We start from the raw sequence: 115,046 nt of genomic DNA, 5'->3' as shown, positions 1-115,046 counted from the left end.
AAGAGAAGCTCAAAGACCTCGACAAGCAAAGCCACACCCAGCGCAAGGCCCGCACCGGCATTGTGCGCGTGGCGCTGGTGGGCTACACCAACGTGGGCAAAAGCACCATTATGAACCTGCTGAGCCGTGCCGACGTGTTTGCCGAAAACAAGCTCTTCGCCACCGTAGACTCCACCGTGCGCAAAGTGGTGCTGGATACCGTGCCGTTCCTACTTTCCGATACTGTAGGGTTTATCCGTAAGCTGCCTACCCGCCTCATCGAAAGCTTTAAGAGCACGCTGGACGAAATCCGGGAGGCCGATTTGCTGGTGCACGTGGTGGACATCTCACACCCTTCGTTTGAGGAGCATATTGCGGTAGTAAACGATACGCTCAAGGACATTGGCGCCTCTGACAAGCCCACACTGCTGGTATTCAATAAAATAGATCAGTACGATTTGCACGCGGAAGCCAACCACCACGGCGGCTTTGAAGGCATGAACCCCGACGAGGACGAAACGCCCCGCCCCACACTGGAGCAGCTGCAGGCTACCTATATGGCAAAAATGCACGACCCGGTTATTTTCATTTCAGCGCAGGAGCGCACCAATATTGAGGAGCTGCGCGCCTTGTTGGTGCGCCACGTAAGCGCTATTCAGCAGCGGCGCTTTCCGAATCAGCCCGTGCCGGAAGCCGCTGGCTAAGAGAGCAAAACAGGCTGCATGCGCCCGTAAGCACGTTTTGAAACGAGGCGAATATTCGCTTTTCTTTCCGCGGAAGCCTTGTAATCAGGAATAAATTACGTTCTTAGCTGCCCCGGAAGTGCAGCGCCGGGTATTGCTCCCTTTCCCACAACTCACTCACCACCAAAAAGCCCGCCTTCCCGGCGGGCTTTTTTCGTTCTGCCCCAACGCTTTACTTGCGGGGCCAAACTATTTCTGCCGGCCAACAGTAAAGAAACCCGCCACCGCACACGCCTGCCCTATGAAAATCCTGTACCTGATGCGCCACGCTAAATCCAGCTGGAGCTTTGATGACCTAACCGACCACGACCGTCCCCTGAATGAGCGGGGCCGCGACGACGCCCCCCGCATGGGTAAGGCCCTGGCCGACCGCCACATCCAGCTGGATCTGCTGGTTAGCAGCTCGGCAGTGCGAGCCCTGAGTACGGCGGCCCTGGTAGCGAAAGAGCTGGGCTACCCCAATGATAAGATTCAGGTGCAGGAGCGCATTTACCGCGCCGAGCCGGCTGACCTGCTCGACATTGTGCGCAAACTGCCCGATACTGCCAACTCCGTGTTGCTGGTAGGCCATAACAACACCATCACGGACTTTGCCAACCTGCTTTCCCCCAACCAGATTAATGAAATGCCTACAGCCGCCGTGGTGTGCCTGCAGCTAAACATTGACCGTTGGCAAACCGCAGACCGCGCCACCACCGAATTTTACTTCTACGATTACCCCGGCAATCATCAATAAGTTGACTTGCCCTTCCTCCATGCACGAACCCTCTGCCCCCCTTACCACCCCGCCTTTCCGCAACCGTGAGCTTAGCTGGCTGGCCTTCAACTACCGGGTGCTACAGGAAGCCCAGCACCCACAGGTGCCCCTGCTGGAGCGGCTGAAGTTTATGGCCATCTTCTCGTCCAATCTGGATGAGTACTTCAAGGTGCGTGTGGCTACGCTGCGTCGCCTGGTAAAACTGAAAAAGAAAACCCGTGCCAAGCTGGGTGAAGACCCCGCGCCCCAACTAGAGCAGGTGCTGGCCGAAGTAGGCCGCCAGCAGCACGAGTTTGGTGAGACCTTTCGCAACAGCATTCTGCCGGAACTGCGCCGGGAACATATCCACCTTATCAGTGAGCACGACCTGACGGATGAGCAGCGCGCGTTTGTGCGCCAGTATTTCCAAGAGAAGGTGCAGGATTTGCTCTCCCCCGTGATTCTGGATGAAACGCTGCACCACCTGTTCCTGAAGGACCAGACTGTGTATATGACGTTCCTGCTTTCGGAACCCGTGCAGTCCGGCAAGGCCAAGGACGAAGAGCGGGTGCTGGTGATGGAGCTGCCCACGCGGCGGCACGGTGGGCGTTTTGTACAGCTACCCACGCAGGGAAAAGAGCATTATGTCATGTTTCTGGATGACGTAATTCGGTGCTGTGCCCATGAGCTGTTTCCCAAGTATAAGCGCGTGCAGGTACATGCCATCAAAATTTCCCGGGATGCGGAGCTGGACCTGCAGGAAGAAATATCGGGCAACCTGCTGGCCAAAATCAAAAGCAGCCTGCAAAAGCGCGAAACCGGCTACCCCGCCCGCCTGCTCTACGACCCCACCATGCCCAAAGAGGTGCTGCGGGCCGTGATGCAGAAAACGCACATCACCAAAAACGAGCTGGTGGAAGGTAGCCGCTACCACAATTTCCGCGACTTCTTCGGTTTTCCGGACATGGGCCTGCACCATCTGAAGTTTGCAGCCCAGCCCCCGCTCAAGCACCCCTCCCTGCCGGCCCGCGGCAGCCTCCTGAATGCCATAGCGGCCAAAGACCACCTGCTGCACTTCCCTTACCAAACCTACGACTATGTGCTGCGCCTGCTGCGCGAAGCCGCTACCGATGTGGCCGTTTCAGCCATCAGCATTACGCTGTACCGCGTGGCGGAGAAAAGTGAGGTTGCCAAAGCATTGCTGAAAGCCGTGAAACACGGCAAGCAGGTAACGGTGGTGGTAGAGTTGAAAGCGCGCTTCGATGAAGAGTCCAACATCCGCTGGGCCGAGAAGCTGCAGCGGGCCGGCGCCAACGTTATTTATGGCGTGCCCGACCTGAAGGTCCACAGCAAGCTCTGCCTCATCACCCGCGTAGAGCAAGGACTTTCCCGGCAGTATGCCTACCTGAGCACCGGCAACTTTAACGAGGTAACCAGCAACATTTACTCCGACCACGCCCTGCTGACAGCCGATGAGCGCCTCACCCGCGAGGTCAGCACCATCTTTCAGTACTTCCTCAACCGGGTAACACCGCCCCCCTTCGAGCACTTGTTGGTGGCTCCCTTTGAGCTGCGTGAGAAGCTGAACGCCCTCATCGACACCGAAATAAAACATGCCCGGGCTGGCGAAGAAGCCTACATTATTCTGAAGCTAAATGCCTTGCAGGATGAGCGGATGATTCTGAAGCTGTATGAAGCCAGCCAGGCCGGGGTGCAGATTGAGCTCCTGATCCGGGGAATTTCCTGTGCTGTACCGCGGGTATCGGGCCAAAGCGAGAATATCCAGCATCGAAGCCTGGTAGACCGCTACCTGGAGCATGCCCGGGTATACGTGTTCGGCAACGGGGGGCAGGAAAAGGTGTATGTTGCTTCCGCCGACTGGATGGCGCGCAACCTGGACCGCCGCGTGGAAGTGGCCTTCCCCCTCTACGACCCCGCTGTGCGGCGCGAAGTGCGCGACCTACTGGATTTGCAGCGCCAGGACAACGTGAAGTCCCGGGACTTCGACAACTGCTTTATTTCCCCCGATGCCGAGGGCACGCCCCGCCTGCAGGCGCAAACCGCCACCTATGCCTACCTGAAAAAAACCAAGAAACGGTAGCTTCTTTTACTATATCCCTAATAACCAGAACGGCCCCTGCTACTGAGCAGGGGCCGTTCTGGTATTAAGCGTCGTTTAGCCCAAGGACTAGCGCTTTACAAATTTACGCGGGGGTACTATAAACAGCTCTACACTGGCATAGGGCGCATCGGCCAGCTTGCTGTCAATGATTTTATTCCGGTCGTTGTTGCTGCGGTCATACGCATCAAAGGCGTAGTTATAGCGGTAGCCGCCTTCCAGACCAAACCAGAGGAAGTCGTAAATCTCCCGCTCCCAGCGGAGGCGGCCTTTCACTTCAGTTTCGCGCAACTCCAGCGTTTTCAGCTCCTGGCCTTTATCGTTCATAATGGGGTTGCGCAGCTTGATGTTATAGCTGAAACCATCAACGGAATAGCCCGCGAACAGCAAGGATTTATTTGAAAGGTTACGGCGCACAGTTACACGGGCCGGGAACAGGGCCTCCACGCCCCAACGCTCACTGAAGGTGCGGTTGTAGAGCAAGGCCGGGTAAATGCTTTGCCGCCCAAACGTATAGCCCAGCTGCAAGCCCAGCCCCCAGGAGAAGGATGGTGTCTTTTTCCAGCCATAGATGAACTCCGACGACATTTTCAGATAATCATTCAGGCTGAGCTCCGATGAAGTGTAGTCACCGTTCAGCTCGCCCTTCACCCGGAAGATGAAGTAGTTCACATCATCTATAGGGCGAATAACAGCCAGCTGGGTGCCGAGCACTTTCAGGCCTTTGTCCTGCAGGTTCTGATACAGCTCGTAGTTGGCAGGCGGCGTAAACTCAAACTCCTCCCGCTCATAGTTAATGCCCAGCACCAGTTTGAGGTGAGGGTGGTTGAGCAGCGGCGCGTAGGCCTTCACCAGAAAGCGGCCATTCTTACGAGCCTGGCCATTATAATCGGTAAGCGAGGCGCTTTTGCTGGTAGAGTTGACGTTGAAATGCGGTACCCGCTCGTAGTGCAGGACCAAGCCTTTGCTGGGGCCCATGCCAATTACGGAAGGCACGGCAAACTCCTGGCTGCGGTCTACACGGCTCACGGAATCGGCAGAGGGCGCGGGTGGCGGGTAAATCTGGGCTACAGCAGGGCAGGCCAGCAGCAGGCACAGGCCAGAAATTGTCACTGCCAGCCGACGGCAGCTAGAATTATACAAGGAAATCATAAGCAGCCAGAGGTAGAAAGCGGATATAGTTCGTTAACGGTTTTCCAGGGAAAACAGCTACCCAATTGGTAGCCGGCGTTTTTCCAGCCTGGCGGGCAGTAGGGAGCCAGCCCGGCCCGGCAGACATTAGAAGAGGAAATCGAAGCCCACAAATACCAGCTTTTCTTCCCCCACGGAGTACGTAGCGTTTATCACGGCCTGCTTCAGCACATCCACCCAGATACCGCCGCCCACGGCGGTATGGAAGGCCTGCAGCCCCGTGCGCGTGTCCTGGGTGGTAAAGACGCGGGCGGCATCGGCCAGACCCAGCACGCCAAACTTGCCAGGCACCAGATAGGCGTTAAAGGTGAACAGCTGTACCCGCACCTCGCCGTTGCCATACATAGAGGTACGGCCAGCATAGCGCGTGCGGCGGTAGCCGCGCAGGTTGGTGGTTCCACCCAGCGTATTAGCCTGGTAGAAGCGGTAGTCGCCAATATTATGATTAACACCCAGGCGGCCGGCCCACGTCAGCTGGAACGGGAAGTTGGGGCTGAGATAGAAGCGAACTTCCGAAGCCAGGCGGGTGTACTGCAGCTTTTCCCCGTTCAGCTGCCGGTTAAACTCAGCCGAGTTGTACCAGCGCAGGCCAATTCTCGGGTTTTTGGGTGAGCTGGCTGCGTCCAGGTTAAAGTACACGCGCCCACCCAGGTAGCGGTTCAGCTGAAAGTCGGAGGCACGGATACCGGTAGCAGCGCCGCTGATGCCGTTGCCCTGCTCATCCAGGCCAGCCTCAATCTGCTGCCCCAGGTCTTCCCGCGAAATGCGCCACTGGTCGTACTGCGGCCCGAAACCGGCTTTCAGGAAGCTAAAAATATCCCTTTCCAGCACGGGTGAGAAAGAGAAGCGCGAAAAACGAATCCGGTAGTTGTCGTTGATGTCACGGTTGGTTACGCGGGTATCGTCGTCACCCTCGGCCAGCACGTTGCGCGTGTTGTTGCCTGAGCCGAAGTAGTTATACAGCAGCTGGGGGCCATAATACTGCGAGGTAATGTTCAGATCATACTTGCCCACCACATCGGTAAAAATGCCGGTATAGCGCACATTGAAGGCCTCGCGGCTGGGCGCATAGTTCGCCACCAGTGTTTGCTCCGTAGCAAACGGTGTACGGCGGAAACCATAGGTGCGGAACGTACCGCCACCGCCTACAAACAGGCCATCATCAATATTATACCCGAAATACAAGGCCGGCCCAAAATATGGCAGGCGGTAATCTTTGCGGTCGGTGCGGTTGGGGTGGTCGTAGCGGCTTACCTCGGTGCCGGACTCCAGGCGCAGACGAGCCTCTTTACCGGCATTGATGATGTTGCCGGTATCGGCATCGTACACCTGCGTGCGGTGGCGCCAGCCGCCCACGCGAGAGTTATCGGTAATGGAGTCGGCCTCAATGCCGCCAATAATGCGCAGAATGGGCCCTTTCTTGGACTCCCCGGTAATGTGATATACATCGTGCCCGGCAAAGCCATAGAGACGGATGTCTTTAGTGACGCGGGCATCAAAGGTTTTATCAAACAGCGTTTTGGTGCGCTTGCCTTCTTTATTGATTTTGGTGACCAGTACGCGGGTCTTATTGTCGGGCAGGCGCTGCACATCAAACTGCTCCCGCTTGCGGCTGCCTTTTACTTCTACCACCTGGTTCAGCACATCGTAATAGTCGGCGGCCAGTTGGGGCAGCAGGTCGCGGCGGCTTTTCAGCTTGGCCGCAATTTCCGGGCCGTGCAGGGCATAGATTTGCGGGGCCCAGTTGTTGCGCAGAGAACTATCGATAACCGCATCGGTAAGGCTGCTCTTCATTTCCTCCGCAATTTCTACCCACTTTTTCTTGGTAACCGAGGCCAGGAAGGTTCGGTCGTTGGCCATAGCTGTCAGGTTCAGGCCTTTGTAGTCGGCGTAGTCCTTCCCGAAGTTCTGGAAGTTGCGGATGGCCCACTTGCGGCTGGCCAGCCAGGGCAGTACCCCATCCCCTTTAAAGAACACCACGTCGCGGTCTTCGGGCACAGCCGTAAACTTCCGGTCACCATCCTCATCCTTTCGCTCAGCCCAGCGCCACTGGTCTTCGTGCCGGTCCCAGTCCCCAATCCACATATCGAAGAGGCGGGAGCGGGCAAAGTCTTTTTCATTTACCCGGTTGTCGTTGTCGTCCTCCAGGCGCTCCAGTACTTTGTCGGTGCCGACCAGGTTCGTGGCATTGCCCAGGGACTCCACGTTGCTTTGGTTGTCCTTGGCATCTTCTTCAATCATGGCCGGGGTATCGGCAAACCGGTCTACATACTGGCCCAGCAATGGGTCGCGGGGGATGTACACCGGCCGGGGATTGGTATGTAGAATACCAGCGGCCGTAGCCAGCGGGGGCAGCACAAAAGCACCATAAGGGTGCTGGGCCGAAATCTGGTCCTGCAGAATATCCTTGGCGGCAGTTTCGCGCAGGGCTTCGGGCAGCACGGCGGCGGGGTCTTTGTTAAGCCCCCGCAGGGTATAGTTGCGCCCTTCTTCGTTGCGCACTTTCAGAGAGGAGGTTTGCTTGCCGCCGCCTACTTTGTAGGGCATCAGGCCGCCTTTTTCCGTGGCCATATCCAGCACTGGAAACTCCACCGGCGTAGACCACTCGGCCCGGTAATGGTCGCCGAAGAGGGTACGGTGCAGGCCGCCCCGTTTAGCGTAGCGCGGGTTTATGGCCAGGGTAATAGTACTATCCCCAAATGGGGGGCGCTGCACCTGCTCCCGCTGCTGCAGTTGGGTTAGCTCGGCAGTTTGCTGCGCATACATAGGTGTGCGGAATACCAGGCGGCCTTTTTCGCCCCGGTCTTCGGGAATGTAGTATTCCACCCACACCTCGCCATTGTCATAATAGTTTACGCGGGAGAAGCCTTTTTCCTTATCGGAGAAAAGCGCTTCTCCGCCGTCGCCGGGCTTTACGTGCTGGGTTTTACAGCCCGAGCCGCTTACGATGTGGTGCAGGTTGCCCTGCTTAAAGTATTGCAGGTTGTGCTCGTGCCCGGCCGCGTATACTACATTAGGGTACTTATCGAAAATTTCCAGCAGGCCGGCTTTATACCGCTGATACAGCGGGTGCGGAATATCCTGGCTTACGCCGCCATACTTGCGGGCAAAGGGGTAGATAGAGCCAATGATGGGCAAAGGCAGGAAGGCATATTTATAAACAATGGACAGGGGAAAGAAGTGGTCGGCCAGAGTGAAATAGCCGCCATGAATGCCATCAGAGAACAATGGATGGTGCGCCACCACCATGATGTTCTTGCCTGCGTTGTGCTGAATAATGTCCTCCAGCTGGGTAAAGAAGTCGGTTTCATCGGCTACGCCGCAGCCGCTGTTGCCGCCGTAAGGCCGTTCCTCGGTTTGTAGAAACCACTGGGAGTTAATGGCAATCATCACAATATCATCCTGCAGGCGCACCTCAAAGGGGCCGGGGCAGGCGTTGCGGGGAATAAAAAAGTCGCCGGTATAGGCAAACTCCGCCGAGTCCCGGGTCATGAAATCCTCCACAAACTGCTGCTCACGGTTTACCTGCTCCACGCTGCCGTTCAGGCCCTGCTTCCAGTCGTGGTTGCCGGGAATCATGTATTTCTCGCCGGCGTAGTTGCGCATGGTGTTCAACTGCGCCGAGATGCGCCGCTCTGCGGTTTTCCGGTCGTAGGCCCGGGTGTCGGGCATGCCGTACTCATATATATTATCACCCAGAAAAATAGTGGTGCTGCGCGAGCCGGCGGCCAGCATCTGTCGGCGCATAAAGTTCAGGGAAGGCTCCCCCACGGAGTCCAGCGCCGGGGCCCCCACGTCACCAATCAGAAAGATGGTGTAGCGGATATGGGAGCTATCGGGCGGGGTTTGCTTTTGCCAGTCCTTGCCTATGCCCCGGTAGTTGGGGCGGGTAGGGTGAGCTGTCTGGGTTTTCTGGGCCGTAGAAGGCAACGCACTACCCAGCAGCACTAGCAGCAGGCAACTAAACGCGGAAAGAATTCTCATACGATGGTGGAAACGGAACCTCTGAGGAGCGCCGGTAATGAGGAGGAGTTGGCTACTGCTTATCTTAGGGCAAAAGCAGCCAACTTTTCCGATACGTTCCGGGCGGCCCTGGCGTTGGAAAAGGTGTAGGCAAGGTGTATGCGCTGCCCTACGCAAAGCAGCGGCACACGGTTGAGCCCACCCCGGTGATAACCTCTAAGACTAATTCGCGTTTTACATCTATTAGCGGCACCCTTTCCCATATTCCGGGCCCACCGCTGTTCCCGCCATCGTTCCATGGAAGCTTCTGAAACCGTAAGCGTAGCTAAATCTGAAATCGTCAAGAAGGCCAAGAAATTTATTGAAGCCTTTTTTGAGGAGAAGCTACCCAAACAGCTCGTTTACCACACCTTTAAGCATACGGCAACCACCGCCAAGGAGGCCGCAGCCCTGGGCAAAGCCGCCGACCTTTCCGATTCTGATCAGGAAATGTTGCTGCTGGCTGCCTGGTTTCACGATGCCGGCTATACCGAGGCCTATGACGGGCACGAATACCGCAGCATGGCTATAGCTGAGCAGTGGCTGACTGAGCAGGGCTACCCGCCGGAGCGCATTGCGGTGGTGAAGGACCTGATTCGGGGCACGCACCGCGACGAGACCTGCGAAACCGAGATGCAGCGGTTGTTGATGGATGCTGACATGAGCAGCCTGGGGCGGGAAGATTTCCTGGCCAATGCTGAAATGCTGCGTGCAGAGTGGGAAACGGCCTTGGGCAAAACGTACTCTACCCCCGAGTGGGCCGAGTATCAGCTGGATTTCCTGCTCACCTTTAAGTACCTCAGTGAGGCCGGCAAAGCGCGCTATAATGAGCAGCTGAAAGAGAATATCAAAGACCAGCGCAAACAGCTCAAGAAAACCGAGAAAAAAGCCAAGAAAAGAGACAAAGAAGCCACCGACACTTTTGCGGAGCCGAAACGAGGCGTGGAAACCATGTTCCGCACCACGTACAGCAACCACATGAAGCTCTCGGATATGGCCGATAAAAAGGCGAACATGATGATTAGCCTGAATGCGGTTATTATGTCCGTTATCATCACCTACCTCGGCGCTAAGTCCACGGCAGTAGGGCCAGCCTTCACAAAAAACCCCATTCTGGCTGTGCCCATGGGCATTCTGCTGGCTACGGCACTGGGCTCGGTGGTATCCGCCATCCTCTCAGCGCAGCCCGATGTAACCAGCTTTAAATGGCTGGGCCGCAGCCCGCAGGTGGCCACCAACCGGCGCGTTAACCTGCTGTTCTTCGGCAACTTCACCAAGCTGAATCTGGATGATTTCCAGGGTGGGATGAACGAGCTGATGCGCCAGAAGGAAAAGCTTTACACCAACATGGTGACGGATATTTACTATCTGGGCGAGGTGCTGTCCCGCAAGTACCGGCTGCTCCGCATCAGCTACACCATTTTTATGGTCGGCCTGATTCTGACGGCCATTTCCTTCAGCATTGTGCTGCTGTATAAGATGTAAGCCAGCATATAGCTGCTTTTTGATGCCCGGCTGCCGATGAGGTGGCCGGGCATTTTGTTGATCTGATGCCTCTACCCTGCCCGCTACCGTTCTCGCAAATGCCCACATAAAGCCTCCAATTGCCGGATAGAGGCGCCCAGAAAGCGGCGCAAGCGGCGCAGCTGCCCAAACCGGATAAGTGGCGTAGTGCCCGCAATATGCCCATAGCGGAATTCCAGCGTGAGCAGGCAGGCCTGATCCGAAACTTCCTCCAGAAAGAAAAACAGCAGAGAGTTGGGAAACATGCGGAAGTGCGAAATCTTCTCCACGTACTCCAGCCGCTCGCCCTGCTCAAAGCGCTGCACGGCCTGCACATTTATCTCGCCGCGGTTCAGGCCAATGCAGTAGTTGGTGCCCAGGCGGTTGGCCTTCGTCAGGTCGTACTCCACAGAATGCGCCCCCTGCAGCCAGCGGCAGCGCAGCCGCAGGTTACTCACTACCCGCAAGGCATAAGCAGCCGGCACGGGCAGTACCCGGCGCACCACCACGGCATTAGCCTGAGAGCCCGCCGGGCGGACTTGGCCGTGCCCGTTCACCAGCAGGCGCAAGGGCGTGAGGTGGGCATACCGATAGGAAATCCTCCCCAGCACATCATAGGTAGTAACGCCATGCAGCAGACGCGTCCAGGAAAAGCTCCCGCGAATAGCCGCCGGCTCCTGCGTGCTCAGGTAGCCATCAGACAGCAGCACATACTCCCCGCCCATAATGTCGTTTTTGAGCAGGCGATGCACCACTATCACGTCGCGGCCCATGAGTTTGGTGTACTCCCGTATCTGGGCCACGTGCACGGGGCCGTAGTGCACAATTATCTTGAGGGTAAGCTCATTGGCCAGCAGCGCTGCGCCCAGCGCGGAGCCAGTATCGCGCTCCACCAGGCGCAGGTAGTTCTGAAAATCCAGAAACAGCCGACGACACTGCGCCACTACCTCAGCAATGGCTGGCGGCGGACCCAGCCGATAAAAGAGAATGGCATCTCCCTGAATCTCACTTACCTCCATATCCAGCATATTGCCTTCGATGAGGATTTCCAGCAGATCTGCAATAAGCCAGGGGGCCAGCGGGCTGCCCGATTTTTCAATAAACTGTGTAAAGCCACTGATATCGGGAATAAAAAGCAGCGCCGGCTTTGGCTCAGGCACTACTATCCGGCCGCCTACAGTGCGCCGTGCGGCGCGTATATCATCAAGTATGCCCATACCGGGATAAATAACCAAAGATTAGCGGCTATACGCAGGGCGTTGCGCTGCAGGTTTGGCACACAGGTTTCTTTCCGGTTACCTTTACGCGCAAACCCGCTGGCCCCGTAGTTCAACGGATAGAATAGAAGTTTCCTAAACTTTTGATGTGGGTTCGATTCCCGCCGGGGCTACTTTTTTACAGTTTATTCCGCAGGCGTTCCTGGTTTCTGCACTGCGGCCGTCCACCTACCCGGTGGCGTGCTTCCCTGCCGACGAGTAACGACCCTGATTTAATTCAGTTAACTTAATCGTACGCGCATGATTCGTGTTATACTTACCGATGATCATACTCTCCTCCGCAATGGTATCCGGTCGTTGCTGGGGAAAGTACCGGAAGTAGAAGTAGTAGGGGAAGCTGGCAATGGCCAGGAGCTATTGGATATGCTGGAGCACACCCCGGCCGATGTCGTTTTATTGGATGTGGGTATGCCTGTGCTGGATGGTCTGGCCACCATGCCTTTGTTGCTGAGCCGGCACCCACATGTGAAGGTATTGGCCTTGTCTATGCTGGACCACGAGCAGTCCGTGAGTGCCATGCTGGCGGCCGGCGCGCTGGGCTACAGCCTGAAGACAGCCGATGCAGCCGAGCTGGCTTACGCCATTCACACAGTAGCAGCCGGGCAGCCTTTTCTCAGCACCGCGATTGGGCTAGATGCCCTGGAGAGGCTGCAGCAAATTTCGCCACTCACGCGCAAGGAAAATACCCCGGAGCTGTCGGCCCGGGAGCTGGAGGTACTTATTCTGATGGGCGAAGGCCTGACCACCAATGAAATTGCCGATCAGCTGTACACCAGCAAACGCACTATTGATACGCACCGGCAGAATATCCTGGATAAACTACAGGTGAAGAACACAGCCGCCCTCATTAAATTTGCCGTACGGCACGGCATTATTGCCTAACCACGCCAAGCAAGCACTTACTGCGGGTGAAACCACCTATTAAAAGGAAGAAAGGCTGGCGGAAACCGCCAGCCTTTCTTAATCCTTATGCACATTAAGCCATAACAATAGTATTAGGCTATAACTATAAGATATAAATCTATAAACGTTTACTCCTTGATATACAGGGGATTATAATCTATTTCGGTAGCTACTGCCAGAGAAGTGGCGAAGTAGCAGGCCCTAAGACAAGCCCGCTACTTCGTCTGCGGTTTGCTTTTGCATAGTTCAGGAAAAAGAACTCCGCTTCTCTCAGCATTCTTACTGATTTTATACTGCGATAAATACGTATTTTTATATAGCAGCGGGTTGGCACCACCGGCCTGAAACCACATAAAGCACTAATAATCAACTAACAACCCTAGCAGCTGCACTATAGAGTGCTGGCGAGGCCACTGATGGTCATAGCCACCAGGGCGGTATTAAACACAAAGGACAGTAGCGCATGTACCAGTACCAGCCGCCTGATCAGTGGGCTGCTGATGCCGATATCCGCCGTCTGGGCCGTCATGCCAATGGTAAAGGAGAAGTAGGCAAAATCCAGGTAGTTTGGGTCGGGGGTATGGCCCGGGAACTGCAGGCCACCTTCCTTGCCCAAATCGGCGGGGGCATAGTAAAGGTGGGCGTAGTGCAGCGTGAAGAGCGTGTGCAGTAGCATCCAGGCAAAAGCCACAGCCATAATAGAAAGCACCACGCTGGTCCGCAGCAAATCGGGCGGGAGGCTGCGCATAGCGCGCAGCAGCACTACTACGGCCACCAGGCTGGCCAGAATGCCTATCAGTGCAAAAACAAAGAGCAAGGTGCGGCCCGGGTCTTCCGCCACGGCTACTTTCCGGATGTGGTCGGGCTCAGCCGTGAATACTGCCGACCAGATAAGCACCAGACAGGTGAAGGCAAAAGCATTCCAGGCAGCCAGCAGGCGGGTAGTCAGGTGGGGCTGATGCTGCAAAAGCAGGAAGGTAGCCACCGCCAGCACACAAGCCAGCGCTATGCGCACCAGGGTAGGCAGCGCCCCCAGGTGATGGACAATGTAGGTGCTAAATACGGAGTGCCGCCGGAGGTTCGCCATGGTCTAAAAGTACGAAACCAGCCATCCTCGCAGCTGTCAGGTTCCGTTAGGCCCCGGTCACGGTGAAATCAATGGAGAAGGCCGTACGGCCGTTGGGGTGGGTTTCCAGGCTGAAGGGGAAATGGTGCTGCAGCAGAATGTCGCGGATGAGTGTGAGGCCAATGCCCTGCCCGTCGCGCTTGGTGCTGTAGAAGGGCGTGAACAGGTGGCGCTGCACTTCGGGCGGAATACCGGGACCATCATTCTCCAGTACCACCGTGGGCGGCGAAGCTGTGGTGCGCACCCAGATGTTGCCATCTTCGCCAATAGCTTCCAGAGCATTTTTGCCGATGTTGAGCAGGGCCTGCTCCAGCTGCTGGCCATCCAGCTCTACATACAGCGGCCCTGGTGTCAGCTCCCAATGCCACTGAATATGACGCTTCTCGCTTTGCACCTGCAGCAGGCGGCAGGTAGATTTCAGCAGCTCATGCACATCTACGGGGCGCCGGGTGGGTGGTGGCAGGCGCACCAGGTTAGCGAAGTTGGCAATGAAGTTGGCCAGGTGTGTGCTCCGGTTCACGGATACTTCCAGCGCTTCGGTAAAGTCGGTGCGGTCTTCTTCCGCCAGCTGCGGAGCGTAGTAGTGGAAGGATTGCAGAATGGAATTGACCGCGCCAATGGAGTTATTCACCTCATGCGACATCATCCGGATCAGCTTCTCATACGCTTGTTTCTCCTGGCGGATAAGGTCCTGCGTCAGCTCTTCCAGCAGGATAAAGTAGCGCGTGAAGCCTCTATCAAGAAAGTGCGAGGTGTGGGCCCGGTAGGTTTGCACGCCCGAGAGCTGCACCACCTGCGGGTGGCCGGGCTGCAGAGTGCTCAGGGCCGGGCCCCAGTCGCCGGGCAGGGCAGATGGTAGCTGGCCCAGCAGCGCGGCGGTGGGCAGCTGCAGCATACGCGCCGCCGCCGGGTTTACGGACTCAATCCGGCCATCGAAATTCAGCAGCAGAATGCCTGCCGGCGAGGCCTGAATGAGGTGCTCCAGCAGAAAGCTTTTCTCGTGCTGCGTGATGCGCTCCTGACGCAGCTCATCAATCATGTGGTTATACACCTCAATCAGCTGGTCCATCTCCCGCTGATTCACGGGCATGAACTTGGTGGAGAAGTCCTTGGCTTTAATGGCCTCCGTGCCGGCTGCAATCAGCTGGAAGGGCCGCACAAAGCCGCGGTACAGGTGCACGGTCAGAACGACAGATACCAGCAGCAGCAGCTCGGCGCTAATAAACAGCACATCATTTTGGCGCAGCACCTGCCACGCCAGTGCCACCAGCACCCCATGAATGATGATGGCGAAAAGCAGAAACTTAGTGCGCAGCGTCATGCAGAAGAATTAGAAACAGCAAGGTAGCTGCTGCATCGAAAGAAAGGTCATGCGGCGCTCCTCTCCATTATCCTTCCAACGCGGCATTGCCTTTCTCTACATCAAAGGGAATGTCGTATTTCTCCAGGCGCCGGTATAAAGCGCCACGGCTAAGCCCTAGGGCCTTAGCCACTTTGGATACATTGCCGGCGTAGTGGTCCATGGATTTACGAATCATCTGGGCTTCCAGCTCGTCCAGGGTCATGGAGCCTACGGCGGGCAGCTCGCCGGGAGCGGCCGTCACCTTCACGGGCGTTTTCTGGAATTGGGCCTGGAACTCCTCAGGGCCCAGCTCATCCTTGCCGCTGACCAGCACGGCCCGCTCTACCAGGTTTTTCAGCTCCCGAATGTTGCCCGGCAGCGGCTGCTCGCGCAGCCAGTGCATGGCGCGGGTATTCACTTTCAGAGCCGGGCGGTTGTAGGTAGCGCGCAGGTTATCCACAAAGTGCTGCACCAGCAAGGGAATGTCGGTGGGCCGCTCGCGCAGGGCGGGCAGGCGCACGGTTATCAGGTTGATACGGTAGAACAAATCTTCCCGGAAGCGGCCCTCACGTACTTCCTGAGCCAGGTCGCGGTTGGTGGCGCAAATCACCCGGATATCCAGGCGGCGCGGCTTACTGTCGCCCAGCACCTCGTAGGTGCGGTCCTGCAGCACGCGCAGCAGCTTCACCTGGGAACCCATGTCCAGCTCCCCTATCTCGTCCAGGAAAATGGTGCCGCCATTGGCCAGTTCGAAGCGGCCTACCCGGTCGGCCTTGGCATCGGTGAAAGCACCGCGGCGGTGCCCGAACATCTCACTCTCAAACAAAGAGGCCGAAATCCCGCCCAGGTTTACTTTTACAAAGGGCTGCCGGCGGCGCTGGCTGTTCTGGTGAATGGCTTCGGCAATGAGCTCTTTCCCCGTGCCCGATTCGCCTTCAATCAAGACGGAAGCATCGGTAGCGGCTACCTGGCCTACACTGCGCAATACGTGCAGCAGGTGGGGGTCCTGGCCAATTATGTTTTTGAAGTCGTACTGCCGGTCGAGCTGGCGGCGGGTGAGCGTGGCTTCATCGGGCTCGGCGGCGCCGGTTTGGGCAGCCAGGTCCAGAATGGTGCGAATAGTTTGCAGCAGCGCGTCGTTGTTCCAGGGCTTGGTCACAAACTCGGCAGCGCCGGCTTTCATACCTTCCACCGCCAGCGTGATGGAGCCCCAGCCCGTAATGAGAATAACGGGCAACGCGGGCTGCAACAGCTTCACCTTGGCCAGCAGATCCAGGCCATCGTGGCCGCTGGTGTCCAGGGAATAGTTCATGTCCATGAGCACCAGTTGCGGGCTCACTTCCTGCAAGGCTCGCAAGGCTTCTTCCGGCGTGGCAGCGCCACGGGTGGCGTAGCCTGCCTGCTTGAGCAGCAGCCCCAGGGAAGTGCGTACTGCTATATCGTCGTCGACAATGAGAATCATGGGGCAGAGAGGGGGAAGAGGCGAAGGACGTAATTTGGGGCGGAAGAGGCAACAGCCCGTTCTGTTTTTAGGACAGAACGGGCCGGTTACTTATTCCTCGCGCAAAGCCACAGCCGGCTGAATACCAGCGGCTAGGCGGCTGGGGTGGAAAGCACAGATGGCCGTGAGCAGGTAGATCAGGAGGGCGGCAACGGCAATGGCCGCCCCGTACACCGCCGGCGCCACCCCAAACACGCCCAGTAGCGGAAACTGCACGGCCAGCACCACGCCAACCAATACGCCCAGCGTAGTAACCACCAGCATTTCGCCAATAAACTGGCCACCAATGCCCAGGCCCGTGGCACCCAGGGCACGGCGCAGGCCAATTTCAGAGCGGCGCTGGTTAATGTTGTACCATAGCACCCCAAACAGACCCAAGGCCACATTCAGAATCAGGAACACGCACACAATGCCCAGGACCACGATGGGGGTCAGCACTACCTTGAGCTTGGAAATGCGGTTTTGCTCCAGCGTGTTGGTTTTTACCGACCAGCTTTTGGTTACGCCCAGCACTTCCTTCACCAATTTCTGCTCCAGAATAGCTCCCTGGCCGGGCTGTACTTTAATCAGTAACCACGGTAAATCGTAGCCCGCCATGGTGCGGACGGTATCGTCCAGGCGGCGCTCAAAATAGGCGGGCGCGTTTTCGGAGAAGTCGCTGCCGGCACGGTAGGTTTCTACTACGCCTACCACCTGCCACTGGCGGGTTCCTTTTTCCTCGGTGAGGATTTTCCCTAACGGCTTTTCAGTAGGAAAAACCGCATCCTTGAAGGCCTGGTTAATGACGACCGGAATGCGCTGAGCCGCGTTGTCACGCTGGTCAAACCAGCGGCCTTCCGTTACGTTCAGGTTCATGAGCTTGCCAAACTCGTCATCCACCTTGTAGAAGTCAGACGTAGGGCTTTGCTTGCCATTATACTGCACGTTGGTGTTCATGGTGGAGAAGGCGAAGGGCGTGTTCACGCTGCTGCGGGTGACGCCCACCACGCCCGGCAGGGACTTAATGCGCTGCATGAGCATTTGAATTTTCTCGCGGCGCGCTACGGTATCGGGTCCTGGGTCCAGGCTCATTTCCCACACATTTTCGTAGTTGTAGCCCAGGGGCTGGCTGTAGTTGTTGAGGTTGTAGAGCAGTAGACTGCCCACTACAAACACCACGAAGAACGACAGCACGATTTCGGCAATCAGCAGGAAGTTGGACCGCTTGCGGTTCCAGATCAGAGTAAATAAGTGGCGTATCATTTGGCACCTCCCTTCAGGGCATTCACGGGTTGGAGACGAGACATTTTAAAGGCCGGGTACACCCCGGACATTATCCCAAAAATGAGGGTAATCAGCAGGGCCCAGCCAAACACCGCCAGGCTTAGGGAGAACTGCGCGTAGGCAATAAAATTAGAACCGCTGATGAGCCGGAGGGCGCCATACGCCAGGGCCAGCCCCAACAGGCCGCCCACCATGGTGAGGAAGATGTTTTCAATCAGAAACTGACCCATGAGGGCACGACCAGTAGCGCCAAAGGCTTTGCGTACCCCTATTTCGGAGGAACGCTCCATAATGCGGCTCAGGTTGATGTTCACCAGGTTCAGGGTGGGCAACATCATAAACAACAGGGCCAGTCCGCTCACGATGATATAGAACAGCACCATCCGGTCCGAGTTGTTGGATAAGTCGCCGCCCCCAATGATCTGGCGGGTGAGCGAGGCCAGCAGCGTATCGGCGTAGACGTGAATGGACTTAATGGCCGGGTTGATGATGGTAACCTTTTTCACAATCTGGTTGAACTCGCTTTGCAGCTCGCTCAGATCCTGGCCTTCATGTGCCAACAGCACGGCAAAGTAGTCGCCCTCCAGCACGGGGTTTTTGAGGTCGGCTTTGGTGGTGGTCATCGGGGCCCATACCTCGGCGTAAGAGTTGAAGCGCATCACGGGCACATCGGCCACCACGCCGGCCACGCGGTAGTTTATCTGGTCTACTATAATAGTGCGGCCTACCACCCCGCGCGCCTGCCCGAAGTACTCCTTAGCGGTGGTTTCATTGATGACGGCCACGCGGTTGGCATTCTTGAGGTCGGTGGCGTTATAAGGCTTGCCTTCCAGGAAGGTGAAGTCAAAAATCTCCCAGAACACGTTGTCGGTAAACTTCAGGTCCAGGTCCAGCTTCTGGTTACCCACGTAGCTAGGAATAGCGTGGAACATGGAGAACAGCGCTATTTTCTCGGGAGTGTGCATGGGGCGCACATACTTATTGAGGAAGTAAGGGCTGGGCGGCGTGTTCATGTTGCCGCCGTCGGCGAAGCGCTGGTTCAGGAAGGACACGAACAGCATCCGGTCAACGCGCGTTTCGGGGGCGTGGGCGCCTTTGAAGTGGTCGAACATGGCCACTACCACCAGCAGCACCATCAGCGTGAAGCTGATGCCGAACAGGCTGATGAAGGTGAAGAACTTGCGACGCAGCAAGACCTTCCAGGCAATTTTTAAATAGCTAAGCAGCATGGGGAGTCAGAATGAGAGGCGGGAGAAGAATAGGTTAAGGCGGTTAGGCGGCGCTGCAACAGGGCGCGGGCCTTGCTGAGCTGGGATTTGCTGGTGCCTTCGGAAATGCCCAGTAGCTCGGCAATTTCCTGGTGCGTGTAGCCCTCCAGCGCGGCCAGGTTAAATACCGTGCGGTAGCCGGCAGGCAGCTCCTGAATGAGGGCCAGCAGGTCGGCGGCATTCAGCTCACTCTCAATGCCGGCGGGTAGAGCGGGCGTGTACTGCGCGGGGCATTCGTCGAGGTTCAGCATGAACGGTTCGCGGCGGCTGATTTGGTTCAGGGCCTCGCGCACCATAATGCGGCGCACCCACCCCTCAAAGCTGCCCTCGCTCCGAAACTGCTCCAGGGCCCGGAAGGCCTTCACAAAGCCCGTCATCATGGCTTCTTCGGCATCATCATGGTTGCGGAGGTAGCGCAGGCACACACCCAGCATTTTGGGGGCCATCCGGTCGTAGAGCAGGCGCTGGGCGCGGGGGTTGCCCTGGCGGCAGGCAGCTACCAGTTCGGCTTCCGGAATGAAGTGAGCAGCGGAGGTTTTCATAGCAAAAGGGAGAGAGGCGGTGTGGGCGAAAGCAGAATAGAGGCGGCGGCAGATGAAAGCAGGGGTTAGCTTACCTGGCTGCCGTCGAAGAAGCGGATGATGCGCTCGGTTTTCAGGGCCTGCTGCTCGTCGTGGGTGACCATTACAATGGTGGTGTTGTCGCGCCGGTTCAGGGTCAGGAGCAGATCCATGATTTCCTCGCCCATCACAGAGTCCAGGTTACCGGTGGGTTCGTCGGCGAGGATGATTTCGGGGTTGCCTACCAGGGCCCGGGCAATAGCCACGCGCTGGCGCTGACCACCGGAAAGCTGGCTGGGGAAGTGGCTCATGCGGGCATTCAGGCCCACTTTATCCAGGGCGGCGTGGGCGCGCTGGCGGCGCTCCTTGCCCGATACGCCTTTGCGATAGAGCAGCGGCAGCTCCACGTTATCCAGCACCGAGAGGTCGTTGATGAGGTGGTAGCTCTGGAATACGAACCCGATTTTGTGGTTGCGCAGGTGCGCCAGCTCCCGGTCGGAGTAGCTAGTTACAGGACGGCCATCAATAACCACTGTGCCGCTGGTAGGCTCGTCCAGCAGGCCCATAATGCTGAGCAGCGTAGACTTGCCGCAGCCCGAGGGACCCATAATGGAGACAAACTCGCCCCGGTTAATGGATAGGTTTACGCGGTTGAGGGCCAGCGTTTCTACCGTGCTGGTCTGGTACACCTTTTCAATATCGGCCAGCTGTATAACCGATGCCGCTGAAGCTGGGGCCATCGACGACGCCGTGAAAGGGCTGGGAGCAGTAGTTGCGTTCATGGAGCAGGGAGTTTGTTTTCGGAAGAGTGAAGGAGAAACCAAGTGGGCGAGGCAGTGTGTCCGTTTTTGTACAGCTACACCCCTCTCCCTCCACTACTTAGCCAAGCGACGTGCCATTTTTATAAATTATTGATTTTCAATTATTTGACTCGGTTATTCAAAAATAGCGTTTAGAAAATATTGTCCGTTTCTGGACAGGGTGTTCGGAAATGGCGTGCCGGTTGTGCATTTCCGTACGCTGGCCATCAAATAGCTGAACTATAGTCATCTTATATCCCCTACTGGCAGCAATTCCAGGAGCCGGCATTGCATTTTTATTCCTATGAATTATTTCCATATTACAGTACCATTGTTTCCATCCATTTCACCCCCATTCTATTATGCCTACTACAGCCACAGGTATTCGTGATGAAATTCGGCGTGCCAATGACACATTTGAAGCAAGCTTTGCGCGGGGAGACTCCGCCGCCATTGCCAGCCTGTATACCGAGAGCGGCGTAGTGCTGCCCACTGGTATGGAGCCCATTCAGGGCACCGCAGGTATCCAGGCATTCTGGCAAGGCGCCATGGAAATGGGCATCAAGCAGATAAAACTAAAAACGCGGGAAGTAGAAGAGCTGGAAGACACTGCCATCGAGCTCGGCAACTATACCCTCTTCGCAGGCAACGGCCAACAAATAGACCAGGGCAAATACATGGTTGTCTGGAAAGAGCAGGGAGGCCAGTGGAAGCTGCATCAGGACATCTGGAACACCAATATTCCGGCCGCCTCCTAACAGGTCGTATTGACGTTATTGGAATGCAAAAGCCCTTTACCACGGTGTGGTAAAGGGCTTTTGCATTGGGCAACTTTGTCAATCAGTTGGAATAAAAACCCTTCGCTTTGCTCCGAAAACAAAGCCGTTCTACTGCTTAGCCAGCAGCGGTTCCTGGCGCTCAAAATCATACAGCGTGAGGGCGCGCAGGCGGTAGTGCGCTACCCAGCTGGCGCGCAGGGCGGCAATGTAGGCGCGCTTGGCCTGGTCTTTTTCGCTGAGGGCAATGTTCAGATCGGTCAGGCTGATGCGCCCTACCTGGTAGGTGGCGCGGGCAATATCGTAGCGTTTTTGGGCCAGCGTGTCGGCGCGGGCAGCCATATCCAGCTGCTCATTCAGGCTGCTGAGCTGGGCGGCCTGGGTGAGCACCGACTGTTCAAACGTCTGCTGCTCCTGGGCCACCGTTTGCTGCACCTGCTGGCGGTTGAGCTCAGCGGTTTTCACAATAGATTTCTGCCGGCCCCAGTCCAGAATCGGCACCGAGAAAGCCAGACGCACCTGCTGCTGATCCTGCGGGTTGTTGTAGCTAGACCAAAATGTTTCGGCCTGGTTCATGTAGCCCAGGTTAGCCACCAGACTGGCCTGAAAACCGGTAGTGCCTTTGGCGCGCGCCACCTCACTCTCGGCCTGCAGCAGGCGCCGCCGAAACACCAACGACTCACGCCGGTTCTGGCGGGCCTGCGCCAGGGCCTGATCCGTGGGTACCGGGAAGCGGGGCGCCGCGGTTGGTATAGCCAGTTGCAGCGCCTCGGCGCTCAGGCCGGTGTAGCTCTGCAGGTCGATGGCAGCGCTCTGTGCCTCCAGCAGGGCCTGCCCCAGGGCCCGGCGCGAGTTCAGCAGGTTTAATTCCAGTAGGAGCAGGTCGCTCTGCGAAAGGCGGCCCAGCTTGTAGCGCTCCTGCCCTATCCGGAACATATCCTCATTGGCCTGCACGTTCTGGCGGGCCACGGAGGCATTTACCTGCTGCAGGAGCACATCAAAATACAGCTCCGTAATGCGCTGGGCAATGTTTTCCCGCTCTTCCACGTACTGGCGCTGCGACTCCTGGTAGCGCAACGGCTCAATTTGCCGGGCCCAGCGCAGGGAGTTGTAGCCACCCACGGGCTGCGTGAGGCCAATACCAATGGGCCGGTTGCTATAGCTGCGCTGGCTGGTATTAAAATTATCGAAGCGCTGCATCTCGGAGGCAATAATTACCTGCCCGCCGGTGAAGCCGATATTCTGGGTAAGCGTGGCCGCCAGGTTGGAGTTGTTGTAGCGCACGGCGCGGAAAGCCGTGGTGCCATCGGGCTGCACCACCGGGGCAATCTGGCGGCTGAAGTCCGGAATAGCGCCCTGCAGGGCCAGCTGGGGGCGGTAGTTGGCGCGGTAGGTGCGCCACTGCCAGTAGCTGGTTTCGCGGTTCGTCTGCGCCTGCCTGGCTACGGAAGATTGGGCCAGCGCCTGGGAAATTACCTGCTCCAGTGTGAGTGGGGCGGCCGGGGCCTGGGCAGCAAGGCGCAGCCCGGGCATCAAGAGCAAAGCAGCAAATAGAAAAAGTTTCATAGCTCAGAAAAGGCGCGGCGTTAGTCTTTAATCGTCAGCAGGGGTGTAGACTCGTAGCTCTTCATATCCGTGATGATAATCTCGTCGCCGGGTTTCAGGCCGCTGATGACCTGCACGTAATCGAAGTTGCTGTCACCGAATTGTACTGTGCGTTGCTCGGCCTTATTGTCCTTCACCACAAATACTTTTTGCTCCTGCCCACCCTGGTAAAAGGGGCCATTCTTCACACGGGTCACGTGGTTGTGCGCTTTTGTCACCACGTACACATCGGCGCGCAGGTTAGAGCGCAGGGCCGGATGGTGGTTTTCGTCGAGGGTAGCATAAAAGGACACTACGCCCTTATCCACGGCCGGGCTTACCGTACTGATGGTACCGCGCAGGTCAATACCGTTCAGGCGCACAATCACCGGCGAGCCCACATGCAGCGCATCGGCGTAGGAATCAGAAATGGTGGCCTTCACCCGGAAGCTGGTCAGGTCGGCTATGCGGGCCAGCGGGTCGCCCTGGTTCACAGTGGTCCCGATATCATCGTTCACCCAGGTAAGTACGCCGGGCTGCTGGCTGCTGATGTTGGCCTGGGCCAGCTTGCTGGCCAGGTCAGAAATGCTGCGGTCCTGCATCTGCATGGTGTAACCCAGCTCGCGCACATCGGCGGCATTGCTCTGGCGCTGGTTGCGGATTTGCTCGCGCAGGCGCTGCAGTTCCAGTTGTGCCACTTTCAGATTCAGCTCGGCCTGACGCACACTTTCGGTGGTGCCGCCGCCTATTTTCAGCAGGTACTGCTCATCGTGCAGCGCTGACTGCAGGCTGCGCACTTTCACCTGCTGTACCTGCTCCTGAGATTGTAAATCGTTGAGGCCGTGCTCCAGTTTGAGCTGCAGCTGGGAGTTTTTGTTGTGATTCTGCTGCTGCTCGTCCTGCAGGCGGGCAAGGCTACTGGTGGTCAGATCTTTATCAAGCTCCAGAATGGTTTGCCCAGGCTTCACCTTCTCTCCTACCTGCAGAACTACACGCCGAATGGTGCTTTGAATAGGACTGGTAATCACGGCCTCGTGGCCGGGAATGATAAGGCCGGAAGCCGTGAGGGAGGCTTCCACGTCGCCGGTTTCAACAGTGGCAGTAAGAATATCGGTGCTTTTCACACTGGGTTGCAACACCGTTCGAAAGGCCAGCAGGCCGCCTACGGCTACGGCCACCACTAAGAAAACAGTCAGCCAACGCCGGCGCTGGCGGCGCGTTTGCGTGGCGGTAGATATTGCTCTGTCCATTTTTGTGCAGAAAGGATGAAGGTTCCTGCATCTATAGCCAACGCCCGTGCCATTTTTATAATAACCTGTTTATCAACTATTTGTATACATATATCGTATTATCTCTATTCGAAATTATGTCCAGAAGTGGACAGGGTGTTCGGAAATGAAAGCTGCTATTTGCTTGCTTTCGGGCATAAAAAACTACCGGCCCAAGCTTCGGGAATGAGAAGCCTAGGCCGGTAGTTGGGAGCGGGTTGCCCCGCCTTTATATCAGGCCGGCCGCCTCGGCAAAGCTGACCAGTTTGGAGGTGTCTTTAATATTGGTCTTTTCCAGCATGTTGCGGCGGTGGGTTTCCACGGTGTGTACGCTGATAAAGAGCTTATCGGCAATGTCCTTGCTGGTGAAATCCCGGCCCAACAGGCGCAGAATTTCCAGCTCCCTCTTGCTCAGGACGTTATCGGTGCTCAGGGTGTGACTTTCGGTATCGTAGGTGTAAAGCAAATCAGTTTTTTGGTCGCTGATGATATTAGTCATCAGGCTATGGTCTTTTTTCAGGTGCGATATATTACTGATAATCAAGAGCGTTCTAAGCACATGGCCTTCCTGGTTCAGATCCAGAACGGCGTTGCGCTGCAGCACCCGCATGTAGTTGCCGTTCAGGCAGCGCAGGCGGTAGTCGTAGCTGGAGCGGTAATTCAGCCGGTGCTGCCCTTCGGGAATAGCATCCAGGTAGTCCATTTCCAACTCCAGGAAGCGCACTAAGCCCGGCAGGTCATCGGGGTGTACTATGGAGAAGGTAAAATCGAGGCCACCAGTCAGGAACCGCTCGGCTTTGTAGCCCAGCGCCCGCTCCACCATATCACTGATATACACATAGCTGGCCTGGCTGGCATCAAAAATTGCCACCCCGCAATCTACCATGACAAAAATCTTTTCCAGCAGCGGATTATGCTGCAACAGGAGTTCTTTATCAAACGGGCTGCCCCCGATTGTTTTGGCTCGATAACGCTGTACCAGCTGGCTTACCGAGGCGTGCGACACCTGCAAAACCTCTTCCATAGCCTTCCCAACCTCTTTTTCTCTCCCTCCCCTTCATTCTCTTCTCCTCGTTTGCCTCTGAAGGCAATTTGATCCTATGCTGAACGTCATTCTCCCAGCACCATCCAATTCTTTAAATATAAGGAATTATATATATAATTTAAGAATATCGATATAAAATAGCTCGGATAAGGAATCATGATATGTAATATATCCTGCCTCAAGAATCAATTATTAATAAGAAACTATATAGCAAAGTATACGTGTCCCAAGGAAAGGTTGCATTGTTTTTAAGGAATAATTCGACCAACTAAAATGCAGATCTTAAGGCAGGTAAAATGGCTCTAACAAGGTAATAAAAGGCCTATTTCCGCAATTAACCCGTTCCTGTCTCACCTACCTGGAAGCGCTACCGTAGTAGCTACAATTCTTCCCAACTTGCCTGCATGAATCCAGCCCCGCTCTCCGGCCTTTACGCACCCTCGCTTAGTCTGCTCACCGACCTCTATCAGCTTACCATGGCCTACGGCTACTGGCAACAGGGCTTGCAAGACCGGGAAGCAGTATTTCACCTATATTTCCGGCGCCCACCCTTCGAGGGAGGCTATGCCGTGTGCGCGGGCCTGGCCTATGCCGCAGACTGGCTTTCCAACCTTCATTTTTCTGAAGACGACTTGACGTACCTGCGCGGCCTGCAAGGCAGCAAAGGTGCCCCCCTCTTCGACCCTAAATTCCTGGAATATCTGCGGGATTTGAAATTCACCTGTGATGTGGACGCCATTGCCGAAGGCACCGTGGTATTTGCCAATGAGCCGCTGATTCGGGTACAAGGGCCCTTGTTACAGGCGCAACTAATAGAAACGGCTCTGCTCACGCTGGTTAATTTCCAGACGCTGGTAGCCACCAAAGCGGCCCGAGTACGCGAAGCCATCGGCTCTCAGGACCAGATGCTGGAGTTTGGCCTGCGGCGTGCGCAGGGCTTTGATGGAGGCTTATCCGCCAGCCGCGCGGCCTACCTGGGCGGCGCCGATGCCACTTCCAATGTATTAGCCGGGCAGCGCTTTGGTATTCCCGTAAAAGGCACCCACGCCCACAGCTGGGTTATGGCATTTGAGGATGAGGAAACGGCATTTCAGGCATATGCCCAGGCTTTTCCCGATGACTCCGTATTTCTGGTAGATACCTATGATACCCTGGAAGGTGTGCGCCACGCCATTGCGGTGGCCCGCCAGATGCGCGCCAACGGCCACGAGCTGGGCGGCATCCGCCTGGACTCCGGCGACCTGGCTTACCTCAGCCGGGAGGCCAGAGCATTGCTGGATGAGGCGGGTTTTCAGAACGTGCGCATTGTGGCCAGCAACGACCTGGAGGAAAGCCTTATTACCAGCCTCAAGCAGCAGGGGGCCCGCATTGATACCTGGGGCATCGGCACGCAACTCGTTACGGCCTACGACCAGCCTGCGCTGGGAGGCGTGTACAAAATGGCCGCCCTGCGCAAACCCGACGACTCGGGCTGGGACTATACTATTAAGCTCTCGGAGCAGCTGGTGAAAACCAGCATTCCGGGCATTCTGCAGGTGCGCCGCTACAAGTCGGACAAAGGCCAGCCCCGCGCCGATATGCTCTACAACACCGCCGAGCCCCTCCCCGACCATCTCACTATCGTCGACCCGCTGGATGCTACCCGCCGCCGCCCCGTGCGCCCCGATGCTACTTTCCGGGAGCTGCTGGAGCCTGTATTCCGCCAGGGCAAACTAGTGCAGGAGCTACCCACTTTGGCCGAAAGCCGCGCCCGCGCCCAGCGCGAAGTGCAAAGCCTGGACCCCAGCATCCGCCGTTTCCTCAACCCGCACACCTACCCGGTAGGCCTGGAAGAAACGCTCAACACCTTCCGTACTGAGCTTATTCTGGAGAAGCGGCCGATGCGCCCGGCGTAGGCATAATAGCCTGGAATTGAATCAGGAATGTCATGCTGGGCGCAGTCGAAGCATCTCGCTAGTGTGGTGAATAGTTTAATTACTACTCCAACATCAGCACGCGAGATGCTTCGACTGCGCTCAGCATGACGTTCTGTTTTTAAGCTTCCTCCACTTATACCTTCACCCGCTTCCCGGTACGGGCTGCTTCGTAAATGGCCGTTATCAACTTAATATCCCGCAGGCCTTCCTCACCGGGGGTTTTGGGCGTGGTATTGTTGAGCACACACTCGGCCATGTGGTCCAGCTCGGCGGCAAACTGGTTGCCCTCGTCTACTTTGGGTTTCCGCTCCCCGCCCTTATCCCCTATTTTCATATTGTGCTCCTTGTAGTCGGTAGCGGGGTCCAGATCCAGCCAGGCTTTGTCGCCGAAGACGCGGTAGCGCTTCACCTCCTGAATGCTGTAGGAGCTGGTGCAGGTAGCCAGCACGCCGCTGGGAAAGCGGAGCGTGAAGTGTATCCGGTCTTCCACTTCCTTGAAGCGGGGGTCGTTTTTGTCGGTTGATTCTACCGCCGTTACTTCCACGGGCTCCTCGCCGGTCAGGTAGCGGGTGGCATTAAGGGAGTAAATGCCGATATCCATCAAAGACCCTCCGCCGGCCAACTTCTTTTGCACGCGCCAGGCGTCGGCTTTGTCGCCGGTGGGGTCTACGCTGCGGCCGTGGTCAGCGGTGATTTGCAGCAGCTTGCCCAGTTCGCCTTTGCGGATGCGGGCAATAGCGTCTAGGTTGAAGGGCTCGTACTGGGCGCGGTAAGCCACCATTAGCTTTTTGCCGGCTTTCTGACAGGCATCCATCATCTTTTGGCAATCTTCCGGCGAGGTAGCCATGGGCTTTTCCGTCAGCACGTGCTTGCCGGCTTTGGCGGCCCGAATGGTGTACTCGGCGTGCAGGCCTACGGGTAGCACAATGTAGACGACATCCACTTCAGGATTATCCTTAATCGTGTCGAAGTTCTCGTAGTTATAGATGCTCTTGGCCTCTACCCCGTACTGGCGGGCCAGCTTTTTGGCTTTATCGGGCGAGCCGCTAACCAAGGCCGCAATGCGGGCGTGCTTGCAGTCTTTGAAGGCGGGCATCATTTGCTGCGTGGCAAATTTGCCTAGCCCTACTATGGCAAAGCCAACTTTCTTTTGGTCGTCGTACTGCATGGCATCATCAAGAGGTGAAGGAGCAGATCCAGCTGCTGGCCCGGCCACGATAACCGCGGCCACCGTCAGGCCAGCCTGGCGCAGAAATGTGCGCCGCGAAGCGGAAGAGTCGAAACCGTTCATAGCAAACCCTACGCTAACATCTGGGTAGGCTGAACGGGGATTTTACCATAGCCGTTACGTGCGGCTAACGGATGAGCAGAATTTTCTACCTCGGTTACAAAACTTAAAATGTCCTGTGGGACACAGCCCAGCTAGCTAGACTATGCCCCACAGGACATTTTTCTAAAAATTGACCTGCTCGTAACGCTAGCTTACGCGTAGCTCAACTCGCCCGCACCTACTTTCAGCCGGATGCCGGGCTCGGCAGTGATGTGGCCGGCCACCTGCGCATCGTAGCCATCAGCGCGGAGTTGGGCGGCTATGGTTTCTGCCTGGGCCTCATCGGTTACCAGTAGCATACCGTTGCCCATGTTCCAGTAGAGGTAGGCATCGGCGGGCGTGATGCCGGCTAGCTCGGTGAGCTTCTGCATAGCGGGCAGAGGCTCGAAGAGATTGGTCAGCTCGGCACCTACGCCGTTTTTGAGTACGCGCTTGAGGTTATCGGCTATGCCGCCCCCGGTGATGTGCGCAGCCGCGTAGAGCGGCAGGCCTGCATCCAGCACCCGCGCCACGCCGGGCGAATAGATAAGCGAAGGAGCCAGCAGCACCTCACCCCAGGTATGGCCGGCACTGCCGTGCGGCGTAGCATCCAGCCCATCATAAGGAGCTGAGTGCCAGTTGTCGCCGAACAGGTTTTGCAGGGTGCGGCGGGCCAGCGAGAAGCCGTTGGAGCGGAAGCTGGGCGAGCGAAGGGCCACCACGGCCTGACCGGCTTTCACGCTGGCTCCGCTTAGGGGGCGCTCCAGGCTGGGGTGCAGGCTGCCAATGGCGGTAGAGCACCAGTTGAAGTTCATTTTAGCCCCGGGCCAGCCGCCGATGCGGTTACCCAGCTCGGCAATTTCGCCGCCCGTAATGGCCATTTCCGCAAAGTTGCAGGCATCGTGCAGGCCGCGCATCATCTCATCAATCACCTCATAGTCGAGGGTATTCACATCGATGATATTGGAGAGGTTGGTGGGCACGAAGCCGCCAACGATAAGGTCATCGGCCGTCATGGCTACCAGGTCGTAGCCCAGCGTGTCATACTTGCCTACCCGTTCCGCTACCTCAATCTTGGTCCCGATGCCATCCGAGGAAATACCCAGGCGGGCATTGCCGAAACGGATTTCATTGGCGAAACCACCCTCCAGGTCCTGCGCGGCCTCGCCGGGCTTGCCGGCGCGGTTGGCGAAGGTTTTCTTAGACCAGGCGTAGGCGTTGCGGGAGCATTCGTTGCCGAGGTCGATGTCGTAGCCGGCGGGTTTCTGGGAGGAAGTGGACATATGAAACGGTATGTTAAAGCTAAGCTAGAAAGCTAGTTTCCCTCCTCAGCTGAGGAGGGGCTAGGGGTGGTTGATAATAGCAGAACGACTTCTAGAACTAAGGCAACTGAATGTTCAATGATTGATCAACCACCCCTAGCCCCTCCTCAGCTGAGGAGGGAAACTAGCTTTCTAGCTTAGCTCTAATCCGTACTGCATTTGATTAATGTTCTGTCGGTTCCGGGGCTTTGGCACTCACGGAAGGCACTGCACCGTGGCGGTTCTTTTTTTCGCCGCGGTGGCTTTGGCGCTCCTCCTGAATATGGCCCAGGTATTTGGTCACATCACCCGTGGGGTATTTCCCGGTAAAGCAGGCAAAGCAGCTGCCGCCGTGGCCTTTGTCCTCCGCAAACAGCTCCTGCAGGTCTTCTATGGATTGATAGATAACCTTGTCAGCCTCAATGTAGCGGCAAATTTCCTCCTCGGTGTAGTTGGCGGCAATCAGCTCCGTGCTCATGGCCATATCAATGCCGTAGATGCAGGGGCTGATGATGGGCGGCGCGCTGGAAATGAAGTAGACCTCCAAAGCCCCTGCCTCGCGCAGAATGCGCACAATACGCCGGGAAGTAGTGCCCCGCACAATGCTGTCATCGACCACGGCAATCTTCTTGCCCTCCACAAACTCCCGAATGGGGTTCAGCTTCTTCTTCACAATGTCCTCACGGCCGGCCTGGCTGCTCACAATAAAGGAGCGGCCCATATGGTTGTTTTTCACCAGTGCCCGGCGGTACGGCACCCCAATGGCTTCGGCCAAACCAGAAGCTGAGAAGTAGCCAGAGGAAGGCACATCAATGACCATATCAGGCTGAATACCGGACTCAATTACCTTGCGGGCCAGCATCTTACCCAAACGCACCCGCTCCCGGGCTACCAAGCGTCCATGAATGGTAGAGTCTTCGCGGGCAAAGTAGATGTGCTCGAAGACGCAGAAGTTTTTGGGCTGTTCCTGCCGGTTCTTGTGATGTACCTTAAAGTCTTTGTCGATGAATACCGCTTGTCCAGGCCCAACGTTTTCCAGGAATTCGAAACCCAGATAATCGAAACAGGTACTCTCCGAAGCAAAGGCGTATACCGGTCCGTTCTCCGTCTGGCGGCGGCCCAGCACCAGTGGCCGGATGCCCAGCGGGTCGTTGAAGGCCAGCAGGCCATGCCCGGCAATAATGGTAATAGTGGCATAGGCCCCTTTCACCAGTTCCTGTGTAGTTTCTACGGCATCAAAAATGTCAATGACCGACAGCGCATCGAGGTTCTTCAGGCGCAGCTCCGAGGCGAAGGTGTACATGATGAGCTCCAGGTCGTTACTGGTCTTGGGCAGCACGTGGTAGGTATCGTGCAGACGCTTAGCAGCCTGGCGGAAGTTGATAACGTTGCCGTTGTGCACCATGGACAGCCCGAAGGGGTAGCTGGTGGTGAATGGCTGCGCCAGCTCAGGGTCACTGGAGCCTTGGGTGGTATAGCGGGCGTGGCCGATACCAATGTTGCCCTTCAGCTTCTTGAGCTGCTTGGGCTTAAACACATCAGCAATAAGGCCGTTGCCTTTACAGAGGTGAAAATTATCGTCGAAGGTGGCAATGCCGGCCGCATCCTGGCCGCGGTGCTGAAGCGCCGTCAAACCAAATACGATGTCGTGAGCAACGTCATCGGGGCCGTAAAAACCTACTATTCCGCACATGGCAGTTATCTGTTGTTAGTTGCCAGTTTTCAGGCTGGAAAACGGAGTGGGTGGTGTATTAGGGGTTGCCAAGGCTGTTTCGGCCTTCTTCATAGGTAGTTCGCCGCGAAGCAAACGAGCCAGCGTTTCGGCATATAGCTGATGCTCCACGGCCAGGCCGCGGCGCTCTACTTCTGCCAGGGTATCAGCCCCATGCAGGTCTACTGTCTGTTGCGCCAGTATAGGCCCGGTGTCCAGACCCTCATCAACCAGATGCACCGTGATTTTGGTTTCCGGCAGCTGATTTTCGAAGGCCCATTCATAAGCGTGCAGGCCCTGGTGCTGATGGGTGTCAGCGGGGTGAATATTAAGAATGCGCCCGGCAAACGCCCGAATGAATGTGGGCGACAGGATACGCATGTAGCCGGCCAGTACCACGTAATCGGGCTGGTAGCTGTTCAGAATGTCTACTACCTCAGCATCAAAATCGGCCCGCTTACGGCTCTGGCTGCTCAGGCTATCGGTGGGGCAACCCAAGGCCATAGCGGTTTCCAGACCGGGAGCATCGGGCTTGTTGCTGAAAACCACGGCCACTTCCGCCACATCCTGCAGCACCCCATGTTGCACGGCATTTACCAGTGCCACCATATTGGAGCCCCTTCCCGACAATAAAATGGCCAGGCGCAGCTTGCGGATAGTATGGTTACCGGGTGAGTTCAAGAATGGGAGTCGGCCGCTGGCCAATATCTGTGCGGATGTACACATCCTGAAATTTAACCTTTTCTGCTTCCCGATACACGTGATTCACAGCATCTTCCAGCTCTTCGCCGTGGCCTACCAGTACCATTACCCGACCACCACTAGTTACCAGCTGGCCTTCAGCATTGCGTTTGGTAGCGCCGTGAAAGGCCAGGATGCTAGGGTGTAGCTGGTCTAGGCCAGTGATGGGAAAGCCGGTGGGGAACTTAGCGGCGGGGTAGCCGCCCGAGGCCAGCACCACGCCTACATAATAGCCGCGCCGCTGCCGCACTACCGTTTCCTGCAGCCGGCCATCCAGCGTGGCTTCAATTAGCTCCAGTAAGCTGCTTTCCAGGGCGGGCAGCAGTACTTCAGCTTCCGGGTCGCCGAGGCGGGCGTTGTATTCCAGCAGCTTGGGCCCCTGGGGCGTGAGCATGATGCCGAAATACAGGAAACCTTTAAAGTTAAACTGCTCTTTCTGCAGGCCACCCAGCGTGGGGTCTACAATGGCAGTGCGAATGGCCGCCAGCACGTTGTCGTCGGCGAAGGGCACGGGGCAGTAGGCGCCCATGCCGCCGGTGTTGGGGCCTTGGTCGCCGGCCAGCAGCTGCTTGTGGTCCTGGGAAGGCGCCAGCAGCCGGATGCGGTTACCATCGGTTACCCCGATAATGCTGATTTCGGGGCCGGATAGCTTTTCTTCCAGCAGGAAGCTAAACCAACCGGTGTGCTGCTGCTGCAAATCGTCCAGCGCGGCGTGGGCCTCTTCTACCGAAGAGCACACATACACGCCCTTGCCCGCAGCCAACCCATCATACTTTACTACTACCTGCCCTTCCAGCTCGGTGGCTTTGGCGCGGGCAGCCTCCAGCTTGTCGCTCCGGTACTGCCACGACATTGCCGTAGCCACCCCGTGCCGCCGCATAAAATCCTTGCTCCACACCTTGGAGCTTTCCAGCGTAGCACCAGCCCGGCTTGGGCCAAACACCCGGATAGCAGAACCGGCAAAATAGTCCGTTACTCCGGCGGCCAGTGGTGCCTCGGGCCCTACCACAATGAGCTTGATGCCGTGCGACTCACAGAACCCCTGAATAGCCGGAAAATCGGTAGCGCTGATTTCGGGGTGACTATTGGGGATGCCGGCGTTGCCGGGCAACACGTGCACGGTGGCGCCGTCGCGGGTCAGTTTCCACGCCATGGCGTGTTCACGGGCCCCGCCGCCGAGAAGTACTATGGGTTTAGAAGTTGCCAAGGTCATCTATGCTAAAAATCTATCTTGAATTACCCCTTCGTCAATTCTTACTGCTTCTGATACTATCACTAAGTTATCTTCTTCATGAGGCTCGCCAGCGTTTCCATAAGGATCCAATGAAAGATACCACAGCCCGTTTTCTACTCTTTTAAAGACGACATCAGAATAATAACGGGAATCAAATTCTTCATTGATGACAATTTTCCGCACTCCATTCAAATGAATCTGCAGTAAGCAAGGCTGCATCTTACCGTCTGCTGTCTTTTTACGGATCAGTACATCAACCGAAGCTTGCCGAAGCGCAGAGTTATTAGCGGAAGTGTAATCTACCGCCAGTTTTATAGAACAGATTTCTCCGTCATTTAATGCGTATCCAGCCAATAACTCCTCCATGGTCGCTTAGCTGATATCGTCAATGGAAACAATCTGACCATCGGCAAACTTAAAAACCGACTTACCCTTTAACTCCAGTGTGTCGCCAGCCTTCAGCCCAATGGGGAGGTTCACAGCCGCAACTGCGACATAGTCAATCAACACCTCGACCTGGTTATTAGCCACTTGCCAAGTCGTAACGCGCTGCTCCCGCTGAGAGAAGTACTGCGTGGCTTGCTCGGCCTGCTGACGGAAGCTTTCCTTACCGGTGGTTGTCAGGTTGACTTCGCCGCCGGAAATGTTGCGGAACACCACGTCCTCGTGCAGATGGCGCACCATCCCGTCTACATCGAAGCGGTTGTACGCTTCAATGTAATCTTGCACTAGTTGTTTGTGTTCTGTAACGTTCATTGGCTTGGTCTTACAGCGCCCGCAGCTTAGCGTTATCGGGGCGCACTACCGTGAGGTTGGGGTAGCCGAGGGCATAATCACTGACGAGTTCAGGCATCTTTCATGATGCCAGCGCGCACCAGGTTGCCCACGAGGCGGGCCTGTACGTCGCCGCCGGCAGTGGCCTCGTCGCCGGTGGGCAGTGGGGCACCCGTGATACGCTCGTAGATATCGAGGTAGCGGCGAGTGGCTTCGGCAGATACTTCGGGGGTGAGGGCGCGGGGGTACTGGCCGTCCTGCTTGTTGGCAATCAGCCACTGACGCACGTATTCCTTATCCATCTGCTCCACCGCCTCGGGGTTCCTGGCGTAGTCCTTGGCGCTCCAGAACCGCGACGAGTCGGGTGTGTGGATTTCGTCAATCAAAATCAGCTCCCCGTCCAGCAAGCCAAACTCGTACTTGGTATCCACCAGGATAATGCCGCGCTCCGCCATCCACTGCGAAGCGAAGTTGAACAGCTCCAGCGACTTCACCCGCATCTTCTCATATAGCTCCGCCGACACCCAGCCTTCTGCCACCAGGTTCTCCGGCGTAATCTCGCGGTCTGACTCCTCCTTGGTGGTAGGCGTCACGATGGGCTCGGGGAATTGCTGGTGCTTGGTCAGGCCATCCGGCACCGTTACGCCCGAGAATGTGCGCTGGCCCTGCTGGTAGCCGCGCAGCATCGAGCCCGTGAGGTAGTTACGCACCACCATCTCCACCCGAATTGGCTCGGCTTCCTTGGCCAGCGTCACGTTCGGATCGAGCAGCGAAATCACGTGGTTCGGGATGATGTGCCGGGTTTTGTCGAACCAGAAAGCGGCCAGCCCATTCAGCACCGCGCCTTTGTGGGCCACAGGCGTTTCCAGCACCGAGTCAAACGCCGAGAGACGGTCAGTTACCACGATGAGCCGCTCGCCCGAAGGAGCGCGGTACGAGTCGCGAACTTTGCCGCGGTGCAGGAGTTCGAGCTGGGAGGTATCGAAGTGGTTGAGGGTGTTCATACGACGAGTTAGCAGCCGGCACTAGGTCAGCGGAGTGCGGAGGTGTCTAGGATGAAAACTGGCGGGCTTCCTGGGGTGTGACAGCGGTTTGGCGCTGACTTTGCACGTGCTCCACAATGTTGCGGAACAGCTTTAGGCCATCACCTTCCTCACTCAGATGGGGGTTCTGACGTTTGCGCCGGGCCCAGTCCGGGTGGTTATAGAGCGAGAGGAAGGCCTCGGGGTGTGGCATCAGCCCAAATACCTGGCCGGTGGTATCGGTCAGGCCGGCGCAGTTAAGGTCCGCGCCGTTCGGGTTATGCGGATACACGTCCGTCGGCGAGCCGTCGAAGTCCGTGTAAGCCAGGCAGTTCAGGGCACGTACTTCGATTTCAGCCAGGGTTTCTTCGCCTTTGATAATCAGGCGGCCTTCGCCGTGGCGTACCGGCACTTCCATCGTGTCGATACCTTTCAGGAAGGGCGAGTTGGACTCAGGATTGACTTTCAGCCGCACCCAACGGTCCTCGTAGCGGCCCGAAGCGTTGTGCGTGAGCGTTACTTCCGGCGTCACGTTGCCGCTCAGGTTAGGCAGCAAACCCAGCTTCACCAGCACCTGGAAGCCATTGCAGATACCCATCACGAACTTGCCGTTGGCCACGAACTCCCTGATATCATCCAACAGCGTACGGCCTTCCGCATTTTTGCGGTAGCGCAGCTTGTTGGCCAGCACCACGCCCGAGCCGAGGTCGTCGCCGAAGGAGAAGCCACCGGGGAAGTTTAGGATGTCGTAGTCGTGGATGCTGACGTGGCCGTGCAGCACCTGGTTGAGGTGCACGATGGTCGCCTCGGCCCCAGCCATCCGGTAAGCGGCGGCGTACTCTTCTTCGCAGTTGATGCCGAAACCGGTCAGGATAAGCGCTTGTACCTTCTGCTTTGGTTGGTAGTTGCCTTGCAGCGGTTCGGAGCTTTCGTGGCCGCCGTCGATGCTTTTATAGCCGAGCACGGTTACCGTCCCATCCGCATTGGTATGCGCCGGGCCGGTTTCGTCGCGCTGCGGCTGGGGCGGCACGTTCAAGTCAGGAAATAATGGTTTCTCGTTCATGATTAATGCGCCGCTTCGTGCTGGCCGAAGCCGATAATACGATTCACCGGGCCGTTGGTCCACTCGTGGCGCAGGGCCGCCGTACTGGCCGAAACCACCGTCTGGCCGCCATGCCGTACCGTGAGTTGGCCGTCCGGCGTCACTCTACCCAGGCGGGTAGCGCGGGCACCGAAGTGCTGCTCGAAAGCCACCACATCTTCCGGAGCCACCGTCGCCACAAAGCGGGAGTGCGACTCCGAAAACAGCTGCGCTGTTACACTTAAATCACCAGCAGGCAGTTCCACATCAGCGCCGAAGCCATAACCAAAGGTGGCCTCAGCAAGTGCCACCGCCAAACCACCGTCTGATAGGTCGTGGCAGGATTGAATCAGGCCCTGGTCGTTAGCCTGGCCCATCAGGGTATACAGGGCTTTAGCTTCTTCGAAACGAACCTGGGGCACGTTGGCGCCCAGCTCATTAAAGAGTTGATAAAACTCCGAACCACCCAGTTCATCGTAGGTTTCGCCCAGCAGATACACCACGTCGTCGGCTTGCTTGAAGTCGGAGGTGATGGTACGGCGGACATCTTCAATTTTGGCGGTCATGGAGTACAGCACCGTAGGCGGCACCGAAATCTTCACGCCGTCGGCCTTGAAGTCGTTCTTCATGGAGTCCTTGCCCGATGTGAGCGGGATGCAGTAGGCCGCCGTAGCATCGCGCAGGGCCTGGCACATGCGCACCAGCTTGGCCAGCTTCTGCTTGCCATCGGGGTTGCCGATGGGGTCGTACACCGAGTCGGGCACGCAGAAGTTGTCGTTTACGGACCAGAAGTTACCGTCGCCGTAGCTCAGGTTGGGCAGCTTCCCTCCTACCGCTACAATCTGACGTACGGCCTCGTCAAACGCGCCGGCCGACATATGGTAAGCGTCCAAATCACCAAAGCGGGGCAGAATGCCGTTGCTCACGGCCACGCCTTCCCAGCTCTCGAAGTTGAAGCGCACCACGGCGGCATCCTGCGGTGCCTGGCCCGTTGCGCCCATCAGCGGCTTGATAATGGTGCGGCCTTTCACCTCGTGGTCGTACTGCCGAATCACCGATTCGCGGGAGCAGATGTTGAGGCTACCCAGCAAACGGCTCAGCACATCGGTATAGTCGAGGTCAGTGGGTAGGGCGGGCTCTTGAGCCTGGGGTATGCTCCATTCGGCTTCCAGCACTTTGCGCGGTACGCCTTCGTGCAGGAAGTGCATATTCAAGTGGGCCACCGACTCACCATCAAAGCGCACATCCAGGAAGCCATCCGAAGTGAAGTAGCCGATATCGGTCAGCTCTACTTCCATCTCCTGCCCCAAAGCCAGCAGTTCGTCCAGCTTCGCGGGCTCCACCGCCAGTGAAAACCGTTCCTGCGACTCAGAAACAAAAATTTCCCAGGGCCGCAGGCCAGGATATTTCAGGGGCACTTTTTCCAGCTCTACCACGGCACCGCCGCTAATGGTGGCCAGCTCGCCGATAGATGAGGACAGGCCGCCCGCACCATTGTCAGTGCTGCACTTGATGAGGCCGCGGCGCGTAGCCAGGATCAGGAAGTCCATGGCCAGCTTCTGCGTGATGGGCGAGCCGATTTGCACCGCCGTAGCAGGCGAGGTTTCGTCTAATTCAATAGAAGAGAAAGTGGCACCGTGGATACCATCTTTGCCGACCCGGCCGCCGGCCATAATGATGCGGTCCTGCGCGTCGATTTTCTTTTCCCAGGAATCAAGGCCGGCCAGTTGCATGGGCATCACGGCGCCGGTGCCGCAGTACACCAGCGGCTTGCCGGCGTAACGGTCATCGAACACAATGGCACCGTTCACCGTCGGTACGCCCGACTTATTGCCGCCGTCCTCAATGCCCTTGCGTACGCCTTCGAAAATGCGGCGCGGGTGCAGCTGGTTGCTCAGCAAAGTACCCGAAAACTCGGGGTTGCCGAAGCACAGCACGTTGGTATTGAACAGCAGCCGCGCGCCGCCGATGCCAGTGGCCAGCGGGTCACGGTTGTTGCCCAGAATGCCGGTAATGGCTCCGCCGTAGGGGTCGATGGCCGAGGGAGAGTTATGCGTTTCCACCTTCCACACGAACAACGACTCCGGGTTGATGCGCACGGCCCCGGCGTTGTCGGAGAATACCTTAATCAGCCAGTCGTTGCCGTTGGCCCGCAGCTGGCGGTCTACCTCGGAAGTGGCGTCTTTGATGTACGTCTTAAATAAGGAGTCGACTTCGAACGTCTCGCCGGTGTCGGCATCCTTGTACTTAATAAGTGCCGAAAACTCCTTGTGCTTGCAGTGCTCCGACCACGTCTGGGCAATGATTTCCAGCTCGCAGTCGGTGGGGTCCTGGGGCAGGCCGGCGGCCTGACGCTCAGCGGCAATGCTGGTATAATGGTCGCGCACGGCGCGCATTTCCTCCAGGTTCAGGGCGTAGAGATTGTCTTTCGACAGCTTGATTAGCTCCTCATCCGAAAGGCCCAACAGGCGCACGGTGTCCGTAATGGATTCGGCCCCACCACCCGGGCGCGGCGTGTAGTCGCGGATCAGGGTTATGGGGCCGGTTTCGAAGCGGTTAATCATTTTGTTGCCGAGCAGCTCTTCGGCAAGGCGGCGCAGACTACTCTCCGGAAGCTCGTGCTCCAGGAAGTAGAGCCGTTTGCTGAAGATGTGCTGGGTATGGGTGTCCAGCGGCTGGTTGAGGAAGTCGCCGAGGGCGTTCTGGGCCGATATGCCTTCGTCGTCGGTGACGCCGGGCAGCTTGGCCACCAGAATGTAGCTTTTGTATCCGGGGTCGTGGCGGAACTCGTCGAGGGCCACGTCGTGCAGCACCGGGTCCTGCAGGCAGTGGGTGGCGAAGTCGCGCAACTGCTCGTCCGTTACAGGGTAGCGCACCGTGTAGAGGGCGGTGCTTTGCACCCGGCCGGTATGCAGGCCGAGGTGGCGTTGGGCAGCTTCGGCTATGCGTTGGCCCTCGCCATCATGTTGGCCGGGCTTAAGCAGAAGCTGAATAGTTCTTTGGGTAGATTCCAAAAGGAGGTGGTTTGCTATTTTTCGGGTTTCCCACGCGCAGCAAAGGGGCTGCCGTGAGGAAGCATACCCGCGCAGGGTACGCCGAAAATGCCTTGCTGCGGTGCCGCTTGCGCCGCAGTAGGTTTAAGAAAACGCTTTTTCCGGCCGACTGCCGGGTTTCACCACCGGAATACCTGCCCGGCAAAGCGGGCAATCATCGGGTGCGTAGGTGGCCGCCGTTACCGGCAGCAGCGCAAAGTTCGGAAAATTCAGCGCAGCATCCCCACCCGTACGGTCAATTAAACTCGCCACGGCCAAAACTTTTGCTCCCATCCCTTCCAACACGCGGGCTACCTCGTTGGTGCTCTTGCCGGTAGTCACCACATCTTCGGCAATGACAATCTTCTGGCCGGGCTCCACGGTAAAGCCGCGGCGCAACGTCATCTGCCCCGCCTCGTCGCGCTCCGTAAAAATGCCGGGTACGCCCAGCTGCCGGGCGAGTTCGTAGCCAATGACCACGCCGCCCATGGCCGGGCCTACTACCAAATCCGGCTGCAAACCGGCTTCGCGAATCATATCGGCCAGCTGTTTAGCGGCCAGGGCGGCCAGGTCGGGCCGGCGCAGGAATCGGGCGCACTGCACGTAAGTATCAGAATGCAGGCCGGAAGAAAGACGAAAGTGCCCGCGCAGCAGCGCGTCTTCCTGGAGCAATTGCTGCTCCAGCGTTGCCGGAGTGAGGGTGGTTTGGGTGGAACTCAAGGGTGGTACTGTATTATCAGATGGTTGAATTAGCGCGAAGACAAATTGGCGCGCTACACGGCTACCGGCCGAAACTGATTGATTTGCTCGACCAATTCACGAGCGGCAGCGCCGGCATCGGCTGCCTGCCACAAAACGCGGGAAGTGTTGATCAGCAGACCGGAGCCATCAGGGCGCAGGCCGGCGCGCAGGGTAGCCTGCAGGTCGCCGCCCTGGGCGCCTACGCCGGGTACCAGGAACCACTGTTCCGGGCTGAGGGCGCGCATGCGGCCCACGGCTTCGGCGTTGGTAGCACCTACTACCAGACCAATACCGCCGCCATGCTCTTCGTCCAGCTTGCGGGCTACGCGGGCGGCGCAATCCGAGAGGGAGCCGCCTCGGGTGAGAGCTACATCCTGCAGCGAGTGCGCGGGTTTGTTGGAGGTTTTGGCCAGCACGAACACCATTTTGCCGGGGAGGGCAAAGGGCAGAATAGCGTCGTCGCCCATGTAGGGGTTCACCGTCACGCCATCAGCCCCAATGATGTCATAAGCAAAGCGGGCGTAGTGGTCGGCGGTGTTGGCAATGTCACCGAACTTACCGTCTAGGATAACCGGAATGCTTTCCGGGATGCGCTGTACGGTTTCTCGCAGCAGCTTCACGCCATCTTCCCGGCTCAGGAAAAAGGCTAGGTTGGGCTTGAAAGCGGCGGCATAATCATGAGTCTGGTCGATAACTTCGGCCAGGCGGCGGGCTACCTGCGCATCGTCGCCCACGGGGTCGAGGCCCACGCAAAGCAGCGAGTTTGCGTACTGAACACGTTGAATCAGCTTTTCCATGCGGAAGCAGTTTTAGGGTGGGTGTGGTCACATTCAATAGCCAGCCGGGCCGATAAACCGGGCTCCAGCCACTCGCCGCTGGCCACCTGCACGGCACTGGCGCCGCAACGCAGGTAGTCCGTTACATGAGCCGCGGTAAACACGCCGCCGGTACCAAAAATGGGCAGCGTAATTCGCTCATCATGCGCCAACTCCCACACGCAACGCAGGGCCACGGGCCGCAGCGCCTCCCCCGACAAGCCCCCAGTCATGGGGGCAGCGGTAGCATCTTCCGGCAGGTGCAGGGCTTTGAGCAGGTTGGTAGCGGCCAGGGCCGTAGCGCCGCCTTGCTGGGCACCCAGCGCCAGGCCCCGGATGTGCTCGGGCCACGGCGGCAGCTTCACAATAATGGCGGCCTCAGGCCCCATCTCATTGCGCACGGCCTGGGTGGCGTCGCGCACAAACTGGGCGTTCAGTTCTTCGCCCTTTTCCGTATCGGGCTGGGTCATGTAGACCTCCACACCGGCTATCTGACGGCCGACTTCCCGGGCAAGGAAGCGGGCAATTTTGCGGAAGCCGGGAATGCCGGGCGCGGTAATGCTGACAAACACGGGCACGCCGTAGCTGAGCAGGTGGGCCAAATGCTCCTGCACCAGAATTTCGGCGCTTTCCGTGCGCATGTTGGTGGCGTTGAGCAGGGTTTGCTCCTTCACCTGCCAGATACCTTCTTCATAGAGCCCGGGCTTGGGCTCCATGGTGACGGTACGGGTAAAAATAGCTCCCAGTCGCTCGTAAGCGGGCCCCGTGGGTAGCTGCCACGGCGCGGCGGCCAAGCAGACGGGGCTTTGTAAAGTAAGAGTACCGAGTTGCATGATGAATTAAGTTAAGAAATTCTGCGGGTGCTTGTCATGACCTCAAGGGGTGGCTCCTTCCTGACAGCGCTTTCACCAATTTCCCCTAAGTTCAAGGCTGTCATTTCAGAACCACCCGCCCTTTGGCTGGCGCCGCAGGGATAAAAGGAAGCGGGTGCTACGGGTTAAGCATGGGCTTGTAATGCCCTAAAAGCAAAGCGTCCGGCAGAGCCTGACGCTTTGCTTTTAGGGCAGTTAGATGACGTTTTCGCGGTTGATCAGGAAGGGCACACGCTGCCGGATGTTGGTCTGGCCGAGGATGAACGGCGCCACGCGGATGGCACCCCATACTTTGATGATGGCCATGCGCTTGGGGTCAGTGCTCAGGGTGACGTTGCGGGTGGCGGCAGGAGCGGCAGCTACCATCTCCTGGGCGAGGGTGGTGTTGTCGTTCATGGGTTGGATCAGGTATGGGGTGAAAGTTTGAAAGATGGCAAGGCATGAGACTCCCGGTGTGCCAGCCGACCCGATTGGACACAAAAAAACCGCTTCGAAAACCGGAGCGGCAAAGACGGAAAATCCAGAAAAAACAAAAGAGTCAGAAGAGGAAAAGACCTCTCGGCCTTTTCGCAGGACCTCATTATGTTGAGTCCCGCGCTTCATTAGATGTTGGAGTGTATCTGAAGCACGTGGCAAATCTACAGCTACTTTTTGATGACGCAACAAAGCAACTGCAATATTTTTTTTGTTGCTGGAATCTTACACGCTTCCACTACCAGCAAAAGCACACGCCTATCTTATCAAAAGTTACTTGTGTGAATATCAGCACAATAACCCTTCAAGCAAACGAAAAAATACCAGCTCTTGCTATGACTGTATAAACGGGAATAATCCGAAAAGACTGGATGCAGCTTGGCGACCGAACGAGGCCGGCATAGAGCAGCTTATTTTACTAGTAGTCTGAAAAAACAGGGCTAAAGCTCAACGGAAACAGGAAACTATTTTTACAGAACACTCTTTTACATCCAAAGCATTTATATACAGCCCCAAAGGGGATATATATAAAACACAATTTTTCACATTTTAACAAAGAGATAACAGACTTTGTAATGTGCAATAAGTGCAGATATAGTACCTTTATTTTCTAGTTGCGTTTTTTCACAAGCCACACGCCCTCATTTGTATGAAAACAACCCTACTGTCTTTGGTCTGCTGCGGAATGCTTTTTTTCTCAGTTCCTGCTCTGGCCCAAACCTCTGACACTACCCCGGTAGAATATAGTGAGCAAGTACCGGCGGAGGCTGGAAAAAGTGCGCTGTTTCTACGGGCTTCTACCTGGGTGGAAAAACGCTTTGCCTTCGGCCCTACCACTGGTTTTCGTAAAGATGCCGCTACCGGCGAGGTGCGTATCACTGGCACGAGCAAAGTAACGCCGGTAACGGCCTCTGGGAAAGACCAGGAGTTCACGGTGCGTTTTGAGTTTCTGTTCCGGTGCACCGATCAGGGCTATAGCTACCGCGTAGGCTCTTTCCGCTGCATTACTGATCCGGAAAATCCCGACGCTGCCATACCGCTGGATGAATATATTACCCAGCTGGCGCAGGAGCGTAGTAACACGCGTACCCATAATGACCGGCGCGTAAAAGCACAGGCTACTGCGCTAGCCAGTGAAATTGCCATGAGTTTCCGCTCTTATATGAATAGCATGCCCGTTACGGATGACAGCACGGTAGGCCTCCCTGCCACCGACGGCCAGTAATCAGCCTTCTAAATTTTTGTTTGCAGAGAGCCTCTCCCAGCATGGGGAAGGCTTTTTGTTTGGTCTCCAAAATCCGCTCCAGGATACAACAGTAAGTTGCCCTTTATGGGTGCTTACTGTATAGACAATTAGCCATTTATTCTGGATGGTATAGGCCTGGCATATTTCTGCACCAATACACCCTTATGCCTCCTTCACCCAGGAAAAGAAACAAGCCGCGTTGCAGCGCGGCTTGCTATTCATCCCAGCATACTTTCCAATATACTCACCATACTGCCTTACGATGGTGGCAGCAGATGGTTTGACCCTCAATAATTTAAGGCCAAAATTTTACATACTTCTCTACTAAGTCCCATTCCAGGCCCGCCTTACTGGGTGGGTCCGTTATCGATTTTGGCTTCGAGGGAGGCTTGCACACCGGGGGCCACGGCCGAGAGCAAATCATAGCCCGTGGCCGCTTCCAGGGCATCCACGCTGGTGCGGTAGCTGCCCCAGTTCGGGCTCACGCCATTGTCGTTGGGCGTGTCCACGGCAATGACGCGCGTGCTGCTCGTCACCCGGGCGGCATCCCCCGTGCCGTTGGGCAGCACCACCAGCACTTTCCAGATGCGCGTCGGCACGGTCACCTTCCCCCCGTTGAGGGTGGCCGCGTACCCGGCCGAGCCCGTGCCCCCTTTCCCGTAGCTGCCCATGATGACATACACCTCGTAGCCACTGTTGACCAAGGTGCGGGTGTAGTTCTCCAGGTTAGCCCAGGTCTGCTGGTTGTTGCGCGGGGCCTGCGGCAGCATGTTGCTCATCAGAAACGTGGCCGAGTTATCGGCCACCGAGCCGGTGCGGTCGGCCGAGGGGCAGTGGTGGCCCCGGTCAAAGCCCGAGCCCGAGTAGCTGCTGCTGCTCACCTGGTACCAGCCGGCGGGCAGCGTGTTGTCGGGGCGGAAGTCATCCTGGCGGGCGGCGGCCCCCAGCCAGGCTGAGCTCAGGTGCCAGCTCACCCAGTTGGGCGTGCCCCGGTCGCGGTGGTAAGAAAGGGTGTACTGGGGCTTGACCAGCAGGTAGTTTCCGTACTGGGCGGCATCGGCCACGGCCCCGCTTGGATTCCCCAACGCTAAATGACCATCCCGCGTGGCGGCCAAGGGCGTGGGCTCCTGCTCCGTACATGCGGACAGTAAGGCAATAGACAGTAGTAATCCAACCCGGCAATTATCAACTCGAAACATACAAAAGCAGAACAGCACTATTTCATCACAAAGATGGCAGGTTATCTTGGCCCGCCGCTTTCACCGGAAACCCGCCAGGGGGTTTTAGGGTTGAACCTATATAAGCCCGAACAGCTGGAGCCTTCGGGCATTAGCAGTGGGAGTGTGCAGTTGTTTTTTTGTTCTGACTTTTAGCTCTGAAACCTATGTCATTGGCCATTTTTGCGGGAATTTCCCTTGTAGTTACGCTGGTACTGCGCCACTCCTGGCCTACCCGGCACGCCACTTTGCAGCCGGTACCCGTACCGGTACGGCGGCGCTAGCCTCTTCCATCAGCTTTTTAAAGCGGTGCTTTCTTCTGGAAGCACCGCTTTTTTTGAATAAGATTTTGGCCAGCGCAGCTTCAGTTCTCGCCAAAGTACCATAACAGAAAAGCCGCCCGTAATTACGGCGGCTTTTCTGTTATGGTACGTTCTGATTATATCAGATTATATCAGCGAATTACCAACTTACGCATGGTGCTGCTCTCATCCGACTCCAGCTTTACATAGTACAATCCGCTGGCAAACTTGCTTAGGTCCAGCGTTTTGGTGAACCGGTCGTTGAGCTCTGTCAGTGACTCACGATAGATTACTGTTCCAATTACGTTCAGGATACGTAGCTCCATCTTGCGGCCTTCAGCCCCCGAAATAGAGATATGCACAATCCCGGTGCTGGGGTTAGGAAACACCAGCAGACTTTTTTCCTCGAGAGCAGTTTTAGCTGCGGGCTTTGCCGTAGGCTGGGCCACAGCAACTGGAATACTCATGCGCAGAGGGCCAGCACATAAGAGGCATAGCAACAAAATATAGCGTAGGAGTTTCATCATAATATACCGTAGCGTGTGGACAAATGAGGAATGCCGAATACTGAGGTAACGTGAAGTATTCGGTTAAGTTTACAAAGGTAAACAGCTAATTGTGAAACTGATTAGCTATATATACTTTCTTTGGGATAAAAGCTGCATGCTGTTTGGCTTTTCCGATATTTTTTTTCACCCAACCATGCAGAGTGTCCTTATTATAGGGGGCGGCCTGGCTGGCCTGACAGCTGCCCTGGACCTGGCTGAGCGGGGCCACGCAGTGACCGTAGTGGAGCGCAAAGCCTACCCTTTTCACAAAGTATGCGGCGAGTATGTTTCTAACGAAGTGCTCCCGTATCTGCACCGTCTGGGCGTGCCGCCCGATGAGCTGGCCCCTGCCCAAATCACTCAGTTCCTGCTCAGCTCGCCAGCGGGGCGCACCCTTACCGCTCCGCTCGATCTGGGCGGCTTCGGTGTAAGCCGCTACACCCTCGACCATTTCCTGTACCAGCGCGCCTTGGCGCGAGGCGTAAAATTCGAGCTCCGGGCTACCGTAACGGATGTACAGTTTGATGCAGAACAGGACGCCCATACCGTGCAGCTGGCCGATGGCCGTGTTCTGACGGCGCGCCTGGTGCTGGGTGCCTATGGCAAGCGCGCTGCCTTAGACCGCCAGCTACAGCGTCCGTTTTTTCAGCAACGCTCCCCTTACCTGGGTGTGAAGTACCACGTGCGCTTGGATCTGCCGCGCCACCTTATTGCCCTGCATAACTTTGCCGATGGCTACGCGGGCATCTCGGCCATCGAGGACAATAAGTTCTGCTTCTGCTACCTCACTAGCCGCCGCAACCTGAAAGCGGCCGGTACCATTCCGGCTATGGAAGCCCAGGTGCTGGGCCGCAATCCGCACCTGCGCACTATCCTGCACGAAGCGGAGTTTCTGTACCCACAGCCGGAGGTTATCAACGAAATTTCCTTTGCGCCCAAAAGCCCGGTAGAAAACCATGTACTGATGTGTGGCGACGCGGCCGGTCTGATTACGCCCTTATGCGGCAATGGTATGGCCATGGCCATACACGGAGCCGCTTTAGCCACCGAGCTGGCCCACGAGTACCTGACCCGGCGTATAGCCCGCCCCGAGTTGGAGGCCCGCTACCACCGTTGCTGGCAACAGCATTTTGGCACGCGTCTACGAGTGGGCCGGGCAGTGCAGGGGCTGTTTGGACACCCGGTGCTGAGTGAGGCCCTGGTGGGTGGTATGCGCTACTGGCCGGCCGGCGTGCAGCTCCTCATGCGGCGCACCCACGGGCAGGGTTTCTAACTGAATTTTGGCATAGGCAATCCGCAGTGCCTATCTGGGCGTAATTTGCGTATACTGCGCCCAATGAACAGCTACCTGTGTGCCATCGGCACTGCCACTCCTGCTCACCCTATTGCTCAGGCGCAAATAGCCAGTTTTATGGCGGCTGCCCTGCAATTTGATGCCGCTGCTACCCGTAAGCTGCAGGCCCTGTACCGGGTTTCCGGTATTGAGCAGCGGCACTCGGTGCTGGCCGATTATGCCCGCGTCAATGGCGAGTTTGAGTTTTTCCCGAATACTCCTGATCTGGAGCCGTTTCCCACCGTGGGCCAGCGCTTACAGGTTTACCGGGAGCAGGCCTTGCCTTTATCGGTGGAGGCTGTGCTGGATTGTCTGGCAAAGCTGCCGGAGGCCACGCCTGCTACCATCACCCACCTGATTACGGTGAGCTGCACTGGCATGTATGCCCCAGGGCTGGATATTGAACTGGTAAAAGCGCTGGGCCTGCGGCCCGAGGTGCAACGCACCTGCGTGAACTTTATGGGGTGCTATGCTGCCTTTAATGCCCTGAAGCTGGCCGATGCCTTTTGTCGGGCTGATGCTAAGGCTCAGGTGTTGATTGTATGCACCGAGCTGTGCACGCTGCATTTCCAGAAAAGTCCCGAAGATGACCACCTAGTTTCTAATGCCTTGTTCAGTGATGGCTCGGCGGCGGCGCTGGTGCAGGCACGCCCGGCTAGTCAGGGGCCCAGCCTGGCCTTGGAGGCCTTCCACTGCGCCTTGGAGCCCGACGGCCACGACGACATGGCCTGGCACATCAATGATTTTGGGTTTGAAATGACCCTGTCTTCTTATGTTCCCAAGCTGATTCAGCGGGGCATTCGGCAACTGACGGAGCGCCTGTTGCAAAACCTGCCCGTGCAGCTGGCCGACATTCATTCCTTTGCCATTCACCCCGGTGGCCGCAAGATTCTGGAAACCATTGAACAGGAGCTGGGCATTTCGCGCCATGACAACCGCTTTGCCTACAAGGTGCTGCGCGAGTACGGAAATATGTCGTCGGCGACGGTTCTGTTTGTGTTGCGGGAGCTGCTGCAAAGCCTGACCCCGGCCGATGCGGGCGCCCCCGTCCTGAGCTTTGCCTTCGGACCAGGGCTTACCCTGGAAGCCATGCTGCTGCAGGTCTGCTATCAGCCTATAGAGAGCAGTAGCAGTCAACCTGCCCGGCAGGCAGAAGTGGCGCCAAAGCATCTGGCCTACTAAGACGCCCTGCCGGTATATTCTTCACGCTTATTGCTGCATTCCTCCTTGAACTTCACGCGCCGCGCTACTGAATCGGAGCTGATGGATGATTTGACGCTGGCCTCCGATGCCCTGCGTCAAAACCTGGATGAGCTGGAGTTGATTAACACCCGCCTGGGTGGCTACAGCGTGCTGACCGATGCCCTAACGCACCTGCAGCCGCACTTCCCCCCAAACCGCCCCCTGCACCTCGCCGACCTGGGCAGCGGCGGCGGGGATACGCTCCGTTACCTGGCCCGCTGGGCCCGTCGGCACCAGGTGCCCGTGGTCCTCACCGGCATCGATGCCAATGCTTTTATGGTGGAGTATGCCGGGGAGAAAAGCCGGAGCTACCCGGAAATCACCTTTCAGCAGCAGGATATATTTGCGGCGGAATTTCAACAGCAGGCCTTTGATGTGCTGACGTGCAGTCTGTTCTGCCATCATTTTCCGGATGAGCAGCTGATCCAGCTACTCCGGCAGTGGCAGCAGCAAGCGAGCCTGGCCGTCATCATCAATGATTTGCACCGCCACCCGCTGGCCTACTATAGCATTAAATGGCTAACCCGCTTATTGGGCGGCTCCTACCTGGTGCAGCATGATGCGCCCCTATCTGTGGCCCGGGCCTTCACCCGCCAGGATTGGCAGCAGCTGTTGCAGCAGGCTGGCATCCGGAACTACACCTTGCGCTGGCGCTGGGCATTCCGGTGGCAGGTGGTGATTCTGAAGGAAGCATAAGCAGGCTGCTACCCTGAATTTTCTTAGTCGAATAGCTCAGCAGCTACCCGGTAGGTATTCACATGGGCTTCCACAATGTCGGCGAGGCGCTCAGAATAGCCGCCACCCATGCATACTACCACCGGCAGCCGGTGGCGGTGGCACAACTCCAGCACCTGATAGTCGCGCTGGCGGCAGCCTTCCCGCGTTAGCGCCAGATGGCCCAGCTTATCGGTGGCCAGCACATCCACCCCGCTCAGGTAGAATACAAAATCCGGTTGCACTTCGTCCAGCAGGCGGGGCAGGGTGTCGGCCAGCAGCTTCAGGTAGGTAGCATCATCGGTCCCATCGGCCAGGGGCAGGTCCAGATCGGATTGTTCTTTGCGGTGCGGGTAGTTGCGCGCCCCGTGCATGGAAAAGGTGAACACACGCGGCTCCTGTCGGAAAATAGAGGCCGTACCGTTGCCCTGATGCACATCCAGATCTACTATCAGTATCTTCCGAATGCCCAGCTCGGGGTGGGCCAGCAGGTAGTGGGCGGCAGCGGCCTGGTCGTTGAGCAGGCAGAATCCTTCGCCCCGGTCGTGGAAAGCGTGGTGCGTGCCGCCGGCTATGTTGAGGGCAATACCGTGGGGCAGGGCACGGCGGGCACATTCTATTGTACCGCCCAGAATGGTGACTTCCCGCTCTATCAGTTGCCGGGACCACGGAAAGCCGGTGGCCCGCTCTTCGTGGCGCGTGAGCTGGCCCTGCACCAAGCGGTGATAGTAATCGACAGAATGGGTGCGCCGGATATCGGATTCTGATGCGGGTTGCGGGGCAAACAGGCTGCTTTCCGGGATAATGCCCTCACGTAGCAGCTGCTCCGGCAGCAGCTCATACTTGAGCATGGGAAACCGATGGCCAGCCGGCAGGGAGTGCGCGTAGAGAGGAGCCCAGGCAATAGAAAGCATCGTAGCAGAAACAAAGGAGCAACAAAAAACCCAGTCTATTGACCGGGTTCTTATGCAAGATTCGGGGTTGTATCGTTGGCCAACCGTTAGCAGATTCTCTCTTTCTGCCCTGGGAAACGATACGTGGACGCTGTGTGAGGCATACTGGGCTCGAACCAGTGACCTCTACCCTGTCAAGGTAGCGCTCTGAACCAACTGAGCTAATGCCCCCGACATGTCCACTGGCGGCGGCCGTAAAAAGTCAAATATACAGGAAGCCGACACATTCGCAACGAAAATCGGACCTATTTTTTACCCTCCTATCTACGATATGTAACATTCTACCTGCATCTAAGTATAGGCGGATATGATTTGCATAGGCAAGGCCCGTGCTTCCTAATTCCACCGAACGACTATATCTTATGAAAAAGCTTCTGCTCCTTTTCTCTGTTTGCGCTGCCACCCTTGCTACTGCTCAGGCCCAGGTACGTCCCGGCGGGGCCCTATCCTCTACAGACTACCCCAAAGGCACTACCGATTCCCGCAATGGCGGCTTCGGCATTAAGGCCGGGGTAAACTTTGCGGATATCCGCGGCGCTGATAAGAAGAACTACACCAACACAGAGAATTATACGGCTTTCCACGCCGGCTTCTATTCCCAGTTCAGCTTCTCCGAGAAGTTCTCGCTGCAGCCCGAAATCCTGTATAGCCGCCAGGGCTTTAAAGGCGGCACGCCAACAAACACCTCCTCTGAAACCCGCCGCCTCGACTACCTGCAGGTACCCGTACTGCTGGTATACAACTTCCTCGATAACGTGAGCATTCACGTGGGCCCGCAGGTATCCCTACTGACCAAAGTAAAGGAAGGCGACCTAGACCGCAAAATTGCCAACGAACAGAGCAGCAATGGCTCGTATGTGTATGACTACAGCTACAGCAGCCTGGACTACGGTCTGGCCGGTGGCCTGGAAGCTCGTATCGGTCCTGCCCGCGTAGGTGGCCGCTATACGGCTGGTCTCAACGACATCATTAAAGACCCCAGAACTGCTGGCGCACAAACCCTGACCAATATCAAAAACGGTGTGTTTCAGGTGTATGTGGGCGTAGGCATCAACAACTAAGTCTCCCTCTGACTTAATAAAAAAGGAAGTCCGGTCGGGCTTCCTTTTTTTGTGCTTTCGTCTTTCCCGCCACGCTCATGGACACCTCGGCTACGCTTGCGCTGCTACACCACCAACGAGAACTGCTCACGGAGCATGCCATGGCCGTGCTGGGCACCTGGGCACTGCTCAACCTGCTGGTAAGTGGGTACCTGGTAGCCCGCACCGACCGGCGTACGGAGCTTCACTTTTTCCACCAGATGAACGCGGGCTGGAATATGATTAACCTGCTCCTAGCCGTGGCCGGTATTCTGCGGGCGCAGCCGGGGCCGGTAGCCGGCCTCACGCTGGTCACCAGCCTGCAGGACCAGTTTATGCTGGAGAAGATTCTGCTGCTGAATGTGGGGCTGGACGTAGCGTATTTGTGCGTGGGTAGCTGGCTGCGGGCGCGGGGTGCCTGCGCGCCGCGGCGGCCGGAGCGCCTGCTGGGGTTTGGCCGTTCCCTGTGGCTGCAGGGCGGCTTTTTGCTCTTGTTTGATACCGGCTTTTACTTCCTGTACCACCGCTATGCCGGAGCGCTGCTGGCCTTGGTTTCCTAAAGCACAAAACAGCGCCCCACCCGTGCTAACACGGATGGGGCGCTGCCAGTAGGAAAGCGGGCTGCGCTAGGCACTTACTTTTTCTTTTACCAGGGCTTCCTTAATCTTCTCGTTGAAGTTGGGAATGTCCTGGGGGTTGCGGCTGGTAATCAGGTTACCATCTACCACCACGGTTTCATCTACCCAGGTAGCGCCGGCGTTTTTTAAATCGGTGTGGAGGCTGGGCCAGCTGGTTACTTTGCGGCCTTTCACTACGCCGGCTTCAATCAGCGTCCAGGGACCATGACAGATGGCGGCCACGGGCTTGCCAGAGCGTACGAATTCGCCAATGAAGCTGACTGTCTGCTTATCGGTGCGGAGTACGTCGGGGTTCATCTGGCCACCGGGCAGCACCAAGGCATCGTAGTCAGCTACGTTCACGTCGCCGATAACTTTATCTACGGATACTTTATCTCCCCAGTCTTTCTCGTCCCAGCCCTTAATAGAGCCACTCTTCAGGGAAATGATGTGGGTAGTAGCGCCTTCGCCCTCCAGAAATTTCTTGGGCTTTTCCAGCTCCGACTGCTCAAAGCCGTCGGTGGCTACAATGGCTATTTTCTTGCCTTTCAGGGAGTCGTTTCCAAAAATACTCATAGCAGATCAGGTTTGGTTTTAGAAGAAATAGAGAACAAAAAGCCGGCACTACTCACGGTAGTTCCGGCTTTTCTTTAACGCAAACCCAGGATTGGGGTTCTCTATTCCGATTCGCCGGAACGGGCACGCTTTAGCTCTTTGCGCAAGCTGCGTACCCGGTCATCAAATCCGTCGGGGTCGTAGTCAATGCCTTCCACATCCAGCTGCTCCAGCATTTCCATCAGCTCGTCAGAATGGTCGGTACGCACACCAGAATCTACTTTCACAAACGTCATTTCCGACCACAGTACCGCTTTTAGCTTCTGGCCATCCTCATTCAGCATCTGCATTTCCACCACCAGATTAGAGTTATCGAAGTGGATGAGCTGGGTACGAATGCGCACAATTTCGCCTTGGCGAGCCGGCCGCAGGTAGCTCAGATGATGCTTGGTAATAACCCAGCTGGCATTTTGCTCCCGCGCCAGCTGGCCCATGTTCAGGGCATAATGCTGGGCTACCTGCTCCTCACGGGCATTCAGGAAGTAGTCGAGAAAACGAGCATTGTTGAGGTGGCCCAGCATGTCGCAGTCCTGAAAATAGACGCGGTGGGTGGTTTCGGGGGTGCGCACCAGCGCAGAAGAGGAAGTCATAGACGGCAAAGGAAAGGATTACAAGTCATTTTGCTGGCACCGGCATAGCGCTGGGCCCTTCTACTTCCGGAGATTTGATCAGCAAAGAACTCTTAATAATACGGGAAGGCCCTATCCTTTAGCTAACCGGCAGGCTGATGCCAGCACTTGGTGAGGCGCCGGTTTGCGCGCATCCGTCGGGCTGTCGAACACCAGTAGAATGTGCTCTTCATCGAGCAGGGCCATGCCTTCGGCGCGGTCCTGGCCGGCAGTGGTGCCCGTACCGTGGGGCACATCAAAAAGGCGCGTCAAATGGTCTTCATCAATAAAGCCATCGGTGGGGCAGTGCAGCGCATCGCGCCACCGAAACACGGCAATGGTACCATCCAGGTCCATGGTGGGACCGGCCAGCAGCAGTATATCGTTGCCCGTCTGGCGGAGCTCCCGTAAACCCATGCCCTTCAGATCCAGAAAGTGCTTTTTGTAGAACTTTTCCGTGGCTCCTTCCTGCTTGCGCAGGCGCAGGCGGCCGTGCTTGTCTTCTTCCGGCAGCAACTCCAGCACAATGGCCCACCCCCGTAGCACCGGTCCGCGAAGCCCCACAAATAAGCGCCCGTCCGGGGCTGCCGCAAAGCCTTCAATATCCAGCCCATTATCCTTACCCGGAATTTTGAGAAAGTGCTTTAGGTGCGGATCATCCGCCAACAAGTCAAGCAACTCATTGGAGGTATCAGAGCCATGTAGCTGAGCAGCCCGCAGCGTATGGCCGGTCTTGGTGGGGTGCGGGGCCTCGCGGTGCAACTCATAGTCCCCGGTTTGGGAGTTGAGCAGCAGCGGAATGCGGGCCAACAGATTGCGGTTGGGCTCCTGCTTTACTTTGGCCAGCTTTTCCAGCTGCTTGGCTACATCCGGATGGTTGGGGTCGGGTTGCTTGCGCTTTAGGCTATGAGAGCCTACAATCCAGAGGTAATGATTGGCCTCGCCCATGCCTTCAATATCAATTTCCTCTTCCGCATCAGAAGGCAGGTCCAGCAAGTCTGCCAGCTTAAATGATGTGTGCCCGGCAAATTCATGGGCACCTACCCGGCGTAGGCGCTCAATGGTAGTGCGCTCGTCGCAGCTCAGCCACAGGTTGTCGCCGGTACGCAGGGCAGTAGAGAGGCCGTCGCGCACGTGTTTACCGGCCTCATTCAAGCTTAGGCGCGGGTTGAAATGAAGGGTATAGGATTGAAAGCGCATAAGCAGGAAGCCGCTTCTGGGCGACTAGCTTCCGCAAACGCAGGCTTTCGGCTTAGGTTTACCGATGGCTCAGGCTATTTCTCGGCGCCAGCCTTGCGGGCTTGCATTTTGGCCTGTATATCGCGCTTTTTCAGCTGATACTGCTTGTATTGCTCCGGCGTAAACAACTGCTTCAGCTGGGTTTCCGACTCGGCATTGATGCGCTTGAGCTCCGTAGTCAGCGCGGCGCGGTCGTTGGGGTACTGGGCACGGGCCGCATTTACCTGCTGCACTGTGGATTTCAATAGCACCCGCACCTGCGCCTGCTGCTCGTTGCTTAGCTGGAGCTCCTCCCCCATTACCGAAGCCAGGTCACGGGCAGCGGTGCGGGCTATAGGGGCCGCCGGACGCGCCGGCTCCACAGCCGCTTCGGCTTTCGCAGGCGTTTCGGCCCGGTTGCGGCGGGCACAGCTACTAAACACAAGTGGGGCGCAAACGGCCAGCAAGAGCAAAAAACGGGCGGCAGACATGGGAAAGAATAAGCGTGCGCCCCTGCATACGCGAAATTCGCGCCAAAGGCTTACTCCTGGCGTGTCTTTTGTGGCCGGCCCGTGCCCAGCCTTGCTGCTACTGCGTTACCGGCGCCGCCGGAGCAGGCGACGCTTTGGCCTGCATGCGGGCCTGCAGCCGTTGCCGCCCTACCATGTACTGCTGGTATTGCGCCAGGGAAAGGGCCTGCCGCAGTTGCCGCTCAGAGTCGGCATTGATGTGCCGCATAGCCGTGTTCATGGCCACGGGATTATCGGCGTAGAGAGTGCGGGCTGCCCGGGCTTTTTGCAGGGTGCTATGCAGAATCTCCTGGATGCGCCCCTGCTGCTCCGGCTCCAGCTTCAGCTCTTCCGTCATGGCATTAGTCAGGTCGCGCGCCGGGCTCTTGGGCTCTGCCGGCTTTTCTTCGGGCTTTACGGCCTCAAAGGCACTATCCGGCAGATAAATACTGAAACGCACGCAGCCTGAGGAAAGCATGGCCAGCAACAGCAGCCCGCAGGTAGCAGAAGTAAAGATTGATTTCATAGAGAAGGTAGTAGAGAGGCGGATGCAGGCAGATTCTATCTTTCCTGAATGCAATAGTTACCAAACCTTCCGGAATAATACAATAGCTCTGCCGTATTAAATCCTTGCAGCTCACCACACCCTGAGCAATTCCTGCTCAGACTGAAGCTCAGAAGCCCAGCTGCCGCAGGTCCTAATAGCTTCTTCTACCTCCTATACTCAACAGCATAGTAGTTTCGCCGGCGTACCACAACGCTTCTTCCTATTCCAGCACAATCCGGTAGCTGTAGAGCTTAGCCTCCGTTTTTCAGCTGCTGCGCCGTGAAATGTGCTAGGGCCATAATGGTTAGCATCGGATTTACACCGCTACAGGCCGGAAATGCGGATGCATCGGCCACAAAGAGGTTTCTGACTTCCCGGGTTTCGCCGTTAGGCTTCACGGGGTGGGTGGCTGCGTCGCCGCCCATACGACAGGTGCTCATCTGATGGGCGCTGTAGAGGCCGAATTGATTGGCACGCCAGCCCAGATAAGGCAGTCGGTCCAATACTTCGGGATTTAGAATCTTCCCATTCTGCGCCTGCAATGTAGGTAACGTGCCGTGCGGCAGGTACACGGCCTGGGCCCCGGCCGCCGCGTGAATCTCGGCGGCAGCGCGTACGCCCTGTAGCATATTGGCCCGGTCAAACTCACTGAGGGTATAATCGATGCAGGGTGTCCCGTGTTTATCCAGGCTCACGCGGCCACCGTCCCGGTCGCGGGTCAGCACAATGAAGTGCCCCATACGGGCCGCCTGCAGCATCATTTGCTTGTGCTGCTCCCCCGAGAGCCAGGGCAGCACCATGGCCATCAGGCCCGGGTGGGCAGGGGGAGTTTCCAGCTTGGCGCCAAAGTTGGTCCCGTTCAGCATCGTGTAGCCATCATTTACCACCGACATCATCGGCCCAAACCAAGGCTCCATAGAGTGGGCATACAGGCCCGAAACGGCCACCGTAGGATGCAGATGGAGGTGCCTCCCCAGGTGAGGATGCCGTAAACCGCTGCGCAGCAGCAGGGTTGGGGTTTGAATAGAGCCCCCGGCTACCACCACGCGGCGCGCCCGCACTGTTATGCGCACCTGCTGGCCGCCAGCCGTGGTATGCATGGCTTCGGCGCCCACAGCCTGTCCTTCGTGTACCAGTATGCGCTCCACCTGTGTGTCGCAAAGAAAGCGGGCACCGTGGTGGTAGGCTTGTTGCAGATACGTATTAAGGGTGCCCTGCTTAATGGCGTGCCGGTCGCCGAGGGGGCTAAAGCCGAGGCTGCGAAAGTGGCCTTCTGAATCGGTGAGGCCTTTTTCATTGCGGGGTATCAGCTTTACTTCCTGCCCCAGCCGGGTAGAGCCGTCCCACAGGGCCTGGTTCTGGCCGTTGTGGCGGGTGTATTCCATGTTCACACTTAGGGTCCGACTGACGGCATCCAGGCTTTTCTTAAACTCCAGCGAGGTAAAGTGCGGTACCTGATGTTCCCGGGCCCACTCCTGCAGAATATAATCGGGGGTACGGAAGGCGCCGGCCCAGTTTACGGTGGTACCCCCGCCCAGGCAGCTGCCCGCCAGCAGCGCTATGCCCCCATCTTGCGTGGCCAGGGCGCCTTTGGCATCGTAGAGTTTGCCCAGCATATCAACTTCCCGCTGGGTGAAGTCGCAGCCATGGCAATAAGGGCCTTTTTCCACCACCAGCACATCAAAGCCGGCCGCAGCCAGCTCGCCGGCTACTACGCCGCCCCCGGCCCCGCTGCCAATCACCAGCACATCACAATCCAGAGTGCTATCAGCCATGGGCTGCAGCGTACGGATGGGTTTTGAGGTATCCACGGGGGTATCATCCGGCTGTGGGCCGGGGTAGCCGATGGCCGCCCACACGGGGTTAGGACCAGTGGCAGGCGCATCGCCATAAAACAGAAAGGTGAATAGCTTACGCAGGGCCTGAAAGCCTTTGCGCAGCTGCGGCACGTTGCTTTGCGCCCAGCTTTGAAGCATTTTTTCCCGCTGCGCTGGCTGCAGGTGGGAAAAAGGGCGCAGGGGGCCAAACCACGTCAAGCCCAATGCGGGCGTGTCCAGCAACGTCAGCAACTGACGGAACTCCTGCTGGGCTGCCACTGGCTGCCCGGACAACACCTCGGCTATTTTCTCCAGATCGACGCCCTCGGCACCGGAGCGTAGCCAGTAGTCCGGTTGCTCGGTATGGTTGGGTACCGCTGGGATAAAAGTATCGGCCAGGGCGCGCAGAACAGCACGCTGGGAATCAGAAAAGGTCATGCAAGTTTTAGCCAGGCGCATTCTAAATACCTGCGCATCGGAAAATATCGGTCTTTTAGGCGAAAAATACTCGGCTTGCAGCGTTTTTTCTTGCTTGAGAGTAGCGCGAAGTCAGAGTAGCCGATTACTATTCCTCCTTCTATAAATACTTCAGCAGCATATTAATCAGGCCGCGCACTTTGGGCGTGTAAGGCGGGTACATCAGCTTAATGCCGGTGCGGCCGAGGCGCTGCTTCAGCACCCCTTTTTCATTGGAAAATGCCAGAAAGCCGAAGTGACCATGCGCTTTGCCGATACCGCTGTTGCCGGCCCCGCCAAACGGCAGCTCGGCGTGGGCCAGATGCAGTATAGTTTCGTTGATGGCGGCGCCCCCGGCAGTTACGTTTTCCAGCAGATACTGCTGGTTTTCCCGGCTGCGGCTAAAGATGTACTGCGCCAGCGGTTTGGGGCGGGCATTAATATATTCCACAGCACTTTGCAGGGTAGTATAAGGCACTAGCGGTAGCAGTGGCCCGAAGATTTCCTCCTGCATCAGGCGACTCTCCGGGGCTACGTGCGTGAGGACGGTAGGCTCAATGAAGCACTGATCCGGGTCGATGCTGCCGCCCAGGGCAATGGTGGCACCAGCGGCCTGCGCGTCTTCCAATAGGCCGGCCAGCCGGGCAAAATGGTGCCCATTTACAATACGGGCATAGGAGGTCGACTCCTGTACGCCCGCATCCGCGGGGTTATAGTATTGGTGAATGACGGTGCGCATTTCTGCCAACAGGGCAGGCTGCACTTTTTCCTGCACCAGCACATAGTCGGGCGCTACGCAGGTTTGGCCGGCGTTGACGCACTTGCCCCAGATGAGCTTTTCAGCGGCATCGCGCAGATTAGCGGTTTCATCTACCACCACCGGCGACTTGCCGCCCAGCTCCAGAGTCACGCTGCTCAGGTGCTCGGCGGCGGCGCGCATCACTACTTTGCCTACCTGCGGGCTACCGGTAAAGAAAATATGGTCGAAGGGCAGTTGGAGCAGCGCAGTAGCTACGTCTTTGTCGCCTTCTACCACGGCTACTTCACTGGGCTCAAATACCTCTTCCACCATACGGCGCAGCAGGGCGGCCACGTGGGGTGTAAGCTCTGAAGGCTTGATGATGCAACAGTTGCCGGCTGCCAGCGCTGATATCAGCGGATCAACAGCCAGGTAGAACGGGTAATTCCAGGGCGAGATAATCAGGCACACGCCCCGGGGCTCATACTGTACCCAGGAGGTAGTGCCCAGCAACGACAGCGGCGTTTTTACTTTGCGGGGCCGCATCCACTGCTTCAAATGGGCCAAAGTATGCTTGATTTCGCCCTGCGTGGGCCAGATTTCGGTGAGGTCGGTTTCGGCGGCGGGCTTGCGAAAATCCGCATAATGCGCTTCCTGAATAGCAGTGCGGTTGACCATAATCCAGTCCGATAATCGGCGCAGGCGCTGGCCCCGCTCCGTGGCCGAAGCCCGACGGAGTACGGGCTGGTGCTGGCGCTGCTGCTCAAACAAAGCACGCAGCGTATCCACTTGGGGAGCAGCAGTCGGCGGAGAGGTAACGTCGGAAATCATACCGGCAGGAAAGAAGCGAGGTGAGGCAACTAAGGTAAGTGAAAAGCCAACGAGAAAGTTGCCTGCCTGAGACCAGCACCGGAACCCACTTTACTACTAGTCAGGAGAAGAATACCCACTGGGGTAGTTTTAAGCGCCAGGAATAGAACCAACCAAAGAATATTGAGTAATTTTCGGCCCATCCTTCACACCGGGAGCCGCCTTCGGCCAGACTCCCGGTAACGCCCATGACTACCTCCGCTGTTCTTGTTCACGAAGCAGTAACCCGTTTGCAGGAAATGCTGTCGGTCCTCAATGCCCACCTGCGTTCCTTTTCGGAGGAGGAAATGGAGCAGCCGCTGGCTCCCGGCAAATGGTCGCGCAAGGAAATACTGGGGCACCTCATCGACTCTGCGTGTAATAACCACCGTCGGTTTGTGCTCTGCCAGACCGAGCCTGCCCCTCACCAGATGGTATCGTATCACCAGGACGATTGGGTACGGTGCGGCGCTTACGAGCACGCACCGGCCACTGAGCTGCTGCAGCTCTGGACGCTGTACAACCGGCAGTTAATGCGCATCATTAGCCGGATTCCCGCTGATAAGCTGCAGCACCGCGTCGATTTTGAGAATGGCTACGCCGTAACGCTGGGCTGGCTGGTAGAGGATTATAGTGTGCATCTGGAGCACCATGTGCGCCAGATTATTGAGGAGTAGGCACAAAAAAAGAACGGAGCTCCCCAGCTCCGTTCTTAGATTCCCACCCAACTTGTCTCCCACACTATAGAAAAGGTTACGGCCCCACCCATGGTACCGCACCCTACTATGTATGTACTATTGCCGCGCTACGGGCTGCCGCTCCTGTAGCCAGGTAAAGGCACTGTACTGACCTGGGGTCAGGATGCGTGCCATGGCAGTTTCGTAGCGCTGCACAATCCGCAGCTCGCTTTGCTCACGCAGTTGGTTGCTGGTATCCGTGGTGTTGGGGACCACAGCTACCGGCGCCTGCGCCAGCGAGTCGAGCTGACGGAACTCTTCATACACGCACCGCCGAACAGCTAACTGCTGCCGGGCGCTGAGCTGCAGTGCATACGCCAGGTATTTGCTGACCTGGGCGGCACGCATCCGAAGCGAAGTAGTTGTCGTGGGGGAAACCCCGGCAGACTGACTTACTCCCGCCTCCACTGCGCCGGTAAGCATAAAACCAACCAGTAACAAGAGCAACGAGCGGTTCAAGAGAGCTTTCATTCGGCACGGATGAAAAGTATACTCAAAGGTCATGTACCTACATAGGTTCCGCCACTACCTTATTCACCATTTTTGATGCTGTATTGACTTGTTTCTGTAAATTCGAAGATTGTATCAGGCCTTTTAGCACTAAAGCACCGTGAAACTGCAATTTGAAAACATTCAATCCCCGGCTGACAGCTCCTTTACGCTGCTACATTACACCGAGGTGCAGAACGGAGGGCTACTCTGGCACCATCACCCTGAATATGAGTTGGTCTACATTCCACAGGGCAGCGGGCGGCGGCATATTGGCCAGCACATTTCGCGCTTTGAGCAGGGAGAGTTGGTGATGATTGGTCCCAATTTGCCTCACCTCTCTTTTAGCTATGGGCAGGAAGGCGCGTTTGAGGAAATTGTAGTGCAGATGCGGGCTGATTTTCTGGGGGACGGCTTCTGGCTGCGGCCGGAAATGGCGGCGGTGCGGGAGTTGTTAGCCCGCTCGCACCAGGGCCTGTCATTTGGAGGCGCTACCCGCGCCCAGGTGGGTGCCATGCTGCGCCAACTGCTGGACGAGCCCCCTTTTATGCGCCTGCTCACCTTATTGCAGCTGCTGCAGCAACTGTCCCACTCACCTGATTATACCGTGCTGGATGCTGACCACGATGGGCAGGCCCTGCACGGGAAGGAGCAGCAGCGCCTGAGCCGGGTATATCAATATCTGGAGCAGCACTACCGGCGCCCCTCGCTGGATGTGCGCGAAGTGGCGGAAGTAGCCTTTCTCTCGGTACCGGCTTTCTGCCGCTATTTCAAAAAGATGACCCGCCACACACTAACGGACTTCCTGCAGGAGTGCCGCGTAAACCACGCCTGCCGGCTGCTGCTGGATGAAGTGCCCGTAACGGAGGTGTGCTATGCCAGCGGCTTTAACAACGTGTCGCACTTCAATAAAACCTTCCGCAAGCATACCGGCCACAGCCCCAGTGAGTATCGGCGGCAGCACGCGGCGTAGCAGCGGAACGGGCAGGCAGGTGGCTGTGTTGGACAGCAGGACGCCGCATTCCGGCGCCGTTGGCCCATTCTTATGCTGTCTGTATACCTGCTTTTCTATCATCTGCTGCTAGGCTTGCTACCCTATCAGGCCCGGCAAGCTTCTCCTTTGGTGCTGCAGCCGCAGCCTGTGCCTTTCACGCCCCGGGAGTTCTATGTGGCGGAGGTAACTGATGCTCGCCCCGCGGGCTCTCCCGTGGCGCTGCTGCTGGCTGCTGGCGGCCCTTCGGTAAAACCGGAGGCGGTAGCGCTGCAAGGCGGCACCCTACCCGCACTGCGGCAGTTTGTGCGGCAAAGTGTACCGCGCAATCCTGCCCTGCGGCCAGTTACCATGCGGGTGCAGGAACTGCAGGTGCGCGAAGCTCCGGGGCCCGGCGGCACCATTGATGGAAAAATAACCGTGACGCTGGCCTTCGACTGGTTGCGGGAAGGGCAACGCGTGCCGCTGGTGGAGTACCGGGGTGGGTCGAGGTACCGCCGGCTACCCTCGCAACGGGCGGTGGTGGCACCGGCCCTGCAGCAGGCCCTGGTATCCGGGCTGGTGTATCTGCATACGTGGATAACCCAGCAAGCCCCCCGCAATCCGGACCTGGCGACGGCAATTCAGGTGCGCTTTCAGGATGATGTGCGGCAGACCGAGCCGGATACGCTGTTTTATGATCCGGGCAAGCCCCTGGCCTGGACGGACTTTACCGGCCCGCAGCGAAGCCAAGGATTTGCCGCTGCGGTGTTTCCCAGCTTTGCATATCAGGGCCGGCCTTCCATCAACCAAGGGAAGCTGCGCCTAGATTTCACGCTGAAAGTATACGTGGTGCGCTCTTCTTCCTGGACCAGCACCCAAACACCTTACCACCTCAACCACGAGCAACGCCACTTTGACCTGGTGAAGCTGGTGGCCGAACGTTTCCGGCGCAAAGTGCAGCCCGACAGCCTCACCTTTGCCGATTATAACAGCATCATTCAGCTGCAATACCTGCGCTCCTACTGGGAGATGAACCGTGTACAGGAGCAGTATGATGCCGAAACGCACCATGGCATGGATGAAGCCGCCCAGCAACGCTGGAACCAGCGCATTGATGCGGAACTGCGCGAATTCAAGGTTAAAAGCTGATACTCCTGCAACTTCGCATCAACCCATAAAAAAAGCCCGCTTCCAATGAGGAGCGGGCTTTTTGTTATTTAGGCAGCGCGTTAGTCTTTTACTTTCCGCTCACCATCATCAGCGTCGCGTTTTACTTTCACGCCGTTGGAGTACTCTACCTTCCGGTCACCGTCTTTGTCAATTTTAACGGTGGTGCCGTTGGTGTATTTGATTTTGGTTTCACCATTGGCTTTCTGCTCATACTTCTCAATGGCCGGGCCCCGACGACGAGCAGCGGGCGCGGCATTGTGCTCCGTGGTAGTGGTGGTTACGCTGTAAGGCGTGCCGGAGTAGTAGGAAGAGCGGTTGGTTTCGTAAGTACGGTACTGCGTGGGGTTGGTCACGATGGTCCGTACTTCGCTGTCCGTTTCATCATTAACCAGGCGCTGCGCAGCATAGCGGCCCGTAGTATCGGTGGCGTAGCGCGTGTTTATTTCATTGAGGCGGCGGCCACGGGTGTAGTAGGTTTTCTCGATGCGCGTTACCACGACGGTATCCGTCACGTTGAGGTCCTTGGCAATACGGTCGGCCAGGCTGGAGGCTTCGGTGCGGTAGGCGGCCGTGTCGTTGTCCATATTATTATCACTTACTACCACGGCCGTATCGGCGGAGGGAGTAGTAGCAGCATCCACGGCAGCTTGTTTGTCCTGGTTGCAGGAAGCGGTGGTAAGCGCCACCGCTGCTGACAGAAAAAGAAGAGACTTGTTCATGAAGAGTTAAATCAGAGGGAGATATAGCCGGTCGGCTATACTGGGGCCTGATACGGCACCCTTCCGGCTGAGGTTGCGGGGGCGGGTTGAGCTCATCCCTGCAGCATCAGTCTGCCAGAGGCTCCGGGTTTGCTATTCAACCGTTCAAATAAAACTCTATCCGGGCTTTGCTGAGACAGTTAGTGCCCATGCAAGACAACCGGGCGGCTATGGCTAACGCCGGGCTCCTGGGGGCCCCCAATGTGCAGGTTTTGCGTCAGGCATAGTTTTGGTTTTTTGACAAGCGGCCGCAGCTCTGTGGAGTTGCGGCCGCTTTTCGTTTTGGTTATTTCCGTTCCTGCAGCACAATATCCCCGCTGTCAATGGCGCCGGTAGCTACCGGGCGGCTCTGGCTACCGCGCACCAGCCGGAACTTGCGGAAGTAGGCGGGCAGGCCTTCCACGTTCAGGTCTTTGCCGGTGCGCAGCTCGTAGTGCAGGTGCGGGAAATAGGAGCTGCCCGAGGAGCCCACGTGGGCCAGCACCTGGTCGGCGCGCACCTGGTCGCCTACTTTCACTTGCAGGCTGTTCTGGCGCAGGTGGCCCAGCAAACTGAACTCGCCGCTGCCGTGGTCGATGACGAGGTAGTTGCCATAGAGCAGCAAGGGGTCTTTGCCCACCATGTCACGGGGGTTGAAGAAGTCTTGGCCGTTGTCGTTGTCGGGTTGCTGAGAATAGGCGGCCACTACACGGCGAGCAGCGGGGGCATGCACGGGTTGATTAAAGCCGAAGTAGTCGGTGTTCTTTTTGCCGGTGCCGGTGTTCTTGTCGCCTTTCTCATTCACCACCACAAAATCGTGGGCGTAGCGCATAAAGTTGCTGCGGATACCGAACTGCCGGGCCACGGGATGCTGAAAATCGAGGCGGCGGTGGTGGGCATTTTCGTCGTGACCATCCCAGATGAGCAGGCGGCCGCTCAAGGGAATTTTCAGGGCGGCTTTGGGCTGGTAGCGCTCCGGCTTCACCTCCACCGTCTGCGTGACTTCGGCCCGGTTAGCCTTCTGAAACTCGAAGGTGTAGCTCATCCGGGCGACGTCTACATCCGCCGGAAATGAGTGAAACGTATTGAACACCAGCGCCATTTGCCCGGGCGCAAATACCCGGTGCGACAGGCTGGTGATGCTGGGGCTAAAGCCATTGTTATCCACAAACTTGCGCACTACCAGCGCACCGCTTTTATCATAGACCGATACCTCTACTTTCTGCAGCCAAAGCGAATCGGGACCAGCCTGCACGGCAAAATCGAAGTTGAGGCGGGAGCCATTTCGCTCCTCCAGCAGCACGCGGGCAGGCGCGGCGCTGATGGTTACGGCAGCCGTTTCGGTGGGAGGAGATACCAACGAGGCCAGCGCCAGGTAAGAAGTCAGTAGAAACGAGGGAAGCATAAGCGGGAAGGGGAAGGTGTGACAGGCAGATGCTGATGGTTGCCAAAGCGTTGCCTACTGGCGGCCAGGCTCACTTAAGCAGGCACCTCAACCATTACCGCGGCCCCGTGGTATCTTTGTACCCGATTTCGCCCCACCGCTTTTCTTTCCCGAATGGAGGAACCCATCACGCACCAGCACTTTCTAGTGCACAAGCCCTTTGGCTACCTCAGCCAGTTTCGCAGCCAAGCTTCCAAGGAGCAGAAAAAGAACTTCCTGGGCTCCCTGCACGATTTCCCCGAAGGCACCATGCCCATCGGCCGCCTGGATGAAGCCAGCGAGGGCCTGATTCTGCTGACTACCGACGGCAAAGTAAGTGAGCGAATCCGGCGCAAAGACGTGGAAAAGGAATACTACGCCCAGGTAGACGGCCAGATAACCGACGAAGCCGTGGCACAGCTGCAGCAGGGCGTGGAAATTGGGGTAGATGGCGAAAAGTACCTGACGCTGCCCTGCGCCGCCTTCCGGCTGGAAACGGCCCCGGACCTGCCGGCGCGCAGCCGCAAAATCCGCGACGACCGGCACGGCCCTACCAGTTGGGTGAGCATTACCGTGACGGAAGGCAAAAACCGTCAGGTGCGCAAAATGACGGCTGCTGTGGGCTTTCCAACCCTACGCCTGGTGCGCGTGCGCATTGGCGCACTGGTGCTGGGCAGCCTGCAGCCGGGACAGGTGCAGGAGGTAGCCGGGCTTTTAACCCCCGAAATGCAGGACTCCGAATATTAGCCCGCGAGACTAGCTATAAAATGTGGATATTTGTACCAGCAAGCCCCCGGTAAGACGGCCTTGCGCTATCCTTCCCCTATTTCCCCTTCATGGACGTAAAAGACAGCAACGGCAATCTACTTAACGACGGCGACTCAGTGACACTCATCAAAGACCTCAAAGTTCGGGGCTCGTCGCAAACGCTCAAGCGTGGCACGGTGGTGAAAAATATTCGTCTCACTGATGACCCTGAGGAAGTAGAAGGCAAGGCTGGCGGCTCCATGATGGTATTGAAGGCGGCTTTCATTAGAAAAGCCTAGCGCTTTTTGCGCTGCACAATAACCTTCGCTAAGGCGCACTGTTGCTTTATTTAGGGAAACGGTGCATTTTAGGTAGCTGGTAAATCCCCTGTCTTTCTTCTCTTATCCCTTCCACAGCTGACGTGCTGCCCGCAGCATAGCTGTTGTTACGGGGTCCGCTGCAAAATAGCGCTGGCTAACCGGGCCATACGGACAGATTCACACTTTTTTAGATGCGCTGAACTTTCAGTTTTACGTATCTGTTTTTACTAATCAACAATTCTGTGTTAGTTATGTGCAACTTTGCTGCACAGCACAGGGACATCACTATACTTCATATCACACATGGGCAGGTCACAAGCAACTTTCGGCAAGAAGGAAAACGAGAAAAAACGCCAGAAAAAGAAACTGGATAAAGCCGAGCGCAAAGAAGAGCGCCAGGCCAATGCCGCTAATGGCAAAAACCTGGATGAGATGCTGGCATATGTTGACGAAAACGGCAACATCTCCGCTACTCCTCCGGACCCAACGCGGAAGAAGAAGGAAATTAAGACGGAGGATATCCAGCTGGGTGCCCGCAAGCAGGAAGAGGTGGACCCCGCCGACGCCATCCGCAAAGGCGTGGTTTCGTTCTTCAACGACTCCAAAGGCTACGGCTTCATTAAGGATCAGAAATCCCAGGAGAGCATTTTTGTGCACGCCAACGGATTGGTGAGCCAGATCAAGGAAGGCGACAAAGTAAGCTTTGAGGTGGAGATGGGCCAGAAGGGTCTCAACGCCGTTCGTGTGAAACTCGAAAGCTAGCCTATGGTCTAGCCTTACATTCTTGCATCTGCCGGATTGCCGCTTTCGGGCAGCAGCCCGCCCGATGCTTTTTGCCACATCAAAAGTCCCCTGCCCCAAACAGCATACAAGCAAAGGCGGACGCTCCGAGGAGCGTCCGCCTTTGCTTGTATAGGCCGAGGGCTATCACTTAGAGGGGCATGTTAGGTGGCGGTGCTGCCGGCCCGGCTGGATATTTGGAAAACACCGGTTAAGGTTCAAGCGTAGGGAATGGCTCGGCTATTTCTCACTTTAATTTATTGTCCCTATGCTCTCTAACCATGCTAACCGCGCGAATACCCCCGCCCTGCAAGCCGTAGTTCCCGGCGTTACGGGCTGGCGCAATGTCTTTGTGAACCTTTATTATGTGTGGCCCCAGGAGCAGGAGGCAACCGGCGCGCCTTGGGTGCTGGTAGACGCCGGGCTGCCTGCCTCCGCCGATAAAATTCGCCAGCATGCTGCCGAGCTGTTTGGTCCTGACTCGCACCCGCAGGCTATTGTCCTCACGCATGGCCACTTCGACCATGTGTGCGCCCTGCCCTCCCTGCTGGAAGCCTGGCCCGAAGTAACGGTATACGCCCACCCCCTGGAACTGCCTTATCTCACCGGGCGCTCCTCCTACCCTGCCCCCGACCCGACCGTAGGTGGTGGTATGTCGGCCATGTCTTTCCTCTATCCCAAAAAGCCCCTTAACCTGGGTGACCGGGTGCAGGCGCTACCCGAAGATGGCTCGGTGCCCCACCTGCCAGGCTGGCGCTGGGTGCATACGCCCGGCCATACCCCCGGCCACGTTTCGTTTTTCCGCGAAGCAGACCGTACCCTGCTGGCCGGTGATGCCTTTGTCACGGTGGAGGGAGAATCGGTGCTGGCTACTTGGAGCCAGAAGCAGGAAGTGCACGGCCCACCCGCCTATTTCACCCCGGATTGGGAGCAGGCCCGAACTTCGGTGGAAGCGCTGGCCCGCCTGAACCCGGAAGTAGCCGCTACCGGGCATGGTATTCCCATGTTTGGCGAGGAGTTGCGCCAGCAGCTACAGGAGCTGGCAGAGAATTTCCGGGAAAAAGCCGTGCCGGCCCACGGCCGTTATGTCAATCAACCTGCCACCGCCGATGAATCCGGCGTCCGCTCCGTACCACCGCCGGTGGTTAGCCCTTGGGTAACTACTGCCCTAGTAGCTGGAGCAGTAGGCGCCGCAGCACTGATGCTGAGCAAAAAACGCAGCAAGCTGCCGAAGCCTAAAATCAGAACTACTTATCCTTCTTAAGAAGCAATGGCATAGAAAAGCGGCTGGACTCACAAGGAGTTCAGCCGCTTTTCTATGCCTGATGAGGTACAGTCTTAAATTTATTTTTACTACTATGCATTGCAAGGTTCTATATGATTTATTAATTTGCTGGCATCCTCTCTAATTCTTGAGCTATGCCTAGCATTCTGACTCCCGCACGTCGTTTTAAAGTAGTCCCCCTTTTTGTTGTTTTAACGCTCCTCCTGGGCGTGGTGCTCTTATATCAGCATCTGCACCGCGCGCCTGCGCAAACCAATAGCGGCTTATTCAAGCTGCACAAAGTGCTAACCAGCCATAAGGCACATGTTTGGGAGGTAGTATACAGCCCCGATAACCAAGTGCTGGCCAGCTGTGGCATTGATAGCACCGTGCTGCTGTGGGATAAAGAGGGTACTTTATTACGCCGGCTGAAACACCCTATCGGCGTTACGGCTATGGCTTTCAGCCCCGATGGGCAGTATCTGGCTACCGGCTGCTACGATGACCAGGTGCGCTTTTGGCGAGTGGCGGATGGGACACTTGCCGCTACCCTGCCCGGGCATACCGGCACCGTATGGTCAGTAGCCTTCAGTCCCGATGGGCGCTACCTGGCCAGCACCGGCGAGGATAAGACCATCCGGCTCTGGGCAGTAGCAGGAGCCTCCGCCACGCCTGCCCGGACCCTAAAGGGGCATAAACTGAACATCTGGAGTGTGGCTTTTAGCCCCGATAGCCGACAGCTGGCCAGCGGCAGTTTCGATGATACCATTAAGTTATGGAACGTAGCTACGGGCGCCTTGGAGCGCACCATTACCGGGCACACCCAGGCCGTGCTCAGTGTAGCCTACAGCCCCGACGGCCGACAACTAGCCAGCGGCAGCGACGACAAAACGGTGAAGATCTGGAGCCTGCCCGAAGGCAGGTTGGTGCGCACCCTTACCGGCGAGGCAGAATGCGTGTACGGCATAGCGTATAGCCCTGATGGGCGGCAGCTGGCCAGCAGCAGCCGGGACCGGTCGGAGATTGGGGAAATATGGCAGCACTTCGTGGGCAGCGCGCAGTTACCCAACGGCGTTACGGTGCGGCTCTGGGATACGGCCAGCGGCCAGCTGCTGCAAACCTTTGCCGAGCATACAGACGATGCACACGATGTGGCCTTTAGCCCGGATGGCAACTGGCTGGCCAGCGCCAGCGCCGACAATACCGTGCACATCTGGCAGCGGGCACACTAAGGCCGGTCAGAGGGGCCGCACTAAGGTTGCCCGAAGTCTGGGTACCTTTGAGCAGGCGTTCCGCCGTAGCAGCGCTTATTCGCGGCTCCACCCTTCGCAACCGCAGCCTCAACGAGACGCCAACAGGTGTTTCTACCCCGCCCTATGAGCCAACAGAAAAATACTGCCCCCGATAAAGAGAATCTGCACCCGCGCAACCGCCACAAGGGCCGCTACGATTTTCCGCAGCTCATCAAAACCTACCCGGAGCTGGCCGCCTTTGTAGCCGTAAATCAGTATGGAGATGAGAGCATCGACTTTGCCAATCCCGAGGCGGTAAAGGCCCTGAACAAGGCGCTGCTGAAGCATTTCTACGGCATTCAGCACTGGGATATTCCGGCTGGCTACCTCACGCCGCCCATCCCGGGCCGGGCCGATTATCTTCACTACCTGGCCGATGTGCTGGCCAGCGTGAACGAGGGCGTAGTGCCTACCGGCCGCAGCATTCGGGTGCTGGATGTGGGCGTGGGTGCTAACTGCATTTATCCCATCATTGGGCATCGGGAATACGGCTGGAAGTTTGTGGGCTCTGATGTAGACCCGGTGGCCGTGCGCATGGCCAGGCAGATTGTGGCCAGCAACCCCTCCCTGGCCGGGGCGGTAGAAATCCGTCAACAGGCTACCAAGGACGATATTTTTGACGGGGTGCTAAAGCCCAATGAGGTGTACGACCTAACCATGTGCAACCCGCCTTTCCACGGCTCACAAGCCGAGGCGGACATGGCCAGCCGGCGCAAGGAGCACAACCTGGGCACCACCAGAACTCCCCAGCCCGAAGCCAACTTTGGTGGCCGGGGCACGGAGCTGTGGTACCCCGGTGGCGAGGCCACCTTCCTGTGGCGCATGGCCGAAGAAAGCGTCCTGATTAAGAGCAAGTGCTTCTGGTTTACCACGCTGGTTTCCAAGAAAGAAACCTTGCCCGGCTTGTACAAGTCGCTGAAAAAGCTGGGGGCAGTGGAGGTGCGCACCATTTCCATGACGCAGGGCCACAAAATCAGCCGGGTGGTGGCCTGGACCTTCTTGGACGCCGAGCAGCAACAAGCCTGGCGCGAGAAGCGCTGGGGCGCCAAGCCAGCGGCCACCGAGGAAAAACCATAGCCGATAACTAGGGCGTTGTTCGCTTCAATTTCTAAGTAAAACAAAGAAGCGCTGGCTGCTCCACTTGCGTGAACGGGGAATTATCCTCGTCCGGCAAGTGAAGCAGCCAGCGCTTCATGATTTAGTAGTTAGCCTACTTAAGCTGCACTGGTGCTAGCTGAACCTTTCGGTGAGGATTTCTTGCTGACTCCCTCCAAAGCGGCCAGGTTATCTTCTGCAGCCGTAGCATCGGAAGCAGGATTCACTGGCTTGGTGGCCGCCTTGCGACGCCTGGCTAAATAGCCTAGCCCCAGCGCTACCAGGGCAGCCCCGCCCGCAACCTTTTGCGTGGCGCTCAGTTTGCCCCCGCCCTTGGTCAGTTTTTTGAGGGACTTGGCCGCCCCGCCCAGCAGGGATTTCTTCTTAGCCGCTTTGGGGGCCGCCTTCGCTTTAGCGTTAGTCTTGTTCTTCTTTTTCATGGCTTCTGTTGATATAAGGAATAGTGAGACTTTTGAGACTTTAATAAGAGCATCAACCGCAAGAGGGTATCCGCAATTCAGCTAGCGAAGGTTGCCGCACCCGGAATTCTTAACATAGCCTGGGCGGGTATGGCCGGACACACGAACAGCCGCCGGCGGCCGGCTATTCATCGTCAGGACTGGCGGCAGGCTTGCGGCCAAAGTCAGGGCGCGGTTTTCTGGCTTTGGGGCTTTTATGGTTTTTGTGAGCGGCCACCGCTTTGGGTGGACTTACCACTTCGGCATCTATCTCCTCGGTTATGGACGCTTCTTTGGCGGCGGCCAGTTGCGGTAACGGGAAGGTGAAACCATGGTAGGTTATCTGTCCACCCTCTCGCTTTAGCTTATCATAGTATAGATAGCCAGCTGCCACCAATGCCAGACTGCCCACCAGTTTTTGGCCGGTGCTCAGCTTGGCAATTTCATTGGTCACCTTCCGGAACCGCTTAATGGATAAGGCGGCACCGTCAATGATATCGTCAGAAACGCCGTCCTTTTTCGAGTTCTTCTTTTTGTTGCGCTTGCCCATACTGGCGTATTCGCAAGCTCTTGCTACAAGGTTTCCATACAGCCTTAGTTACTCACTTCCTTTTCATTGACTGTGGATTCGCTCCGTGTAGCCAGGCTTCAGGCATCGTATCTGGAATTCCCTATTCTGTATGGGTGTATATACTGCCAGCGCAATTTCTAGCGGTGGCTTCTTCTATGCCTCTTGGCTTGAGTACTCATATAATACAACAACCCTGTTATATTGCTACAAGCTAAGGCAGTTCGCTTACTAGTAATTACCAGCCCGGCCAGTGGAGACCAGAACCCACTTAAAAACAACGGGGCGCTACCGAAAAGCCTCATGAGTAGGAACCTCTTTCCCTATTACGCATGGAATATTTTTTACTAGCTTTTAAGAAATACGCTGTATTCACTGGCCGGGCCAGAAGAAAAGAATATTGGATGTTTGTCCTGTTTCAGATTCTAATCGGTATTGCTGCCATCGTGCTGGACTCGGTTCTGGGCACTAGCATAGACTCTGTTGGCTCGGGCTACCTTTCCCTGCTGGCGTCTCTGATATTTATCATCCCTGGCCTGGCAGTAGCAGTTCGTCGCCTGCATGATGTAGAGAAGAGCGGTTGGTTTTTGCTGATTGGCTTTATTCCCGTCATTGGCGCTATCTGGCTGTTGGTGCTTTTCTGCACGGAGGGCACGCGCGGAGAGAATAAGTACGGCCCAGACCCCAAGTCACAGGAAGTTCTAGCTTATTAACAACCGGAGCATCTCATAAAAAGCGGCTGAACCTACTCCGGTTTCAGCCGCTTTTTGTTTTTGCAGCAAGCAGCAGGGGACAAGAAAGGCAGCTTCCTATTTCCCTGTTTTATTCGCCTGCAGACGCTGCACCGCTTTTTTTAGCACTACATCCTCGGTGCCCTGGGTGGCTGGACTGATGCGCTCCGCGGGCACGAAATTCTCCCGCGGCAGGCCATCTACCCGGTAGAGGCGCTCGGTGGGAATGTTGAAGCCGAAACCAGAATTGAGGAGCTGATACGAGGTAATGGCCCCGTTGAGGCGGGCCATTTCGGTGCCCATGATGGTGGCGCGCCGCATGGCATCCAGGCCAATCGTAATGCCCTCGGCCATGCTGCCCGTCCAGCGGCCCACCAGCACTACCAGAGGCCGGGTGTATGGCCGGGGCCGGGGTGAAACCAGCTCTATCCAGCTGCGCTTAATGCCGAACTCCCGCTCTTCGGCCGTTAGCTCGTGGCGTTGGTAGGGCTGCTCCTGGGTAATAAAGCGGCCCATAAGGGCGCGGGCTACGGTGGAGTTGCCGCCGCCCGGGGTTTCGCGCAGGTCCAGGACGAGGCCGGTGGTGTTGGCCAGCGCATCCAGCGTGCTGTCGAAGGCGGCCATGAGGCGGTTGTCGCCGAGGCTGTTGTTGATTTTGATGTAGCCGATGGAGCCCAGCTGCCGACTTTCCAGTAGGTGCGGGTAATGGATATTTTCCAGCTGGGCGCTGGGCTTATCGGGGAACAGCTGGCGGCGCTTGCCTTGGGCCAGTACCGTGAGCTTACGCGGAGTGCGGTGGTCACCGGCCAGGGCCTGGTTGAGGGCTACTTCGCGGGCGGCTTCGTCAATGGTTTTCAGGCTGCGGCCCAGTAAGGGCTGGAGGGCCTGCGCTATGGGCACATCGTTTACTGCCAGCACTTCCATGCCGGGGCGCAGGCCCACCCGCTCGGCCCCGAAGCCGGGGCGCACGGCCACTATCACGGCTTTTCCGTTTTGAAACTGCGCCCACACATCGGTGCCCGAGGGCAGGAGGCGGCGGGAATCGGGCAGGTTAGTGGAGAGGGAGGCGTGGTTGTCGTAGAGCTCGTTAAGGGCGTTTTCCAGCAGGCGTACAAACTGCGCGCGGGTGCTGATGCCGGGCAGTTGCACCGCGTAGAGCTGGCGCACTTTGGCCCAGTCGGTTTGCTTTTTGTCGAAGTAGCAGTAGTTCTCGTTGACGGTGGTCCAGAAGTAGTCGAAGTCCTGCTGGTATTGCGCGGGCGTGAGGTTGGCCTGCGCCCAGAGCGCGCCGGGAAGCAGCAGCAGAAGCAACAGGCAGAGCAGGCGTTGGAAAGAATTCATGACCAGAAGAAAAGCGGAGAACAGAACCGCCCTACTAGTTACAAAACCCTGCTTAGAACATCATGTCGTGTATGTGGCGCATCAAGTCAGGGACCGAGACATCTCGCTCGCTTCGCCTGTCATCCTGAGCTTGCGAAGGACCTTCTCACGTTGAAATGCAAGTCGTTCTGCCGTGAGAAGGTCCTTCGCAAGCTCAGGATGACATATAGTGTGGAAAACTCAGCACTCATTATGTTTCGACCAGCTCAGCATGACGGATGGTTTCCTGTGTCCCCACTACTCCAAAAAGAATTCCAGGACGTCTCAAGCAAATGCGTAGTTTGCACTCTGTTACGTTTATTATCTTATTCCATGTTCTCTGTATCGGTTCGGGCGTTTCTCAGTGGGTTTATTTTCCTCTTATTCACCAGTGCCGCCAGCTTCGCGCAAACGGCTCCGCCGGAAACGGAGCTGAACACCTTCTACGACCAACTGAACGCCTACCGCACGGCGCGCTACCAGCCGCTGCCGGATCTGGAGGCCCTGGAACTCCCCTCTACCTTCTCGGGCGCCGACTTAAAAGCCCTGCGCCTGCAGGAGCGGCATATTGTGCGCGTGGATCTGGTGTACACGGCCTTCCGCCTCAACCCCACGTTTAATCAACGCCAGCTTAACCTGAGCCGCATCCGTAACCTGGCCGCTGGGGTGCCGGGCCTGCTGCAGGACGAGTCTGTGACTTGGACGCTGGTGGAGCAAACCGGCTGCAACAGCCCCGCCGCCTGCCAGCCGTTCTTCCACGGGTTTGTGGTGTATGTAACCAAGCACGCCACCGCCGCCACCAGCCGCGCCGACCTGGACAGCCTCACGCGCAAGCTGCGCCTGCTGGAAAAAAAGCGCCCCAAAGCCGCTAAAAAGAGCCAGGGCAAGGCAGTGGCCTGCAACCTGCCCCTGAGCCGCTTCACCAACCGCCAGATGGCCCTGAACCTGCGCCGGGCCTACAAATGCCCGCAGCGCACCCCCCAAATTGTGAAGTTTCAGATGACGGTGGATGCCAGCGGCAACACCCAAAGCGTGCAGGTGCAGCCCACCAGCAAGCCCTTCTGCACCTCCGAGCTGGAAGAAGCCATCCGCAAGAGCGTGGTGTTTGCCTCGGGCTTCCCCATCAACCGCCGCCAGTTTCCGTTTATTGTGAAGGGGGCCGTGCGCCTGCCCATGGGGCCGCTGCAGCTGATGGGCCAGCCCGATGTGGCCATCATCAACTTCTCCCTACCCGACTCAGTGGCGCGCCTGTACCGCGTGTTCCTGAAACACAAGAACCCGCAGCACAAGCACGACTACTGCGAGGCACGCATTACCAAAGCCGGCGAACTGCTGGCCTCCGCTGATACCGCCGCCGTGGAAATGCCCCTGCCGCCCGATGCCAACGTGGTTTCCCGCGTGATGCAGCGCCACCCCGAGTGGAGCAAGGAAGTGGTGGTGACGGACGTAACCGGCAGCATGTTCCCCTACACCTACGATTTGCTGGCCTGGCTGCAGCTCAGCGCCCTCGAAGACAAAAAAACCTTCGTGTTCTTTAACGATGGCGACGACCAGCCCGACAAGAACAAGCGCGTGGGCAAAACCGGCGGCCTCTACCAGGTAAAAACCGACAGCTACGAGCCCATCAAAAACAAGCTGATTGAAGCCATGAAAGCCGGTGGCGGGGGCGACGCGCCCGAAAACGACGCCGAAGCCCTGCTCTACGCCCAACAGCTCACTCCGGCCGCCGACTCCACCGACATTATCCTGATTGCGGATAACTACACCTTCCCCCGCGACGCCAAGCTCCTCAAAAACACCACGGCCCACGTCCGCATTATCCTGTGCGGGGTGCACGACTACATCAACCCGCGCTACCTCGCCCTGGCCCGCAAGCACGGCTTCTCCCTGCACACCATCGAGGCCGACATCATGGATTTAAGCAAGCTGCTGGAAGGCGAAACCATCACCATTCAGGGCCAGCAATACCAGGTAACGAAGGATGGGTTTAAGCTGGTGCAGAAGACGTAGAGAAGCGCCTTACTACTCGTCCCTCCCTCGGTGGGGACAAGCTTCTGTTGCCGTTTGGAGGGGGTAGGTGGGCTTGTTTGAGGTTTCATGCTGGGGAATTCCAGCGCTTAAGAATAGTTGGTAGCTCAAACTACTTATTGCACTTTTGAGGCTCTTATAAAGACATGATAGGTATGCGACTTTTAATCCTGACTTCACTACTACTAGTTCTGCTAACGACATGCGGCAGCCCTGATGCCAATCATGTTAGACCACGTGATATAAAAGGTGAGTGGAAATTTGAATCTGGCACCTTTAAGAATATCTGTATTACTGAAGGCAGATGCCGTTGCGGGTACTATGATTGTATAATACAGCAGGGTGGAATGGGACCGTTCAACTTAAAGGTGACCAAAACGGAAATAACTCGTTACGTCCCCAACGATCCAACCATTAAAACAACCTACAAATACACTACTAAGGGAAACGTCATTAATTGCGAAACGTCGAGTGGCTACAAAACAACCATGACCGTTACGCAGCTAACAGAAAACCGATTCGTCTGGCACCAAGATTCTTACGAGGATGGCGTTAACTATACTCTAGACATTGTACATACGCGTTAGCACGCTCTAAGTACTTCGCAAAGCGGGAGGCTGGGCATTTCTACTCAAATAACGCTAGTGGCGTAGTTTCGATTTGTCACTGATGCAGTAGGGGCATTACAACTTCCACTGCAAAGCCGGACACGAGTTACGCTATTCCAAATCATGGCACTTGAAAAGATACCGAGTGCTTTACTGGTATAGCCTTATTTTGCTCTCTGTTGTTTATTATTTCATTCCATTGAAACGCAAAAACGGCTGGCGCTACTATAGCGCCAGCCGTTTTTTCTTTATCGCAAACGCGGAATTACATATGAATCGCCCGGTTATCCGTCGCAGCTAAACACGCTTCCTTCATGGCTTCGGCATAGGTGGGGTGAGCATGGCTCATGCGGGCTACGTCCTCGGCGGAGGCGCGGAACTCCATGGCCGTTACGGCTTCCGCAATGAGGTCGGCGATGCGCGGGCCAATCATGTGCACGCCCAGGATTTCGTCGGTTTCCTTGTCGGCCAGCACTTTCACGAAGCCGTCGAGGTCCATAGAGGCGCGGGCGCGGCCCGAGGCGCGGAAGGGGAAGTTGCCGGTTTTGTAGGCCTTGCCCATTTCCTTCAGCTGCTCCTCGGTGTAGCCCACACCAGCCACTTCTGGCCAGGTGTACACCACGCCGGGGATGAGCAGGTAGTTGATGTGTGGCTTCTGGCCCACAATGGTTTCGGCCACAAACACGCCTTCTTCCTCGGCCTTGTGCGCCAGCATAGCGCCCCGCACCACGTCGCCGATGGCGTAGATGCCGGGCACGTTGGTTTGCAGGTGCTCGTCTACCTTAATGCGGCCGCGCTCTTCCATCTGCACGCCAGCGGCTTCCAGATTCAGGCCCGCGGTGTAGGGCACGCGGCCCACGGCCACCAGGCAGTAGTCGCCTTCAAACTTCACTTCCTCGCCTTTCGGGTTGGTAGCGGTTACCGTCACGGCGTCGCCCTCGCGGGTAGCGCCGGTTACTTTGTGGCTCAGGAAAAACTGAATCCCGATTTTGCCCAGAATGCGCTTCAGCTCTTTGCCCAGGGCGCGGTCCATGGTCGGGATGAGCGAGTCCATGAACTCCACCACCGATACTTTGGCGCCGAGGCGGGCGTACACGGAAGCCATTTCCAGCCCGATTACGCCACCGCCAATTACAATCATGTGCTTGGGCACTTCCCGGATGTTCAGGGCCTCGGTGCTGGTGATGATGCGCTCCTTGTCCTGCGCAATAAAGGGCAGCACGGTGGGCTTGGAGCCGGTAGCAATGATGACGTTTTTGGTCTCAATCTGCTGCTCCTCGCCGCCCGCGGTGGGCTGAATTTTGATGTGGTTTTTATCAACGAACGAACCTACGCCCTGAATGACGTCGATTTTGTTTTTCTTCATCAGGTAGATGATGCCGTCGGTATTGGCCTTCACCACGCCGTTCTTCCGGTCGATGAGCTGGTTCATGTTGATCTGCAGGTCGCTCAGCTCAATGCCATGCTCCTTGAAGGTAGTATGGGCATTGTGGTAGTGCTCCGTGCTATCGAGCAGGGCTTTGCTGGGAATGCAGCCCACGTTGAGGCAGGTGCCGCCCAGGGTGTCGTACTTCTCAATAAGGGCCGTTTTTAGGCCGAGCTGGGAGCAGCGGATAGCTGCCACATAACCGCCCGGGCCGGAGCCGATAACGGTAACGTCGTATTGGTTCATATTCAGCGGGTGAGTTCGGTGGAAATCAACGGGCGCGAAGGTACGGATGAATCGGTGGCGCGCTTGGGTGAAACCAGAATTTAACACCGGATGTTAGCTCCCCTCCTTTTTTAAGGAGGTGTGGCCGCAGGCCGGGGCGGTAAATGACGTTGTTTGGTTGCAGGAAGCCCGAACCAATGTGCATCAACAATGTGCATGCTGAGCTTGTCGAAGCATCTCGCGTGCTGACGTTGCCAAAGTAACTGTCATGCTGAGCGCAGTCGAAGCATCTCTACCGCTTCGTATGGGTTTACCACACTACCAAGATGCTTCGACTGCGCTCAGCATGACGGGCTTTTCATAAGTTTTTGTACCAATAAAGTCAGCACGCGAGATGCTTCGGCTGTGCTCTGCATGACGTTTCGGGTAAACAACGATTGGTCAACCACCCCTAGCCCCTCCTCATCTGAGGAGGGGAACTAGCTTTTAGCTGCTGGCTTTCTTAGACTTCCCCTACTCTACCAGCACGCCGATGTAGTAATCATGCGTATCCACTTCCAGGTTATCCTTGGTGACGCCGGGCAGGGTGAGGGGCTGGAATTTGGTGGTGAGCTTTACCAGCTGATACTGGCCGCCTTTGGTGCGCAGGCGCACGGGCATATCGAAGGCGGGCACATCGGCAATCCAGCGGGCCAGGGTTTTGCCATCCTGCGTGGAGCGCACTTCCAGGGTGGGAATGTTGGGGTGGCGCAGGTACTGGTCGAAGATGGGCGTGAGGTTCTGGCCGCTCTGCTGATTGATGTAGTTGATGATCTGCTCGGTGGTGACGGTCTGGTGGTAGAACTGCTGACCCAGGCCGCGCAGGATTTGGCGCCATTTGGCGTCATCGTTCACCGTGAGGCGCAGCATATGGAGCAGCGCTGCTCCTTTGGGGTACATGTCGCCTGAGCCTTCCTTATTTACATTGTACGGCCCGATGATAGGCTGGTCGTTCTGAATCCATTTGCGGGTGCCATGAATATAATCGGCCGCAATAGCCGGGCCAGCCTGGCTTTCCACAAACATGGCTTCCGTATAGGTGGTGAAGCCCTCATGCACCCACATATCGGCAATATCCTTGGAGGTGATGTTGTTGCCGAACCACTCATGGCCGCTTTCGTGGATAATGATGTAGTCCCACTTCAGGCCCTGACCCGTGTCAGACCGGTCGGTGCCCAGGTAGCCGTTCTGGTACTTGTTGCCATAGGCCACGGCGCTTTGGTGCTCCATGCCCAGGTGCGGCGCTTCCACCAGCTTGTAGCCATCTTCATAGAAGGGATACGGCCCAAACCAGTACTCAAACGACTTCAGCATCGGCTTTACGTTGGCGGCAAAGTGGGTTTTGGCCTTGCTCAGGTTTTCGGGCAGCACCCAGTAATCCAGCGTAAGCTTGCCTTTCTCACCGGCGTACTCATCCGAGAAATGCTGGTAGTCGCCCACGTTCAGGGCCACATCATAGTTGTTGATAGGGTTCGCAACAAACCAATCATAGCGCGTGTAGCCGCCTTTCAGCTTGGTTACTTTGCGCAGGCGGCCGTTGGAAACATCTTTCAGCCCCTTGGGTACTGAGATGCTGATGAGCATAGAGTCTACTTCATCGGCCTGATGGTCTTTGGTGGGCCACCACACGCTGGCGCCCATTCCCTGGCAGGCCGTAGCTACCCAGGGTTTGCCTTTGGCATCCTTGGTAAACACCAACCCCCCATCCCAGGGCGCTTTCTTGGCCACAATAGGCTGCCCTGAGTAATACACCCGGAACTCATCCTTCGTACCCTGCCGGATGGGCTGTGGAAACGTGACGAATACCGCATTGGCCTCCCGCGTAAACGGCACTTCCTGGCCCTTGTACTCCACCTTATCCACCTTCAGATTGGCAAACAGATCAAACTGCAGGCGCGTGAAATCTTGGGTGGCCGTGAAGCGAAACAGGTTGGAGCCGCTGAGGGCTCGGTTGTCGATATCCAGCTTTACATCCAGGTGGTAGTAGTTGATGTCGTAGCAGGTGCGCAGGGGCGTGAGGGCTCCCCGGAGCGAGTCAGCGCGGGTAAAGGCGGTTTTGGGCTGCATCAGCTGGGCTGTGGCGGCCTGGGCCAGGCTCAGAAACAAAACGGTGAGCAGGAGAAGATTTCGAGTCATAAGAAAAAACGAGGGTGCGGAACGGGTACCAAGGTAAGGCTTCCGGCAAAGACGCCAACCTGGAGTTGGCGTTGCCGCGCTTCAGCGCCCAAGTGTTAAAATTCCGCAAGATTCCGGCGCCATCCACCGGGTATTCTGGTGTAGGTTTGCGTTGCACTCTGTCTTTTCGTTATGTCTCGTCCCGCCCGCGCCTCACTTCTGCTGGCTTTTGCCGCCCTCTACATCATCTGGGGTTCTACTTACCTGGGCATCCGCTTCGCTATTGATTCCATTCCGCCGCTGCTCATGGCCGGTACCCGCTACGCACTGGCCGGGGCTTTACTCTACAGCTTTATGCGCCTGCGTGGCGCCCCGGCGCCCACTGCCAAAGGCTGGCTGCATGCCATCGTTATTGGGGTATGTCTGCTGGGCTTTGGTAACGGCGGCGTAACGCTGGGCGAGCAATATATTCCCTCCGGGCTGGCGGCGCTGCTGGTGGCTACGGTACCTATGTTTCTGGCACTGCTGGGCTGGCTGAGTGGTGTTTCGGCGAAACCTACGGCCTGGGTAACCCTGGGGCTGGGCTGTGGCCTGGCCGGCGTATACCTGCTGGCCCGTACGCCCGGTGCTTCCCACGTAGCCCTTCCCGGCCACGAAAGCATTGGCATTATCTGCGTGCTTACGGCCGCGCTGGTGTGGTCCATCGGCTCACTCTACTCCAAGAAAAAGCAGCCGGCCTCCTCGCCCTTCGTATCAGGCGGCATGCAAATGCTATGCGGCGGCCTGGCCATGATTATGGTAGGCCTGCTGCGCGGTGAGGCCAGCGGCTTTCAGGTGGCGGCCGTAACCACCAAGTCCTGGATAGCCTACGTCTACCTGGTTACGTTTGGCTCCATTGTAGCGTTTACAGCCTATATCTGGCTGCTGCGCCACGTAGAGCCCGCTTTGGCCGGCACCTATGCCTTTGTAAACCCCGTAGTAGCCGTACTGCTGGGCTGGGGCTTTGCCGGCGAAACACTGAACGCTCAAATGCTGGGCGGCGCCGCCCTGATTGTGGTAGCCGTTGTGCTGGTGGTATTGGGCGGGCGCCGCAAGGCCCCGGTACCCGCTTTGAAAGACACCCAGCCAGCTTAGGCCCGTAGCGAAAACAGCCCTGAACGGTGGGGCAGCCTACCGTCGGGGCTGGTAGTGGTGCAGCAGGGTTTTGCCACCGGCTACCACCAGCAGGTCTTCCACCACGCCGGGCAGGGGCTCAGGCAGCTCACCGGAGTCGGCGGCCAGTTTGCGCAGCGCAAAGGCGCCAAACGTGCCCGCTATAGCACCCAACCCACCTACAGCAGCCCCACGCAGCAGCTTCTGCCGGTTTAGCTTATAGAGTGCTGCGCCTACCAGTGCCCCCGATAGGGTGCGGCCCACTACACTGATGGGTTCCGTACGGTTGGGGGCATTGGGCAGCTTATCCCCTATCATTTCGGCTCCGGCCAGCAGCTTCAGGCCCGTGCTGGCCCCACTGCTCTGCAGCCAGCTCAGCCGCGAGTGCGCCAGCCGCCTCGAAGGGTGCTGCCGCAACGCACTGCTTAACAGCGCCGGGGCCGACATACTGCGCATACCGGCAATTACGCCCATGCCTATGGTTTTCCAGAAAGCCGAAGATGATGCCATACTCATAGATATAATGGATCAGAAGAGAAGTCTGCTGCTTAAACGCACATCCTTTCTGAATGGCTGCTTGCTTTGGCTGATTCTCCCAATGGCCACGAAACGTTTCTGCAGAAACATCATTAGTCAACACTTAAAAGCGTCAGCCAACTACTTAGAAATAAGCCCAATGAATTAGCCACCAAGCAGCCGGCCCCCATAACGCCCAGCACGTATATATCCTTTGTAATCAACCTCCTCCACCCTAAGGCTGGCTCAGCTGACTTATTTTTGAGCCGCTATTGTAGGGCTACTACCAACAAGCCCTAACCGGCATCCCTTGCCTTGCACGGGCTATTTTCCCGCTCCCAAAGCTTACGACGCATGCCTACTCCCGCTCTTTCTGATATTACTACTGAAGCCGACATTCGTTTGCTGGTTGACCGTTTCTATGATAAAGTAAACGCCGACGAGCTGCTCAGCCCCATCTTCAACGAGGTAGCCCAGGTGCACTGGGAGCAGCACCTGCCCACTATGTACGACTTCTGGAGTGGCCTGCTGCTGAACACTGGCCGGTATCGTGGCCGGCCATTTCCCAAACACCTCGTACTACCCGTAGATGGTCAGCATTTCCACCGCTGGCTCACCCTCTTCACCGAAACGGTAGCGGCGCATTTTGCCGGCCCCGTTGCCGATGATGCCATTCGTAAGGCGGGCAACATTGCGCATATTTTCCAGCACCGTATTCAGCAGGCTCGCAATCCATTGCATATTCTCTAGTCAGAAAGGGTATATTAGGACGGTTAGAAGAAAAAATTGAAATAAAATTTTTGCAATCGAATGCGAATTCCACGAAACCTGCGTAAATTCGCTACGTATCTACCCGTCAACCCCATCTGCTATGAAATCTTCAACTGCTTTGCATGATATCCGGAACGAAGGCGACATCAAAACGCTGGTAGATACTGCGTTTAGTAAAGCAAACGATGACGAGTTGCTGGCCCCCCTGTGCCAGGCCGTAGCCCAGATTCACTGGCCCCGTCACCTGACTTCCCTCTACGATTTCTGGAGCAGCACCTTACTGGGTACCAGCCGGTATCGGGAAAACGAGCCTATTCCGCTGCATTCTATGCTGACCTCGCAAGCGCCCCGCTCACAGCGCTGGATTTCCCTGCTGGAGCGCACCGTGGAGGAGCAATTCTCCGGCAGCAAAGCGGAAGAAGCCAAGCATAAGCTTTCCACCCTTTTTTCCCGGGCGCATACGGCTTAAGCTTCACTGACTTTACAATAAAAAGCCCTCCCGAAATTGCTTCGGGAGGGCTTTTCTTTTTTACGGATTAGGCTGACGCGCTTACACGCCCAGCAACAAGCGCGTGGGGTCTTCCAGCAACTCCTTCACCCTTACCAGGAATGATACCGACTCGCGGCCATCAATGATACGGTGGTCGTAGCTCAGCGCCAGGTACATCATCGGGCGAATCACCACCTGTCCGTTCTCGGCAATGGGGCGCTGCACAATGTTGTGCATCCCCAGAATAGCCGACTGCGGGGCATTGATGATAGGCGTGCTCATCATGGAGCCGAACACACCACCATTGGTGATGGTGAACGTGCCGCCCGTCATCTGCTCAATAGTGAGCTTGTTGTCACGGGCCAGGCCAGCCAGGCGCTGGATTTCCTTCTCGATGCCATCGAACGACAGTTCCTCCGCATTGCGGATAACCGGCACTACCAGACCTTTGGGGGCCGATACGGCAATGCTGATGTCGCAGAAGTCGTTGTACACGATGTCGGTGCCGTCAATCTGAGCATTCACGGCGGGCCACTCTTTCAAGGCTACGCACACAGCCTTAGTGAAGAACGACATGAAGCCGAGGCCCACGCTGTGCTTCTCCTTAAACTTGTCTTTGAACTTGTTGCGCAGGTCCATGATAGGCTGCATGTTCACCTCGTTGAAGGTGGTGAGCATGGCCGTTTCATTTTTCACCGATACCAAACGACGAGCCACCGTCTTGCGCAGGTTGCTCATCCGCTCGCGCCGCACATTGCGGTTGCCGCTAGCGGCGGGAGCGGCCTGGGTAACGGCTGGCGCAGGGGCTGCTGGGGCCGCTTGTGGGGCCGGGGCAGCCGGACGAGCCTGAGCATTCTGGGCATCTTCCTTCGTGATGCGACCATCCCGACCGGAACCCTGCACATCGGCCGGGCTAATGCCCTTTTCTCCGAGGATTTTACCAGCCGCCGGCGAAGGCGTGCCGGTAGCATAACTGGTAGTAGCAGACGCTGCCGAAGTCATGGCAGCCGGAGCAGCTTGTGCGGCGGCAGGAGCACTGGCTGGCGCCGAAGCCGCGGCCGCAGCGCCGCTGCCACCTTCAATGCGGGCAATGGTAGCACCAATACCAATGGTTTCGCCTTCCTTGGCCGCGTGGCGCAGCGTACCACTACCTTCCGCAGGCAACTCAAACGTAGCCTTGTCCGATTCCAGCTCGGCAATGATTTCGTCGCGCTGCACCTGGGCACCGTCTTCCTTTAGCCATTTGGCCACGGTTACTTCCGTAATGGACTCGCCCACGGCCGGAATCTTCATTTCCACCGTAGCCCCACCGGTGCTGGCGGGCGCGGCAGCAGGAGCCGGAGCGGCTGCGCCGCCGGCGGGCTGCCCACCGTAACCGGCCTGGTCGCTGGCTTTAGGGTTTTCCTCGCCTTTGCTCACCGGATCAGGGGCTACTGCGGGAGTTGCCTGGGCCACAGGAACCGCCACGTCAGCCGGGCTTTGCCCATTGATAGAAGCAATGACCGTCCCGATACCAATGGTTTCGCCTTCGGCCACGTGAATATGCAAGACACCGTCCTTTTCAGCGGGCAGCTCAAACGTGGCTTTATCCGATTCCAGCTCGGCAATTACTTCGTCGCGCTTTACGGTTTCGCCGTCTTTCTTGAGCCACTTGGCAATGGTAACCTCGGTGATGGACTCGCCGACGGCGGGGATTTTAATTTCCAGACCCATAGGGAGAGAATTGAGGGGTTTCGGGGGTAGGTAGCGCGAACTAGGTAGTGCGTGCCTGCGGAACTATGTGGTTATAACTGGGCAAGGAAGCTTGCGCTAGTCGGTTTTTTGAGCGTTTGCTGCGGTGGCCTTAATGGTGGCGTCGGCTACCTCTTCACGGGGCTTGTCGAAGGCGCGGGCCACCAACTCTTTCTGCTCTTTCACGTGCACCTTGTTATAGCCGGTAGCCGGCGAGGCGGAGGGCTTGCGCGAAATCACATCTTCCAGCTCACGGCGCATAAAGCGCAGCAGGTAGTTCCAGTAGCCCATATTCTCGGGCTCTTCCTGTACCCAGAACACTTTGGCTTTGGGATATTTAGCCAGCTCGGCCGCCAGTTGCTTCTGAGGGAAGGGGTGCAGTTGCTCCAGACGCACAATGGCTACGTCCCGGCGCTCCGACTTCTGCTGTTCTTCCAGCAGGTCGAAGTACACTTTGCCCGAGCACAGCAGTACACGCTTTACTTTCTTGTCCTCGGCGTACACGTCGCCGAGCACTTCGCGGAAGGAACCGGCGGTAAACTCTTCCACCGGCGACACACACAGCGGGTGGCGCAGCATGGATTTCGGCGACATTACCACCAACGGCTTGCGGAACTCCCAGGTCAGCTGCCGGCGCAGCGCGTGGAAGAAGTTGGCCGGCGTGGTCATGTTGGCCACTACAATGTTGTTCTCGGCAGCCAGCTGCAGGAAACGCTCGGGCCGGGCGTTGGAGTGCTCCGGGCCCTGGCCTTCGTAGCCGTGGGGCAGCAGCATCACCAAGCCGTTCATGCGCTGCCACTTGCTCTCCGAGGATACAATGAACTGGTCAATCATGGTCTGAGCGCCGTTGGCAAAGTCGCCGAACTGCGCCTCCCAGATAACCAGGGCCGTGGGGTTAGCCATGGCATACCCGAATTCAAAGCCTAGTACCGCGTACTCGCTCAGCAACGAGTTGTAGATGCGCATCTGCTCCTGCCCCTCACCGATATAGTTCAGGGAGTTATAGGGGGCTGAGGTTTCAGCGTCATGCAGTACGGCGTGGCGGTGCGAGAACGTGCCGCGCTGCACATCCTGCCCACTCAGGCGCACAATGTGTTTTTCGGCCAGCAATGAGCCATATGCCAATAATTCGCCGGCGGCCCAGTTGAGCACGCGCGTTTCGAAGAACATCTTCTTGCGCTCCTCCATCAGCTTTTCAATCTGCTTCAGGGGGCGGAAGCCCTCAGGCAGCGTAGTCAGCGCCTTGCCTACTTTCGCTACCATGTCTTCGCTGATACCTGTAGCCGGCGACTGGTCGAAGTCCTCGGACTTGCTGCGGCGCAGGCTGCGCCACTCGTTTTCGAGGGCTTGGTAGTTGTAGGGCAATGGCTTCTGCTTCACCAGGTCCAGGCGGGCCTGCAGGGTGTCGCGGAATTCCTTGTCCATCTGGGCAGCCAGCTGCGCGTCTACATCGCCGCGCTGTACCAGCATGGCGTTGTATACCTCGCGCGGGTTCTGGTGCTTGCTGATGAGGTTGTACAGGGTGGGCTGCGTGAACTTCGGCTCGTCCGACTCGTTGTGGCCGTGGCGGCGGTAGCACACCATATCAATAAAGATATCGGCGTGGAACTGCTGCCGGTACTCGGTGGCCAGCTGCACGGCAAATACCACTGCTTCGGGGTCGTCACCGTTCACGTGCAGCACCGGGGCGTCGATAATCTTCGCCAGATCGGTGCAGTAAATGCTGGAGCGGGCGTCCTCGAAATCCGTAGTAAAACCTACCTGGTTGTTGATAACGAAGTGCACCGTGCCGCCGGTCTTGTAACCTTCCAGCTGCGACATCTGCGTTACCTCGTACCCAATGCCCTGGCCGGCCACAGCTGCGTCGCCATGAATCAGGATGGGCAGTACTTTATGGTAATCGTTGCCGTAGCCGTGGTCCAGCTTGGCGCGCACGAAGCCTTCTACCACGGGGTTCACCGCTTCCAGGTGCGAGGGGTTGGGCGCCAGCTTTAAGTTTACAGTGCGGCCACCGGCATCTACCTGGCTGCTGTAGCCCATGTGGTACTTCACGTCGCCGTCGCCCATGGTCAAATCCGGCACGGCGGTTCCCTCGAATTCCGAGAAGATCTGCTCGTAGGTTTTGCCCATGATGTTGGCCAGCACGTTCAGGCGGCCGCGGTGGGCCATACCAATCATCACTTCCTCTACGCCCAGTTCAGCCCCCTTGCGGATGATGGCATCGAGCGCCGGAATAGTGGTTTCGCCGCCTTCCAGCGAGAAACGCTTCTGGCCCAGGAATTTGGTGTGCAGGAAGTTCTCGAATACAACGGCTTCGTTGAGCTTGCTCAGAATGCGCTTTTTGTAGTCGATGCCGGGGTTGAAGTTCAACGAAGCGTGTTCCACCTTGTCCCGGAACCAGTCGAGCACCTGCGGGTCGCGGATATACATGTACTCGAACCCAATGGTGCGTGTGTACACTTTCTCCAGCGCGGCCACAATGTCGCGCAGCTTGGCGTTCGGGCCCAGGCCCAGCACTTCGCCGTTCTTAAAGGTGGTGTCCAGGTCGGCTTCGCCCAGACCAAAATCCGTGAGGCTAAGGCGGGCTTTCCGGTCTTTCCGCTCGCGCACCGGGTTAGTGCGAGCCACCAGGTGGCCGCGGCTGCGGTAGGCATGAATCAGGTTGCGAACCTGGGTTTCTTTATCAGCCGAAACCGTATCGACGGCACGGATAGTACCGGCCTGGTTGGTACCCGCGGCGGTAGTTAAAACGCCTTCGCCATCGGCCTGCGGAATACCACCTTCAGGGTATTGCTGCGAGAAGTCGAAGCCTTCAAAAAACTTGCGCCAGCCAAAGTCTACCGACTCGGGGTCGTTCTTATAGGACTGGTACAGTTGGTCAATATATTCGCCATGGGCGTTGGCGATGTAAGAGTAAGCGTCCATGCGGTAGGAGCTGGTGTGACGGCGGTAAAGGTAAAAGCTAACATCAGAAAGCAAAAACTGATATTCGCATACTCAAATAAACCTGTTAATCAAGCAAATGATTTTTGGGAGAGCTTCGCCTAACCTTATAGGATATGGCAATCTATCAAAAGCAAAGCAGTAGCATGCCTATTGCCTGAGGCAAACGATATTTTACCTGGCTTGTTAGCTTACCCTTCCATTATTATTTCCCTTGCGGGTGGAAGCGGTAAATTTCATACTTCCCCCTTTCAGCTGGTTCATATTGTAGCTGGGAAGTGGTAAAGTAGATATACCCATTGGCATCCTCCGCAAACGTATCGGCCCAACGGATGCGGGCATCCTTCACTACATCAAATACCTGCCCGGTGCGGGGCTCCGTTACCCTAATAGCATTTGTAGTCAGGCCACCAGACCAGATACGGCCGTCCCGCGTGCGCCACAGCCCATCAGCCGGGCCAATGGTGGCTATGGTTTGTACGGCCGCATGAAGGCTATCGGCAGGGGTGTTGCGGCGCAGCAGGCGCGTAGGCACGCGGAAAAGCTTCTCACCGGTGAGGACAGAGAAGTACAGTGTATCACCGCTGGCGCTTAGCTCAATGCCGTCGGAATGTACTTGCCTGGTCCATTTCTTCCCATTGAAAGTAAGGTAGGGCAGGTTGGGTTTAGTAACTGAGTCATTCGCCAGTTGCCGATGCACCTGGCCGGAGCCTAACTCTACCGCCAGCAGCGCGCCCGAACCGGAATCGGTCAGGTAAGCTACGTTATGAGCCACATCAATGCGCACATCATTCAGATAGGATTGCTTGTTCCAGGTACTGGCTGGGAATTTATAGGTTCGCAGCAGGCGGCCGCTGGCCACCTCAAACACGTGCAGCCGAGGGCCTGCTGGTAGCACGCCCTTAAACTCGGGATTATTAGGGTCTACCACCCACAGGCGGTTTTTGCTGTCGGCTACCACGCTTTGCACACAGCTGAACTTCTCATCCGGTGAGGAGCCGGGCTTCCAGGCATTGCGGGCCGCATCAGGCCAGGGCTTGGCAGTGCCATCAGGCAACAGCTCGGCTACGGAAACGGGCACATCAGCTGACCAACGGGGAAAGTTGACGAAGCGGCGGCCGTTGGGCGCAATGGTAATGCCGGTCCATTGTCGGTCGTGCTGGGCTACCAGTTCCAGTACCACGCCTGGGGCCGTACTGGTAGTAGTAACAGTGGTGCTATCGGCAGGCGCCTGGGCAGTGCGGCCGGCTTCATTCGTGCCAGACTGACAACCAGCCAGCAGCATGCCCAGCATGGTGGCGGTAGTCAGCGAAGGAATTAAGAAGTGCTTCATCAGAGAACATCAACGAAAAAGGGCTCCTAAGCACTGGGGCAGCTGTGTAGCGCCGCTATACCTTCATATAAGAAGGTAGAATCAGGCTTATTTTGAGGGCTTACTCATGGGAACCTAACTGATTGTTTCCTACGCGCTAATAAGACTGGTGTTCGGCAGCGCTGCATAAAAACAGAGGTTTCCCGGGCCAGAATTAGGTGTAAAATATTGGCACTAAAAAAAGAGCGAAATTGTATTATATAGTTCAAACCTCGTCTCTATCGTAGCAGCAGCGCCGTACGGTATAGCATCTTCGGCTTGCAATTTATTACTGAATATCTTGTTAAAACATAATAATAAATTGAAATCAATATAGAAATTATACCTTAAAGGCACTTAACTAAAAAAAAGTGTAACCTTTACCTCGTTCTCCGGGTACGCTCCTTGCCTCAAGCAGGGTTGTCAAATTTGGACGAAGCTTATACTTCCTGGCTTAAGTGGAAGTCCACAAACTCAAACGCCATGTCTATTGCTCTATTTCTGCTAAACCTCATCTTCGCCCCCCAAACTGCTCTGCTCCCCCCTTCGCCGAACCATTCGGCCACTTACACCATCGTTGCGCCGCCGGTTATTACACCCCGTGCGGTAACCCTTCAACCAGGCAGCTATTCTGCCACTCTGCCCAAACGGCTGCCTCATTATACGGTGACGGCCACCGTGTACACTCCGGATGTACGTCAGACTGATTCTGAGCCGTTTATCACCGCTGACAACTCGCGCATTCCGCGCAACCACTCCAGCAAAACCCGCTGGGTAGCCGTTTCCCGGGACTTGCTGAAACACTGGGGCGGACCGCTGAAGTACGGCGACCAGGTACAGGTATCGGGTATTTCCGATGAGCTGGATGGGGTTTACGTCATTCACGACACCATGAACCGCCGCCACCGCCACTGTATTGACGTGCTGGTGAATGCGCGGGAAATCCGCGGCCGGATGACCCGCGACGACTTCGGTTTGTGGAAAGGCGTGCGCATCACCAAAGTTTCGGCTTCCGAAGCCTGGAACGAAGGCTAATAGTTTATCTATTCATTAGCATAACCCGGCCATTCTGCCGGGAAGGTCGTGATGGTGCGGGGCTTACCCACTGCGTTGTACAGAAGGCTCAGGGGCTGAGCCGGGTCGCGCATAATATCGGTGAGCGGAATCTGCCACCGCTTCCACATCTCCAGCAACGACTGTGCATACCCTGAATTTTCCCAGGGATTAAAGATTTCCCGCGTTATATCATCGATGAGGGTGTCATACACTATCTGGCTGTCGCCGGGCTGTATGGTGCGCGGGTAATAATCGGGGACTACATTGAATAGATAGGCAGCGTAGTACACGCGGGCCTTGAATTCGGCTATCTGCACCGGGTGCAATGGGCGCGCCTGCGCATCGGCGTATACCTGACGCATGGCCTGCCGGATAATGCCATTGTCCAGCAGGCAGGCTACCAGCACCGTGTTGTTGAGCTTCAGGCTGAAGACCATAGTGGTCAGGTCATCATCGTACTCAAAAGCAATGGTATCTTCCGCAGGTGCTACTTCCAGAATAAACAAAGTGCTGGGCGTAAAATCCTCAAACTCTATGGGCACGCGCAAGGCCTGAAATACCTGGAAGAAAGCCTGAAAGCGCAGGAGCATCTGGGCATTTTCTGCCAGCGGGTATTGGGGCTTGATGAGGGGTGCCTGTTCCGTCAGCAGTTCCTTAATCAGGATGCCGTAAAACATCTTACCCAGCCACAGGAAAACTGTTTTTTCAGGCAGGGCACGCAAACCTTCGAGGCCTGCTTCTGTGGCCGCCGCAATAGTAGCTTCCAAGGGTTCTACATGCTGCTGGCGGCAGGTGGGGCAGCAGGGTATCTGCAGTTCCTCATACGTCACGATGCTTTGATCCAGCAAGCGCATCTGCCGGGCGCGCAGGTCGTAGCGGTCCATCAGCCACTCGGCAAAAACCGGCACGGTATCCTGCGGAGGCGTTACGGCCGCGCCGCACAAAAAGCACAGGTGCGGGCCAAAGCGCATACTATCAAACGGGTCGTAGAGGGTCAGGTCGGGAGCGGTAGCCATAGGTTAGAACTAAATAGGCCGCAAAGGTAAGGCCGCCGCGCAAGCTTCGGCACAAACCCCACTACAACAGAACGCCCGGCCATTGCATGGCCGGGCGTTCTGACATAAAGTAAAGAGCTACAGGTGGCCGCTAGCGCGACAATGTGGAGCCTAACTTGATGAGTATCTTGCCCAAATGCGTGAGGGCGGCAGTGTAGCCATTGGAAGCCTCTTCCGCCACCTTAATGGTCTCATTGCCCAGACTGGCCAGTATTTCGGCCAGCGTATGGGTATCGGGGGTTTCCTGGCTGAGCTGTTCGCGCAGGGCCGTCATTTCCTGCGTAATTTTGGCCAAGCCGGGGCGGCCGCTGGCCCGCAACACTTCCTCCCAACGACCGATTTCCGACAGGCCATGCTTGTTTTGCAGGCTGGGAACACCATCGTTAAGCAGGGTGAGGGTATCCTCGACCAAAGCGGAGTTTTGTTCGTCGCTTACTTCCAGGGGTACCGTGGGGGTAGGCGTAGACTGGGGAGTGGGGGTGATGGAATCCATAAAATGAAACGAAAAAAGCCGAGGTAGTGCTGGCATATACTTGATTGCCACCGGAAAAGTTAAGGCACCCTGCCCGCCCTCTTTTCGTACAAGCGCCCGGGCCCCGCGCCGCTTATTGCTCTTATGTTCTACGAAGTACTTTTTTCTGATTTTCCTACCCCCGCCCAACAAGCGCAGTATGCCGCAGTGCGGGATGCCTTACAGGCCGAGGCTAGCGCCCCCCACACCTTGCTCCTGGGGCGGCTGCCCGCAGGCAATGGGCTGGTGCTGGACGCAGTGCTTATCCGCCCGCATGCCGTTGTCATTCTGCTTCTGGAGCCACGGGGCGGCCACCTCACCCTCACGGACTTTGCGGCTGCTCCCTGGCAGCTGGCGGGCAGCCCCATGCCGTTTCAGCAGGCGGCCAATCCCTATCAGGCCTTTCAGCAGCAAAAGGCAGCGTTAGCTGAGTTCCTGCGGCCCCAGCTGACGGCCGAGCAGGCAAACCTGAACTTTACCAGCGGCCTGCTACTGTTTGGCGAGCCGGTGACTTTTGCCCCGGCGGTAGAAGCCGGCATGAGTGCCGTGCCGGGCACCAGTAGCTTCCATCTGCTTGCTGACCCTGCCCGTTTTACCCGCCGCCTAAGCCAGCTGGCTACCCCTGAAATAGACCTGTCTGTTACTGATTTAAGCCACCTGGCTCAAACGCTGGGCGCAGCACCAACAGCCAGCCAGCCAACAGAGACGGAGGAGCCATTACAGAACACACCCGAGTATGAAGCGGAACCAGCGCCTGCTGCCCCCGAAAACGCCGGCGACTTTTTCCGGGAAAAAGCCGCGCAGCTCTGGCGCTGGCTGGGCGCCGATGATATTGAGGATGTAGACCGCAGCGCCTACCCAACTACAGCGGGCCAGAATCATTTGCAGGAAAAGCAAGAGCTGGAGCAGTTACGCGCTACTATGCAGGCCGAGCTGGCCCGGCAGCTACAGGCCATGGAAGCCCGCGACGCCGAGCGGGAACAAAGCATAGCCCAGCTTCGTGCCCAGCTGGCCCAGGCACCAGCCATTGCGCCGGAGGCCACTACCCTACGCCAGCAGCTGGCCGCGGAAAGCCAGGAAAAGGAAGCGCTGGAAGAAGCCATTCGGGCATCGCAGGCAGAATCGGCGGCCCGTAATCAGGCGCTGGATGCTAAAATCCGGCAGTTAGAAGAGCAGATGCAGCGCCAGTCGGCCACCACCCAGCTAAAAGGCATACTAAGGCCGGGGTTCCGACGGGTGCGGGCCTGGCGCCAGCGCCTCCCCGGGCTGGGCATGGTGGCGGCCGGAGCGGCCGCCCTGGGGCTTGTGTTTTGGGGAGTCAGCCACTTCTCTGCTGATGCCCCTCACCCCTTTCAAAAAGATGGTTTATGGGGCTATGCCGATGCCGATGGGGATTTGGTGATACCAGCGCGTTATACTTCCGTCAGTGAGTTTGATGACAATGGAAATGCCTTAGTAAAGAAGGAGGGCGCTTATGGATTTATCGATGCGGATGGGGACGAAGTGCTGCCCCCCGCCTACGATGCCTTAAAACCCTATGCTGATGGCTACGCGCGGGTCCGCATTGGTGAGCTGTATACCTTTGTGGATGAAGACGGTCAGGAATTTCCGCAGTATTTCTACAATGCCCTGGATTTCAGCGAAGGCCGGGCCGCCGTACTAAACCAGCGGGGCTGGTTTTACATCACCGGGCCCGAGGAAACTGAAACGCCGCCACCCGTTTTTCAGGAGGCCTATTCCTTTCATAAAGGGGTAGCGCGCGTAAAAATAAACGGCGAGTATACTTTCATTACCCCAAGCTACCTCAGCCACCCCGACCAGGGCACTGAGCCCTTTGGCCGCTACTCCCAGGCCAGCGACTTTATAGATGGCAAGGCCCGGGTAACGCAGGGTGGCAAAACGTTCTTTATTGATGCTGACGGTGACCCTATAGAAAACTAAGCAGCCCGCACCGTTATGCTCTTTGGCTAATCATCGTCGCGGTGCTTCCAGCCTTTCTGCTTGCCTTTCTTTTTATGGCCTTTGGCTTTGCCGCGGGGGCCATACTGCACCCAGCGCTGCCCGCTTATCTGCTTAGCTGAGACGCCGCCGGTAGAGGTACTGCGGGCCGCTGAAGTAAATGCTACCCGTCCATCGGCAGCGGTGCGCACTGTTGCCACTGCGCCCAATAGGGTGCAGCCCTGCCCTTCGGCCAGGGCAGTATGGCGGCCGTCGCGCTCTACAATAAACCCATCCCGGCTGACGGTGCGGCCATTCGGCAGGTGTACATCCTGGGACATGGGCCGCTCTACGCCATTACGCACCACGTACATGGTGCCGTCGCGGCGCACAAAACCATCATTGGCAGATTGTGCCTGGGCAAACGAAAAACGAAGGAGCAGGAAAGCAAAGAGGCAAAAACGAACTACAGGCATAGAAGGCAAAAGAAGTCGAAACCAGACCTACGCCTGCCAGCCGGCTGGCGTTGCCCGGCCTCCAAACAAATACGGGGCCAGCCCAGAGCAGGCGGGTTACCTTTCTGCACCCGCCTGATTAAGGGCAACATTTCCAACTGACTAAACTTCATTGCCATGAAATTCTCTCTGAAATCTGCCCTGGTTGCCGTTGCTTTCGCCGCGCTGGCTACTTCCTGCACCAAAACCGAAGAGCAGCAAGCTGAAAACACGGTAGATAACGCTGCCGCTAACACTGAAATGGCGGCTGATACCGCTGTTGTTGTGGCTGACGACGCCGTTGAAGGTGCTGGCCAAAACGTAGAAGCTGCCGGCGAAAAGGCTGCTACTACCACGGAGCAGGCTGCTAACGAAGCTGCTGCTGCCACTAAAGAAGAAGTTAAAAACTAACTACCTCCACCCCCAAACGGGTGATAGTACTTCGAAAAGGTCCTTTGCCACGTGCAAAGGGCCTTTTTTGTTGGCCTGACTACGCTCCGGCTAGGGCCAGCAATACTTCATAGTAAGGTTTGGACAGCGTGCGGGCTTTCAGCCAGGCATAAAAGCTGAGGGCCTGCAGGTCTTCCCGCTCCAGGGGCAAGAAGCGGGGCATCTGGGCCACTCGCTCCGCAAAGGCCGGGCGCGTGGCCACTTCAGGGTCATCAATAATTTCCCGTACCAGCGCCAGGTAGCTCAGAATATACTGGTAGGCCCCGGATTCGCCAAACCGCTCCCGTACGTTGCGCTCAATGGCCCGCAGCCGGTTCAGGGCCAGATCAGGATTACCCAGCTCCAGCTGCACCAGCATCTCACCCATACTTTTGTTCAGCGTCCATTCCACACCCATCTTTTGCTCACACCACTGGTCGGAGCGGCCAATGGCCAGCAGTACCTGGTTGGTTTTGGCGTAGCGCCCTTCGGCAAAATAGTGGAAGCCCAGCCCCAGCCGAATGGTTAATTGATCCTGTAGCCGCATGGCCGTAGTGGCTCCCCGCAGCATGCTTTCCAGCAGCCGGATGCTGTCGGCATTGCGGCGCAGAAAGGCTTGGTTGGCCGCCAACAGGGCAATATAGCGCGGGTAATACTCAGCGTGCAGGCTGCGGGGGCCGTCGGCCAGCGTTTGGCGCAGAGTTTCCAGGTATTCCATGGAGCGCTGGAAATGCCGGTTTCGGTACAGCGCGTGCGCTATCATGTATAGCAAACCCAGTTGATAGTAGCGGTGGGCGGGCGCAAACCCGTGGCGCTTTTCCATGAGGTGGTAGCACCGAATAATAAATGGCTCGAAGGAAGCGAAGTCGCGGCGGGCCAGCATGGTATTGCGGGCAATAGACAACAGCTGATAAAGCAGCGACGGACGGCGGGCAAAGGCTTCCAGCAAATCATACTCGCGCAGCACCTCGTGCGCAATAGTATCGAAGGCGGCGTTGCGGCCCAGGGCGCGGGCTTCCAGCAGGCGCTGGCGAATCAGGCTGCTGGCAATGGCGGCACGCTCTTCTTCGTCGGCGGCTTTCTTGTTCAGATTGCGGCGACGAATGATGCTGGCCAGGTCGTCGGCGTACTCGCTGTGGGCGTGCGCAATCTGCAGGTTAAACACCGAGTTCAGCAGCTCATACTGGTCGTTGGCGAGGGCCAGCTTCTCAGCTTTGCGCACCGTAGCCCAGGCCAGCCGGGGCACGCCGGTTTCAAAAAGGTACTGGGCCAGCTGTAGCAGTCCGCGCCCGGTAGCCGCTGTAGTGGGGTCCTGCTGCAGCTGGCGCAGGACCAGATAATCAGTGAAATGCCGGAGCAGACGCTTGCGCAGGGCATAATATGCCACTGCGTTGGGCTCCTCCGGATATAGGAGCGGCAGTAGCTCTTCGGTGGTGTATTCTTTTTTGTGCAGCAGCAGCTCGCCGAGCCGCACATCCATGCGGCCTTTGCTTTTGCGACCCTGCCGATGCAAGAATTGCAGGAAGTCTTTTCGCTCTTCTAAGGGTAGGGCTAGCAGCGCCGTGCGCAGATCATCCATAACAGGAAAGTATAGGCATCAAATATGCACATTTATAAAGTCTGAATAAATAAATATAAGTATCTCATTTACAAGATTATAATTCGAATATTGTTATTTAAAAAAGTCAGTAAACGACACATATTGTCTTGCGCCCTATCATTAATAAGTTCAGCTTTAACTCAGAAAAATCTTTTGAACCACACCACCTATGGGAAAGCACCTACTTTTTTTATTCTGGCTACTGCTTCTGAGCGGCATAGCGCAAGCACAGGATCTGCTGGTAAAGCAAAACGGCGAAGAAGTACAAGTGAAAGTAATGGAGATAACTCCTACCCTTATCACCTACAAGCGCTTCGATAACCCGGAAGGGCCGCTGATTTCGGTATACAAATCAGAGGTATTCATGATTCGCTATGCCAACGGCTCCAAGGAAATTATTACGCCGCAACAGCCTCAAACCCAACAACCCGCTGCCGGCCGACCGATAATGCCCACCGATGGCTCCGTGGTACCCGGCGACGCAGATCCGGCCTTTGATCCTATTCACTTAAGTGGCCCCCGCCTTGGCTTTACAATACTATCGGGCGCTGTGGTAGATAAAGCCAAGGACCAGTTTAGTCTCAACCCTTTCATCACCCAGTTTGGGTGGCAGTTTGAAACGCGCATTTTCCGCCTGCCCAACGGCACCTCCGGCCTGTTTGAATTTGTGCCCCTGATTGGGGGTCTGGAGCAGGGCAAGTTTATTCCCAGCGTGAATGGCCTGATTGGCATCCGGGGTAAGAACGGATTTGAGTTTGGCATTGGGCCCAACCTCACGCCCGTAAGTGCCAATATTGCGCTGGCCATTGGTACTTCTTTCCAGGCCTACGGAGTAAATTTCCCGGTCAACTTTGCGGTAGTACCCGGCAATGGCGGGGCCCGCTTCAGCCTGCTGTTTGGCTTTAATTCGCGGCGGCGCTAGCTCCCCAAGTTCTTATCCATCTGCCTTTCAACCCATTTTCATATGCGGTACTTTTTATTCCTTTTACTGCTGCTGCCAGCCCTGAGTCAGGCGCAGGACGTCATTCTGCGCACTTCCGGCGAGGAAGTACCGGCCAAAGTGGTGCGCATAACGCCCGACCAAGTAGTATACATGACTGGGACTGATACCCTGCAAATGCCGGCCGCCGATGTGTTTCTCATCCGGTATGCCAACGGCACCAAGGAAGTACTAACCAAACAAACCTCTACCACAACGGCACTGGCTCTCACGCCCGCGCAGGCCGAGCAGCTGGGCCGTACCGATGCCCGCCAGCTGTTTAAAGCCAAAGGCGCCTTCTGGGGTACGTTTGCGGCTACATTTGTAACTGCCAGTGCCTATGGGGTGGGCGGTATTGCTACCGGAGCGGCTATTGCGGCCACACCGCCTAGGGCCAAAAATCTGATTCCTTCCCGCCCTGAGCTACTGCAAAACCCGGATTATGTGCGCGGCTATCAGAAACAGGCCCAAAATAAAAAGCTGGGCAAAGCGGCGGCTGGCTTTGGAGTAGGCGCAGGTGCAGCCGTGGTAACAGCTACCGTAGCCGTGCTTATTCTCTTTAGCCAGTGGCATTAAAAACTCAACCACCTCTGTAAAAAGGTCGTAAAGGGAGAAAGCACCTTCGCTTTTCCACTAAATCTCCTTGAGTCATGGACGTTAATCGTAATAACATACCGGATAATACTGAGCTACGTGCCCGCGGCAACTGGAATGAAATTAAAGGCCAGGCTAAACAGAAGTGGGGCCAACTCACCGACGACGACCTGGACTACCAGGAAGGTCAGCAGGACGAATGGTTTGGGCGGATGCAGGAGAAAACCGGCGAAACCCTGAGTGATATCAAGTCCTGGTTTCAGCGCACGTTCTAATTAGTAACGCTTGTATTACCAGCGCGGGCTGCTCCTAAATTTAGGGGCAGCCCACGTTGCATTTATACCCAATCCATTTGTCAAAATCAGCTACCTTATTTCGTTGTTGGGGAAGCCGCTAGTACAAGTCAGTAATTACTTTACCTTAGCTCATCTGCGGCGGCAGTACACGTTTGGCGTACGCCCGCTTTTATTCTTATGACGGCCGACGAACAGCATAGTGCACAGCTTTGGGAGCGTTTCCGCAGCGGCGAAGCTGCCGCGCTGGCAGCTCTCTTTGAGTTGCACTACGAAGCTCTGTTCAACTATGGCCTTAAACTCACGGGCGATGAAGAGCTGGTGAAAGACAGCATCCAGAACCTGTTTCAAAAGCTGTGGCGCCGGCGTGAGGGCGTGCGGGCTATCCAGGTTGTTAAAGCATATCTCTTCAAGGCGTTACGTCACCACTTGGTTGATGAAACCAAGCAGCTGAAGCAGCAGCGCTATCTGTTCCCAGCGCCGGCTGACTCATTTGAGGTGACGTATTCCCATGAGGAGTTTTTGATTGCCGAGCAAACCGATGCGGAACAACAGGCATTACTCCTGGCGGCCATTAATCAACTCTCCAGCCGCCAGCGCGAGGCCCTGTACCTCCGTTTTTTTGATGGCTTCCCCTACGAGCGTATTGCCGAGGTGATGTCGCTCAATACACAATCCGTTCGTAACCTGGTTTTCAATGCCTTAAAAGCTATTCGCAAGGTGATGAAGGTATCGTGGGCGCTGGGCGGATAGGCAACTAAGTAGGCGAAAAGCCGGGGCACGAAAATAAAATTCACAATCCATGAGTATAAACGGCTCCGAGTGCCGTGATAGAGACAAAAGGGAGCCTAACGGTCCAGCTACCGCCCGTGTCGCTCTGTCCTCTACTCATGAATTACACCGCTTACTCTACCGAAGACTTCCTGGCCGATGAATCGTTTCAGGCATTCGTGCTGGGGCACGATGTGGCCACTACGTCTTTCTGGCAACAGTGGCTGATTGAAAACCCCGGCAAAGCGGCCGAGTTTCATGAAGCGCAGACTATCCTACGGCAGTTAGTAGGTCGGCCGCAGCCGGTATCCGAAGCACTCAAGCAAGAGGAGCTGGCAAAATTCCGGCGCTATCTGCAGCCCAAACCAGTCCTGCGCGTAAGTCGGCGCCACCGGTGGCCGGTAATATTAGCGGCCTTTTCGGTCATGCTGCTGATAGGTATAGGGTTCTGGCGCTACATGGCTCCTACTAACCTTCAGTACAATACCCTGGCTCACCAGCAGCGCCAATTGCTGCTGCCCGATGGCTCACGTGTGGTGCTGAATGGCAATTCGGAATTGAAGCTTTCCGGTGATTGGGCCCCGGGCCAGGCCCGCGAAGTCTGGCTAAAAGGCGAAGCCTATTTCATAGTCCGTCATACCGCGCCCGCCCGTTTAAAAACCGTGGCCACGGCGCCATCTAACGTGAAGTTTACTGTTCATGCCGGCCCTGTAGATGTAGCCGTGTTAGGTACCCAGTTTAATGTGCGCCACTGGGCCGGCCACACCAACGTAGTGCTGCGCACTGGCCAGATTCAGCTAAGCCGCCACCAAGCCGGCCACACTGAGCAGGTGCTTATGAAGCCCGGCGAGCTGGTGAGCACCGATGCCGCCCGGCCCCAAGCCCCCCTTACCAAGCGCGCTGTGAAAGCCGACTTTTATTCGGCCTGGACCAGCGGGCATCTTGACTTTAATGATACGCCGGTAGCCGACGTGGTAGCATTACTGCGCGATGGTTACGGCTTGCAGGTGACAGTTAATAACCCCAACCTGTTGCAGCAAAATCTGACCGGCTCGGTCCCCAATCAGGATTTGGAGGTATTGCTCAATTCGCTAGGTAAGTCACTGGATGTACAGGTGCGCCGCGAGGGGCAGCACGTCTGGCTCGACTAAGCTTTATAAGTATCTGCTTCGCTCTCACTATCCAATACCCACGCTATGGCCTTTTCTACTTTCCCGCTCAAGTTGTTGCCACTAGTACTGGTTGGTAGTCTAAGCACTACCGCGCAAGCACAGGCGCCTATGATAGCGCTGCTTAAAACACCCCAGGATCAGCCTAATCGGGCCGCGGCCAGCCGTGGCATTTCGCTGGAAAGCTTCCTGTCGGACATGAAAGCTACGCACAAGGCTTTCTTCCTGTATCGCAGTGAGCTGGTGAAGGACAAGTATGTGAACCTGGAAGGGCATACGTTTAATACCTGGCAGGATAAGCTCGTATATGTCATCACAATGAGTGGGTTACGCATTGAGAAAACGGCTCACAATGTGTACATCATCTCAGCGCCGAAAGCTTCCGGGTCCTCGCTGCAATCGATTGCAAAAGAACCAGTATTCTATACCACAAACGATATAGACGCTTCCCTGGCGTCGCTGATTGAAACGGTAAAGGGCTTGGTTCGCGGCCCCGATAACGCACCCATCCCTGGGGTAACTATTGTAGTAAAAGGCTCCACCAACGGCACCCAGACTGATAACGCCGGCAACTTCACCCTGACACTGCCCAATGCTGACGCGACCCTCGTGGTTTCGGCCATTGGCTTCGTGACCCAAGAAATTCCGTTGCAGGGCCGCACACAACTCACCATCACACTGCAAACCGACGTGAAGGCGCTGGAAGAAGTGGTGGTGCTGGGCTACACTACCCAGCAGAAAGAGAACGTAACGGTGGCCGTGTCTCAGATCAACCAGCAGGACATCAACGCCTTGCCGGTAACGGGGGTGGCTCAGATTATGCAGGGCAAGGCGGCGGGCGTGGCCGTAACGCAAGCCACGGGCGCGCCGGGCGAAGCCATTGCCGTGCGCATCCGGGGCGTAGGTACTATTAACGACAACAACCCACTCTACATCATTGATGGGGTGCCCACCAAAGACGGCATCAACCAGATTTCGCCTAACGATATCGAAAGCATCAACATCCTGAAGGATGCGGCGGCGGCGGCTATTTACGGCGCCCGCGCTTCCAACGGGGTAGTCATTATTACCACTAAAAGGGGCAAATCGGGCAAGCCGCGGCTGAGCCTGAACGCCTATACCGGACTCCAGACGCCGGCAAACCTGATTAAAATGGCCAACACGGAGCAATACGTGAAGGCCTTTAATGAAGCCGCTCAGAACGATGGGCGCGGCCAGATTTCGCCGGCTGTGGCGGCCACCCTGCCTGATGTGGACTGGCTACGGGAGGTGCTGGAGCCGGCCTGGCAGCATAACGTGCAGCTGGACGTGAGCGGCGGCGGCGAAAACTCCCAGTACATTGTATCAGGCAGCTACCTGACCCAGGACGGCTTGATCAAGAATTCGTCGTTTGACCGCTACGGGCTGCGCACGGGCATCAACAGCACCCTGTCGAAGTACTTTAAGGTAGGCACCAACGCCAACCTCTCGTACACCAAAACCCGGCAGGTGGGCTCCTCCGGCGACGGGTTTGGCGACGGGAACCCGGGCGCCAGCATTGTGCGCTATGCGCTGTTCCGCACGCCGGCTACCCCGGTGTACAATGACCAGGGACAATTTGTGGACCTGCCTAAGTTTGCGGATGGTACCAATGCTTCCGCCTTCTTCGGCGACGGTATTAACCCAGTGGCGCTGGCCGATGCCGCCGACCGCAACTTCTTCTCCTATGCGCTGCTGGGCAATGGCTACGTAGACTTTACTCCTATTGAGCGGCTGCGGGTGCGGTCAGACTACGGCATTACGTTCCGCATCACCGACTACAAGCAGTTTTTCAAAACCTACGGCATCGACCGTTCTTTCAACTCGCCGCCCCAGTTGGCGCAGTCAAACAGCAACGAGTTCAACTATAACTGGACCAACACCGCCACCTACGACCTCCCACTAGGCAAGAGCACCATTAACGTGTTGCTGGGTACGGAGGCCATTAAAAACAACGTGCGGGCAATTTCAGCCTCGCGGCGGGGCTACGTTGATCAGTCCAGCCCCTTCCAGTACCTCGACGTAGGTTCGGGCGTGCAGCAGAATGGCGGCAACGAGACCCACTCCTCGCTCTGGTCCACCTTCGGGCGCCTGGGCTACGACTATGACCAGCGGTACCTGGCCAGCTTCAACTACCGGCGCGACGCCTCCTCCCAGTTTCTGCCGGGGCAGCGGGCCGAAACCTTCTTCTCCGGCTCAGCGGGCTGGAATCTGGCACAGGAGGCCTTCATGCAGAACATAACGGCTCTGTCGCAGCTCAAGCTGCGGGCCAGCGTGGGCCAGCTCGGCAACTCGGCCATCGGCAACTACCCCTACGCCTCACTGGTAGGTAATGCGGGCTACTATCCCTTCGGCGGCGTTTCCACTCAGGGGCTGACGATTACCTCCGTAGGCAACCCCAACATTCAGTGGGAAAGAAGCACCCAGACCGATGTGGGCCTGGATGTAGGCGTGCTGCGCGGGGCCTTGCAAATGTCGATTGACTATTACATCAAGAACACTACCGGCGTGCTGCTGAATCTGCCACTGCCCAGCAGCGCCGGGGGCCGCGGCAACCCGCCCGCCAACGTGGGCGAGATTCGCAATCAGGGCCTGGAAGTAGAGCTCAGCTACCGCAACACTGTTGGCAAAGACTGGAAATACAGTCTCAACGGCAACCTGGCCACCCTGAAAAATGAGGTGATTTCGCTGGGCGAAGCCCCTTCCATTGTGGGTGCCCGCATCGATAATAACTACTACGCCACGCTCACGGCCGAAGGTCAGCCTATCGGCTCGTTTTACCTGTTGCAAACCGACGGTATTTTTCAAAATACCCAAGAGGTATTCACCAGCGCCTACCAAGGCCCGGGCATCAAGCCCGGCGACATAAAATTCAAGGACCTGAGCGGCCCCGACGGTGCTCCTGATGGAGTAATCGATGGGTTCGACCGCACCTTTGTGGGTAGCCCTATTCCGAAGCTGACGTACGGCCTGACCGGTAATCTTAGCTTCCGAAACCTGGATTTGAGCGCGTTTTTCCAGGGCGTATATGGCAACAAACTGTATAACCAGGTCAACACCGACATCGAAGGTTTTTACCGCGCCTTCAACCTGACGGAGCGCGCCGCTACCAACTACTGGACCGGCGAAGGCAGCACGAACGAGTTTCCGCGCCTGTCATGGACCGGCGCCTCCAACAACAAGCAGCCGTCAGACCGCTTCCTGGAAGATGGCTCCTACCTGCGCCTGAAAAACCTGCAGTTGGGCTACACCTTCGGGGAAAAGCTGCTCACGCCGATGCGGGTGTCGTCGGTTCGGCTTTACCTCAGCGTTCAGAACCTGCTGACTTTCACGAAATACACTGGCCTCGACCCTGAGCAGGGAACCAACAGCAACTCGCTGGGTGAGGGGGTTCGGGCCGTGGGCATCGACTGGGGCAACTACCCCTCGGCGCGCACCTTTACGCTGGGCGTCAACGCCAGTTTCTAAGAATTTCGAGCCGTTACCGTTATGAAAAATAAGCGCATAACCCTGAGCCTGCTCACGCTACTGGGCCTAAGCATGGCCGCCTGCGAGAAGTTTCTGGATCAGCCTGTACTGGGTCAGTTCGAAGCCGGTGCCTTCTTTACTTCTGATGCCAATACCATTCTGGCCGTCAATGCTGCCTACGTGCCACTGTCTTTCCGCGACGCGGCCTCTAACCCGCTGTGGGTGCTGGGCGACGTGGCCTCCGATGACGCCGTGAAAGGCAGCAACCCCGGCGACCAGGCTGATTTCGACAACATTGACCAGTTCAACATTACGCCCATCAACTCGGCCGTGGAAGCCTTGTGGAAGCGCTATTACGACGGCGTGTTCCGCTGCAACGTGGTGTTGGATGGCCTGCCCGAGTCGAACACCCGCGTAAGTGCCGGGGTGCGGCAGCAGGCTATAGGGCAGGCGCAGTTTCTGCGGGCCTACTATTACTTTCAACTTACTACCATTTACGGCCGCATACCGCTGCGCCTGAAGGTGGAAACGCCCGCTGAGCTGCAAAGCCCCGCCCGCGACCAGTCCGTTATCTACGCCCAGATAGAGGCCGACTGCCAGGCGGCGGCCAGTAATTTACCGGAAAGCTGGAGTGGCGCCGACCAGGGCCGGGCGACTAAGGGGGCTGCCCTGGCGCTGCTGGCCAAAACCTATCTGTATGAGCAGAAATGGGCCCTGGCTGCTCAAACGGCCCAACAGGTAGAGGGCATGGGCTACAAACTGCTGCCGGTATTTGCCGATAATTTCCGGGCGGCCACTAAATACAACACCGAAGCCATCTTCGCGGTGCAGCATACTTCCGGCCTGAGTCCGGCGCAGGGCAATAGCCTCAACCAGTGGTTTGCCCCGCGCCAGCAAAATGGCTACGGCTTTTTCTACCCCACGCAAAGTCTGGTCGACAACTTTGAGAAGGCGCCGGATGGTACGCCGGACCCCCGCCTTGACTATTCTATTGGACGGGAAGGACAGCTGTTTTTCGGTGAGCCCTTTGATGTGAACTGGAGCACGACGGGGTACCTCTCGAAAAAACACCTGCAGCCGCTGTCGGAAATTCCGGCCAGCACGAAGGGCGACGGCGACCTGAACTTCCAGACCATTCGCTACGCCGAGGTGCTGCTCATTGACGCCGAAGCTTCGAATGAGGCTGGCAACCCCGCCGCTGCGCTGGCAGCCCTTAACCAAGTGCGCAAGCGGGCCCGCGAGAGCTACCTGAACGATCCTGAGCTGGAGGGCACCGGTACGGTTCCCGAGGGCCTGCTACCCGACATCACCACCAACGACCAGGCCCAGCTGCGCGATATTATCCGGCAGGAGCGGCGCTCGGAAATGGCCCTGGAGTTTCAGCGCTTCTTCGACGTGGTACGCTACGGCGAGGCCTATGCCAGCCAAGCCCTAAAAACCATTCCCAACTTCAATTACACCCAGCACCGCTTCTATCCTATTCCGCAGAGCGAGCGGGACACTAATAAGCGCCTGTTTGAGTAGGCCTCCGACACCACTTTTTGCCCAATTCCCCTTTCACTTCTCCTTTTATCTCACATCTTTTTAACAATACCCACCATGAACAAATCTAAGCTTTACCTATCCCTGCTCTTTGGCTGGCTCCTGTTCGGAGCTCTGTCGCTGTCCATCACTTCCTGCTCGGATGATGATGACGACAACACGCCTACCATCACGGCCGACAAAACCAAGCTTTCGGCTTTAATTGACTCTACTACGGCGGTGCACAATGCTGCTGTGGAAGGCTCCAAGCCCGGCAACTACAGCACTGGCTCCAAGGCCACGTTCAAAACAGCTATTGACGCGGCCACTGCTACTAAAAATGATGCCTCGGCTACCCAGGCCACGGTAAATACCGCTGAAGCCTCACTGCGCCGGGCGGCCAAGACCTTCCAGAACAGTCTGGTGCAGGAAGTATCGGCGGCTAACCTGGTAGCCCAGTGGAAGTTTGAAGGCAACGCCAATGATGCTACCGCGAATGGCAATAATGGCACGCTCATGGCGGGCATCATCAACGACCCCAGTACTACGACGCCCACGAAAATGATGGGTACTACCCAACCCGTACTGGTAGCTGACCGATTTGGCCGCCCCAACCAGGCCTATGCCTTCGATAAAGGCGCTTACATTGAGGTGCCCTACAAAGCCGCCCTCAACCCGCAGGCTATTACCATCAGTGCCTGGGTAAAGCGCAATGGCACTAATGCCGACAACTACATTGTGTCCTTGAACCGCTGGCAGGGATACAAGTTCCAGCTGCAGGGAGCCAACAAACCTTTCCTGACTGTGGCTACTACTACCGGCATTACCGACAAAGACGCGGAATCGGGCGAAGTGGCCGATGCTACCTGGACGCACGTGGTATCGTCGTACGTAGACGGCACCATGAAATTCTACATCAATGGTGCGCTGGTAAAAACCTGGACGGGCATTACCGGAGCGCTGAAAGCTACGCCGAAGCCTATTCCGTTGGTAATCGGTCAGCAGTTACCTAACAGCATCTGGGACAGTGCGGCTCCGGCTGGTGAAGCCGCCGACTACTTCAAGTTCTACGGCCAGAGCTTTTTCATCGGCTCACTGGATGATATCCGCATCTATAACCGGGCGCTGACCGACGCGGAAGTAAACTCCATCTACACCATCGAAAACTCGCTGTAAGCGCGAAGCCTGTGTGAGCGAACATCATATCTCCCACTGTTTCTGCTTCGGGAATAGTGGGAGATATTTTTTATCCCCTCATGCCTCACCTCTACCCCAACCGCATGACTATTTTCGACTTCAACTGGCGCCTGGCAGCTACCGGACTGGCCCTGACGGCCCTGGTAAGCTGTAACCGCACCGATTCTGATAAGACCAGTACTCAACCCATCGTGGGCGACAGTTGGGCTTTGCTCAACTTTGCCAAGGTGGACAGCATCAACCCCATTATGGGCCCCAGTACGGTGGGCAAGTTTCAGGACCCCATTCTGAAGCAGACCATTATGTGGGAAGAGAAGGACGTGTTCAACCCCGCCGTGGTGGTGAAAGACGGCAAAGTGTACATGCTGTACCGGGCTGAGAACATGGTGCGGCTTCCGGTAGGTAAAACCTCCCGCATCGGGCTGGCCAGCAGCACCGATGGGCTGCACTTTACCCGCATGGCCGAGCCGGTGCTCTACCCGGCCTACGACGACCAGAAACGCTGGGAGTGGCCCGGCGGCACCGAGGATCCGCGCGTGGTGGAGGACGACCAAGGCACCTACTACATGACCTACACCGCCTACGATGGCGACAAGGCCCGCCTGCACATTGCCACCTCCAAAGACCTGATGAAATGGACCAAGTACGGCAACGTATTTACCCAGGCCGCCGGCGGTAAGTATGTAGACAAGTGGACCAAGTCAGGCTCCATCGTGTCGCGCTACGAGAACGACGGGCGCATTGTAGCCGCCAAAATCAACGGCAAGTACTGGATGTACTGGGGCGATGCGCAAATATGGCTGGCTACCTCAGATGACCTTATCCACTGGACGCCCATTGAAATGGCGGCCGGCGAAAAGCCTCCGGTACCCCTGCGCGCCCAGGCGGCTACCATGCCTGAGCTGAAAATTATCCTGCCTACCCGCGAAGGCAAGTTCGACAGCGACCTGGTGGAATCCGGCCCGCCGGCCATGCTCACGGATCAGGGCATCCGCCTGATTTACAACAGCCGCAACGTGCCCGCCATCGGCGACAAGAGCCTGCCCGAGGGCACGTACACCGCTGCTCAGGCCCTGTTCGATAAAAACGACCCCACGAAGCTGCTCAAGCGCCTGGACAACTACTTCATGCGTCCCGAGAAGCCTTATGAAACCACCGGCCAGGTAAACCAGGTGGTGTTCCTGGAAGGGCTGGTACGGTTCCAGAACAAGTGGCTGATGTACTATGGTACGGCCGACTCCAAAATTGCCGTAGCCACACGGCCGGTTGAGTAGGCACCTATATTTCTTCCATTAGAACGTCAGGTTTTGCTTGGCACGGCCTGGCGTTCTTTTTCCTTCCTTCTCATGCAATCCGTTGCTAATTCGGCCATTGGCGCCCATAAGTCGGTACCTTTCACCGAGAAAAAGTACATCCCGACGCTGATTTTCGTCTCATCGTTGTTCATGCTCTGGGCCATTGCCATTACTATGGGTGATGTACTGAACAAGCACTTTCAAAACGTGCTTAATGTGAGCAAGGCGCAGTCGGGGCTGGTGCAGTTCTCCATCTTCGGGGCATACGCCGTGATGGGCATTCCGGCGGGCCTGTTCATGAAGCGCTTCGGCTACAAAAACGGCGTATTACTGGGGCTGGGACTTTATGCTTTGGGCGCCTTCCTGTTTGTGCCGGCAGCCAACGCAGCTTCGTTCGGCTTCTTCCGGGGGGCTCTGTTCGTGCTGGCCTGCGGGCTGGCCACGCTGGAGGCGGTGGCGCATCCATTCATGGCCGCCCTCGGCGACCAGCGCACCAGCGACCAGCGCCTGAACTTTGCCCAGTCGTTTAATGGCCTGGGGGCCGTGGTGGGGCCGCTACTAGGCAGCTACTTCATCCTCAGCGGCCCGCACACAGATGGCGACTTATCATCCGTAAAGATGCTGTATGTAGGCATCGGCAGCGCCATTTTGGCCATTGCGGTGGCCTTTTCGTTTATCAAAGTGCCTGCGCTGCAGGATGCCCACGCTGCGCCCGTAGCCCCGGCTGAAACGGAGGCCGGTTACTACAGTGGCACAGCGAAGGAAGTACCGGCGGCCAGAACCCTGTTTCAGCACCCGCACTTTCGGTGGGCCTGGCTGGCGCAGTTTCTCAACGTAGCGGCGCAGGGCGGCACCTGGGCCTTCTTCATCAACTACGGGGTAGAGAAAATGCACCTGACTGATGCGGCCGCGGCCGGCTACTTTTCCCTGTTCATGGTGCTAATGATGCTGGGCCGATTTGTGGGCACCTTCCTGATGCGCTACATAGCCCCTAATAAGCTGCTTATGGCCTTTGCGTTAGCTAACGTGCTGATGTGCCTGGTGGTGGCTCAGAGCTGGGGCTGGGTGTCGTTCGGGGCACTGCTGCTGATTAACTTCTTCTTCAGCATCATGTTTCCCACCATTTTCAGCCTGGGCATTAAAGACCTGGGCCGGCACACGCCGCAGGCTTCGTCTATCATGGTAATGGCCGTGGCGGGCGGAGCCGTGTTTCCCTACCTCATGGGCAAAGTAGCTAACCACGATATAGCGGCGGCATACTATCTGCCCATTGTGTGCTACGCATTTATTGCGCTGTTTGGGGCGCGGCTCTACCGGTTGCGGTAGTCTGTTCTCTGCACGGTTCTTGGGAGCATGTTTCCCGGCCTGTTTAAGGCATGTAAAAGCGCCCCGCTAACCGGCATTGGTATAGCGGGGCGCTTTTGTTTCGGTAATCATTTGGGTGAGGTTCAGCGTAAGCAGGACTATTCTCTCCTTTCCCTATTTTCTTATGTCACTCGCAAATACAATTTCATCGGCTGTCCCTGGTTCGCCTTCGGCAGGCATCCGGGCGCTGGCCCGCTTTGGCTTTGCAGCCAAAGGAATAGTTTACATTCTAATGGGTCTTTTGGCCCTCCTCGCGGCTACCGGGCAGCAGGGCGGAAAAACGGCGGATAAAGAACAGGCCGTACAAACTTTGCAAGCCTTACCTGGAGGCCAGGTGCTGTTGGGCCTCATTGCCTTTGGGCTGTTGGGCTACATCATCTGGCGCTTTACCCAAGCCGTGCGCGATACCGAAAACAAAGGCTCCGACCCTAAAGGCCTTGGCCGGCGGCTGGGCTATGCCAGCAGTGGTCTGGTATATACCGGCGTAGCCTGGTTTGCGGCCCAGCTGGCCCTAAACGGCTCTGCCGATAAAGGCGGCAACACCCAACAGGGCCTGGTAGCCAAAGTTCTGAACTGGCCCGCAGGCGATTGGCTGATTATAATAATGGGGCTTATCATCATCGGTACCGGTCTCTACCAAGTGTACCGGGCCTATTCGGGGTCCTTCAGCAAGCACGTAAATGATAGTGGCCTACCGTCCAATCAGCAGCAGATTGTGTATCGTACCGGACAATTGGGCTACACGGCCCGGGGTATTGTGCTGGGCATTATAGGGTACTTCTTTATTCAGGCTGGCCGGCAGCACCGGGCATCGGCTGTGGGCACTACCGATGAAGCCTTTGATTTCCTGGCTGCCATGGGCCCTATGGCCCTGGCCGTAGTGGCGTTGGGATTGATGGCCTATGGCATTTACATGCTGGTGCGGGCGAAGTACCCCATACTGAACGGCATCTAATTTTTGAGCAGCACCTTTGCCTGACCGTATAATTACTCCAAAGCCTCCCGGCGGAATCTGATTCCACCGGGAGGCTTTTATACTAAGGGCAGCTTTTGTCTACTTTCCAAGCCTGAGCTTAATCCGCCACATAGTCGGATAAGTACTGATACCGCTCCGTGAGCTGGCCACCTGTGGCAATAGTAGCCCGCTCGATAATGCCATCGGGCGTGTCGCTAAGAAGGTGTGGAAATACATTGTCGATAAGCTGTCGGCCGAAGTCGCGGGAGGCGTTACGGGGCAGCTCGCAGGGCAGGTTGTCCACGGCCATTTCCGTGATATTGCCAGGGCGGGAATATGGGGGCTCCAGCTCGCCGGTAGCGGGGTTATAGTCGAAAGCCGGATCCTGAATGGTGGTGCTGCGCTTGGTGGTAGGCACGGAGCCATTCACGTCGCAGGTCACATCGGCAATGGTATTGATGCGGAAATCGGGGCGGCGCGTGTCTTCCTCCGTGAAGAGCTTGGGGGCGGCGGGGTGCCAGTAGGCACAGGCAATCAGCAGGTCCGTTACGGGCAGGTAGTTGCTGAAAGTAGACTCATACTGCTCCGGATGCTTGTGAAAATCCGGGGTATCCCACACCCGGCCGTCGCGACGACGGTTGTAGTCGGAGCTGCGCAGCTGCGTATACACCGGCTCGTGGAAATCATGGTACAGGTAGTCGTACACACTTACCCGGCGGATGCCCATCCGGTCCAGCACCTCCACGGCCCCCTGCGCCACGCGGCCGGTACCCGTTACCACCATTTTAATGGGCGGCAGCTGCTTCACCTTGAAGAACTCCTCCTGCATATCCTCCATATCCACGCACTTGTAGGCCGGCTTCAGCTCATACAGCCCGTGCTTGCGGCCATACGTCAGCAGCCCGTTATAAGCGCCCACAATGCCGGCCCAGCGGCCAAACGCTACAATTCGCTCTTCCTTTTCATTGGTCAGCAGCTCGTAGTCTATCAGCGTGATATTCTTCTGCAGTACCTGCCGGAGCAGTTCCCGGTTGGCGGGCTGCTTTTTCACGGTATGCGAGAAGAACAGGTAGGTTTTGTTGGGAATCAGCTGCGCGATGGGCACTTCCTTCACTCCCATCAGAATATCACAGTCGGCAACATCACGGCGCACTTCCAGGCCTACGTCGCGGTATTCCTGGTCGGAGAAGCAGCGCACCGCGCTTTCCTGCACCACAATCCTCAGCCCCGGATAGAGGGAAGCCGCTTCCATGCATTTTTTAGGCGTGAGGGGCACACGCTTGTCGGGTGGGGTTTTGCCTTCGCAAATCAGGCCAATAGTAATGGGACGCATGCAGGGGGATGGGTGGGTGGCAATCTGGCCCCAAATCTGGTTAAATTATTTGGGCTGACCGCAGCAATACACAGGCCTACCTTTGCAAAATGCCATAACCGCTGCCTGGAAGCGCTGCAGGAAGATTTCCCGGAACAACCCTAAACTTTTGATGGTTTGAGGGTTTAAGCATGACGCCTTTTCGCGCTACCTTTGTCAGGGCTCTTTCCGGAGCCTTGCTGTTGCCACCCTCACCCATCCTTTTATGTTGCTGAAAACCAAGCCCGCCGATGTGTTCGTGGACCGCCACAATGGGCCCGACGAAGCTGCCGTGGCCGAGATGCTGCGCACCATTGGTGTGGAGTCGATTGACCAGCTCATCGACGAAACCGTGCCGGCTGCTATTCGCCTGAAAAAGCCGCTGAACCTGCCCGCTGCCCTCACGGAGCGGGCTTTTTTGGCGAAGTTCAAGCAGATAGCCGGTAAAAACCGCTTATTCAAAAACTATATCGGCCTGGGCTACCACGACACCCAGCTGCCGGCCGTTATCCAGCGGAATATCCTCGAAAACCCAGGCTGGTATACCGCCTATACGCCCTACCAGGCTGAAATTGCCCAGGGCCGCCTCGAAGCCTTGATCAACTACCAGACCATGGTAATTGACCTCACGGGCCTCGAAATTGCCAATGCCAGCCTGCTCGACGAAGGCACTGCCGCTGCCGAGACGCTGCACATGTTTCATTCCCTCTCCAAGAAGAAAAATGCTACCCGCTACTTCATTTCGGAGCAGGTACTGCCCCAGACCATTGACGTAGTGCGCACCCGCGCTACGCCACTGGGCATTGAGGTAGTAGTAGGCGACCACCGGAGCTTCGACCTGACGGATGAAACGCTCTTCGGAGCGCTGCTTCAGTACCCCGCCGCCGATGGCGCGGTATACGACTACACCGATTTCATCTCGAAAGCCCACGACAACGGCCTGTTCGTAACTGTAGCTGCCGACCTGATGGCCCTCACGCTGCTCACGCCTCCCGGCGAGATGGGTGCCGATGCCGTGGTAGGTAACTCGCAACGTTTCGGCGTGCCCATGGGATACGGCGGACCACACGCGGGCTTCCTGGCTACCAAAGATGCCTTCAAGCGTGTAATTCCCGGCCGTATCATCGGCCAGAGCATTGATGCCGCCGGCAACAAGGCCTACCGCATGGCCCTGCAAACCCGCGAGCAGCACATCCGCCGCGAAAAAGCTACCTCCAACATCTGCACCGCGCAGGTGCTGCTGTCGGTGCTGGCCGGCATGTATGCCGTGTACCATGGCCCGCAGCGCCTCAAGCAGTTTGCTTCCAACATTCATGCCCTCACGCAGACCCTGGCCGGTGCGCTGTTAGACCTTGGTTTGAATCAGCGGAATGAGTTCTACTTCGATACCCTTGACATCAAGTTGGAAAGCGTAGAGCTGCAAAATGCCATTAAGCAGGAAGCCGAGGCCGCTGGTATCAACTTCCGCTATTTCGAGGAGCATGGTTCGCCCCGCGTGGGCATTTCGCTGCACCAGAACACCGAAATTGAAGACGTGCGCGACATCGTGACTGTGTTCAGCAAAGTACTGGGCAAAGAAGCCAAGCAGGTAGAGCTGCCTGCAGAGGTATCCGTGAACTGGACTGACAGCCTGATCCGTACCAGCGAGTACCTTACGCACCCCATCTTCAACTCGCACCATTCGGAACACGAAATGCTGCGCTACATGAAGCAGCTGGAAAACAAGGACCTGAGCCTGGCGCACTCCATGATTTCCCTGGGCTCGTGCACTATGAAGCTGAACGCCACCGCCGAGATGATTCCGGTGACCTGGCCGGAGATTGGTGGTCTGCACCCCTTCGCTCCGCGTGAGCAGGCGCAGGGCTACGCCGAAATCTTTAAGGACCTGGAAGCCTGGCTGTGCGAGGTAACCGGCTTTGCTGCCGTATCCCTGCAGCCCAACTCCGGTGCCCAGGGGGAATACGCCGGCCTGCTGGCCATTAAAGGCTACCACGATGCCCGCGGCGACCAGCACCGCAACGTGGCTCTGATTCCAGCCTCGGCGCACGGTACCAACCCCGCTTCGGCCGTTATGGCGGGTATGCAGGTAGTCGTAGTGAAAAGCACCGAAGATGGCAACATCGACGTGGCCGACCTGAAAGCCAAAGCCGAGCAGTACGCTGACAAGCTGAGCTGCCTGATGGTAACCTACCCCAGCACGCACGGCGTGTATGAGGAAACCATCATCGACATCTGCCAGACCATTCATAACCACGGTGGCCGCGTGTACATGGACGGCGCCAACATGAATGCCCAGGTGGGCCTCACCTCGCCCGCTACCATTGGTGCCGACGTGTGCCACCTGAATCTGCACAAAACCTTCTGCATCCCCCACGGTGGCGGCGGACCCGGCGTAGGCCCTATTGGCGTAGTAGCCGACCTGGCACCTTACCTGCCCGGCCACGTACTGGTGGATGCGGACGGCCGCACTTACGGCGCGGTTACCTCGGCGCCATGGGGCTCGGCCAGCATTCTGCCCATCTCCTACGCCTACATCAACATGATGGGCGGCGAGGGACTGACGCAGGCCACGCGCACGGCTATCCTCAATGCCAACTACATTAAGGCCCGCCTGGAAGAGCACTACCCTGTGCTGTATACCGGAAGCAACGGCCGCTGCGCCCACGAAATGATTCTCGACTGCCGCCAGTTCAAAAAGGCGGGTATTGAGGTGGAGGACATTGCCAAGCGCCTGATGGACTATGGCTTCCATGCGCCTACCGTATCGTTCCCGGTGGCGGGCACGCTGATGGTAGAGCCCACGGAATCGGAAAGCAAGGAGGAACTGGACCGCTTCATTGAGGCCATGATTGGCATCCGCCAGGAAATTGCGGAAGTAGAAGCCGGCCGCGCCGATGCCAAGGACAACATGCTGAAGCACGCGCCCCATACGGCTGCCGCTGTGCTCACGCACGAGTGGACGCGGCCTTATTCTCGGGAGCAGGCGGTGTACCCCACGGAGTATGCCCGCGCTTTCAAGTTCTGGCCTTCAGTAGCTCGCATCGACTCGGCTTTCGGTGACCGGAACCTCATCTGCGCCTGCACTCCCATCGAGCAGTACGTGGATGCCGAAGAACATCTGGTGCCGACGGATAAAGGCCCTTCTTACTAACCGGTATCCGCAATAAAAAAGTGGCCCCGTAACCAAGGTTACGGGGCCACTTTTTTATTGGCGAAAACTATAAATCTCTACGCCATTTACCTGCTACGGACAGCTACTTGCTACGCCGAAGGCTACTGACCAAAACAGTTGCGGTGTAGATAGCCGTTATAGGTCTGGCCGTCTTTCACCACGCGCACTTTCATAAAATAGTAGTCCACGGTATCGGTTACCTGCACTTCCGTTTCCGGAGCAAGTTTCACCAGCTCTTTGGATGTTTTAGACATGCCATCGTACAGGATACAATCTACGATGGTATTATGCGCTACAGGCCCCTGATTGCGCTTAGATGAGGAAGACGTTTCAGCCGTACTGCAGGAAAACAGGAGGCTAAGGCAGGAAAAAAAGAGGAGAAATCGACCCATAATGCTGATGTAGGTGGTATTAAGATTCCAAAAGATACTGCAAAAGCTGATGCTAATAAAAAAAATTGTCCGATTCCGTGGTTCATTCAACAAATCAGGGAACGGAGCCCTGCCGTAAACTGTTAAAAATCAAAGACCGGAAGACTACTTTTTCGTACCGTAAGGTACGGTAGCAAGCGTTTTTCAGGCATAACTCACCTTACTTTTACTACAGGCTATATGAACTCCCTCATTCGTTTATTCTCTCGCCGCACGGCGGTAGCTGTTGTTGGCCTGGGCCTTCTGCTCAGCAGTGCTGGGTGTGCTACTTCGGGCCGGGTTGGGGTTACTGCTGATTTTGATCATAGCATTAACTTCCGCAACTATAAAACCTGGGCCTGGTATCCTCAGCAGCCTTCTGACGCTGAAGGCGGCCCGGCGCAAGGCTATGATTCTTTCCTGGACCAGCGCATCCGTAAAGCGGTAGAAGCTGAAATGAGCCGCAAAGGGCTTACTCGTACTACCCAAACGCCGGATGTATATGTAGCCTACAGCGCCAAAGTGGAAGATAAGCAGCGCGTAGACCCCGCCTACAACAGCATGTACCCCTATGGGTACCGCTGGTACGGCTATGGTCGTCAACAGACGGTTATTGACAACTACAAGGCTGGCACAGTGATTATTGACGTGGTAGATGCCAAGCGCAAGCAGCTGGCCTGGCGCGGCTACGGTCAGGCACGGGTAGATAACCAGACCATTTCCGAGCCGGAAGTATACCGCATTGTCGGTAGCGTGCTGGGCACGTATCCTCCCCAGGATAATCAGGCACAGCGCTAAGCTGCTTCAGATAACCCTAATAAAAAAGCCCGCTTCGGTTGAAGCGGGCTTTTTTATTGACAACTAAAAGGCTTGCTTAGATCGGAACATTCACGTGCCGCTCGGCGTGGTAGCTGGAGCGCACCAGAGGGCCGCTTTCCACATACTTCAGGCCACGGCGCAAACCTTCCTCTTTATAGTGAGCGAAGAGGTCAGGGTGAATGAACTCGGCTACTTCCAGGTGGCGCTTGGTAGGCTGCAGGTACTGACCCAGCGTGAGAATATCCAACCCATTGACTACTAAATCGTCCATGGCTTTGTACATCTCCTCTTTCGTCTCGCCCAGGCCCAGCATTATACCGGATTTGGTGCGCTTGCCGGCGTCTTTCGTGCGCCGGATTTGCTCCAGGCTGCGGTCATACTTAGCCTGTGGCCGCACCAGACGGTAGAGGCTGCCTACGGTTTCCACGTT

General features: G+C 57.0%; 99 protein-coding genes and 2 tRNA genes (2 of these 101 only partly in view). 44 read left to right on the top strand and 57 right to left on the bottom strand.

Going from position 1 to position 115,046, the window contains the following annotated elements; translation table 11 throughout:
• The 3 genes from hflX to ppk1 all read left to right on the top strand — a co-directional run.
• Positions 1-683 carry the 3' portion of a GTPase HflX gene (gene hflX, locus Q4G72_RS03460; RefSeq protein WP_303310040.1) on the top strand. 649 nt of this gene lie to the left of the window's left edge, so the window shows 683 of its 1,332 coding nt (coding positions 650-1,332); its start codon lies beyond the left edge, outside the window; its stop codon occupies positions 681-683.
• 280 nt (positions 684-963) lie between these two features.
• A complete protein-coding gene (locus Q4G72_RS03455; protein ID WP_303310039.1) occupies positions 964-1,458 on the top strand; it encodes a SixA phosphatase family protein in 495 nt (164 codons plus the stop codon).
• 19 nt (positions 1,459-1,477) lie between these two features.
• Entirely contained in the window at positions 1,478-3,559 is a 2,082-nt protein-coding gene (gene ppk1, locus Q4G72_RS03450) for a polyphosphate kinase 1 (RefSeq protein ID WP_303310038.1), read from the top strand.
• 87 nt (positions 3,560-3,646) lie between these two features.
• Here the strand turns inward: ppk1 and Q4G72_RS03445 are convergent, their stop codons facing one another.
• Both Q4G72_RS03445 and Q4G72_RS03440 read right to left on the bottom strand, forming a co-directional pair.
• Positions 3,647-4,729, bottom strand: a complete 1,083-nt coding sequence (locus tag Q4G72_RS03445) for a DUF6268 family outer membrane beta-barrel protein (protein ID WP_303310037.1) — start codon at positions 4,727-4,729, stop codon at positions 3,647-3,649.
• Between the two features lie 126 nt (positions 4,730-4,855).
• A complete protein-coding gene (locus tag Q4G72_RS03440) occupies positions 4,856-8,752 on the bottom strand; it encodes a bifunctional metallophosphoesterase/BamA family protein (RefSeq protein ID WP_303310036.1) in 3,897 nt (1,298 codons plus the stop codon).
• Between the two features lie 276 nt (positions 8,753-9,028).
• Between Q4G72_RS03440 and Q4G72_RS03435 the strand changes: the two genes are divergently transcribed.
• Positions 9,029-10,255, top strand: a complete 1,227-nt coding sequence (locus Q4G72_RS03435; protein ID WP_303310035.1) for a Pycsar system effector family protein — start codon at positions 9,029-9,031, stop codon at positions 10,253-10,255.
• Between the two features lie 83 nt (positions 10,256-10,338).
• Here Q4G72_RS03435 and Q4G72_RS03430 read toward each other — a convergent pair whose 3' ends face one another.
• Positions 10,339-11,490, bottom strand: a complete 1,152-nt coding sequence (locus Q4G72_RS03430; protein WP_303310034.1) for a DUF2652 domain-containing protein — start codon at positions 11,488-11,490, stop codon at positions 10,339-10,341.
• Between the two features lie 101 nt (positions 11,491-11,591).
• Between Q4G72_RS03430 and Q4G72_RS03425 the strand changes: the two genes are divergently transcribed.
• A tRNA-Arg gene (locus Q4G72_RS03425) sits at positions 11,592-11,663 on the top strand.
• Between the two features lie 127 nt (positions 11,664-11,790).
• Positions 11,791-12,432: a response regulator gene (locus Q4G72_RS03420; RefSeq protein WP_303310033.1), complete on the top strand. Its 642-nt coding sequence runs from the start codon at positions 11,791-11,793 to the stop codon at positions 12,430-12,432.
• Between the two features lie 412 nt (positions 12,433-12,844).
• Here Q4G72_RS03420 and Q4G72_RS03415 read toward each other — a convergent pair whose 3' ends face one another.
• The 7 genes from Q4G72_RS03415 to Q4G72_RS03385 form a co-directional block, all read right to left on the bottom strand.
• A complete protein-coding gene (locus tag Q4G72_RS03415; RefSeq protein ID WP_303310032.1) occupies positions 12,845-13,540 on the bottom strand; it encodes a DUF1345 domain-containing protein in 696 nt (231 codons plus the stop codon).
• Between the two features lie 46 nt (positions 13,541-13,586).
• Positions 13,587-14,900 (bottom strand): sensor histidine kinase, encoded by a 1,314-nt coding sequence (locus Q4G72_RS03410; protein ID WP_303310031.1) that lies wholly within the window; start codon positions 14,898-14,900, stop codon positions 13,587-13,589.
• 67 nt (positions 14,901-14,967) lie between these two features.
• Complete coding sequence (locus Q4G72_RS03405) at positions 14,968-16,383, bottom strand: sigma-54-dependent transcriptional regulator (protein ID WP_303310030.1); 1,416 nt, start codon at positions 16,381-16,383, stop codon at positions 14,968-14,970.
• Positions 16,384-16,473: 90 nt separating this feature from the next.
• On the bottom strand, positions 16,474-17,664 hold the full coding sequence (locus Q4G72_RS03400) for an FtsX-like permease family protein (RefSeq protein ID WP_303310029.1): 1,191 nt from the start codon (positions 17,662-17,664) through the stop codon (positions 16,474-16,476).
• Positions 17,661-18,914, bottom strand: a complete 1,254-nt coding sequence (locus Q4G72_RS03395; RefSeq protein ID WP_303310028.1) for an ABC transporter permease — start codon at positions 18,912-18,914, stop codon at positions 17,661-17,663. The genes Q4G72_RS03400 and Q4G72_RS03395 overlap by 4 nt, the downstream gene beginning before the upstream one ends.
• Positions 18,896-19,495, bottom strand: coding sequence for an RNA polymerase sigma factor (locus tag Q4G72_RS03390; protein ID WP_303310027.1), 600 nt, complete (start codon positions 19,493-19,495; stop codon positions 18,896-18,898). The genes Q4G72_RS03395 and Q4G72_RS03390 overlap by 19 nt, the downstream gene beginning before the upstream one ends.
• Positions 19,496-19,560: 65 nt before the next feature.
• A complete protein-coding gene (locus tag Q4G72_RS03385; protein WP_303310683.1) occupies positions 19,561-20,253 on the bottom strand; it encodes an ABC transporter ATP-binding protein in 693 nt (230 codons plus the stop codon).
• A 422-nt stretch (positions 20,254-20,675) separates the two neighbouring features.
• On the opposite strand from Q4G72_RS03385, the gene Q4G72_RS03380 reads away from it, so the two are divergent.
• Positions 20,676-21,071 carry a YybH family protein gene (locus tag Q4G72_RS03380; RefSeq protein ID WP_303310026.1) on the top strand — a complete coding sequence of 132 codons (396 nt, stop codon included), beginning with the start codon at positions 20,676-20,678 and terminating at the stop codon, positions 21,069-21,071.
• 129 nt (positions 21,072-21,200) lie between these two features.
• Here Q4G72_RS03380 and Q4G72_RS03375 read toward each other — a convergent pair whose 3' ends face one another.
• The 3 genes from Q4G72_RS03375 to Q4G72_RS03365 all read right to left on the bottom strand — a co-directional run bounded on the left by Q4G72_RS03375 (position 21,201) and on the right by Q4G72_RS03365 (position 24,965).
• Positions 21,201-22,655: a TolC family protein gene (locus tag Q4G72_RS03375; protein ID WP_303310025.1), complete on the bottom strand. Its 1,455-nt coding sequence runs from the start codon at positions 22,653-22,655 to the stop codon at positions 21,201-21,203.
• A 20-nt stretch (positions 22,656-22,675) separates the two neighbouring features.
• Complete coding sequence (locus tag Q4G72_RS03370) at positions 22,676-23,923, bottom strand: efflux RND transporter periplasmic adaptor subunit (RefSeq protein WP_303310024.1); 1,248 nt, start codon at positions 23,921-23,923, stop codon at positions 22,676-22,678.
• Between the two features lie 247 nt (positions 23,924-24,170).
• A complete protein-coding gene (locus Q4G72_RS03365; RefSeq protein WP_303310023.1) occupies positions 24,171-24,965 on the bottom strand; it encodes a LuxR C-terminal-related transcriptional regulator in 795 nt (264 codons plus the stop codon).
• 425 nt (positions 24,966-25,390) lie between these two features.
• Here Q4G72_RS03365 and Q4G72_RS03360 point away from each other — a divergent pair, with 425 nt between their 5' ends.
• A complete protein-coding gene (locus tag Q4G72_RS03360) occupies positions 25,391-26,881 on the top strand; it encodes a nicotinate phosphoribosyltransferase (RefSeq protein WP_303310022.1) in 1,491 nt (496 codons plus the stop codon).
• A gap of 154 nt (positions 26,882-27,035) precedes the next feature.
• Here the strand turns inward: Q4G72_RS03360 and Q4G72_RS03355 are convergent, their stop codons facing one another.
• The 14 genes from Q4G72_RS03355 to Q4G72_RS03290 all read right to left on the bottom strand — a co-directional run bounded on the left by Q4G72_RS03355 (position 27,036) and on the right by Q4G72_RS03290 (position 41,931).
• Positions 27,036-28,193: a Gfo/Idh/MocA family protein gene (locus Q4G72_RS03355; RefSeq protein ID WP_303310021.1), complete on the bottom strand. Its 1,158-nt coding sequence runs from the start codon at positions 28,191-28,193 to the stop codon at positions 27,036-27,038.
• A 191-nt stretch (positions 28,194-28,384) separates the two neighbouring features.
• On the bottom strand, positions 28,385-29,494 hold the full coding sequence (locus Q4G72_RS03350; protein ID WP_303310020.1) for an AIR synthase-related protein: 1,110 nt from the start codon (positions 29,492-29,494) through the stop codon (positions 28,385-28,387).
• A 202-nt stretch (positions 29,495-29,696) separates the two neighbouring features.
• The gene (gene purF / locus Q4G72_RS03345; RefSeq protein ID WP_303310019.1) at positions 29,697-31,205 is read right to left on the bottom strand and encodes an amidophosphoribosyltransferase; all 1,509 of its coding nucleotides are present in this window, start codon (positions 31,203-31,205) and stop codon (positions 29,697-29,699) included.
• 15 nt (positions 31,206-31,220) lie between these two features.
• A complete protein-coding gene (gene purN / locus Q4G72_RS03340; RefSeq protein WP_303310018.1) occupies positions 31,221-31,904 on the bottom strand; it encodes a phosphoribosylglycinamide formyltransferase in 684 nt (227 codons plus the stop codon).
• On the bottom strand, positions 31,888-33,171 hold the full coding sequence (gene purD, locus Q4G72_RS03335) for a phosphoribosylamine--glycine ligase (RefSeq protein WP_303310017.1): 1,284 nt from the start codon (positions 33,169-33,171) through the stop codon (positions 31,888-31,890). Before purD ends, purN begins: the two co-directional genes overlap by 17 nt.
• Before the next feature lie 6 nt (positions 33,172-33,177).
• Entirely contained in the window at positions 33,178-33,564 is a 387-nt protein-coding gene (locus Q4G72_RS03330) for a hypothetical protein (protein WP_303310016.1), read from the bottom strand.
• A 6-nt stretch (positions 33,565-33,570) separates the two neighbouring features.
• On the bottom strand, positions 33,571-33,954 hold the full coding sequence (locus Q4G72_RS03325; protein WP_303310015.1) for a nuclear transport factor 2 family protein: 384 nt from the start codon (positions 33,952-33,954) through the stop codon (positions 33,571-33,573).
• A gap of 89 nt (positions 33,955-34,043) precedes the next feature.
• Positions 34,044-34,976: a phosphoribosylaminoimidazolesuccinocarboxamide synthase gene (locus tag Q4G72_RS03320; protein ID WP_303310014.1), complete on the bottom strand. Its 933-nt coding sequence runs from the start codon at positions 34,974-34,976 to the stop codon at positions 34,044-34,046.
• 46 nt (positions 34,977-35,022) lie between these two features.
• A complete protein-coding gene (locus Q4G72_RS03315; protein WP_303310013.1) occupies positions 35,023-36,057 on the bottom strand; it encodes a phosphoribosylformylglycinamidine synthase subunit PurQ in 1,035 nt (344 codons plus the stop codon).
• A 2-nt stretch (positions 36,058-36,059) separates the two neighbouring features.
• Complete coding sequence (locus Q4G72_RS03310; RefSeq protein WP_303310012.1) at positions 36,060-39,089, bottom strand: phosphoribosylformylglycinamidine synthase subunit PurL; 3,030 nt, start codon at positions 39,087-39,089, stop codon at positions 36,060-36,062.
• 123 nt (positions 39,090-39,212) lie between these two features.
• A complete protein-coding gene (pyrE, locus tag Q4G72_RS03305) occupies positions 39,213-39,827 on the bottom strand; it encodes an orotate phosphoribosyltransferase (protein WP_303310011.1) in 615 nt (204 codons plus the stop codon).
• Between the two features lie 53 nt (positions 39,828-39,880).
• The gene (gene pyrF, locus Q4G72_RS03300; RefSeq protein WP_303310010.1) at positions 39,881-40,645 is read right to left on the bottom strand and encodes an orotidine-5'-phosphate decarboxylase; all 765 of its coding nucleotides are present in this window, start codon (positions 40,643-40,645) and stop codon (positions 39,881-39,883) included.
• Positions 40,633-41,496 carry a dihydroorotate dehydrogenase gene (locus Q4G72_RS03295; protein WP_303310009.1) on the bottom strand — a complete coding sequence of 288 codons (864 nt, stop codon included), beginning with the start codon at positions 41,494-41,496 and terminating at the stop codon, positions 40,633-40,635. The genes pyrF and Q4G72_RS03295 overlap by 13 nt, the downstream gene beginning before the upstream one ends.
• Positions 41,497-41,730: 234 nt before the next feature.
• Positions 41,731-41,931 (bottom strand): hypothetical protein, encoded by a 201-nt coding sequence (locus Q4G72_RS03290; protein WP_303310008.1) that lies wholly within the window; start codon positions 41,929-41,931, stop codon positions 41,731-41,733.
• Positions 41,932-42,658: 727 nt separating this feature from the next.
• Between Q4G72_RS03290 and Q4G72_RS03285 the strand changes: the two genes are divergently transcribed.
• Positions 42,659-43,234: a DUF4468 domain-containing protein gene (locus Q4G72_RS03285; RefSeq protein WP_303310007.1), complete on the top strand. Its 576-nt coding sequence runs from the start codon at positions 42,659-42,661 to the stop codon at positions 43,232-43,234.
• Positions 43,235-43,602: 368 nt separating this feature from the next.
• On the opposite strand, the gene Q4G72_RS03280 is transcribed toward Q4G72_RS03285, so the two are convergent.
• Both Q4G72_RS03280 and Q4G72_RS03275 read right to left on the bottom strand, forming a co-directional pair.
• Positions 43,603-44,454 (bottom strand): DNA/RNA non-specific endonuclease, encoded by an 852-nt coding sequence (locus Q4G72_RS03280; protein WP_303310006.1) that lies wholly within the window; start codon positions 44,452-44,454, stop codon positions 43,603-43,605.
• 472 nt (positions 44,455-44,926) lie between these two features.
• Entirely contained in the window at positions 44,927-45,241 is a 315-nt protein-coding gene (locus Q4G72_RS03275; RefSeq protein WP_303310005.1) for a T9SS type A sorting domain-containing protein, read from the bottom strand.
• Positions 45,242-45,476: 235 nt separating this feature from the next.
• On the opposite strand from Q4G72_RS03275, the gene Q4G72_RS03270 reads away from it, so the two are divergent.
• The 3 genes from Q4G72_RS03270 to Q4G72_RS03260 all read left to right on the top strand — a co-directional run bounded on the left by Q4G72_RS03270 (position 45,477) and on the right by Q4G72_RS03260 (position 48,593).
• Positions 45,477-46,595 carry an NAD(P)/FAD-dependent oxidoreductase gene (locus tag Q4G72_RS03270; RefSeq protein ID WP_303310004.1) on the top strand — a complete coding sequence of 373 codons (1,119 nt, stop codon included), beginning with the start codon at positions 45,477-45,479 and terminating at the stop codon, positions 46,593-46,595.
• Positions 46,596-46,658: 63 nt separating this feature from the next.
• Positions 46,659-47,837 (top strand): type III polyketide synthase, encoded by a 1,179-nt coding sequence (locus Q4G72_RS03265; RefSeq protein WP_303310003.1) that lies wholly within the window; start codon positions 46,659-46,661, stop codon positions 47,835-47,837.
• Positions 47,838-47,867: 30 nt separating this feature from the next.
• Positions 47,868-48,593 carry a methyltransferase domain-containing protein gene (locus Q4G72_RS03260; RefSeq protein ID WP_303310002.1) on the top strand — a complete coding sequence of 242 codons (726 nt, stop codon included), beginning with the start codon at positions 47,868-47,870 and terminating at the stop codon, positions 48,591-48,593.
• A gap of 23 nt (positions 48,594-48,616) precedes the next feature.
• Here Q4G72_RS03260 and Q4G72_RS03255 read toward each other — a convergent pair whose 3' ends face one another.
• Both Q4G72_RS03255 and Q4G72_RS03250 read right to left on the bottom strand, forming a co-directional pair.
• Positions 48,617-49,525 (bottom strand): histone deacetylase family protein, encoded by a 909-nt coding sequence (locus Q4G72_RS03255; protein WP_303310001.1) that lies wholly within the window; start codon positions 49,523-49,525, stop codon positions 48,617-48,619.
• Positions 49,526-49,660: 135 nt separating this feature from the next.
• Positions 49,661-49,735, bottom strand: a tRNA-Val gene (locus tag Q4G72_RS03250).
• A 191-nt stretch (positions 49,736-49,926) separates the two neighbouring features.
• On the opposite strand from Q4G72_RS03250, the gene Q4G72_RS03245 reads away from it, so the two are divergent.
• Both Q4G72_RS03245 and Q4G72_RS03240 read left to right on the top strand, forming a co-directional pair.
• Positions 49,927-50,625, top strand: a complete 699-nt coding sequence (locus tag Q4G72_RS03245; protein ID WP_303310000.1) for a porin family protein — start codon at positions 49,927-49,929, stop codon at positions 50,623-50,625.
• Between the two features lie 77 nt (positions 50,626-50,702).
• Entirely contained in the window at positions 50,703-51,203 is a 501-nt protein-coding gene (locus Q4G72_RS03240; protein WP_303309999.1) for a DUF6992 family protein, read from the top strand.
• A gap of 66 nt (positions 51,204-51,269) precedes the next feature.
• Here Q4G72_RS03240 and Q4G72_RS03235 read toward each other — a convergent pair whose 3' ends face one another.
• The 7 genes from Q4G72_RS03235 to Q4G72_RS03205 all read right to left on the bottom strand — a co-directional run bounded on the left by Q4G72_RS03235 (position 51,270) and on the right by Q4G72_RS03205 (position 58,600).
• Entirely contained in the window at positions 51,270-51,836 is a 567-nt protein-coding gene (locus Q4G72_RS03235) for a type 1 glutamine amidotransferase domain-containing protein (protein WP_303309998.1), read from the bottom strand.
• A gap of 101 nt (positions 51,837-51,937) precedes the next feature.
• Complete coding sequence (locus Q4G72_RS03230; RefSeq protein WP_303309997.1) at positions 51,938-52,465, bottom strand: acyl-CoA thioesterase; 528 nt, start codon at positions 52,463-52,465, stop codon at positions 51,938-51,940.
• Between the two features lie 111 nt (positions 52,466-52,576).
• On the bottom strand, positions 52,577-53,683 hold the full coding sequence (locus Q4G72_RS03225; RefSeq protein WP_303309996.1) for a DUF3616 domain-containing protein: 1,107 nt from the start codon (positions 53,681-53,683) through the stop codon (positions 52,577-52,579).
• A 74-nt stretch (positions 53,684-53,757) separates the two neighbouring features.
• Entirely contained in the window at positions 53,758-54,192 is a 435-nt protein-coding gene (locus Q4G72_RS03220) for a hypothetical protein (protein ID WP_303309995.1), read from the bottom strand.
• Positions 54,193-54,289: 97 nt separating this feature from the next.
• Positions 54,290-54,736, bottom strand: a complete 447-nt coding sequence (locus Q4G72_RS03215) for a hypothetical protein (protein ID WP_303309994.1) — start codon at positions 54,734-54,736, stop codon at positions 54,290-54,292.
• Positions 54,737-55,008: 272 nt separating this feature from the next.
• Entirely contained in the window at positions 55,009-57,012 is a 2,004-nt protein-coding gene (locus Q4G72_RS03210; protein ID WP_303309993.1) for an FAD-dependent oxidoreductase, read from the bottom strand.
• Between the two features lie 139 nt (positions 57,013-57,151).
• A complete protein-coding gene (locus tag Q4G72_RS03205; protein ID WP_303309992.1) occupies positions 57,152-58,600 on the bottom strand; it encodes an aldehyde dehydrogenase family protein in 1,449 nt (482 codons plus the stop codon).
• Positions 58,601-58,827: 227 nt separating this feature from the next.
• On the opposite strand from Q4G72_RS03205, the gene Q4G72_RS03200 reads away from it, so the two are divergent.
• On the top strand, positions 58,828-59,295 hold the full coding sequence (locus Q4G72_RS03200; protein WP_303309991.1) for a DinB family protein: 468 nt from the start codon (positions 58,828-58,830) through the stop codon (positions 59,293-59,295).
• A gap of 117 nt (positions 59,296-59,412) precedes the next feature.
• On the opposite strand, the gene Q4G72_RS03195 is transcribed toward Q4G72_RS03200, so the two are convergent.
• Positions 59,413-59,826, bottom strand: a complete 414-nt coding sequence (locus Q4G72_RS03195) for a hypothetical protein (RefSeq protein WP_303309990.1) — start codon at positions 59,824-59,826, stop codon at positions 59,413-59,415.
• Between the two features lie 139 nt (positions 59,827-59,965).
• Between Q4G72_RS03195 and Q4G72_RS03190 the strand changes: the two genes are divergently transcribed.
• Together Q4G72_RS03190 and Q4G72_RS03185 are read left to right on the top strand one after the other, a co-directional pair.
• A complete protein-coding gene (locus Q4G72_RS03190) occupies positions 59,966-60,817 on the top strand; it encodes a helix-turn-helix domain-containing protein (RefSeq protein WP_303309989.1) in 852 nt (283 codons plus the stop codon).
• Positions 60,818-60,889: 72 nt separating this feature from the next.
• Positions 60,890-61,966, top strand: coding sequence for a hypothetical protein (locus Q4G72_RS03185; RefSeq protein WP_303309988.1), 1,077 nt, complete (start codon positions 60,890-60,892; stop codon positions 61,964-61,966).
• 80 nt (positions 61,967-62,046) lie between these two features.
• On the opposite strand, the gene Q4G72_RS03180 is transcribed toward Q4G72_RS03185, so the two are convergent.
• Complete coding sequence (locus tag Q4G72_RS03180) at positions 62,047-62,706, bottom strand: T-complex 10 C-terminal domain-containing protein (protein WP_303309987.1); 660 nt, start codon at positions 62,704-62,706, stop codon at positions 62,047-62,049.
• Positions 62,707-63,031: 325 nt separating this feature from the next.
• Entirely contained in the window at positions 63,032-64,129 is a 1,098-nt protein-coding gene (locus tag Q4G72_RS03175; protein WP_303309986.1) for a M23 family metallopeptidase, read from the bottom strand.
• Between the two features lie 153 nt (positions 64,130-64,282).
• On the opposite strand from Q4G72_RS03175, the gene Q4G72_RS03170 reads away from it, so the two are divergent.
• From Q4G72_RS03170 to rlmF, 6 genes are all read left to right on the top strand, one after another.
• A complete protein-coding gene (locus tag Q4G72_RS03170) occupies positions 64,283-64,894 on the top strand; it encodes a pseudouridine synthase (RefSeq protein WP_303309985.1) in 612 nt (203 codons plus the stop codon).
• Positions 64,895-64,983: 89 nt separating this feature from the next.
• A complete protein-coding gene (locus tag Q4G72_RS03165; protein ID WP_044515878.1) occupies positions 64,984-65,193 on the top strand; it encodes an alkylphosphonate utilization protein in 210 nt (69 codons plus the stop codon).
• A gap of 324 nt (positions 65,194-65,517) precedes the next feature.
• Positions 65,518-65,976 carry a cold-shock protein gene (locus tag Q4G72_RS03160; RefSeq protein ID WP_303309984.1) on the top strand — a complete coding sequence of 153 codons (459 nt, stop codon included), beginning with the start codon at positions 65,518-65,520 and terminating at the stop codon, positions 65,974-65,976.
• 286 nt (positions 65,977-66,262) lie between these two features.
• Positions 66,263-67,258 (top strand): MBL fold metallo-hydrolase, encoded by a 996-nt coding sequence (locus Q4G72_RS03155; protein WP_303309983.1) that lies wholly within the window; start codon positions 66,263-66,265, stop codon positions 67,256-67,258.
• A gap of 155 nt (positions 67,259-67,413) precedes the next feature.
• A complete protein-coding gene (locus Q4G72_RS03150; protein WP_303309982.1) occupies positions 67,414-68,490 on the top strand; it encodes a WD40 repeat domain-containing protein in 1,077 nt (358 codons plus the stop codon).
• Between the two features lie 144 nt (positions 68,491-68,634).
• A complete protein-coding gene (gene rlmF, locus Q4G72_RS03145) occupies positions 68,635-69,627 on the top strand; it encodes a 23S rRNA (adenine(1618)-N(6))-methyltransferase RlmF (RefSeq protein ID WP_303309981.1) in 993 nt (330 codons plus the stop codon).
• A gap of 137 nt (positions 69,628-69,764) precedes the next feature.
• On the opposite strand, the gene Q4G72_RS03140 is transcribed toward rlmF, so the two are convergent.
• Together Q4G72_RS03140 and Q4G72_RS03135 are read right to left on the bottom strand one after the other, a co-directional pair.
• Positions 69,765-70,085: a hypothetical protein gene (locus Q4G72_RS03140; RefSeq protein WP_303309980.1), complete on the bottom strand. Its 321-nt coding sequence runs from the start codon at positions 70,083-70,085 to the stop codon at positions 69,765-69,767.
• A 163-nt stretch (positions 70,086-70,248) separates the two neighbouring features.
• A complete protein-coding gene (locus Q4G72_RS03135; protein ID WP_303309979.1) occupies positions 70,249-70,653 on the bottom strand; it encodes a hypothetical protein in 405 nt (134 codons plus the stop codon).
• Positions 70,654-71,003: 350 nt separating this feature from the next.
• Between Q4G72_RS03135 and Q4G72_RS03130 the strand changes: the two genes are divergently transcribed.
• A complete protein-coding gene (locus Q4G72_RS03130) occupies positions 71,004-71,384 on the top strand; it encodes a DUF805 domain-containing protein (RefSeq protein WP_303309978.1) in 381 nt (126 codons plus the stop codon).
• Positions 71,385-71,480: 96 nt separating this feature from the next.
• Here Q4G72_RS03130 and Q4G72_RS03125 read toward each other — a convergent pair whose 3' ends face one another.
• On the bottom strand, positions 71,481-72,743 hold the full coding sequence (locus Q4G72_RS03125) for a S41 family peptidase (protein ID WP_303309977.1): 1,263 nt from the start codon (positions 72,741-72,743) through the stop codon (positions 71,481-71,483).
• A gap of 351 nt (positions 72,744-73,094) precedes the next feature.
• On the opposite strand from Q4G72_RS03125, the gene Q4G72_RS03120 reads away from it, so the two are divergent.
• Positions 73,095-74,771: a hypothetical protein gene (locus tag Q4G72_RS03120; protein WP_303309976.1), complete on the top strand. Its 1,677-nt coding sequence runs from the start codon at positions 73,095-73,097 to the stop codon at positions 74,769-74,771.
• Positions 74,772-75,662: 891 nt separating this feature from the next.
• On the opposite strand, the gene lpdA is transcribed toward Q4G72_RS03120, so the two are convergent.
• Together lpdA and Q4G72_RS03110 are read right to left on the bottom strand one after the other, a co-directional pair.
• Entirely contained in the window at positions 75,663-77,069 is a 1,407-nt protein-coding gene (gene lpdA / locus Q4G72_RS03115) for a dihydrolipoyl dehydrogenase (protein WP_303309975.1), read from the bottom strand.
• 492 nt (positions 77,070-77,561) lie between these two features.
• Positions 77,562-79,223, bottom strand: coding sequence for a M1 family metallopeptidase (locus tag Q4G72_RS03110; RefSeq protein WP_303309974.1), 1,662 nt, complete (start codon positions 79,221-79,223; stop codon positions 77,562-77,564).
• 171 nt (positions 79,224-79,394) lie between these two features.
• Between Q4G72_RS03110 and yedA the strand changes: the two genes are divergently transcribed.
• Positions 79,395-80,336 (top strand): drug/metabolite exporter YedA, encoded by a 942-nt coding sequence (yedA, locus tag Q4G72_RS03105; protein ID WP_303309973.1) that lies wholly within the window; start codon positions 79,395-79,397, stop codon positions 80,334-80,336.
• A gap of 36 nt (positions 80,337-80,372) precedes the next feature.
• Here the strand turns inward: yedA and Q4G72_RS03100 are convergent, their stop codons facing one another.
• Complete coding sequence (locus Q4G72_RS03100) at positions 80,373-80,864, bottom strand: DUF4126 family protein (protein WP_303309972.1); 492 nt, start codon at positions 80,862-80,864, stop codon at positions 80,373-80,375.
• A 360-nt stretch (positions 80,865-81,224) separates the two neighbouring features.
• Between Q4G72_RS03100 and Q4G72_RS03095 the strand changes: the two genes are divergently transcribed.
• Positions 81,225-81,620, top strand: a complete 396-nt coding sequence (locus Q4G72_RS03095) for a group III truncated hemoglobin (protein ID WP_303309971.1) — start codon at positions 81,225-81,227, stop codon at positions 81,618-81,620.
• Positions 81,621-81,741: 121 nt separating this feature from the next.
• Positions 81,742-82,110, top strand: coding sequence for a group III truncated hemoglobin (locus Q4G72_RS03090; protein WP_303309970.1), 369 nt, complete (start codon positions 81,742-81,744; stop codon positions 82,108-82,110).
• A gap of 81 nt (positions 82,111-82,191) precedes the next feature.
• On the opposite strand, the gene odhB is transcribed toward Q4G72_RS03090, so the two are convergent.
• From odhB to Q4G72_RS03075, 3 genes are all read right to left on the bottom strand, one after another.
• Positions 82,192-83,844 (bottom strand): 2-oxoglutarate dehydrogenase complex dihydrolipoyllysine-residue succinyltransferase, encoded by a 1,653-nt coding sequence (gene odhB, locus Q4G72_RS03085; RefSeq protein ID WP_303309969.1) that lies wholly within the window; start codon positions 83,842-83,844, stop codon positions 82,192-82,194.
• 96 nt (positions 83,845-83,940) lie between these two features.
• Entirely contained in the window at positions 83,941-86,787 is a 2,847-nt protein-coding gene (locus Q4G72_RS03080; protein ID WP_303309968.1) for a 2-oxoglutarate dehydrogenase E1 component, read from the bottom strand.
• 223 nt (positions 86,788-87,010) lie between these two features.
• Positions 87,011-88,138 carry an L-dopachrome tautomerase-related protein gene (locus tag Q4G72_RS03075; RefSeq protein WP_303309967.1) on the bottom strand — a complete coding sequence of 376 codons (1,128 nt, stop codon included), beginning with the start codon at positions 88,136-88,138 and terminating at the stop codon, positions 87,011-87,013.
• Between the two features lie 501 nt (positions 88,139-88,639).
• Between Q4G72_RS03075 and Q4G72_RS03070 the strand changes: the two genes are divergently transcribed.
• Positions 88,640-89,191, top strand: coding sequence for an RlpA-like double-psi beta-barrel domain-containing protein (locus Q4G72_RS03070; protein WP_303309966.1), 552 nt, complete (start codon positions 88,640-88,642; stop codon positions 89,189-89,191).
• 8 nt (positions 89,192-89,199) lie between these two features.
• Here Q4G72_RS03070 and Q4G72_RS03065 read toward each other — a convergent pair whose 3' ends face one another.
• Positions 89,200-90,228 (bottom strand): hypothetical protein, encoded by a 1,029-nt coding sequence (locus Q4G72_RS03065; RefSeq protein WP_303309965.1) that lies wholly within the window; start codon positions 90,226-90,228, stop codon positions 89,200-89,202.
• Positions 90,229-90,358: 130 nt separating this feature from the next.
• Positions 90,359-90,760, bottom strand: a complete 402-nt coding sequence (locus tag Q4G72_RS03060) for a hypothetical protein (protein WP_303309964.1) — start codon at positions 90,758-90,760, stop codon at positions 90,359-90,361.
• A 123-nt stretch (positions 90,761-90,883) separates the two neighbouring features.
• Between Q4G72_RS03060 and Q4G72_RS03055 the strand changes: the two genes are divergently transcribed.
• The gene (locus Q4G72_RS03055; protein WP_303309963.1) at positions 90,884-92,719 is read left to right on the top strand and encodes a WG repeat-containing protein; all 1,836 of its coding nucleotides are present in this window, start codon (positions 90,884-90,886) and stop codon (positions 92,717-92,719) included.
• 26 nt (positions 92,720-92,745) lie between these two features.
• Here the strand turns inward: Q4G72_RS03055 and Q4G72_RS03050 are convergent, their stop codons facing one another.
• Positions 92,746-93,192 carry a DUF6799 domain-containing protein gene (locus tag Q4G72_RS03050; RefSeq protein WP_303309962.1) on the bottom strand — a complete coding sequence of 149 codons (447 nt, stop codon included), beginning with the start codon at positions 93,190-93,192 and terminating at the stop codon, positions 92,746-92,748.
• A gap of 156 nt (positions 93,193-93,348) precedes the next feature.
• Between Q4G72_RS03050 and Q4G72_RS03045 the strand changes: the two genes are divergently transcribed.
• On the top strand, positions 93,349-93,621 hold the full coding sequence (locus Q4G72_RS03045; RefSeq protein ID WP_303309961.1) for a hypothetical protein: 273 nt from the start codon (positions 93,349-93,351) through the stop codon (positions 93,619-93,621).
• Positions 93,622-93,700: 79 nt separating this feature from the next.
• On the opposite strand, the gene Q4G72_RS03040 is transcribed toward Q4G72_RS03045, so the two are convergent.
• A complete protein-coding gene (locus Q4G72_RS03040) occupies positions 93,701-95,218 on the bottom strand; it encodes a hypothetical protein (RefSeq protein WP_303309960.1) in 1,518 nt (505 codons plus the stop codon).
• 190 nt (positions 95,219-95,408) lie between these two features.
• Here Q4G72_RS03040 and Q4G72_RS03035 point away from each other — a divergent pair, with 190 nt between their 5' ends.
• The 11 genes from Q4G72_RS03035 to Q4G72_RS02985 all read left to right on the top strand — a co-directional run bounded on the left by Q4G72_RS03035 (position 95,409) and on the right by Q4G72_RS02985 (position 108,864).
• Positions 95,409-96,161, top strand: a complete 753-nt coding sequence (locus tag Q4G72_RS03035; protein ID WP_303309959.1) for a hypothetical protein — start codon at positions 95,409-95,411, stop codon at positions 96,159-96,161.
• A gap of 42 nt (positions 96,162-96,203) precedes the next feature.
• Entirely contained in the window at positions 96,204-96,794 is a 591-nt protein-coding gene (locus tag Q4G72_RS03030; protein ID WP_303309958.1) for a hypothetical protein, read from the top strand.
• A 74-nt stretch (positions 96,795-96,868) separates the two neighbouring features.
• On the top strand, positions 96,869-97,087 hold the full coding sequence (locus tag Q4G72_RS03025; protein WP_303309957.1) for a CsbD family protein: 219 nt from the start codon (positions 96,869-96,871) through the stop codon (positions 97,085-97,087).
• Positions 97,088-97,285: 198 nt separating this feature from the next.
• Complete coding sequence (locus Q4G72_RS03020) at positions 97,286-97,858, top strand: RNA polymerase sigma factor (protein ID WP_303309956.1); 573 nt, start codon at positions 97,286-97,288, stop codon at positions 97,856-97,858.
• A gap of 137 nt (positions 97,859-97,995) precedes the next feature.
• Positions 97,996-99,027, top strand: a complete 1,032-nt coding sequence (locus tag Q4G72_RS03015) for a FecR family protein (protein ID WP_303309955.1) — start codon at positions 97,996-97,998, stop codon at positions 99,025-99,027.
• Between the two features lie 45 nt (positions 99,028-99,072).
• Positions 99,073-102,531 (top strand): SusC/RagA family TonB-linked outer membrane protein, encoded by a 3,459-nt coding sequence (locus Q4G72_RS03010; protein ID WP_303309954.1) that lies wholly within the window; start codon positions 99,073-99,075, stop codon positions 102,529-102,531.
• A 21-nt stretch (positions 102,532-102,552) separates the two neighbouring features.
• Positions 102,553-104,055, top strand: coding sequence for a RagB/SusD family nutrient uptake outer membrane protein (locus Q4G72_RS03005; protein WP_303309953.1), 1,503 nt, complete (start codon positions 102,553-102,555; stop codon positions 104,053-104,055).
• 75 nt (positions 104,056-104,130) lie between these two features.
• Positions 104,131-105,228 carry a LamG-like jellyroll fold domain-containing protein gene (locus Q4G72_RS03000; protein ID WP_303309952.1) on the top strand — a complete coding sequence of 366 codons (1,098 nt, stop codon included), beginning with the start codon at positions 104,131-104,133 and terminating at the stop codon, positions 105,226-105,228.
• 80 nt (positions 105,229-105,308) lie between these two features.
• Entirely contained in the window at positions 105,309-106,523 is a 1,215-nt protein-coding gene (locus Q4G72_RS02995; RefSeq protein ID WP_303309951.1) for a glycoside hydrolase family 130 protein, read from the top strand.
• A gap of 72 nt (positions 106,524-106,595) precedes the next feature.
• Complete coding sequence (fucP, locus tag Q4G72_RS02990; protein ID WP_303309950.1) at positions 106,596-107,870, top strand: L-fucose:H+ symporter permease; 1,275 nt, start codon at positions 106,596-106,598, stop codon at positions 107,868-107,870.
• A 163-nt stretch (positions 107,871-108,033) separates the two neighbouring features.
• Complete coding sequence (locus tag Q4G72_RS02985) at positions 108,034-108,864, top strand: DUF1206 domain-containing protein (RefSeq protein WP_303309949.1); 831 nt, start codon at positions 108,034-108,036, stop codon at positions 108,862-108,864.
• A gap of 118 nt (positions 108,865-108,982) precedes the next feature.
• On the opposite strand, the gene Q4G72_RS02980 is transcribed toward Q4G72_RS02985, so the two are convergent.
• Positions 108,983-110,197: an NAD(P)-dependent oxidoreductase gene (locus Q4G72_RS02980; protein ID WP_303309948.1), complete on the bottom strand. Its 1,215-nt coding sequence runs from the start codon at positions 110,195-110,197 to the stop codon at positions 108,983-108,985.
• 244 nt (positions 110,198-110,441) lie between these two features.
• Here Q4G72_RS02980 and gcvP point away from each other — a divergent pair, with 244 nt between their 5' ends.
• Positions 110,442-113,366: an aminomethyl-transferring glycine dehydrogenase gene (gcvP, locus tag Q4G72_RS02975; protein ID WP_303309947.1), complete on the top strand. Its 2,925-nt coding sequence runs from the start codon at positions 110,442-110,444 to the stop codon at positions 113,364-113,366.
• A 122-nt stretch (positions 113,367-113,488) separates the two neighbouring features.
• Here the strand turns inward: gcvP and Q4G72_RS02970 are convergent, their stop codons facing one another.
• A complete protein-coding gene (locus Q4G72_RS02970; protein WP_303309946.1) occupies positions 113,489-113,641 on the bottom strand; it encodes a hypothetical protein in 153 nt (50 codons plus the stop codon).
• 357 nt (positions 113,642-113,998) lie between these two features.
• Here Q4G72_RS02970 and Q4G72_RS02965 point away from each other — a divergent pair, with 357 nt between their 5' ends.
• Entirely contained in the window at positions 113,999-114,595 is a 597-nt protein-coding gene (locus tag Q4G72_RS02965; protein WP_303309945.1) for a DUF4136 domain-containing protein, read from the top strand.
• Positions 114,596-114,671: 76 nt separating this feature from the next.
• Here Q4G72_RS02965 and lipA read toward each other — a convergent pair whose 3' ends face one another.
• Positions 114,672-115,046 carry the final stretch of a lipoyl synthase gene (gene lipA, locus Q4G72_RS02960; protein ID WP_303310682.1) on the bottom strand. 519 nt of this gene lie beyond the right edge of the window, so 375 of the gene's 894 nt are visible here — the last part of the coding sequence; the start codon falls outside the window, past its right edge; the stop codon is at positions 114,672-114,674.

The organism is Hymenobacter sp. BT730 (assembly GCF_030542105.1).
Lineage (GTDB): Bacteria > Bacteroidota > Bacteroidia > Cytophagales > Hymenobacteraceae > Hymenobacter.
This window is presented reverse-complemented; position numbering and strand designations above follow the sequence as displayed.

Coding starts and splice junctions, on each gene's coding strand:
- Q4G72_RS03455 (WP_303310039.1), top strand. CDS start 964: ATGAAAATCCTGTACCTGATGCGCCACGCTAAATCCAGCTGGAGCTTT.
- ppk1 (WP_303310038.1), top strand. CDS start 1,478: ATGCACGAACCCTCTGCCCCCCTTACCACCCCGCCTTTCCGCAACCGT.
- Q4G72_RS03445 (WP_303310037.1), bottom strand. CDS start 4,729: ATGATTTCCTTGTATAATTCTAGCTGCCGTCGGCTGGCAGTGACAATT.
- Q4G72_RS03440 (WP_303310036.1), bottom strand. CDS start 8,752: ATGAGAATTCTTTCCGCGTTTAGTTGCCTGCTGCTAGTGCTGCTGGGT.
- Q4G72_RS03435 (WP_303310035.1), top strand. CDS start 9,029: ATGGAAGCTTCTGAAACCGTAAGCGTAGCTAAATCTGAAATCGTCAAG.
- Q4G72_RS03430 (WP_303310034.1), bottom strand. CDS start 11,490: ATGGGCATACTTGATGATATACGCGCCGCACGGCGCACTGTAGGCGGC.
- Q4G72_RS03420 (WP_303310033.1), top strand. CDS start 11,791: ATGATTCGTGTTATACTTACCGATGATCATACTCTCCTCCGCAATGGT.
- Q4G72_RS03415 (WP_303310032.1), bottom strand. CDS start 13,540: ATGGCGAACCTCCGGCGGCACTCCGTATTTAGCACCTACATTGTCCAT.
- Q4G72_RS03410 (WP_303310031.1), bottom strand. CDS start 14,900: ATGACGCTGCGCACTAAGTTTCTGCTTTTCGCCATCATCATTCATGGG.
- Q4G72_RS03405 (WP_303310030.1), bottom strand. CDS start 16,383: ATGATTCTCATTGTCGACGACGATATAGCAGTACGCACTTCCCTGGGG.
- Q4G72_RS03400 (WP_303310029.1), bottom strand. CDS start 17,664: ATGATACGCCACTTATTTACTCTGATCTGGAACCGCAAGCGGTCCAAC.
- Q4G72_RS03395 (WP_303310028.1), bottom strand. CDS start 18,914: ATGCTGCTTAGCTATTTAAAAATTGCCTGGAAGGTCTTGCTGCGTCGC.
- Q4G72_RS03390 (WP_303310027.1), bottom strand. CDS start 19,495: ATGAAAACCTCCGCTGCTCACTTCATTCCGGAAGCCGAACTGGTAGCT.
- Q4G72_RS03385 (WP_303310683.1), bottom strand. CDS start 20,253: ATGGCCCCAGCTTCAGCGGCATCGGTTATACAGCTGGCCGATATTGAA.
- Q4G72_RS03380 (WP_303310026.1), top strand. CDS start 20,676: ATGCCTACTACAGCCACAGGTATTCGTGATGAAATTCGGCGTGCCAAT.
- Q4G72_RS03375 (WP_303310025.1), bottom strand. CDS start 22,655: ATGAAACTTTTTCTATTTGCTGCTTTGCTCTTGATGCCCGGGCTGCGC.
- Q4G72_RS03370 (WP_303310024.1), bottom strand. CDS start 23,923: ATGGACAGAGCAATATCTACCGCCACGCAAACGCGCCGCCAGCGCCGG.
- Q4G72_RS03365 (WP_303310023.1), bottom strand. CDS start 24,965: ATGGAAGAGGTTTTGCAGGTGTCGCACGCCTCGGTAAGCCAGCTGGTA.
- Q4G72_RS03360 (WP_303310022.1), top strand. CDS start 25,391: ATGAATCCAGCCCCGCTCTCCGGCCTTTACGCACCCTCGCTTAGTCTG.
- Q4G72_RS03355 (WP_303310021.1), bottom strand. CDS start 28,193: ATGAACGGTTTCGACTCTTCCGCTTCGCGGCGCACATTTCTGCGCCAG.
- Q4G72_RS03350 (WP_303310020.1), bottom strand. CDS start 29,494: ATGTCCACTTCCTCCCAGAAACCCGCCGGCTACGACATCGACCTCGGC.
- purF (WP_303310019.1), bottom strand. CDS start 31,205: ATGTGCGGAATAGTAGGTTTTTACGGCCCCGATGACGTTGCTCACGAC.
- Q4G72_RS03330 (WP_303310016.1), bottom strand. CDS start 33,564: ATGGAGGAGTTATTGGCTGGATACGCATTAAATGACGGAGAAATCTGT.
- Q4G72_RS03325 (WP_303310015.1), bottom strand. CDS start 33,954: ATGAACGTTACAGAACACAAACAACTAGTGCAAGATTACATTGAAGCG.
- Q4G72_RS03320 (WP_303310014.1), bottom strand. CDS start 34,976: ATGAACACCCTCAACCACTTCGATACCTCCCAGCTCGAACTCCTGCAC.
- Q4G72_RS03315 (WP_303310013.1), bottom strand. CDS start 36,057: ATGAACGAGAAACCATTATTTCCTGACTTGAACGTGCCGCCCCAGCCG.
- pyrF (WP_303310010.1), bottom strand. CDS start 40,645: ATGGAAAAGCTGATTCAACGTGTTCAGTACGCAAACTCGCTGCTTTGC.
- Q4G72_RS03295 (WP_303310009.1), bottom strand. CDS start 41,496: ATGCAACTCGGTACTCTTACTTTACAAAGCCCCGTCTGCTTGGCCGCC.
- Q4G72_RS03290 (WP_303310008.1), bottom strand. CDS start 41,931: ATGAACGACAACACCACCCTCGCCCAGGAGATGGTAGCTGCCGCTCCT.
- Q4G72_RS03285 (WP_303310007.1), top strand. CDS start 42,659: ATGAAAACAACCCTACTGTCTTTGGTCTGCTGCGGAATGCTTTTTTTC.
- Q4G72_RS03280 (WP_303310006.1), bottom strand. CDS start 44,454: ATGTTTCGAGTTGATAATTGCCGGGTTGGATTACTACTGTCTATTGCC.
- Q4G72_RS03275 (WP_303310005.1), bottom strand. CDS start 45,241: ATGAGTATTCCAGTTGCTGTGGCCCAGCCTACGGCAAAGCCCGCAGCT.
- Q4G72_RS03270 (WP_303310004.1), top strand. CDS start 45,477: ATGCAGAGTGTCCTTATTATAGGGGGCGGCCTGGCTGGCCTGACAGCT.
- Q4G72_RS03265 (WP_303310003.1), top strand. CDS start 46,659: ATGAACAGCTACCTGTGTGCCATCGGCACTGCCACTCCTGCTCACCCT.
- Q4G72_RS03255 (WP_303310001.1), bottom strand. CDS start 49,525: ATGCTTTCTATTGCCTGGGCTCCTCTCTACGCGCACTCCCTGCCGGCT.
- Q4G72_RS03245 (WP_303310000.1), top strand. CDS start 49,927: ATGAAAAAGCTTCTGCTCCTTTTCTCTGTTTGCGCTGCCACCCTTGCT.
- Q4G72_RS03240 (WP_303309999.1), top strand. CDS start 50,703: ATGGACACCTCGGCTACGCTTGCGCTGCTACACCACCAACGAGAACTG.
- Q4G72_RS03235 (WP_303309998.1), bottom strand. CDS start 51,836: ATGAGTATTTTTGGAAACGACTCCCTGAAAGGCAAGAAAATAGCCATT.
- Q4G72_RS03230 (WP_303309997.1), bottom strand. CDS start 52,465: ATGACTTCCTCTTCTGCGCTGGTGCGCACCCCCGAAACCACCCACCGC.
- Q4G72_RS03225 (WP_303309996.1), bottom strand. CDS start 53,683: ATGCGCTTTCAATCCTATACCCTTCATTTCAACCCGCGCCTAAGCTTG.
- Q4G72_RS03220 (WP_303309995.1), bottom strand. CDS start 54,192: ATGTCTGCCGCCCGTTTTTTGCTCTTGCTGGCCGTTTGCGCCCCACTT.
- Q4G72_RS03215 (WP_303309994.1), bottom strand. CDS start 54,736: ATGAAATCAATCTTTACTTCTGCTACCTGCGGGCTGCTGTTGCTGGCC.
- Q4G72_RS03210 (WP_303309993.1), bottom strand. CDS start 57,012: ATGACCTTTTCTGATTCCCAGCGTGCTGTTCTGCGCGCCCTGGCCGAT.
- Q4G72_RS03205 (WP_303309992.1), bottom strand. CDS start 58,600: ATGATTTCCGACGTTACCTCTCCGCCGACTGCTGCTCCCCAAGTGGAT.
- Q4G72_RS03200 (WP_303309991.1), top strand. CDS start 58,828: ATGACTACCTCCGCTGTTCTTGTTCACGAAGCAGTAACCCGTTTGCAG.
- Q4G72_RS03195 (WP_303309990.1), bottom strand. CDS start 59,826: ATGAAAGCTCTCTTGAACCGCTCGTTGCTCTTGTTACTGGTTGGTTTT.
- Q4G72_RS03185 (WP_303309988.1), top strand. CDS start 60,890: ATGCTGTCTGTATACCTGCTTTTCTATCATCTGCTGCTAGGCTTGCTA.
- Q4G72_RS03180 (WP_303309987.1), bottom strand. CDS start 62,706: ATGAACAAGTCTCTTCTTTTTCTGTCAGCAGCGGTGGCGCTTACCACC.
- Q4G72_RS03175 (WP_303309986.1), bottom strand. CDS start 64,129: ATGCTTCCCTCGTTTCTACTGACTTCTTACCTGGCGCTGGCCTCGTTG.
- Q4G72_RS03170 (WP_303309985.1), top strand. CDS start 64,283: ATGGAGGAACCCATCACGCACCAGCACTTTCTAGTGCACAAGCCCTTT.
- Q4G72_RS03165 (WP_044515878.1), top strand. CDS start 64,984: ATGGACGTAAAAGACAGCAACGGCAATCTACTTAACGACGGCGACTCA.
- Q4G72_RS03160 (WP_303309984.1), top strand. CDS start 65,518: ATGGGCAGGTCACAAGCAACTTTCGGCAAGAAGGAAAACGAGAAAAAA.
- Q4G72_RS03155 (WP_303309983.1), top strand. CDS start 66,263: ATGCTCTCTAACCATGCTAACCGCGCGAATACCCCCGCCCTGCAAGCC.
- Q4G72_RS03150 (WP_303309982.1), top strand. CDS start 67,414: ATGCCTAGCATTCTGACTCCCGCACGTCGTTTTAAAGTAGTCCCCCTT.
- rlmF (WP_303309981.1), top strand. CDS start 68,635: ATGAGCCAACAGAAAAATACTGCCCCCGATAAAGAGAATCTGCACCCG.
- Q4G72_RS03140 (WP_303309980.1), bottom strand. CDS start 70,085: ATGAAAAAGAAGAACAAGACTAACGCTAAAGCGAAGGCGGCCCCCAAA.
- Q4G72_RS03135 (WP_303309979.1), bottom strand. CDS start 70,653: ATGGGCAAGCGCAACAAAAAGAAGAACTCGAAAAAGGACGGCGTTTCT.
- Q4G72_RS03130 (WP_303309978.1), top strand. CDS start 71,004: ATGGAATATTTTTTACTAGCTTTTAAGAAATACGCTGTATTCACTGGC.
- Q4G72_RS03125 (WP_303309977.1), bottom strand. CDS start 72,743: ATGAATTCTTTCCAACGCCTGCTCTGCCTGTTGCTTCTGCTGCTGCTT.
- Q4G72_RS03120 (WP_303309976.1), top strand. CDS start 73,095: ATGTTCTCTGTATCGGTTCGGGCGTTTCTCAGTGGGTTTATTTTCCTC.
- lpdA (WP_303309975.1), bottom strand. CDS start 77,069: ATGAACCAATACGACGTTACCGTTATCGGCTCCGGCCCGGGCGGTTAT.
- Q4G72_RS03110 (WP_303309974.1), bottom strand. CDS start 79,223: ATGACTCGAAATCTTCTCCTGCTCACCGTTTTGTTTCTGAGCCTGGCC.
- yedA (WP_303309973.1), top strand. CDS start 79,395: ATGTCTCGTCCCGCCCGCGCCTCACTTCTGCTGGCTTTTGCCGCCCTC.
- Q4G72_RS03100 (WP_303309972.1), bottom strand. CDS start 80,864: ATGGCATCATCTTCGGCTTTCTGGAAAACCATAGGCATGGGCGTAATT.
- Q4G72_RS03095 (WP_303309971.1), top strand. CDS start 81,225: ATGCCTACTCCCGCTCTTTCTGATATTACTACTGAAGCCGACATTCGT.
- Q4G72_RS03090 (WP_303309970.1), top strand. CDS start 81,742: ATGAAATCTTCAACTGCTTTGCATGATATCCGGAACGAAGGCGACATC.
- odhB (WP_303309969.1), bottom strand. CDS start 83,844: ATGGGTCTGGAAATTAAAATCCCCGCCGTCGGCGAGTCCATCACCGAG.
- Q4G72_RS03080 (WP_303309968.1), bottom strand. CDS start 86,787: ATGGACGCTTACTCTTACATCGCCAACGCCCATGGCGAATATATTGAC.
- Q4G72_RS03075 (WP_303309967.1), bottom strand. CDS start 88,138: ATGAAGCACTTCTTAATTCCTTCGCTGACTACCGCCACCATGCTGGGC.
- Q4G72_RS03070 (WP_303309966.1), top strand. CDS start 88,640: ATGTCTATTGCTCTATTTCTGCTAAACCTCATCTTCGCCCCCCAAACT.
- Q4G72_RS03065 (WP_303309965.1), bottom strand. CDS start 90,228: ATGGCTACCGCTCCCGACCTGACCCTCTACGACCCGTTTGATAGTATG.
- Q4G72_RS03060 (WP_303309964.1), bottom strand. CDS start 90,760: ATGGATTCCATCACCCCCACTCCCCAGTCTACGCCTACCCCCACGGTA.
- Q4G72_RS03055 (WP_303309963.1), top strand. CDS start 90,884: ATGTTCTACGAAGTACTTTTTTCTGATTTTCCTACCCCCGCCCAACAA.
- Q4G72_RS03050 (WP_303309962.1), bottom strand. CDS start 93,192: ATGCCTGTAGTTCGTTTTTGCCTCTTTGCTTTCCTGCTCCTTCGTTTT.
- Q4G72_RS03045 (WP_303309961.1), top strand. CDS start 93,349: ATGAAATTCTCTCTGAAATCTGCCCTGGTTGCCGTTGCTTTCGCCGCG.
- Q4G72_RS03040 (WP_303309960.1), bottom strand. CDS start 95,218: ATGGATGATCTGCGCACGGCGCTGCTAGCCCTACCCTTAGAAGAGCGA.
- Q4G72_RS03035 (WP_303309959.1), top strand. CDS start 95,409: ATGGGAAAGCACCTACTTTTTTTATTCTGGCTACTGCTTCTGAGCGGC.
- Q4G72_RS03030 (WP_303309958.1), top strand. CDS start 96,204: ATGCGGTACTTTTTATTCCTTTTACTGCTGCTGCCAGCCCTGAGTCAG.
- Q4G72_RS03025 (WP_303309957.1), top strand. CDS start 96,869: ATGGACGTTAATCGTAATAACATACCGGATAATACTGAGCTACGTGCC.
- Q4G72_RS03020 (WP_303309956.1), top strand. CDS start 97,286: ATGACGGCCGACGAACAGCATAGTGCACAGCTTTGGGAGCGTTTCCGC.
- Q4G72_RS03015 (WP_303309955.1), top strand. CDS start 97,996: ATGAATTACACCGCTTACTCTACCGAAGACTTCCTGGCCGATGAATCG.
- Q4G72_RS03010 (WP_303309954.1), top strand. CDS start 99,073: ATGGCCTTTTCTACTTTCCCGCTCAAGTTGTTGCCACTAGTACTGGTT.
- Q4G72_RS03005 (WP_303309953.1), top strand. CDS start 102,553: ATGAAAAATAAGCGCATAACCCTGAGCCTGCTCACGCTACTGGGCCTA.
- Q4G72_RS03000 (WP_303309952.1), top strand. CDS start 104,131: ATGAACAAATCTAAGCTTTACCTATCCCTGCTCTTTGGCTGGCTCCTG.
- Q4G72_RS02995 (WP_303309951.1), top strand. CDS start 105,309: ATGCCTCACCTCTACCCCAACCGCATGACTATTTTCGACTTCAACTGG.
- fucP (WP_303309950.1), top strand. CDS start 106,596: ATGCAATCCGTTGCTAATTCGGCCATTGGCGCCCATAAGTCGGTACCT.
- Q4G72_RS02985 (WP_303309949.1), top strand. CDS start 108,034: ATGTCACTCGCAAATACAATTTCATCGGCTGTCCCTGGTTCGCCTTCG.
- Q4G72_RS02980 (WP_303309948.1), bottom strand. CDS start 110,197: ATGCGTCCCATTACTATTGGCCTGATTTGCGAAGGCAAAACCCCACCC.
- gcvP (WP_303309947.1), top strand. CDS start 110,442: ATGTTGCTGAAAACCAAGCCCGCCGATGTGTTCGTGGACCGCCACAAT.
- Q4G72_RS02970 (WP_303309946.1), bottom strand. CDS start 113,641: ATGTCTAAAACATCCAAAGAGCTGGTGAAACTTGCTCCGGAAACGGAA.
- Q4G72_RS02965 (WP_303309945.1), top strand. CDS start 113,999: ATGAACTCCCTCATTCGTTTATTCTCTCGCCGCACGGCGGTAGCTGTT.